Source organism: Pseudonocardia sp. T1-2H (genome assembly GCF_038039215.1).
In the GTDB taxonomy this organism is placed as follows: domain Bacteria; phylum Actinomycetota; class Actinomycetes; order Mycobacteriales; family Pseudonocardiaceae; genus Pseudonocardia.
On sequence record NZ_JBBPCL010000001.1, the window covers coordinates 5,514,543 to 5,628,292 of the forward strand.

105 protein-coding genes and 7 pseudogenes (2 of these 112 cut by a window edge) are annotated in these 113,750 nt (G+C 73.6%); 44 read left to right on the forward strand and 68 right to left on the reverse strand.

Translation table 11 applies throughout. The features are described 5' to 3' along the window. The 4 genes from WBK50_RS27135 to ald all read right to left on the reverse strand — a co-directional run. Positions 1-381, reverse strand: the start of a protein-coding gene (locus WBK50_RS27135; protein WP_341338318.1) for a carbon-nitrogen hydrolase family protein. Its footprint begins 468 nt before the window's first position; the window shows 381 of its 849 coding nt (coding positions 1-381); the start codon lies at positions 379-381; its stop codon lies off the left edge, out of view. An 83-nt stretch (positions 382-464) separates the two neighbouring features. Beyond that, the gene (locus WBK50_RS27140) at positions 465-2,486 is read right to left on the reverse strand and encodes an MSMEG_0569 family flavin-dependent oxidoreductase (RefSeq protein WP_341338319.1); all 2,022 of its coding nucleotides are present in this window, start codon (positions 2,484-2,486) and stop codon (positions 465-467) included. Positions 2,487-2,619: 133 nt separating this feature from the next. Continuing rightward, positions 2,620-4,131 (reverse strand): amino acid permease, encoded by a 1,512-nt coding sequence (locus tag WBK50_RS27145; protein WP_341338320.1) that lies wholly within the window; start codon positions 4,129-4,131, stop codon positions 2,620-2,622. A gap of 63 nt (positions 4,132-4,194) precedes the next feature. Next, a complete protein-coding gene (ald, locus tag WBK50_RS27150) occupies positions 4,195-5,310 on the reverse strand; it encodes an alanine dehydrogenase (protein ID WP_341338321.1) in 1,116 nt (371 codons plus the stop codon). A 101-nt stretch (positions 5,311-5,411) separates the two neighbouring features. Here ald and WBK50_RS27155 point away from each other — a divergent pair, with 101 nt between their 5' ends. Beyond that, positions 5,412-5,921, forward strand: a complete 510-nt coding sequence (locus tag WBK50_RS27155; protein ID WP_341338322.1) for an Lrp/AsnC family transcriptional regulator — start codon at positions 5,412-5,414, stop codon at positions 5,919-5,921. Here WBK50_RS27155 and WBK50_RS27160 read toward each other — a convergent pair. From WBK50_RS27160 to WBK50_RS27185, 6 genes and pseudogenes are all read right to left on the reverse strand, one after another. Next, entirely contained in the window at positions 5,918-6,841 is a 924-nt protein-coding gene (locus WBK50_RS27160) for a cation diffusion facilitator family transporter (protein ID WP_341338323.1), read from the reverse strand. The genes WBK50_RS27155 and WBK50_RS27160 overlap by 4 nt on opposite strands. 65 nt (positions 6,842-6,906) lie before the next feature. Further along, a pseudogene (manA, locus tag WBK50_RS27165) lies at positions 6,907-8,117 on the reverse strand (mannose-6-phosphate isomerase, class I). A gap of 53 nt (positions 8,118-8,170) precedes the next feature. Next, a complete protein-coding gene (locus tag WBK50_RS27170) occupies positions 8,171-9,265 on the reverse strand; it encodes an SIS domain-containing protein (protein ID WP_341338324.1) in 1,095 nt (364 codons plus the stop codon). Then, positions 9,262-9,498: a Trm112 family protein gene (locus WBK50_RS27175; RefSeq protein ID WP_341338325.1), complete on the reverse strand. Its 237-nt coding sequence runs from the start codon at positions 9,496-9,498 to the stop codon at positions 9,262-9,264. The genes WBK50_RS27170 and WBK50_RS27175 overlap by 4 nt, the downstream gene beginning before the upstream one ends. 129 nt (positions 9,499-9,627) lie before the next feature. After that, entirely contained in the window at positions 9,628-11,007 is a 1,380-nt protein-coding gene (locus WBK50_RS27180; protein ID WP_341338326.1) for a phosphomannomutase/phosphoglucomutase, read from the reverse strand. A 61-nt stretch (positions 11,008-11,068) separates the two neighbouring features. Beyond that, positions 11,069-11,419, reverse strand: a complete 351-nt coding sequence (locus WBK50_RS27185; RefSeq protein ID WP_341339512.1) for a DUF3499 domain-containing protein — start codon at positions 11,417-11,419, stop codon at positions 11,069-11,071. Between the two features lie 197 nt (positions 11,420-11,616). On the opposite strand from WBK50_RS27185, the gene WBK50_RS27190 reads away from it, so the two are divergent. Beyond that, positions 11,617-12,096 carry a metallopeptidase family protein gene (locus WBK50_RS27190; protein ID WP_297502732.1) on the forward strand — a complete coding sequence of 160 codons (480 nt, stop codon included), beginning with the start codon at positions 11,617-11,619 and terminating at the stop codon, positions 12,094-12,096. Between the two features lie 140 nt (positions 12,097-12,236). Here the strand turns inward: WBK50_RS27190 and WBK50_RS27195 are convergent, their stop codons facing one another. Then, positions 12,237-12,533 (reverse strand): WhiB family transcriptional regulator, encoded by a 297-nt coding sequence (locus WBK50_RS27195; protein WP_297502773.1) that lies wholly within the window; start codon positions 12,531-12,533, stop codon positions 12,237-12,239. Between the two features lie 254 nt (positions 12,534-12,787). Between WBK50_RS27195 and WBK50_RS27200 the strand changes: the two genes are divergently transcribed. Continuing rightward, the gene (locus WBK50_RS27200) at positions 12,788-13,561 is read left to right on the forward strand and encodes a site-2 protease family protein (RefSeq protein ID WP_341338327.1); all 774 of its coding nucleotides are present in this window, start codon (positions 12,788-12,790) and stop codon (positions 13,559-13,561) included. Positions 13,562-13,580: 19 nt separating this feature from the next. Here the strand turns inward: WBK50_RS27200 and WBK50_RS27205 are convergent, their stop codons facing one another. From WBK50_RS27205 to WBK50_RS27240, 8 genes are all read right to left on the reverse strand, one after another. After that, entirely contained in the window at positions 13,581-14,117 is a 537-nt protein-coding gene (locus tag WBK50_RS27205; RefSeq protein ID WP_341338328.1) for an NUDIX hydrolase, read from the reverse strand. Continuing rightward, a complete protein-coding gene (locus tag WBK50_RS27210; protein ID WP_341339513.1) occupies positions 14,111-15,451 on the reverse strand; it encodes a coenzyme F420-0:L-glutamate ligase in 1,341 nt (446 codons plus the stop codon). The genes WBK50_RS27205 and WBK50_RS27210 overlap by 7 nt, the downstream gene beginning before the upstream one ends. Before the next feature lie 5 nt (positions 15,452-15,456). Next, entirely contained in the window at positions 15,457-16,452 is a 996-nt protein-coding gene (gene cofD, locus WBK50_RS27215) for a 2-phospho-L-lactate transferase (RefSeq protein ID WP_341338329.1), read from the reverse strand. 44 nt (positions 16,453-16,496) lie between these two features. After that, the gene (locus WBK50_RS27220; RefSeq protein ID WP_341338330.1) at positions 16,497-16,979 is read right to left on the reverse strand and encodes a glutathione peroxidase; all 483 of its coding nucleotides are present in this window, start codon (positions 16,977-16,979) and stop codon (positions 16,497-16,499) included. A gap of 20 nt (positions 16,980-16,999) precedes the next feature. Continuing rightward, the gene (locus tag WBK50_RS27225) at positions 17,000-17,917 is read right to left on the reverse strand and encodes a DNA-3-methyladenine glycosylase family protein (RefSeq protein WP_341338331.1); all 918 of its coding nucleotides are present in this window, start codon (positions 17,915-17,917) and stop codon (positions 17,000-17,002) included. Positions 17,918-17,982: 65 nt separating this feature from the next. Beyond that, a complete protein-coding gene (locus WBK50_RS27230; protein WP_341339514.1) occupies positions 17,983-19,053 on the reverse strand; it encodes an NDP-sugar synthase in 1,071 nt (356 codons plus the stop codon). A gap of 32 nt (positions 19,054-19,085) precedes the next feature. Next, on the reverse strand, positions 19,086-19,997 hold the full coding sequence (locus WBK50_RS27235; RefSeq protein WP_341338332.1) for a glycosyltransferase family 2 protein: 912 nt from the start codon (positions 19,995-19,997) through the stop codon (positions 19,086-19,088). A gap of 25 nt (positions 19,998-20,022) precedes the next feature. Continuing rightward, entirely contained in the window at positions 20,023-20,862 is an 840-nt protein-coding gene (locus WBK50_RS27240) for a tetratricopeptide repeat protein (protein ID WP_341338333.1), read from the reverse strand. A gap of 415 nt (positions 20,863-21,277) precedes the next feature. On the opposite strand from WBK50_RS27240, the gene WBK50_RS27245 reads away from it, so the two are divergent. The 3 genes from WBK50_RS27245 (at position 21,278) to ilvA (ending at position 25,363) form a co-directional block, all read left to right on the forward strand. Beyond that, positions 21,278-23,242 (forward strand): LCP family protein, encoded by a 1,965-nt coding sequence (locus tag WBK50_RS27245; RefSeq protein ID WP_341338334.1) that lies wholly within the window; start codon positions 21,278-21,280, stop codon positions 23,240-23,242. Positions 23,243-23,272: 30 nt separating this feature from the next. Further along, the gene (locus WBK50_RS27250) at positions 23,273-23,989 is read left to right on the forward strand and encodes a TIGR03089 family protein (RefSeq protein ID WP_341338335.1); all 717 of its coding nucleotides are present in this window, start codon (positions 23,273-23,275) and stop codon (positions 23,987-23,989) included. Positions 23,990-24,127: 138 nt separating this feature from the next. Beyond that, a complete protein-coding gene (gene ilvA / locus WBK50_RS27255) occupies positions 24,128-25,363 on the forward strand; it encodes a threonine ammonia-lyase IlvA (protein ID WP_341339515.1) in 1,236 nt (411 codons plus the stop codon). Between the two features lie 7 nt (positions 25,364-25,370). On the opposite strand, the gene WBK50_RS27260 is transcribed toward ilvA, so the two are convergent. Then, positions 25,371-26,528: an acyl-CoA dehydrogenase gene (locus tag WBK50_RS27260; RefSeq protein ID WP_341338336.1), complete on the reverse strand. Its 1,158-nt coding sequence runs from the start codon at positions 26,526-26,528 to the stop codon at positions 25,371-25,373. A gap of 95 nt (positions 26,529-26,623) precedes the next feature. Between WBK50_RS27260 and WBK50_RS27265 the strand changes: the two genes are divergently transcribed. Next, the gene (locus WBK50_RS27265; protein ID WP_341338337.1) at positions 26,624-27,322 is read left to right on the forward strand and encodes a TetR family transcriptional regulator; all 699 of its coding nucleotides are present in this window, start codon (positions 26,624-26,626) and stop codon (positions 27,320-27,322) included. A gap of 305 nt (positions 27,323-27,627) precedes the next feature. On the opposite strand, the gene purE is transcribed toward WBK50_RS27265, so the two are convergent. Next, a complete protein-coding gene (gene purE, locus WBK50_RS27270) occupies positions 27,628-28,131 on the reverse strand; it encodes a 5-(carboxyamino)imidazole ribonucleotide mutase (RefSeq protein WP_341338338.1) in 504 nt (167 codons plus the stop codon). Further along, positions 28,124-29,348, reverse strand: a pseudogene (locus WBK50_RS27275) (5-(carboxyamino)imidazole ribonucleotide synthase). Before WBK50_RS27275 ends, purE begins: the two are co-directional and overlap by 8 nt. Before the next feature lie 79 nt (positions 29,349-29,427). Here WBK50_RS27275 and WBK50_RS27280 point away from each other — a divergent pair. Then, a complete protein-coding gene (locus WBK50_RS27280) occupies positions 29,428-29,943 on the forward strand; it encodes a GtrA family protein (protein WP_341338339.1) in 516 nt (171 codons plus the stop codon). A 16-nt stretch (positions 29,944-29,959) separates the two neighbouring features. Here WBK50_RS27280 and WBK50_RS27285 read toward each other — a convergent pair whose 3' ends face one another. Both WBK50_RS27285 and WBK50_RS27290 read right to left on the reverse strand, forming a co-directional pair. Then, positions 29,960-31,228: an ATP-binding protein gene (locus tag WBK50_RS27285; RefSeq protein ID WP_341338340.1), complete on the reverse strand. Its 1,269-nt coding sequence runs from the start codon at positions 31,226-31,228 to the stop codon at positions 29,960-29,962. A 12-nt stretch (positions 31,229-31,240) separates the two neighbouring features. Continuing rightward, positions 31,241-31,898 (reverse strand): annotated as a pseudogene (locus WBK50_RS27290) (response regulator transcription factor). A gap of 55 nt (positions 31,899-31,953) precedes the next feature. On the opposite strand from WBK50_RS27290, the gene hisN reads away from it, so the two are divergent. Continuing rightward, positions 31,954-32,742, forward strand: coding sequence for a histidinol-phosphatase (hisN, locus tag WBK50_RS27295; RefSeq protein WP_341338341.1), 789 nt, complete (start codon positions 31,954-31,956; stop codon positions 32,740-32,742). 14 nt (positions 32,743-32,756) lie between these two features. Further along, complete coding sequence (locus tag WBK50_RS27300; protein ID WP_341338342.1) at positions 32,757-33,236, forward strand: MaoC family dehydratase; 480 nt, start codon at positions 32,757-32,759, stop codon at positions 33,234-33,236. A gap of 67 nt (positions 33,237-33,303) precedes the next feature. On the opposite strand, the gene WBK50_RS27305 is transcribed toward WBK50_RS27300, so the two are convergent. The 4 genes and pseudogenes from WBK50_RS27305 to WBK50_RS27320 form a co-directional block, all read right to left on the reverse strand. After that, positions 33,304-34,242 carry a hydroxymethylglutaryl-CoA lyase gene (locus WBK50_RS27305; protein WP_341338343.1) on the reverse strand — a complete coding sequence of 313 codons (939 nt, stop codon included), beginning with the start codon at positions 34,240-34,242 and terminating at the stop codon, positions 33,304-33,306. Then, positions 34,239-34,742 (reverse strand): PH domain-containing protein, encoded by a 504-nt coding sequence (locus WBK50_RS27310; protein ID WP_341338344.1) that lies wholly within the window; start codon positions 34,740-34,742, stop codon positions 34,239-34,241. Before WBK50_RS27310 ends, WBK50_RS27305 begins: the two co-directional genes overlap by 4 nt. Before the next feature lie 9 nt (positions 34,743-34,751). Beyond that, positions 34,752-34,916, reverse strand: a complete 165-nt coding sequence (locus WBK50_RS27315; protein WP_341339516.1) for a hypothetical protein — start codon at positions 34,914-34,916, stop codon at positions 34,752-34,754. A gap of 263 nt (positions 34,917-35,179) precedes the next feature. Beyond that, a pseudogene (locus tag WBK50_RS27320) lies at positions 35,180-35,482 on the reverse strand (biotin--[acetyl-CoA-carboxylase] ligase); the annotation flags it as partial. A gap of 376 nt (positions 35,483-35,858) precedes the next feature. Here WBK50_RS27320 and WBK50_RS27325 point away from each other — a divergent pair. Together WBK50_RS27325 and WBK50_RS27330 are read left to right on the forward strand one after the other, a co-directional pair. Next, the gene (locus WBK50_RS27325) at positions 35,859-37,496 is read left to right on the forward strand and encodes an acyl-CoA carboxylase subunit beta (RefSeq protein WP_341338345.1); all 1,638 of its coding nucleotides are present in this window, start codon (positions 35,859-35,861) and stop codon (positions 37,494-37,496) included. After that, the gene (locus WBK50_RS27330) at positions 37,493-37,744 is read left to right on the forward strand and encodes an acyl-CoA carboxylase subunit epsilon (protein WP_341338346.1); all 252 of its coding nucleotides are present in this window, start codon (positions 37,493-37,495) and stop codon (positions 37,742-37,744) included. The genes WBK50_RS27325 and WBK50_RS27330 overlap by 4 nt, the downstream gene beginning before the upstream one ends. A 601-nt stretch (positions 37,745-38,345) precedes the next feature. On the opposite strand, the gene WBK50_RS27335 is transcribed toward WBK50_RS27330, so the two are convergent. The 4 genes from WBK50_RS27335 to WBK50_RS27350 are packed head-to-tail and all read right to left on the reverse strand — an operon-like array spanning position 38,346 to position 42,010. Beyond that, positions 38,346-38,915: a GTP-binding protein gene (locus tag WBK50_RS27335; protein ID WP_341338347.1), complete on the reverse strand. Its 570-nt coding sequence runs from the start codon at positions 38,913-38,915 to the stop codon at positions 38,346-38,348. Then, complete coding sequence (locus tag WBK50_RS27340; RefSeq protein WP_341338348.1) at positions 38,899-39,285, reverse strand: DUF742 domain-containing protein; 387 nt, start codon at positions 39,283-39,285, stop codon at positions 38,899-38,901. The genes WBK50_RS27335 and WBK50_RS27340 overlap by 17 nt, the downstream gene beginning before the upstream one ends. Positions 39,286-39,287: 2 nt before the next feature. Next, positions 39,288-39,689, reverse strand: coding sequence for a roadblock/LC7 domain-containing protein (locus WBK50_RS27345; RefSeq protein ID WP_341338349.1), 402 nt, complete (start codon positions 39,687-39,689; stop codon positions 39,288-39,290). After that, positions 39,686-42,010 (reverse strand): ATP-binding protein, encoded by a 2,325-nt coding sequence (locus WBK50_RS27350; protein ID WP_341338350.1) that lies wholly within the window; start codon positions 42,008-42,010, stop codon positions 39,686-39,688. The genes WBK50_RS27345 and WBK50_RS27350 overlap by 4 nt, the downstream gene beginning before the upstream one ends. A 718-nt stretch (positions 42,011-42,728) precedes the next feature. On the opposite strand from WBK50_RS27350, the gene WBK50_RS27355 reads away from it, so the two are divergent. Next, the gene (locus tag WBK50_RS27355) at positions 42,729-44,324 is read left to right on the forward strand and encodes an enoyl-CoA hydratase-related protein (RefSeq protein ID WP_341338351.1); all 1,596 of its coding nucleotides are present in this window, start codon (positions 42,729-42,731) and stop codon (positions 44,322-44,324) included. Positions 44,325-44,367: 43 nt separating this feature from the next. On the opposite strand, the gene WBK50_RS27360 is transcribed toward WBK50_RS27355, so the two are convergent. The 7 genes and pseudogenes from WBK50_RS27360 to WBK50_RS27390 form a co-directional block, all read right to left on the reverse strand. After that, positions 44,368-45,102: a GntR family transcriptional regulator gene (locus tag WBK50_RS27360; RefSeq protein WP_341338352.1), complete on the reverse strand. Its 735-nt coding sequence runs from the start codon at positions 45,100-45,102 to the stop codon at positions 44,368-44,370. Positions 45,103-45,172: 70 nt separating this feature from the next. Then, positions 45,173-46,117, reverse strand: a complete 945-nt coding sequence (locus tag WBK50_RS27365) for an ROK family protein (RefSeq protein ID WP_341338353.1) — start codon at positions 46,115-46,117, stop codon at positions 45,173-45,175. Beyond that, positions 46,118-46,900, reverse strand: coding sequence for a glucosamine-6-phosphate deaminase (gene nagB / locus WBK50_RS27370; protein WP_341338354.1), 783 nt, complete (start codon positions 46,898-46,900; stop codon positions 46,118-46,120). 166 nt (positions 46,901-47,066) lie between these two features. Beyond that, a pseudogene (locus tag WBK50_RS35435) lies at positions 47,067-48,098 on the reverse strand (N-acetylglucosamine-6-phosphate deacetylase); the annotation flags it as partial. Continuing rightward, positions 48,095-49,765, reverse strand: a complete 1,671-nt coding sequence (gene ptsP, locus WBK50_RS27380) for a phosphoenolpyruvate--protein phosphotransferase (RefSeq protein WP_341338356.1) — start codon at positions 49,763-49,765, stop codon at positions 48,095-48,097. The pseudogene WBK50_RS35435 and the gene ptsP, both read right to left, overlap by 4 nt. After that, a complete protein-coding gene (locus WBK50_RS27385; protein ID WP_341338357.1) occupies positions 49,765-50,031 on the reverse strand; it encodes an HPr family phosphocarrier protein in 267 nt (88 codons plus the stop codon). The genes ptsP and WBK50_RS27385 overlap by 1 nt, the downstream gene beginning before the upstream one ends. Positions 50,032-50,055: 24 nt before the next feature. Continuing rightward, positions 50,056-51,357, reverse strand: a complete 1,302-nt coding sequence (locus WBK50_RS27390; RefSeq protein ID WP_341338358.1) for a PTS transporter subunit EIIC — start codon at positions 51,355-51,357, stop codon at positions 50,056-50,058. Between the two features lie 238 nt (positions 51,358-51,595). Here WBK50_RS27390 and WBK50_RS27395 point away from each other — a divergent pair, with 238 nt between their 5' ends. From WBK50_RS27395 to WBK50_RS27450, 12 genes are all read left to right on the forward strand, one after another. Continuing rightward, entirely contained in the window at positions 51,596-51,826 is a 231-nt protein-coding gene (locus WBK50_RS27395) for a glucose PTS transporter subunit EIIB (RefSeq protein WP_341338359.1), read from the forward strand. Next, positions 51,823-52,281, forward strand: coding sequence for a PTS sugar transporter subunit IIA (locus tag WBK50_RS27400; protein WP_341338360.1), 459 nt, complete (start codon positions 51,823-51,825; stop codon positions 52,279-52,281). Before WBK50_RS27395 ends, WBK50_RS27400 begins: the two co-directional genes overlap by 4 nt. Beyond that, a complete protein-coding gene (locus WBK50_RS27405; protein WP_341338361.1) occupies positions 52,278-52,961 on the forward strand; it encodes an HAD family hydrolase in 684 nt (227 codons plus the stop codon). The genes WBK50_RS27400 and WBK50_RS27405 overlap by 4 nt, the downstream gene beginning before the upstream one ends. Positions 52,962-53,052: 91 nt before the next feature. Further along, positions 53,053-53,679: a Maf family protein gene (locus WBK50_RS27410; RefSeq protein ID WP_341338362.1), complete on the forward strand. Its 627-nt coding sequence runs from the start codon at positions 53,053-53,055 to the stop codon at positions 53,677-53,679. Between the two features lie 41 nt (positions 53,680-53,720). Continuing rightward, positions 53,721-54,629 carry a sulfurtransferase gene (locus WBK50_RS27415; protein WP_341338363.1) on the forward strand — a complete coding sequence of 303 codons (909 nt, stop codon included), beginning with the start codon at positions 53,721-53,723 and terminating at the stop codon, positions 54,627-54,629. A gap of 154 nt (positions 54,630-54,783) precedes the next feature. Next, positions 54,784-55,080 (forward strand): SufE family protein, encoded by a 297-nt coding sequence (locus WBK50_RS27420; RefSeq protein WP_341338364.1) that lies wholly within the window; start codon positions 54,784-54,786, stop codon positions 55,078-55,080. A 99-nt stretch (positions 55,081-55,179) separates the two neighbouring features. Then, entirely contained in the window at positions 55,180-56,109 is a 930-nt protein-coding gene (locus tag WBK50_RS27425; RefSeq protein WP_341338365.1) for a TIGR04222 domain-containing membrane protein, read from the forward strand. Positions 56,110-56,143: 34 nt separating this feature from the next. After that, entirely contained in the window at positions 56,144-56,986 is an 843-nt protein-coding gene (locus tag WBK50_RS27430) for a DUF692 domain-containing protein (protein ID WP_445942399.1), read from the forward strand. Beyond that, positions 56,983-57,417, forward strand: coding sequence for a hypothetical protein (locus WBK50_RS27435; RefSeq protein ID WP_341338367.1), 435 nt, complete (start codon positions 56,983-56,985; stop codon positions 57,415-57,417). Before WBK50_RS27430 ends, WBK50_RS27435 begins: the two co-directional genes overlap by 4 nt. Before the next feature lie 161 nt (positions 57,418-57,578). Further along, entirely contained in the window at positions 57,579-59,354 is a 1,776-nt protein-coding gene (locus tag WBK50_RS27440) for an acetyl/propionyl/methylcrotonyl-CoA carboxylase subunit alpha (RefSeq protein ID WP_341338368.1), read from the forward strand. Between the two features lie 65 nt (positions 59,355-59,419). Then, complete coding sequence (locus tag WBK50_RS27445) at positions 59,420-59,965, forward strand: GNAT family N-acetyltransferase (protein ID WP_341338369.1); 546 nt, start codon at positions 59,420-59,422, stop codon at positions 59,963-59,965. Positions 59,966-60,197: 232 nt separating this feature from the next. Next, on the forward strand, positions 60,198-60,671 hold the full coding sequence (locus WBK50_RS27450; protein ID WP_341338370.1) for a hypothetical protein: 474 nt from the start codon (positions 60,198-60,200) through the stop codon (positions 60,669-60,671). Positions 60,672-60,947: 276 nt separating this feature from the next. Here the strand turns inward: WBK50_RS27450 and WBK50_RS27455 are convergent, their stop codons facing one another. Together WBK50_RS27455 and WBK50_RS27460 are read right to left on the reverse strand one after the other, a co-directional pair. Continuing rightward, positions 60,948-61,292, reverse strand: coding sequence for a hypothetical protein (locus tag WBK50_RS27455; RefSeq protein ID WP_341338371.1), 345 nt, complete (start codon positions 61,290-61,292; stop codon positions 60,948-60,950). A 78-nt stretch (positions 61,293-61,370) separates the two neighbouring features. Further along, positions 61,371-62,771, reverse strand: a complete 1,401-nt coding sequence (locus WBK50_RS27460) for an NAD(P)H-quinone dehydrogenase (protein WP_341338372.1) — start codon at positions 62,769-62,771, stop codon at positions 61,371-61,373. A 124-nt stretch (positions 62,772-62,895) separates the two neighbouring features. Here WBK50_RS27460 and WBK50_RS27465 point away from each other — a divergent pair, with 124 nt between their 5' ends. Beyond that, positions 62,896-63,345 (forward strand): gamma-glutamylcyclotransferase, encoded by a 450-nt coding sequence (locus WBK50_RS27465; protein ID WP_341338373.1) that lies wholly within the window; start codon positions 62,896-62,898, stop codon positions 63,343-63,345. A gap of 186 nt (positions 63,346-63,531) precedes the next feature. Here WBK50_RS27465 and WBK50_RS27470 read toward each other — a convergent pair whose 3' ends face one another. Both WBK50_RS27470 and WBK50_RS27475 read right to left on the reverse strand, forming a co-directional pair. Beyond that, entirely contained in the window at positions 63,532-64,482 is a 951-nt protein-coding gene (locus WBK50_RS27470) for a hypothetical protein (RefSeq protein ID WP_341338374.1), read from the reverse strand. A 341-nt stretch (positions 64,483-64,823) separates the two neighbouring features. Continuing rightward, the gene (locus WBK50_RS27475; protein WP_341338375.1) at positions 64,824-66,056 is read right to left on the reverse strand and encodes an amidohydrolase; all 1,233 of its coding nucleotides are present in this window, start codon (positions 66,054-66,056) and stop codon (positions 64,824-64,826) included. A gap of 368 nt (positions 66,057-66,424) precedes the next feature. On the opposite strand from WBK50_RS27475, the gene WBK50_RS27480 reads away from it, so the two are divergent. The 4 genes from WBK50_RS27480 to WBK50_RS27495 are packed head-to-tail and all read left to right on the forward strand — an operon-like array spanning position 66,425 to position 71,106. Next, entirely contained in the window at positions 66,425-68,191 is a 1,767-nt protein-coding gene (locus WBK50_RS27480; RefSeq protein ID WP_445942311.1) for a protein kinase domain-containing protein, read from the forward strand. Between the two features lie 33 nt (positions 68,192-68,224). After that, the gene (locus WBK50_RS27485) at positions 68,225-69,043 is read left to right on the forward strand and encodes a purine-nucleoside phosphorylase (RefSeq protein ID WP_341338377.1); all 819 of its coding nucleotides are present in this window, start codon (positions 68,225-68,227) and stop codon (positions 69,041-69,043) included. A 1-nt stretch (position 69,044) separates the two neighbouring features. Next, the gene (locus WBK50_RS27490; protein ID WP_341338378.1) at positions 69,045-70,652 is read left to right on the forward strand and encodes a phospho-sugar mutase; all 1,608 of its coding nucleotides are present in this window, start codon (positions 69,045-69,047) and stop codon (positions 70,650-70,652) included. 1 nt (position 70,653) lies between these two features. Further along, the gene (locus WBK50_RS27495; RefSeq protein WP_341338379.1) at positions 70,654-71,106 is read left to right on the forward strand and encodes a flavodoxin family protein; all 453 of its coding nucleotides are present in this window, start codon (positions 70,654-70,656) and stop codon (positions 71,104-71,106) included. Here the strand turns inward: WBK50_RS27495 and WBK50_RS27500 are convergent. After that, positions 71,103-71,909: an SGNH/GDSL hydrolase family protein gene (locus tag WBK50_RS27500; protein ID WP_341338380.1), complete on the reverse strand. Its 807-nt coding sequence runs from the start codon at positions 71,907-71,909 to the stop codon at positions 71,103-71,105. The genes WBK50_RS27495 and WBK50_RS27500 overlap by 4 nt on opposite strands. A 115-nt stretch (positions 71,910-72,024) precedes the next feature. Here WBK50_RS27500 and WBK50_RS27505 point away from each other — a divergent pair, with 115 nt between their 5' ends. Next, positions 72,025-72,609, forward strand: coding sequence for a TetR/AcrR family transcriptional regulator (locus WBK50_RS27505; RefSeq protein ID WP_341338381.1), 585 nt, complete (start codon positions 72,025-72,027; stop codon positions 72,607-72,609). Positions 72,610-72,797: 188 nt separating this feature from the next. On the opposite strand, the gene upp is transcribed toward WBK50_RS27505, so the two are convergent. Both upp and WBK50_RS27515 read right to left on the reverse strand, forming a co-directional pair. Further along, positions 72,798-73,421, reverse strand: a complete 624-nt coding sequence (upp, locus tag WBK50_RS27510; RefSeq protein ID WP_341338382.1) for a uracil phosphoribosyltransferase — start codon at positions 73,419-73,421, stop codon at positions 72,798-72,800. A 41-nt stretch (positions 73,422-73,462) separates the two neighbouring features. Continuing rightward, on the reverse strand, positions 73,463-74,374 hold the full coding sequence (locus WBK50_RS27515) for a haloalkane dehalogenase (RefSeq protein WP_341338383.1): 912 nt from the start codon (positions 74,372-74,374) through the stop codon (positions 73,463-73,465). A gap of 430 nt (positions 74,375-74,804) precedes the next feature. Here WBK50_RS27515 and WBK50_RS27520 point away from each other — a divergent pair, with 430 nt between their 5' ends. The 5 genes from WBK50_RS27520 to WBK50_RS27540 all read left to right on the forward strand — a co-directional run bounded on the left by WBK50_RS27520 (position 74,805) and on the right by WBK50_RS27540 (position 79,885). After that, positions 74,805-75,041 carry a hypothetical protein gene (locus WBK50_RS27520; protein WP_037046372.1) on the forward strand — a complete coding sequence of 79 codons (237 nt, stop codon included), beginning with the start codon at positions 74,805-74,807 and terminating at the stop codon, positions 75,039-75,041. A 236-nt stretch (positions 75,042-75,277) separates the two neighbouring features. Further along, positions 75,278-76,195 (forward strand): deoxyribose-phosphate aldolase, encoded by a 918-nt coding sequence (deoC, locus tag WBK50_RS27525; protein ID WP_341339517.1) that lies wholly within the window; start codon positions 75,278-75,280, stop codon positions 76,193-76,195. Beyond that, positions 76,192-77,619: an aldehyde dehydrogenase family protein gene (locus WBK50_RS27530; protein ID WP_341338385.1), complete on the forward strand. Its 1,428-nt coding sequence runs from the start codon at positions 76,192-76,194 to the stop codon at positions 77,617-77,619. Before deoC ends, WBK50_RS27530 begins: the two co-directional genes overlap by 4 nt. 66 nt (positions 77,620-77,685) lie before the next feature. After that, entirely contained in the window at positions 77,686-78,558 is an 873-nt protein-coding gene (locus WBK50_RS27535) for an aldehyde dehydrogenase family protein (protein ID WP_341338386.1), read from the forward strand. A gap of 40 nt (positions 78,559-78,598) precedes the next feature. After that, positions 78,599-79,885: a primosomal protein gene (locus tag WBK50_RS27540; protein WP_341338387.1), complete on the forward strand. Its 1,287-nt coding sequence runs from the start codon at positions 78,599-78,601 to the stop codon at positions 79,883-79,885. Between the two features lie 177 nt (positions 79,886-80,062). On the opposite strand, the gene WBK50_RS27545 is transcribed toward WBK50_RS27540, so the two are convergent. Beyond that, on the reverse strand, positions 80,063-81,187 hold the full coding sequence (locus tag WBK50_RS27545) for an adenosine deaminase (RefSeq protein ID WP_341338388.1): 1,125 nt from the start codon (positions 81,185-81,187) through the stop codon (positions 80,063-80,065). Between the two features lie 150 nt (positions 81,188-81,337). Here WBK50_RS27545 and WBK50_RS27550 point away from each other — a divergent pair, with 150 nt between their 5' ends. Beyond that, positions 81,338-82,408 (forward strand): PA containing protein, encoded by a 1,071-nt coding sequence (locus WBK50_RS27550; RefSeq protein ID WP_341338389.1) that lies wholly within the window; start codon positions 81,338-81,340, stop codon positions 82,406-82,408. Positions 82,409-82,493: 85 nt separating this feature from the next. Here WBK50_RS27550 and murJ read toward each other — a convergent pair whose 3' ends face one another. The 7 genes from murJ to WBK50_RS27585 form a co-directional block, all read right to left on the reverse strand. Continuing rightward, positions 82,494-84,410 carry a murein biosynthesis integral membrane protein MurJ gene (gene murJ / locus WBK50_RS27555; RefSeq protein WP_341338390.1) on the reverse strand — a complete coding sequence of 639 codons (1,917 nt, stop codon included), beginning with the start codon at positions 84,408-84,410 and terminating at the stop codon, positions 82,494-82,496. 58 nt (positions 84,411-84,468) lie between these two features. Continuing rightward, the gene (locus WBK50_RS27560) at positions 84,469-85,743 is read right to left on the reverse strand and encodes a thymidine phosphorylase (RefSeq protein WP_341338391.1); all 1,275 of its coding nucleotides are present in this window, start codon (positions 85,741-85,743) and stop codon (positions 84,469-84,471) included. 64 nt (positions 85,744-85,807) lie between these two features. After that, positions 85,808-86,200: a cytidine deaminase gene (locus WBK50_RS27565; protein ID WP_341338392.1), complete on the reverse strand. Its 393-nt coding sequence runs from the start codon at positions 86,198-86,200 to the stop codon at positions 85,808-85,810. Continuing rightward, positions 86,193-87,464, reverse strand: coding sequence for an ABC transporter permease (locus WBK50_RS27570; RefSeq protein ID WP_445942312.1), 1,272 nt, complete (start codon positions 87,462-87,464; stop codon positions 86,193-86,195). Before WBK50_RS27570 ends, WBK50_RS27565 begins: the two co-directional genes overlap by 8 nt. Continuing rightward, a complete protein-coding gene (locus WBK50_RS27575; protein WP_341338393.1) occupies positions 87,461-88,561 on the reverse strand; it encodes an ABC transporter permease in 1,101 nt (366 codons plus the stop codon). The genes WBK50_RS27570 and WBK50_RS27575 overlap by 4 nt, the downstream gene beginning before the upstream one ends. Further along, the gene (locus WBK50_RS27580) at positions 88,558-90,135 is read right to left on the reverse strand and encodes an ABC transporter ATP-binding protein (RefSeq protein WP_341338394.1); all 1,578 of its coding nucleotides are present in this window, start codon (positions 90,133-90,135) and stop codon (positions 88,558-88,560) included. The genes WBK50_RS27575 and WBK50_RS27580 overlap by 4 nt, the downstream gene beginning before the upstream one ends. Positions 90,136-90,272: 137 nt before the next feature. Then, complete coding sequence (locus WBK50_RS27585; RefSeq protein ID WP_341338395.1) at positions 90,273-91,391, reverse strand: BMP family lipoprotein; 1,119 nt, start codon at positions 91,389-91,391, stop codon at positions 90,273-90,275. A 212-nt stretch (positions 91,392-91,603) separates the two neighbouring features. Between WBK50_RS27585 and WBK50_RS27590 the strand changes: the two genes are divergently transcribed. Together WBK50_RS27590 and WBK50_RS35440 are read left to right on the forward strand one after the other, a co-directional pair. Further along, positions 91,604-92,041 carry an SRPBCC family protein gene (locus WBK50_RS27590; protein ID WP_341339519.1) on the forward strand — a complete coding sequence of 146 codons (438 nt, stop codon included), beginning with the start codon at positions 91,604-91,606 and terminating at the stop codon, positions 92,039-92,041. Positions 92,042-92,560: 519 nt separating this feature from the next. Further along, positions 92,561-93,100, forward strand: a pseudogene (locus WBK50_RS35440) (D-alanyl-D-alanine carboxypeptidase family protein); the annotation flags it as partial. A 122-nt stretch (positions 93,101-93,222) separates the two neighbouring features. Here WBK50_RS35440 and WBK50_RS27595 read toward each other — a convergent pair. From WBK50_RS27595 to WBK50_RS27645, 11 genes and pseudogenes are all read right to left on the reverse strand, one after another. After that, complete coding sequence (locus tag WBK50_RS27595) at positions 93,223-93,357, reverse strand: hypothetical protein (RefSeq protein ID WP_341338396.1); 135 nt, start codon at positions 93,355-93,357, stop codon at positions 93,223-93,225. Between the two features lie 199 nt (positions 93,358-93,556). Continuing rightward, a complete protein-coding gene (gene yhjD / locus WBK50_RS27600) occupies positions 93,557-94,621 on the reverse strand; it encodes an inner membrane protein YhjD (protein ID WP_341338397.1) in 1,065 nt (354 codons plus the stop codon). Positions 94,622-94,648: 27 nt separating this feature from the next. Then, positions 94,649-95,680 (reverse strand): tryptophan--tRNA ligase, encoded by a 1,032-nt coding sequence (gene trpS, locus WBK50_RS27605; RefSeq protein ID WP_341338398.1) that lies wholly within the window; start codon positions 95,678-95,680, stop codon positions 94,649-94,651. Between the two features lie 56 nt (positions 95,681-95,736). Beyond that, a complete protein-coding gene (locus WBK50_RS27610; RefSeq protein WP_341338399.1) occupies positions 95,737-96,030 on the reverse strand; it encodes a winged helix-turn-helix transcriptional regulator in 294 nt (97 codons plus the stop codon). Then, the gene (locus WBK50_RS27615) at positions 96,006-96,647 is read right to left on the reverse strand and encodes a winged helix-turn-helix transcriptional regulator (RefSeq protein ID WP_341338400.1); all 642 of its coding nucleotides are present in this window, start codon (positions 96,645-96,647) and stop codon (positions 96,006-96,008) included. The genes WBK50_RS27610 and WBK50_RS27615 overlap by 25 nt, the downstream gene beginning before the upstream one ends. Before the next feature lie 289 nt (positions 96,648-96,936). Next, positions 96,937-97,110, reverse strand: coding sequence for a hypothetical protein (locus tag WBK50_RS27620; RefSeq protein WP_341338401.1), 174 nt, complete (start codon positions 97,108-97,110; stop codon positions 96,937-96,939). Positions 97,111-97,209: 99 nt separating this feature from the next. Continuing rightward, positions 97,210-99,813 carry a bifunctional FO biosynthesis protein CofGH gene (locus tag WBK50_RS27625; protein ID WP_341338402.1) on the reverse strand — a complete coding sequence of 868 codons (2,604 nt, stop codon included), beginning with the start codon at positions 99,811-99,813 and terminating at the stop codon, positions 97,210-97,212. Between the two features lie 81 nt (positions 99,814-99,894). Further along, the gene (locus tag WBK50_RS27630) at positions 99,895-100,386 is read right to left on the reverse strand and encodes a YbaK/EbsC family protein (RefSeq protein ID WP_341338403.1); all 492 of its coding nucleotides are present in this window, start codon (positions 100,384-100,386) and stop codon (positions 99,895-99,897) included. Between the two features lie 33 nt (positions 100,387-100,419). Beyond that, the gene (locus tag WBK50_RS27635) at positions 100,420-101,268 is read right to left on the reverse strand and encodes a serine/threonine-protein kinase (RefSeq protein WP_341338404.1); all 849 of its coding nucleotides are present in this window, start codon (positions 101,266-101,268) and stop codon (positions 100,420-100,422) included. Next, positions 101,265-102,099, reverse strand: a pseudogene (locus WBK50_RS27640) (exodeoxyribonuclease III). Before WBK50_RS27640 ends, WBK50_RS27635 begins: the two are co-directional and overlap by 4 nt. Before the next feature lie 68 nt (positions 102,100-102,167). Next, a complete protein-coding gene (locus WBK50_RS27645) occupies positions 102,168-102,521 on the reverse strand; it encodes an SH3 domain-containing protein (RefSeq protein WP_341338405.1) in 354 nt (117 codons plus the stop codon). A gap of 252 nt (positions 102,522-102,773) precedes the next feature. On the opposite strand from WBK50_RS27645, the gene WBK50_RS27650 reads away from it, so the two are divergent. Next, positions 102,774-104,987 (forward strand): NADP-dependent isocitrate dehydrogenase, encoded by a 2,214-nt coding sequence (locus WBK50_RS27650; RefSeq protein ID WP_341339520.1) that lies wholly within the window; start codon positions 102,774-102,776, stop codon positions 104,985-104,987. A 366-nt stretch (positions 104,988-105,353) separates the two neighbouring features. Here the strand turns inward: WBK50_RS27650 and WBK50_RS27655 are convergent, their stop codons facing one another. Next, on the reverse strand, positions 105,354-105,668 hold the full coding sequence (locus WBK50_RS27655; protein WP_445942313.1) for a DUF3017 domain-containing protein: 315 nt from the start codon (positions 105,666-105,668) through the stop codon (positions 105,354-105,356). Positions 105,669-105,831: 163 nt separating this feature from the next. Between WBK50_RS27655 and WBK50_RS27660 the strand changes: the two genes are divergently transcribed. Next, entirely contained in the window at positions 105,832-106,533 is a 702-nt protein-coding gene (locus tag WBK50_RS27660; protein ID WP_341338406.1) for an acetate uptake transporter family protein, read from the forward strand. Here the strand turns inward: WBK50_RS27660 and WBK50_RS27665 are convergent. Beyond that, entirely contained in the window at positions 106,526-107,083 is a 558-nt protein-coding gene (locus WBK50_RS27665; protein WP_445942400.1) for a pentapeptide repeat-containing protein, read from the reverse strand. The genes WBK50_RS27660 and WBK50_RS27665 overlap by 8 nt on opposite strands. 273 nt (positions 107,084-107,356) lie before the next feature. Between WBK50_RS27665 and WBK50_RS27670 the strand changes: the two genes are divergently transcribed. Beyond that, the gene (locus WBK50_RS27670) at positions 107,357-107,932 is read left to right on the forward strand and encodes a GPR1/FUN34/YaaH family transporter (RefSeq protein WP_445942401.1); all 576 of its coding nucleotides are present in this window, start codon (positions 107,357-107,359) and stop codon (positions 107,930-107,932) included. A gap of 92 nt (positions 107,933-108,024) precedes the next feature. Here the strand turns inward: WBK50_RS27670 and WBK50_RS27675 are convergent, their stop codons facing one another. Next, complete coding sequence (locus WBK50_RS27675; protein WP_341338408.1) at positions 108,025-111,411, reverse strand: error-prone DNA polymerase; 3,387 nt, start codon at positions 111,409-111,411, stop codon at positions 108,025-108,027. A gap of 66 nt (positions 111,412-111,477) precedes the next feature. Between WBK50_RS27675 and WBK50_RS27680 the strand changes: the two genes are divergently transcribed. Further along, complete coding sequence (locus WBK50_RS27680) at positions 111,478-112,503, forward strand: M28 family peptidase (RefSeq protein ID WP_341338409.1); 1,026 nt, start codon at positions 111,478-111,480, stop codon at positions 112,501-112,503. Between the two features lie 340 nt (positions 112,504-112,843). Next, on the forward strand, positions 112,844-113,750 hold the 5' portion of the coding sequence (locus tag WBK50_RS27685) for a M28 family metallopeptidase (RefSeq protein ID WP_341338410.1). The gene runs 515 nt beyond the window's last position; the window shows 907 of its 1,422 coding nt (coding positions 1-907); the start codon lies at positions 112,844-112,846; its stop codon lies off the right edge, out of view.

Consider the following 113,750-nt stretch of genomic DNA (forward strand, 5'->3'; position numbering starts at 1 on the left):
GTCCCCGGCGGCGTAGGAGGCGTCCTCGCGCAGCGGCTGGTGCACCTTGCGGTGGACGCCGAGCACGCCGTCCCCGGTCACGCAGACGGCGCTGTTGTAGGTCTTCGCGCCGGCGGTCTCGCAGAAGCCCGCACAGACGACCATGTCCCCCGCCAGCCCGGCCAGGCGAGCGATCTCCGGTCCGCCGACGCGGAACGCGGGCGGCAGCTCGGCCGCACCGTCGAGGTCCGTGAGGTACCCGCCGAGGCAGGCCTCGGGCAGCACGAGCAACCCGACGCCGTCGCCCCGGGCCTGCTCGATCAGGGCGCCGATCCGCGCGAAGTCCTCCTCGAGGTCCCGGCCGAAGGGCGCCGACACCGCCGCCATCCGCAGCGTGCTCATGTGTCCCCTTTCGCGCTCGGTGCTCGTGCGCGGTGATCGTCGCCGGAGCGAGGATCACCGCGAACGAGCGGCGGAGCTGCAGCTCAGAGCTGGTAGGTGGAGTTGATGATCGCGCCCTTGCGGGCGTAGTGGATCAGGGCGTCCTGGACGTCGAGGGGGTGCGTCGGGATGACGCCCTCGATCAGGTCCTCCTCCCGGGCACCGTGCAGCGAGAGCCCGAAGCGGCAGCAGTAGACCTTGCCGCCCTCCTGGATGTAGGTCTTCAGGGAGTTGTTGATGTTGTGCTCGCCGGGGAACGCGGAGTTGCCCGTGGTCGGGAACCCCCGGGTGGCGAGGCAGTTCAGCGAGCCCGGCCCGTAGAAGTAGATCGCGGACTCGAAGCCCTTCCGCAGCGCGCGGGTGGCCTGCAGGATCGCGACGAAGCTGACGGACGACTCGTGCGCGATGCCGTGCACCAGCGTGAAGTAGGTCTCGCCGTTCTCGGCCTGGTAGTCCGGGAACACCTTGGTGCCGCCGTAGATCGACGACCCCTCGGGCATCGAAGGGTGCGCGATCTCCTCGAGGCTCTGCTTCTCGAGATCGGTCAGGTCGGCCATGTCCGTCGTTCCTTTCGGTTGAAAACGGCAGGTGGAGCACCGGCCCCAGGGTGGGGAACCGGGTGGTTCGGGGTGGGCTGGGTAGACGGCAGCTACGCGACGGTGCGCGGCGCGATCCAGTCCTCGTCGGCGTGCTGCGCCTCCGGGAACGTGCTGGACGGCGTGCCGGCGAGCCAGTGCAGGCCGTCGGCCACCGTGGTGTCGCCCGCGCGGCGCACCCGCTCGATCTGTCCGACGAGGTGCTCCGCGTCGTCCGCGACGCCGGAGAACCGGCCGGAACCCCAGGTGTGCTGCCAGGGCAGGCCGAGGAAGTAGAGCCCCGGCTGGCTGGTGACGCCGCGGGCGTGCGTGGGGTACCCCCGGCCGTCGAAGATCGGGAAGCTCGATCCAGCGGTGGTCCCGGCCGAAGCCGGTGGCCCAGACGACGCCGGTGATCCCGGCGCCGGCCAGGTCGATCTCGGCGGGGTCCTCGGCCTCCGGGCCGGGCTCCCACACCGGCGGCCGGCGCTCCTCGGCCGGGGCGTCGATGCCGCGGTCGGCGATGTAGGCGTCGATGGCGTCCTTGATGCCCTCGGCGACGGCGTCCGCGCCGTCGAGGTTCGCCCGCAGGTCCGGGCCGAAGCGCGCCATGCCGTGCGCGATCCCGGTGAGCCGCCCGTGCAGGACCATGCCCTCGAGCGCGAACCTCCGCAGGTCGATGTCCCGCCCGCCGTCGCGGCCGGTGACGTAGTGGTTGGTCCTGAAGCGGACGGCGTCGGCGTCGGCGAACTCGTCGACGCCCTTGGTGTAGGTGCCCATCTCGTGCAGCCAGGCCACGCAGTCCCGGCCCCGGTAGAACCGGGCGACGCGCGGCGCCGTCCCGGTCGCGAGGTGGACGGTGCGGCCGGCGAGGTGCAGGTCCTCGGCGATCTGGCAGCCGGACTGCCCGGTGCCGACGACGAGGACGGCGCCCTCGGGCAGCTGGTCCGGGTTGCGGTACTCGGAGCTGTGCAGCTGCGCGATCCGCTCCGGGAGCCGCTCGGCCATCCGCGGTGTGCGCGGGATCTGGTAGGGCCCGGTGGCGACGACGACCTGGTCTGCGCGCAGCGTTGCCCCCGACCCGTCGGCCCCGTTCGTCCGGATCTCGAACGCACCGTCCGCGCTGCGCAGCCGGGTGGCCCGGACGCCCTCGACCAGCGGCGGCCGGAAGGACTCGACGAACGCGGCCAGATAGTCCTCGATCTCGTCGCGGACCATGAAACCGTCCGGGTCGTCACCCGGGTACGGGAAGCCGGGGAGCCGGCACTGCCAGTTCGGCGTCACCAGGCAGAAGCTGTCCCAGCGGCGGTCCCGCCACTCGTGCCCGGCCGTCTTCGACTCGAGCACGACGTGGTCGATCCCGCGCTCAGCGAGCCACCAGCTCATCGACAGGCCGGCCTGCCCGCCCCCGATGACGACCACCCCGTGGTGCGACCCGTCGAGCGTCGCCGCCGACGGCCGGTTCCCGATGCTGCGCACGTTGTTCGCCACGGCTCCCGCTCCCGATCCCGGTGTCCTGTACTGACCGGAACCAGTCAAGCGAGCGGCGATGTCCGAAGCGTTTCATCCGAAGATCGTGCGGGTCACCAGAACGGCGGCGTGTGACGCCGGTGTTGCGGAACCCTCACGCGGAGGCCTTCTCCGCCTCTTCCCGCCGTCCGAGCTTCGAGTGCGACCGACCGTACGTGAAGTAGACGACGAAGCCGACGGCCATCCAGACGAGAAACCGCAGCCACGTCTCGACGGTCAGGTTCAGCATCAGCCACGCGCACGCGAGCACGGACAGGATCGGCACGAGCGGCACCAGCGGCGTGCGGAACGAGCGCGGCAGATCGGGCCGGGTGCGGCGCAGGATCACCACGCCGACGGAGACCAGCACGAACGCGAACAGCGTGCCGATGTTGACCATCTCCTCCAGTGTCCCCGCCGGGAAGAACGTGGCGACGAGCGCGACGACCACGCCGACGAGCTGGGTCGCGCGCACCGGAGTGCCGCGCGTCCCGGTCCTGGCCAGCGCGCCGGGGAGCAGGCCGTCCCGGGACATCGCGAACAGCACCCGGATCTGGCCGAGCAGGAGCACCATGACGACCGTGGTCAGGCCCACCAGCGCGCCGACCGCGATCACCGCGGCTGCCCACGTCACGCCGAGCGAGGCGAACGCCGTCGCCAGCGTGGCGCGCGTTCCGTCCGGCTGCGTGGCCAGCGCGGTGTAGCTGACCATCCCGGTGAGCACGAGCGCGACGGCCACGTAGAGGACCGTGACGATCGCCAGCGAGCCGAAGATGCCCCGGGGCAGGGACCGCTGCGGGTCCTTCGTCTCCTCCGCGGTCGTCGCGACGACGTCGAACCCGATGAACGCGAAGAACACCAGCGACGCCGCGGCGAGCAGCCCGTAGATGCCGAAGACGCTGCTGCTCCCACCGCCGAGGAGCGAGAGCAGGGACTGCTGCAGTCCCGTGTCACCAGGCTGCGCCGGCGCCGCCGGCGGGATGAACGGCGAGTAGTTCTCCGCCTTCACGTATCCGATGCCGACGATGATCACGAGCAGCACGATGGCGACCTTGATCGCCGTGAAGACCATGCTGACCCGGCTGGAGAGCTTGGTGCCCAGCGCCAGCAGCGTCGCCAGCACCGCGACCAGCAGCAGGGCCCCCCAGTCGAAGGAGAAGAAGCCGCCGAGGGAGAACGACGTGGGGATGTCGATCCCGACCAGCGCGAGCACCGTGTGCAGGTACTCCGACCAGCCCTTGGACACCACCGCGGCGCCGACGGCGAACTCCAGCACGAGGTCCCAGCCGATGATCCAGGCGATGAACTCGCCGAACGTGGCGTAGGAGAAGGTGTAGGCGCTGCCGGCCACCGGGACCGTCGACGCGAACTCGGCGTAGCAGAGCGCGGCGAGCCCGCAGGCGATCGCGGCGAGCACGAACGCGAGCGAGATCGAGGGTCCCGCGCGGTCCCCCGCGGTGCTGGCGGCGAGGGTGAAGATCCCCGCGCCCACCACGACCGCGACCCCGAAGACGATCAGATCCCAGGTGCCGAGGTCCCGGCGCAGCTTGGTGTCCGGCTCATCCGTGTCCTGAATGGATTGCTCGACGGACTTGGTCCGCCACATCCCGCCCGTCCTACCGACCATTCCGGAACCGTATTGCCCCGACCGGGAGCGCTGCCACCGCTGGCCCGCTCCCGGCGACCCGGCTCAGTCCAGCAGGTCCGCGGTGCTCACGTGGGACAGGCCGTGGGCCTCCGCGACCTCGCGGGAGGTCAGCGAGCCGGCGTGGGTGGACAGGCCGGCCGCGAGCGCCGGGTCCGCGGTGAGGGCGTCCTGCCAGCCGTGGTCGGCGAGCCTCAGCACGTACGGGAGCGTCGCGTTGGTGAGCGCGTGGGTGGAGGTGTTCGGGACCGCGCCGGGCATGTTCGCCACGCAGTAGAAGACCGTGTCGTGGACCCGGAAGGTCGGGTCGGCGTGGGTGGTCGGCTTCGTGTCGGCGAAGCAGCCGCCCTGGTCCACGGCGATGTCGACGAGCACCGCGCCCGGCTTCATCCGGGACACCAGGTCGTTCGAGACCAGGGTCGGGGCCTTGGCGCCGGGCACCAGCACCGCCCCGATCACCAGGTCCGCCCCGAGGACGGCCTTCTCCAGGGCGTACGCGGTGGAGTAGACGGTCTCGACCCGGCCGGCGTAGCGGTCGTCGAGCTCGCGGAGCTTGTCGATGCTCAGGTCCAGCACGGTGACCCGCGCGCCCATCCCGACGGCGACGGCGACGGCGTTGGCCCCGGAGACCCCCGCCCCGATGACGACGACGTGCGCCCGCGTGGCGCCGGGCACGCCGCCCATCAGGACACCGCGGCCGCCCGCGGCGCTCATCAGGTGGTAGGCGCCGACCTGCGGCGCGAGCCGGCCCGCGACCTCGCTCATCGGCGCGAGCAGCGGGAGCCGGCCGTCGGCGGTGCGGACGGTCTCGTAGGCGATCGAGGTGGTGCCGGCGTTGCGCAGCGCGTCCGTGCAGGACCGCGAGGCCGCGAGGTGCAGGTAGGTGAACAGCGTCAGGTCGGCGCGCAGGTGGCCGTACTCGCTCGGCACCGGCTCCTTGACCTTGAGCAGCAGCTCGCCGCTCGCCCACACCGCGGCCGCCTCGGCCAGGACCTGCGCGCCGGCGTCCTTGTACTCCGCGTCGGTGATCGACGACCCGAGCCCGGCGCCCTGCTGGACGATCACCTCGTGTCCGCGGCGGACCAGCTCGTGCACGCCCGCGGGCGTGACGGCCACCCGGAACTCGTTGTCCTTGACCTCGCGCGGAATGGCGACCCGCATGACTGCTCCTGCCCTTGGTCCGGTGTGCCTGACCCGGACAACGATGAAGAAGGCGCTGCTCGACCGCAACAAGCACGAAGAAGATTCTGTACCGTGGCGCGATGGCCGAACGATCCACGAACGCAAGCGCTCCACCGGCCCCGCAGCCGCAGGATGTGCGGGTCCCGCTGGACGAGGTGGACCGCGCGATCCTCACCCACCTCGAAGGGGACGCCCGGATCCCGAACAACGCGCTCGCCGACAAGGTGGGCGTCGCGCCGTCGACGTGCCTGGGCCGGGTCCGGGCGCTGCGGGAGCGCGGGGTCATCCGCGGCTTCCACGCCGACGTCGATCCCGCCGCGACGGGCCGGCCGCTGCAGGCCATGATCTCCGTGCGGCTGCAGAGCGACGCCCGGCAGCGGATGAAGGAGTTCGAGGAGCAGGTCACCGCGATGGCCGAGGTCCGCGACGTGTACTTCCTCGCCGGCGTCGACGACTACCTGCTGCACGTCGCGACGGCGGACTCACCCGCGCTGCGGGACCTCGTGGTGGCCCTCAACGGGCTGGCGGACGTCGCGAACACCCAGACGAGCCTGATCTTCGACCACGTCCGCCCGCGGGGCCGGTTCTAGGAGGCGATCCGGGAGCGGTCGAGGTCCGGCTCCAGATAGATCACGCGCGCGTCCGGGACGGCCTCCCGGACCCGGGCCTCCGCCTCGTCGATCGTCCTGGCGACGGCCTCCACCGGCAGCCCCGGGGCGAGGGCGATCTTCGCCGCGACCAGCAGCTCCTCCGGGCCGAGGTACTGGGTCTTGACGTGGATGACCCGCTCGACGTGCTCGCCCTCCTCGAGCTTGCGCACGATCGTGGAGAGCACCGGCGGGGTCGCGCCCTCGCCGATCAGCAGGCTCTTCATCTCGACGATCAGGATGATCGCGATGACGCCGAGCAGGGCGCCGATGCAGAGCGTGCCGATCCCGTCCCAGACCGGCTCCCCGGTGAGCACGGACAGCCCGACGCCGGCCAGCGCGAACACCAGACCGATCAGCGCGCCGGTGTCCTCCAGCAGCACGACGGGCAGCTCCGGGACCTTCGCCTGGCGGATGAACTGCCACCAGCTGCCGTTCCCCTTGAGCGGCCGGGACTCGTGCACGGCCGTGCGGAACGAGTAGCTCTCCAGCGCGATCGCGACCACCAGGATGATCACCGCGACCAGCGGCGAGGTCAGCGGCTCGGGGTGCTCGATCTTGTGGATGCCCTCGTAGATCGCGAACACCGAGCCGAGGGTGAACAGCATCAGGGCGACGATGAACGAGTAGAAGTAGCGGTCCCGGCCGTAGCCGAAGGGGTGCTCGGGGGTCGCGGCGCGGGCCGCACGCTTGCCGCCGATCAGCAGCAGGCCCTGGTTGGCGGTGTCCGCGACGGAGTGCACGGCCTCCGCGAGCATCGACGACGACCCGGTCACCAGGAAGCCGACGAACTTCGCCACCGCGATCCCCGCGTTCGCCGCCAGCGCGGCGATGATCGCCCTCGTCCCACCGCTCGCCGACATGCGTGTCCCCCCGTGTTCTTCGACGTCTGAGAATCGGAACCGGGCAAAGCGTAGTCGGCGGCGCCCTACAGACCGTCGCTGGCCAGGAACAGCTGCGTGCCGGCGGCCGCGCTCTCCACCTCGGTCGCCGTGTCCGCCGCCCCCAGGAAGAGCGCCCCGCCCTTCGCCAGCTCGACCACGCGGTCTCCCCCACGCACGAACGCCGACCCGGCGGTGCACAGCAGGATCCGCGGGCCGCCGTCCGGCACCGCGACCTTCGCGTCCTCCTCCGTGGCCTTCCAGCGACGCAGCCGGAACTCCGCGGCGGGCGTGTCGTAGGAGTTCCAGCCGGCCTCCGGGTGCCCGTCGATCACCGGCGGCGGGGCCGCGGTGAAGTCCAGGACCCGCAGCAGCTCCGGCACGTCCACGTGCTTCGGCGTGAGGCCGCCGCGCAGCACGTTGTCCGAGTTCGCCATGATCTCGACACCGGCGCCGGACAGGTACGCGTGCAGGTTCCCGGCGGGCAGGTAGAGGGCCTCACCGGGCTGCAACGTGGTGCGGTTGAGCAGCAGCGCCGCGAGGACGCCGGCGTCACCGGGGTAGCGCTCGGACAGGTCGAGCGCGGTGCGGGCCTCCGTCTGGAAGTCCCCGCCGGCCGCGACGAGCCGGACCGCGGCCTCCTGCAGGGCGGGCACCAGCTCGTCCAACATGCTCTGCGGCAGCGTGATCCAGGTGGTGAACAGGGCCCGCAGGCCGTCGGGGCAGGGCTGGCCCGCGAGCAGCTCGACGTGGGCGGCGAGCTGCGGGACGTCCAGGGCGCGGAGCAACGCGATCGTCTCCACCGGCTCCCGGAACCCGACGAGCGCGTGGAACTCGGTGAGCGCGCAGATCAGCTCGGGCTTGTGGTTCGGGTCCCGGTAGTTGCGGTCCGGGGCGTCGACGGGGATGCCGGCGGCGTTCTCCCGCTCGAACCCGTAGGTGGCCTGCTCCAGGCTCGGATGCGCCTGCAGGGACAGCGGCTCGTCCGCCGCGAGGACCTTGAGCAGGAACGGCAGCGTGTCATGCCAGCGGCTGCGCCGCGCGTCCCCGAGCAGGTGCCCGGGGTCGGCGGTCAGCGCGTCGAGGAGCGAGGTCCGCTCGCCGTCCGGACGCACGATCCGCGACGGGTCCGCGGGGTGCGCGCCGAGCCACATCTCCGCCTGAGGGTGGGGGACGGCACGGGCCGGCCGAGCAGGCCGGCGATCACGGTCCGCGATCCCCAGGCGTACGGCCGCACCGGGTTGTCCAGCAACTCCACGGGTAGTCCTCGTCGTAGCGGATCATGGTCGGGCGCGGGGCCGGGGAGCGGCGTCAGGCGGGTTCGATCGTCCGGGTGGCCAGGCCCAGGTAGATCGCGGCGGTGTCCGCGCGGGCGGCGAGCAGCGCGGCGCGCAGCAGCGCGGCGTGCGGCGTGCCGCGGGCGATCTCCTCCACCGGGTGCGCGAGGTCCGCGGGCCACGTGCGGCCCGTCAGGCGCATGGCGACCTGCTCCGGGTCCTCCTCGCCGGTGGCGAGCAGCACGAGCCGCGGCGGAGGAGCGTCCGCGCCGTCCACCGGGTCCTCGAAGGGGTCCCGGAAGACGTCCGCGCCGCGCGCGGCGAGGGCCAGCGCGCGGGCAAGGCCGATGGCGGTGGCGGCCTGGGCGACGGCCGCGCTGTGCGCGACGACCCCCGCGTGCGTGGCGAGGGCGGTGGCCGCGTGCCCGGCGACGGCGGTGGCCGCGGGGTCCGTGCCCCAGAGCAGCGGGGTGTGCTCCGCGAGGCGCAGGGCGAGGGACTTCGCCGGGTTCATGAACGGCTCGTGGCCGGGCTGGTTGCGCTCGGCCTCGGCGTCCAAGGCGTCCGCCAGCGCGTCCAGCCCCGGCTCGACGGCGAACAGCCCCAGTGCGGCGACGACGGTGAGCCCGACCGCGAGGGCGCGCGGCAGGTCCAGCGCGGGCGGCACCGGGATCCGCGGCTCGAGCAGCCGGGCTCGGCCGGCCCCGGCGGAGGCCACCGGACCGTCCGTCGGTACGGAAAGCACGACCTCGGCTCCCCGGGACACCGCCCGGCCCACCGACTCCGCCAGCTCCATGTCCGTGGCGTCCGCCGAGTGCGCGACGAGCACGTCGAGCGCCCCGACCCAGCTCGGCGCGGTGTCCGCGACGACGATCGGGACCGGGCACTGCGGCCCGAGCAGCGCCGTCAGCAGCTCCGCGGCCGCGCCCGAGGTTCCGGGGCGGCGCAGGAACACCAGCGCCCGCGGACGGGCGCCCTCCAGCGAGGGGACACCCGCCTCCGCGGCGGTGTGCGCCGCGGAGCGGACCTGCGCACCGGCGGTCGCGGCGGAGCGCAGCACGCCGGTGGTGTCCACCGCCGCGAGGGCCGCCGGATCGGCCAGGACGGTGTCGTCGAGCACCCTGCTCACCCGCCCCCCTCGGCCGCCGCGTCCGGCGCCGCGGGGACGCCCGGCTCGGGCGGGAGGGCCTCGTCGAGCAGCAGCACCGGGATGCCGTCGACCACCGGGAACCGGCGACCGCACGACGTACAGGTCAGGACGTCCGCACCGGGGTCGCCGGGGGTGCCGGCGCGCAGCGGCGCATGGTCGTCCGACGGGCACGCCAGGATCTCCAGCAGCTGGGGGTCGAGTTGTACGGCCACGGTCCTCCTCGTCATCCTTCTCACTCGATGCTGCCAGGGTCTTCCCCGGCGCGCCGGGGCCGTCCGGGCTATCCCGGCCCCGCAGGTGCTGATACGCACCGTGGCGGTCGCCCGGTCCGGCGCGGCCGGTCAGGCGCGAACGACCGCCAGCACCTCGTCCCGCAGCGCCGCGACGGCGGCGGGGTCGGCCGCCTCCACGTTGAGCCGCAGCAGCGGCTCGGTGTTGGAGGCCCGCAGGTTGAACCACGAGCCGTCCGGCAGCGCGACGGTGAGGCCGTCGAGCTCGTCGAGCTCGACGCCCTCGCGCCCGCCGTAGATCTCCTTGATCGCGGCGACCCGGCCCGCCTGGTCCACGACCGTCGAGTTCACCTCGCCGCTGGCGCTGTAGCGCTCGAACTCGGCCATCAGCCCGGAGAGCGGGTCCGGCTGCTCGCCGAGCGCGGCCAGCACGTGCAGGGCCGCGAGCATGCCGGAGTCCGCCTTCCAGAAGTCCCGGAAGTAGTAGTGCGCGGAGTGCTCGCCGCCGAAGACCGCACCGGTCTCGGCCATCTTCTGCTTGATGAACGAGTGCCCGACGCGGGTGCGCACGGGCTCGCCGCCGTGCTCGCGCACGATCTCGGGGACGGCCTTGGACGTGATCAGGTTGTGGATGATCGGGCTGCCCGGGGACTTCGCCAGCTCGCGGACCGCGACCAGGCCGGTGATGGCGCTCGGGCTGACCGGCGCGCCCCGCTCGTCGACGACGAAGCAGCGGTCCGCGTCCCCGTCGAAGGCCAGGCCGAGGTCGGCCCGCTCCTCGATCACGGCCTTCTGCAGGTCCACCAGGTTCGCCGGGTCGAGCGGGTTCGCCTCGTGGTTCGGGAAGGTGCCGTCGAGCTCGAAGTAGAGCGGCACGACGTCCAGCGGGAGGCCGCGCAGCACCTCCGGGACGGTGAACCCGCCCATGCCGTTGCCCGCGTCCACGACGACCCTCAGCGGCCGGATCTCCCGCAGGTCCACCAGGGCGCGCAGGTAGGCGGCGTAGTCGCCGAGCATCGGCTGCTCCCGGACGCTGCCCCCGCCCGGGCCCCCGGGAACGCCCCGCTCGACGGCCTCGCGGATCGTGACGAGGCCGGTGTCCTGGCCGATCGGCATGGCGCCGGCCCGGCAGAGCTTGATGCCGTTGTACTTCGCCGGGTTGTGGCTCGCGGTGAACATCGCGCCCGGCACGTCCAGCGTGCCGGCGGCGAAGTAGAGCATGTCCGTGCTGGCCAGGCCGATGTTCACGACGTCGAGGCCCTGGCCGGTGACCCCCTCGGCGAACGCGGTCGCGAGGCCGGGCGAGGAGTCCCGCATGTCGTACCCGACGACGACCACGCCCGTGGCCGGGTCCTCGTCCTTCAGCATGCGGGCGAGCGCGGCGCCGACCGCACTGACGAGCGCGTCGTCGACCTGCTCGCCGACGACGCCACGGACGTCATAGGCCTTGATGACGGCCGAGAGATCGGGCTGCGCGGGGTGATCGGGCACGGGCCAGACCCTAGCGGGAGGAGGCCGAGGACTCGCGGCGACGGGACCGGGCGGGTGCGGTTCAGTCCTCGCCGGGCGCCGGGAGCACCCGCAGGTGCCCGCGCCGCCCGGTGCCGGGCACGGGCCCGGCGGCCTCGACGACGCGGTCCACCCGACCGGCCTCCCGGACGGCCTCGGCGAGCGCGGTGAGGTCGTCCCCCTCGAGCTGCGGCGCGGCGAACTCGCCCTCGAACCGGACGACCTCCCAGCCGCGCGGCGCGGTGAGCCGGTGGGCGTGCGCCGTGCACAGGTCGTAGGAATGGGGTTCGGCCTGTGTGGCCAGCGGCCCCACGACCGCCGTGGAGTCGGCGTAGACGTAGGTGAGCGTGGCCACCGCGAGCTCGGTGCACCCGGTCCGCGAACACCTCCGCACACTCAGCACGTCGGTGACGATAGCGCCTGTCCTCCCCGACGCCTCGCTGCGACGCGCGCCCGCTTCGCGTGGGACGTCCGGTGACCGCCCGGTTCCGCTCCGTGATCACCCCGGTGGCGTGTGGCGATCCGCTTCGGACCGTGCCCGACGGGCGGACGGGACGCCCCGGGCCGCCGCGCGGGTCGTATATTCGACGGGTGACCACCGCGCGCCGCACGCTGCGCCGCTCACCCCGCAGGCGGGACCGGCGGGGCCGGGGGCTGCGCGGGTTGCTCTATCCGGTGCACACGCCGGCCTTCCGCAGCCGCGCCGAGAAGTTCGACGCGCTGGTGCTCGAGGCCCTCGAGCCGATCGAGCTGCGCTGGAGCGCGGAGCTCGTGGATCTGGACCTCGCCGTCGACGACGTGCCCGAGGTGGTCCACACCTCCCCGGACGACGTCACGTGGGAGACGGGCGTCCTCGCGGACGCGGGTGTGCCGCTGGCCCAGCTCGTCCCGGCGGGGGTGGACCCCGACGGCCTGCCGTCGCGGGCCCGGATCGTGCTCTACCGCCGGCCGCTGGAGTCGCGGGCGAAGGGCGGGGCGGACCTCGCGGACCTGCTGCACGAGGTTCTCGTCGAGCAGGTGGCGGAGTACCTCAACATCGAACCGGACGCGATCGAGGACGGCTCGGAGTAGCCGCCGGCGAAATCCGCGTCGTCGAGCCACGACGCGGTCGGCCGGCGGCAAGATCCGCGTCGTGGAGCCACGACGCGATCAGGGTGCGGCGACCGTCCCGACCGGCGGCACCCGGTTCGGGGCGAGATGATCCGGAGCTTCTAGATGGCCAGGTGTTCCGAGCCGGCGACGATCTCGGTGCCGGCGAGCAGCTCCGATCCGCCCCGGCGCAGCCGGCGGCGCTCCCGCTCGGAGAGCCCACCCCAGATGCCGAAACGCTCGTCCTGCGCGAGGGCGTACTCCAGGCACTCGGCCCGGACCTCGCAACCGGAGCAGATGCGCTTGGCCTCGCGCGTGGAGCCGCCCTTCTCGGGGAAGAACGCCTCCGGGTCCGTCTGCGCGCACAGCGCGCGTTCCTGCCAGTCCTGCTCGTCGGCGGCATCCTGCCCGTCGAGCATGTCGACCAGTCGGAGGCTGCTGCCGCCCCCAGCGACGTCCCCGACGGGGACACCTCCGACCATGGTCGTCTCGATGCCGGTGTTCGTCCTTGCAAACAGAGTGTCCGTGAACTCGTTCACCCGCCCCCCTTCCCCGCGCCCGGCGAATGACACCGGCGTAAGTACAGCGCTGAGGTTCAATGGCACGCAACCCGGGGCTGCCATCCGGGTGACGGGATCCACCCCATTGGTCCCCCGTTCGGCACACTGGCACAGTGCGTCGCGTGTCCTCCCGGATAAGTCCCTGGTTCCTCCTCCTGATCGTGATCGCCGTGATCGGAGGGGTGCTGGCCGCCTTCGGAACCACCGCCCTCGCCGAGACGGGATCCACCACGCTCATGACCGCGGGGGTGGTCCTGCTGGTCCTCGGGGGGTGGGCGGTCTCACTCTGCCTCCACGAGTTCGGCCACGCCTACGCCGCTCTGCGTAACGGGGACTGGACCGTCCGGCACAAGGGCTACCTGACCCTCGACATCCGCCGCTACAGCGACGTCGGCTGGTCCTTCGTGCTGCCGATCGTGTTCCTGCTGCTGGGCGGCATCCCGCTGCCGGGCGGCGCGGTCTGGATCAACCACGGGCTCCTGCGGTCCCGGCTCGGCCGCAGCCTGGTGTCGCTGGCGGGCCCGGCCACGAACCTGGTGCTCGGCGCGGTCCTCACGGTGGCCGTCGCGTTCGTGTCGATGCCCTTCGGGCTGCAGGCGGGCCTGTCCTGCCTGGCCCTGATCCAGGTCCTCGCCTTCGTGCTGAACATCCTGCCGGTGCCGGGGCTCGACGGGTACGGGGTGCTCGAGCCCTACCTCCCGCCGCAGGCGCAGGCGTTCGGCGCGAAGGTCCGGCCCTGGGCCCCGATCGTCCTGTTCCTGCTGATCATCGGGCTGCCGGGGGTCAGCCGGGTGTTCTTCTCGATCGGCTCGGTCCTCTACGGCGCCGTCGGCGGCGACGCGCAGCTCGCGAGCGCGGGCTACGGCCTGCTGCTCTTCTGGCGCTGACGGCCGTGGCGCGTGGTCGTCAGCGCGCGAGCGCCGCGGCGACCATCGTCGACACGGTGTCGCTGTCCGCCGGCAGCCCGTCGAGCGGCCACCACGCCAGGTCCACGGACTCCTCGCTGATCACCGGCACCGCACCGGCCGGGGCCCGCACCAGGTAGCGGACGTCCAGGTGCCGGGTCGGCCTGCCGAGCGAGCAGGTGACGGGGTGGACGTCGACGTGCAGCGGGTGCTCGCCGATCTCCAGCCCCGCGATGCCGGACTCCTCCCCCGCCTCGCGCAGTGCGGCCGCGCGCAGCGACGCGTCCCCGGGCTCGCAGTGCCCGCCGAGCTGGATCCACCGCCCGACGCGCGGGTGCAGGGTCAGCAGGGTGTGCTCGCCCGCCGCGTCCAGGACGAGCGCGGACGCGGTGAGGTGCCCGGGCTCGCAGGAGCGCAGGCACGCGTCGTCCGGTCGGGCCGCGCAGTAGGCGAGTAGCGCGTGCTTCAAGGCGCGCTGCTGCTCGTCCCCCGGCGTCCACGCCTCGAGCTCGGCCGCCGCGACCGCCGGGGCTACCACTCGACCAGCCCCCTCCCGGGGTCGACGGCCGGACGGGGGGCCAAGGGCGCCACCGGCATCCCGACGGCGACGGCGCCGAGCGGCTGCCAGTCCGCGGCCAGGCCCAGCTCGGCCCGCACGACGTCCGCCGCGAAGATCGTGGACCCGACCCAGCACGACGCGAGCCCCTCGGCCGCGAGCGCGACCAGCAACGACTGCACCGCCGCGCCTCCGGCCACGGTGAACATGTCCCGCTCCGCGGCGGTGCGGGCCGCGTCCGGGTACTCCTGCGCGCCGTCCCCGGTGCGGAAGGGCAGCAGCAGCTCGGGCGCGCGCCGCAGCAGGTCCCCCCGGGCGAGGCGGCGCTCGATCTCGTCCGCGGGCCGGCCGTCCGCGGCGAGGTCCGCGCGCCAGCACTCGCGCAGCGCGTCGAGCAGGGCGGTGCGCCGGGCCGGGTCCGCCAGCCGCACGAAGCGGAACGGCGTGCTGTGGTGCGGCGCGGGAGCCGTCAGCGCCACGCCGACCGCCCGGCGGAGCGCTTCGGGATCGACGGGTTCGGCCGAGAACTCACGGCTGCTGCGGCGCATCAGGACCGCCTCCCGGCGGCCCTGCGCCAGGGCCTCGTCGGCGCCGAGCCGGAACATGTCCTCGTCGACCGGGCGGACCAGGTCCCGCGCGGTGGACCCGTCGTCCGGGCTGGCGAGCCCGCGCACGACCGCGACCGGCATCGCCCCGAGCTTGCCCTTCACCAGGTCCGCGGCCCCGGCGACCTCGTCCGCGAGCGCCACCTCGGTGACCAGCAGCTCGTTGCCCTGGGCGTCGACCGCGCCGCCGTAGCGGTGGATCACGGTCATTCCCGCGGAACCGATCGCGACGTCCGTCTGGCCGACGCGCCACGCCCGCCCCATGGTGTCCGTGACGACGACCGCGACGTCCACCCCGAGCCGCTCCCGCAGCTCGGCCCGCAGCCGGGCGGCGCTGCCGTCCGGGTCCACGGGGAGCAGCGCGAGCTCGTCCCGGCGCACGTTGGAGCCGTCGACCCCGGCGGCCGCCTGCACGATCCCGAGCTTGCTCGCGACGATCAGCGTCTTGCCGCGGCGGGCGAGGATCCGCTCGGTCTCCTGGTCGACCAGGCGCCGGCGCAGGGCGTCCCGCTCCTCCGGGTCCTCCGGTGCGGCGACGAGCCGCCCCTCGGCCTTGGAGAAGATCTTGCTGGTGACGACCACGACGTCGCCGTCCGCGAGCCAGGGCGCGGCGCCGGCGACCGCGGCCGCGACGTCGTCCCCCGGACGGAACTCGGGCAGGCCGTGGACGGGAAGGATCTGCAGGCCCTCGGGGGCGGCGTGATCGGGAATCGCCGTCAAGGGGTGACCCCGGCCAGGGCGAACGCCGCGCGCGCCATCTCGGCCGTCGCCTCGACGTCGGTCATCAGCAGCGGGACGGCGCGGGTCTCGGCACCGGGGACCTCGGCGGTGTCCCCGGTATGGACGAGCCAGCCGTCGAGCAGGCCGCCCTCGCCCCGGCCGCCGTAGTGGCGTCCGACGGCCTCGGCGCTGGTCTCCACGCCGATCGCGGTGAGGCAGGCGTCCGCCATGCCGCGCAGCGGGCGGCCGCCGACGATCGGCGACAACCCGATGATCTTCGCCTTCGTCCCGACCAGCGCCTGCGGCACGCCGGGGACCTGGATCAGCGTCCCGATGCTGACCACCGGGTTCGACGGCGCGACCAGCACCACGTCGGCGTCGGCGATCGCGGCGGCGGCCTCGGGCAGCACCTTCGCGGTCTCGGCGCCGACGGAGGCGAACCGCTGTGCCTCGGGCTTGGCCTGGTGCCGGACCCACCACTCCTGGAAGTGCACCGCGATCTGCGGTGGCGCCTCCGGACCGGGATCCGGGTTGTCGATCACGACGTGGGTCTCCACCCGGTCGTCGGTCACCGGGAGCAGCCGCACGCCGGGCTGCCAGCGGTGGCAGAGCGCCTCGGTGACCTGGGAGAGCGGGTAGCCGGCGCGCAGCATCCGGGAGCGGACGAGGTGCGTCGCGACGTCCCGGTCCCCGAGCCCGAACCACGTGGGGTCGGCTTCGTAGGCCATCAGCTCGTCCCGCACCGCCCAGGACTCGCCCGCCCGGCCCCAGCCGCGCTCGGAGTCGATCCCGCCGCCGAGGGTGTACATGCAGGTGTCCAGGTCCGGGCAGATCCGCAGCCCGTGCAGCCAGATGTCGTCCCCGACGTTCACCACCGCGGTGATCTCGTGCCCGGACTCCCCAGGACCCACCGCGGGCAGGCCGAGCGCGGCCTTCACCCCGAGCAGGAACCGAGCCCCACCCACCCCGCCGACCAGCACCGTGACCTTCACGCGGCCAGGCTACGTCGGCAGGACGACGGTCCGGCGCGCAGCCGCTATTTCGGGAGCACCGCTGTGATGGCCGACACGATCTCGTCGGATCCGGGCTCGGTGCGCGGGCGGAAGCGGGCCGCCACGGTGCCGTCCGGAGCGACGAGGAACTTCTCGAAGTTCCACTGGACGTCCCCGGCCTCGCCCGCCGCGTCCCGGGTGGTCGCCAGCGCGGCGTACAGCGGGTGCCGGCCGGGGCCGTTGACGTCGACCTTCTCGGTCATCGGGAAGCTGACGCCGTAGGAGGTGGCGCAGAAGGTCGCGATCTCCTCCGCGCTGCCCGGCTCCTGCCCGCCGAACTGGTTGCAGGGCACGCCGAGGACCGTGAAGCCGCGGCCGGCGAACTTCTCCTGCAGCTCCTCCAGGCCCGTGTACTGCGGCGTCAGCCCGCACTTCGAGGCGACGTTGACGACGAGGACGGCCTTGCCGCCGAGGTCCGGGAGCGTTCCGCCGTCGAGGGCGGCGATCTGGGTGTCGAGGAGAGCCACGGGAGGTGACGCTACGCGCGTCACATGGCGCGGTAGTCCCGCGGGGAGAACCGTGGCCCGAATCTCGGCCGCCTGAAGCCCGAGGCCTCCACGTAGCGCACCGCGCGGTGCCGCTGCGGGACGTAGGGGGCGAGCTCGGCCAGCATGCCCGCGTCGTCGAGGGGACGGCCGACGAGCGCCCAGCCGACGACCGTCGGGATGTGGAAGTCCCCGAAACTGACGGCGTCCGGGTCGCCCCAGGCCCGCTGCGCGATCTCCGCGGCGGTCCACACCCCGATCCCGGGGATGCGGCGCAGGAGGATCCGGCCCTCCTCGCCGCGCAGCTCCACCGCCTTCTCCAGCCGGTGGGCGACGGCAGCGCAGGCCAGGATCGCGCGGCGCCGCGCCGAGTCCACCCCGGCCTTGTGCCACTCCCAGTCCGGCACGGCCCGGATCTGCGCGGGCGTGGGCGGGACCCGCATGCCCTTCGGCACCAGCTCGGCCGGGCCGGGCGCGGGATCCGCGAACCGCCGGCAGAGCTCACGCCACGAGCGGTGCGCCTCGGTGCCGGTGACCTTCTGCTCCAGGACGGCCGGGACGAGCTGGTCCCAGACCCGGCGGGTGGCGCCCAGCCGCATCCCGGGCATCCGGCGCGCCGCGTCGGAGATCAGCGGGTGGTGGGCGCGGAAGTCCTCCGGCCGGTCGTCCACGCCGAGCAGCGCGGGGAGCCCGTCGAGCTCCCACTGCGCGCCGGGACCCCAACCCGCCGCGACGACCGTGCCGTCGCCCCGGCGGTGCAGCCGGAGCGTCGCCGGGCCGTCCGGGGTGGTGGAGGTGCGCCAGATGGCGTGCCCGTCCGGCTGGGAACGCCAGGTCGGGTCGCCCCGGCCGCGGCGCAGCGGGAACAGGACACCGGGGAGGTCCAGCGGGTACGCCGGCAGCCACTCCCGCTCGATCATCCCCACCTCCGGTGCTCGTGCGCGGGAGGCCGCGCCCGAACAACGTTATCCGCGCACGGGGGGCGTCAGACGTCCGGGGAGAACCGCACGCCGTGGGGCGGCAGGGAGATGTCCGGCCAGACCCGCATGCCGCCCTTGAGCTCGCAGTGCGCGCCGATCACGGCGCGGTCCCCGATCACGGTGTCGCGGACCTTCGCGGACTCGCCGACCGTCGCGCCCGCGCCGACCACCGAGGTCTCGACGATCGCGCCGGGCTCGACCACCGCGCCGTCGAAGAGCATCGAGCCCTCCACGCGCGCACCCGCGCCGATCCGGACCCCGCGGCCGACGGTCGTCCCGCCGAAGACGAAGGCGTCCGGGGAGATCTCCGCGCCCTCGAGGACGAGCAGCTCCCCGGTCGGCCCGGGCAGGGCCGCCGAGGGCGCCACGCCGCGGACCAGGTCCGACGAGCCGTGCACGAGGTCCCCGGGGGTGCCCATGTCCCGCCAGTAGGCGTTGTCGACGTGCCCGGACACCCGCGAGCCCGCCTCCAGCAGCCCCGGGAACGTGTCCCGCTCCACGGACACCGGGCGGCCCTCCGGGATCAAGTCGATCACGGAGCGGCGGAAGACGTAGCAGCCGGCGTTGATCTGGTCCGTCGGCGGGTCCTCGGTCTTCTCCAGGAACGCCGTGACCCGTCCGTCGTCGTCGGTCGGCACGCAGCCGTAGGCGCGCGGGTCCTGCACGCGGACGAGATGCAGCGTGACGTCCGCGTCCGTGGTGCGGTGCGTATTGACGACGGCACGGAGGTCCGTCCCGCACAGGACATCGCCGTTGAAGATCATCACGTGCTCCGCCGTCAGGTGCTTGGCGACGTTGCGGATCCCGCCGCCGGTGCCCAGCGGGGTGTCCTCGACGACGTAGGTGAGGTCCAGGCCCAGCGACTCGCCGTCGCCGAAGTGGTCCGCGAAGGTCTCGGCCAGGTATGAGGTACCCAGGACGACCCGGCGGATCCCGGCCGCGCGGATGCGCGAGAGCAGGTGCGCCAGGAACGGCACACCGGCGGTGGGCAGCATGGGTTTCGGCGCCGACAGGGTCAATGGGCGCAGTCGGGTGCCCTTGCCCCCGACCAGCACGACGGCTTCGACGTCGTCCAGCACGAGTGGGTCCTCTCGTAGGATGAGTCCGCTCAACGTGACGCGGATCGTGCGCGTGCGGTGAGCCCGGCCTTCAGCAGCGCCCGCAGCGGGGCCCGCAGGACGCCGGCGTTGCGGTCGGCGAGGTAGCGGTAGGCGCTGCGGTGGTGCTCGGTGAGCATCCGGGCGGACACGTCGGCCTTCGACGTGGACGCACCGCCCGTGTGGACGACCTCGGCCGACGGTGCGTAGACGTTTCGCCAGCCCGCCCGGTTCAGCCGATCGCCGAGATCGACGTCCTCGAAGTACATGAAGTAGCGCGGGTCGAAGCCGTCGACGGAGTCGAACGCCGTGCGCCGCAACAGCAGGCAGGACCCCGAGAGCCAGCCCGCGGTCCGCTCGACGGGCTCGGCGTCCTCCTGCCGGTAGGAGCGCGTCCACGGGTTGTCCGGCCACACCCGCCCGAGCGCGGCGTGCCCGGCCCCGCGGCCGAGCGAGGGCAGCAGCCGCGCCGACGGGTAGACGTGCCCGTCGGCGTCGCGGATCAGCGGGCCCAGCGCTCCGGCCCGCGGCCAGCGGGCGGCGACGGCCAGCAGCTCGTCCAGCGAGCCCGGCCCGAAGACCAGGTCCGGGTTGGCGACGACGACCCAGCCGACCTCGTCGCCCAGCTCGGCGACCCCGCGGTTGGCCGCGGTGCCGTAGCCGACGTTCTCGCCGATCCGGAGCAGGTCCACGCCGTCGCGCTCGGCGCCGCGCTCGGGGGCGCCGTCGACCGAGCCGTTGTCCGCCAGGATCACCCGCACCGGCCGGGTCGTGGCCTTCGGGACGGAGTCCAGGAACGCGTCGAGGGTCTCCCCGGGCGAGTAGGTGACGGTGACGACGGCGAGCTCGTCGCCGTAGGTCCGCACGTCGCGCCCCGGCCCCTCGTCCTGCCTCGGCCCCTCGTGCGGCCGTCCCGGTTCCATGGCCGAGCACCCTAACGGGCTCCGCTCAGTCGTCCGACAGGTCCTCTCCGTCCAGTTCGGAGAGGGCTTCGAGGGCGTTGCGGTCCCCGTGGTCGATGCCGACCTGCAGGTGCGCGCGGGCCTCGTCGGGACGGCCGGTGTCGATCAGGAACTGCGCGAGGGCGTAGGAGGAGCCGGACTCGTTGTGCCGCACCGCGGCGCGGAACTCGCGTTCCGCTCCGTCGACGTCGCCCACGGACGTGAGCAGGAACGTCCCGTAGGCGGTGTGGGCGCGCAACGCACCGAGGTGGGCCGCCCGGCGGTAGAGCGCGTCCGCCTCGTCGTCGCGGCGGGCGGCCGCCCGCACGTCCGCGAGCGCGACGACCGCGTCCGGCCGGTCGTCGGACACCCAGCGCTCGGCGGCCTCGATCGCCGCGGACAGGTCCCCGGCCTCCAGGTGCAGCGCCGTCAGGTTGTCCGGGGCCTGCCGGTCCCCCTGCTCGGCCGCGCGGGTCAGCACCTGCACGGCCTCGCCGAAGCGGTTCTGGTCCCGCAACAGGATGGCGAGGTCGTTGGCCGCGGCGAGCTCGCCGTACTCGACGGCGGTCCGGAAGGCGTCCTCCGCCCCGCCCGCGTCCCCCAGCTCCGCGAGCGCGACGCCGAGGCGCCCGGCGAACTCGACCCGTCCGCTCTCGACGAGCGCGCCGAGCCAGTTCGCGGCCGCGACCCAGCTGCCGTTGTCCAGGTAGGCGCGGGCGAGGAGGTCCAGTGCCGGTTCCTCGCCGGACGCCACGGCCTGGCGGAGCACCTCCACCGCGTCCGCGGAACGACCCGCGTCGAGGAGCGCGCGGCCCTGCGCCGACAGCGACTGCACGGTCTCCGACACTGGCGGCTCCCTCGGGTGAACGCGGGGACGATGGTCTCATCCGAATGCCGGGTTCGTCGCCCGGAAGGAGAGTGCGGTGATCGTCGGCCAGGCGTCCGACGGTCGCCGGAAGTAATGAATCGATCGCGTTTCGCGACGGACTGTCATGAAGCTCACCCACCGCGCCGGACCGTCCACTCCGGCCTGGCCGTGCGGGCCGCGGGGAAGGCTTCGCTGGTACGCCCACCACGGACGACGTGCCTCGGCACCCGGCCCGGGCGCCGAGGCGGGTGGCGGTGACCGGGCCTCCCCGACGGGGGCCAGGACGGGTGGCACGCCGCGACACGCCGAACGAAACGCCGTGGGGCGGGGCGCGATACTGCACCCTGGGGCGGCGCCGGACGGATGAAGTGGATCGACGACGACGGGTGGTGGCATGGGCGAGCGAGGGTCCGGCCGCTCCGCGTCCGGTTCCGGACGCGGACGCAGGTCCGCGGCGGCGGCGCTGTTCGGGTGGGACGGGACGCTCTCGGACGGCGACGGAGCGGAACGGCATGTCCCACCGGACCGGGGATCGACGGCCGACCGCCGCTCCGTGCCGGGCCGGCGCCCCGCTGCCGACAAGGGCTCGTCCCCGGACCGGCTTCCCGCCGCCGAGCGCAGGACGCCGTCCGAGCGCCGCACCCCGGCCCGCGACACCCCGCTCGACCGCAAGGCCGGTTCACGCTCCACCACGGCCCGCTCCGGCTCCGGCCCGTCCTCCGGTGCCTCCCCGTCGGTCCGCTCCGGCGGGCGGGCCGACCCGCCCCGCCGGAAGCCGGGAACCGGCGCGCCCCGCGCCGTCCCGCCCCGTCCCCCGGCCCGCAGGCCCGGCACCGGGGCCGGCGGTGGCAGGCCGCCCAACCGCCCGGCCCGTCCCCGGCCGCCCGCGTCGCCGCCCCCCGAGCCCCGCGCCGTGCGCTTCCGCCGTCGCGCCCGGGTCACCGTCTGCGGCCTGTCCGCGCTGGTCCTCGTCCTGACCGGGTCCGCGTGGGGGCTCTACCGGGACATCACCGGCGGCCTGACGACCACGAACGTCATCACCGGCGGCGCGAACTCCGGGGAGCAGAACATCCTGCTCGTGGGCGTGGACAGCCGCACGGACGCCCAGGGCAACCCGCTCCCCCGCGCGGTGCTCGACCAGCTGCACGGCGGTGAGAGCAGCGGCGTGCTGAACTCGGACACGATCATCGTCCTGCACGTGCCCGACGACGGCGGCAGCGCGACGGCCTTCTCCATCCCCCGCGACAGCTATGTGGACATCCCCGGCTACCGCAAGGACAAGATCAACGCGGCCTATCCGGTGACGAAGGCGCTCCGGTCGGAGGAACTGGTCAGGGCCGGGGGGATGAACCCCAAGGAGATCGACAGCGAGTCGTCGGCCGCCGGGCGCAGCACGCTGATCCAGACCGTGCAGGACCTCACCGGCCTCAGGATCGACCACTACGCCGAGGTCAACCTGCTCGGCTTCTACAACCTGACCGAGGCGATCGGCGGCGTCGACGTCTGCCTGCGGAACCCGGTGAACGACGCCTTCTCCGGCGCGAACTTCCCCGCGGGCCCGCAGACGGTCTCCGGCGCGGCGGCGCTCTCGTTCGTCCGCCAGCGGCACGGCCTGCCCGAGGGGGACCTCTCGCGAATCCGCCGCCAGCAGGTGTTCCTCGCCGCCGTCGCGGACAAGACGCTGTCGAGCGGGACGCTGACGAACCCGTCGACGCTGTCGGGGCTCATCGACGTCGCCCACAAGTCCCTGGTCGTCGACTCCGGGTGGGACCTCCTCGCGTTCGCGCGGCAGGCGTCGGGGCTGGCGGCGGGCAACATGAACTTCCTGACGATCCCGACGCAGGGCGGTGCGACGAACGACCGCGGTGACGTCGTGCTCGTCGATCCCGCGCAGGTCAAGGGCTTCGTCGAGCAGCAGACGACCCCCGCGGACGAGAGGCCCGAGGAGACGCCGGCACCGGAGGAGACCTCCGATGTCGACCCGGCGACCGTCACCGCGGACGTCGGCAACGGCTCGGGGACCACCGGGCTGGCCGCGCAGGTCGCGGGCACGCTCACCGCCGCGGGTTTCGTCGAGGGCAACGTCGAGAACGCGCCGAGCCGCACGACCTCCGTGGTCCGCTACGCGCAGTCCGACGGCGACGCCGCGGCCCGGGCGGTCGCGGCGAAGCTCGGCGGGATCGGGGTCGAGCAGGCGGACGGGGTCGCGTCCGGGCACGTGCAGGTGCTGCTCGGCACGGACTTCGAGGCGCCCGCCGCCGCGGCCGCGCCGGCCGCGTCCCCCTCGGCGGCCACGTCGGCACCCGCGCCGGACGCCGGATCGGCGATCAACGCCGGCGGCGTACCGTGCATCGACTGAGTCCGAGTCCGATTCGCTGAGAGGACATCCGTGTCCCTGACCGACGCCCTGCTCGACCCGATCCTCGCGACGAACCCGGCCCGGCCGCTGATCACGTTCTACGACGACGCGACCGGCGAGCGGATCGAGCTCTCCGCCGTCACCACCGCCAACTGGGCCGCGAAGGCCGCGAACCTGCTGCGCGACGAGTGCGACCTCGAGCCCGGCGGCTCGGTCGCGGTGCTGCTGCCGGCGCACTGGCAGACGGCGGCGGTGCTGCTCGCGGTGTGGTCCTGCGGCGCCGAGGTCACCGCGGACCCGGACGGCGCGGACCTGGTGCTGTGCGACGCGAACCGGGTCGACCTGGCGCTCGCCGCGAAGGCGCCGGGCGGGGTGGTGGCGCTGTCGATGGACGCGTTCGGCCGCGGGATCGACGGGCTGCCGGCCGGGGTCGTGGACTTCGCGACCGAGGTCCGGCTCCAGCCCGACGCGTTCGTCCCCTGGGAGCCGGTGACGCAGGCCGCGACCGCGCTCGACGGCAGAACCGTCGCGGAGGTCCTCGCCGAGGTCCGGGACCGGGTCGACTCGCTGGGGCTCGCCGCCACGGACCGGGTCCTCTCGACCCGGGAGTGGACCACCCTGGACGGGCTGCGCGACGGGCTCCTCGCCGTGCTCGCCGCCGGGGCCTCGCTGGTGCAGGTCGCCCATCCCGAGGACGCCGCCCTGGACCGACGCTACGTCGCGGAGAAGTGCAGCACCCGGCTCTGAGGGGTGCCCGCGCCGCCCCGCACGCGGGGAGTGCGGGCGGTGCACGGGCCGAACGCGGCGCGTGGCACCGTGTAGGGCGTGACCGCCGTGCCTCCCACCAGCACCGCAGGTGCTGATCCCAGGGCTGCTGCCCGCTCCGTGTCCGCCGTGGACGTCGACGCCGCCGCCGAGCGGCTGCGCGCCGTGATCGGCCCGAGCCCGCTGCAGATCTCGGCCCGGCTCTCGGACGCCGTCGGCGGCGAGGTGTGGATCAAGCGCGAGGACCTGCAGCCCGTCCGGTCCTACAAGATCCGCGGCGCGTACAACCTGATCGCCCAGCTCGACGACGCCGAGAAGGCCCGGGGTGTCGTGTGCGCGAGTGCCGGCAACCACGCCCAGGGCGTCGCGTTCGCGTGTTCCCGCCTGGGCGTCGAGGCGCGGGTGTACCTGCCCCGGACCACGCCGCGGCAGAAGCGGGACCGGGTCGCGCGGCTCGGCGGCAAGGTCGTGAAGGTCATCGTCATCGGCAACACCTACGACGACGCCGCGGCCGCCGCGGCGAAGGACGCCGCCGAGTCCGGCGCGACACTCGTCCCCGCCTTCGACGACGAGCGCACCGTGGCCGGGCAGGGCACCGTCATCCGCGAGGTCCTCGGCCAGCTGGCGGACCCGCCGGACACCGTGATCGTCCCCGTCGGGGGCGGCGGCCTGCTCGCAGGCACCGTCGCCTACCTGGGGGAACGCCACCCGGAGATCCGGGTCGTCGGCGTCGAGCCCGCCGGGGCTGCGAGCATGGCGGCAGCCCTGCGCGAGGGCGGCCCGACGACGCTCGCGCACGTGGACCCCTTCGTCGACGGGGCCGCGGTGCGCCGCGTCGGGGACGTCACGTTCCCGATCGTGCGGGACTCCGGCGTCGTGCTGGAGCCCGTCGCCGAGGGCCGGGTCTGCGTCGAGATGCTGGCGCTCTACCAGACCGACGGGATCATCGCCGAGCCCGCGGGCGCGCTCGCCCCGGCCGCGCTCGAGCAGCTGGACATCCCGCACGGCTCGACGACGGTCTGCCTGCTCTCCGGGGGCAACAACGACGTCAGCCGGTACGCGGACGTCGTCGAGCGCGCGCTCGTCCACGAGGGGCGCAAGCACTACTTCCTGGTGGAGTTCCCGCAGGAGCCGGGCGCGCTGCGCAGCTTCCTGGACGACGTCCTGGGCCCGGACGACGACATCACGCTCTTCGAGTACATCAAGCGCAGCAACCGGGAGACCGGGCCCGCGCTCGTCGGCCTGGAGCTCGGCGACCCCGCGGACCTGGAAGCCCTGCTGGCCCGGATGGAGGCCGCCCCGCCCCAGATCGAGCGGATCCCCCCGGACTCCCCGCTCTTCCGCTTCATCCTCTGAAAGCGCCTCAGCGCAGCAGGCTGCGCGCCATGACCATCCGCTGGACCTGGTTCGTGCCCTCGTAGATCTGGGTGATCTTCGCGTCCCGCATCATCCGCTCCACCGGGAAGTCCTTGGTGAAGCCGGCGCCGCCGAAGAGCTGCACGGCGTCCGTCGTCACCTGCATCGCGGTGTCGCTGGCCAGGCACTTGGCGGCGGAGGAGATGAACCCGAGGTTCTTCTCTCCCCGCTCGGCGCGCGAGGTCGCGACGTAGACGAGCTGGCGCGCGGCCTCCACCTTCATCGCCATGTCCGCGATCATGAACTGGACGCCCTGGAAGTCCGCGACGGCCTTGCCGAACTGCTTGCGCTCCTTGACGTAGGCGATCGCCTGGTCCAGCGCGCCCTGGGCGATGCCGACGGCCTGCGCGCCGATCGTGGGGCGGGTGTGGTCCAGCGTCGCGAGCGCGGTCTTGAAGCCGGTGCCCTCGGCGCCGATGATCCGGTCCCCGGGGATCCGGCAGTCCTGGAAGTAGATCTCACGCGTCGGCGAGCCGGCGATGCCGAGCTTGCGCTCCTTGGGACCGACCTCGAAGCCCGGGTCGTCGGAGTGCACCACGAACGCGGAGATGCCGTTGGCCTTCTTCTCCGGGTCCGTCACGGCCATGACCGTGTACCAGGTGGAGACGCCGGCGTTGGTGATCCAGCACTTGGTGCCGTTGAGCACCCAGTCGTCCCCGTCCCGGCGCGCGCGGGTCTTCATCGACGCGGCGTCGGAGCCCGCCTCGCGCTCGCTCAGCGCGTAGCTGATCATCGCCTCGCCGGACGCGATCGACGGCAGCACCTGCTGCTTGAGCTCCTCGGACGCCGAGAGCAGGATCGGGACGGAGCCCAGTCCGTTGACCGCCGGGATCAGCGACGACGACGCGCAGACCCGCGCGACCTCCTCGATCACGATGCACGCCGCGAGCTCGTCCGCCCCCTCGCCGCCGTACTCCTCCGGGATGTGGACGGCGTGGAAGCCCGCCTTGGTCAGGGCCTCCTGCGCCTCGATCGGGTAGCGCGCCTGCTCGTCGACGTCGGCGGCGTAGGGCGCGATCTCCTTCTCCGCCAGCGCACGCACCGCGTCGCGCAGGGCCTCGTGCTCGTCGCTGAGCCGGTAGGTGTCGAAGTCGGCGTTCTGCATCGTCTGAACTTCCTCGTCCCGCGTCGGTGTCCGGTTCGATCTCACCGTAACGGCACTGCGTGCCATCTCGCAATCTCGCTGCTACCCTGCGTGCCATGACGGAGGCCACGCCCCAGGTGCGCCGCGGACGCTCGGCCGAGGGCCGCGCGGAGATCCGTCGTGACCTCGTCACCGCCGCGGTGGACCTGTTCACGGACCAGGGCTACGACGAGACGACCGTCGACGACATCGCGGCCACCGCCGGCGTCGGCCGCCGGACCTTCTTCCGCTACTTCCGCAGCAAGGAGGACGCGGTCTCCCCGGACCACGAACTGGGCCTCGCCCGGATCGCCGCGGTGTTCGCCGACGCGCATCCCACCGAGCCGCTGCTGTCCGTGGTGCTGCGCGCCGGGGAGACCGTCTTCGACCTCTACCTGACGGACTCCGGGACCGCCCGCAAGCGGTTCGCCCTGGTCCACGAGGTGCCGGCGCTGCGGGACCGCGAGGCGGCCATGGTGCACCACTACCGCCGGCTCTTCACCCGGGAGCTGGGCCTGCGCCTGGCCGACGTCCCGGACGGGGACCTGCGGGCGGCGGTCACCGCGGCCGCGGTGGTCGCGGCGCACAACCAGGCGCTGCGGCGCTGGCTCGCGGACGGGGCGACGGCGGAGGGCGCGCAGGAGTGCGTGGCCCACTTCCGGAAGGTCGCGCAGATGCTCCCGCTCGACGCCCCGGTGGGCCTCGAGGACGTGACGCGCCGGCTCGAGCGGGCGGCCCGGAACCTGGAGCGGCGGGACGGGTCCGGACATGGATGATCCCCGGGCCGCACCGGAAGCGGTGCGCATGCCGAGCTGGACGGGCTCGGGCCCGGGGATCACGGTGACTGCCTGGAATTCGCCGGCACCTACCGACTTCCACGGCCGTCGAGAAAACGTCCCGCGGTGCTAGCGGACAGTCACCTCACGAGTCCTGCTGCTAATCAACGCTGGACCACCTCCTCTCCCATGTACCGCCACCCTACGACCGCGATCCGGGAGTTCGCCACGACTTTTTCGCGCGGCCTCCTCACACCGTCGCCGGCACGGTCCGGGTGTCCGTGACCTCGGCCCGACGGGTCCCGCTATCCGTTGCGCACGGCCGACCGGAGAGCCGCGTCCTTGTCCAGCACCATCTGTTCGAGATCGGTCTGGAAGGCCTCCATCCGGGCCCGCAGCGCCTCGTCCGACGCCGCCAGGATCCGCACCGCGAGCAGGCCCGCGTTGCGCGCGTTGCCCACCGCGACGGTCGCGACCGGGACGCCGGCCGGCATCTGCACGATCGAGAGCAGGGAGTCCAGCCCGTCGAGCACCTTGAGCGGGACCGGCACGCCGATCACCGGCAGCGGCGTCGCGGACGCGACCATGCCCGGCAGGTGCGCCGCGCCGCCCGCCCCGGCGACGATCACCTTCAGGCCCCGGGCGGCGGCCTCCTTCGCGTAGTCCAGCATCCGCTGCGGGGTGCGGTGCGCGGAGTAGACGCCCACCTCGTAGGGCACGCCGAACTCCGCCAGCGCCTCGCCGGCCGCTTTCATCACGGGCCAGTCCGAGTCGCTGCCCATGATCACGCCCACCTGCGGGTCAGTCATTCCGGTCTCCCGTCGTCGTGGGGACGGACGCCGCCCCGTCGTGCACGGACCAGCCGTCGGACCACTCGCCCGTCGAGAGCCAGTGCGCCCCGAGCTCGGCTCGCCGCCGGACCTCCGTCATGTCCCGGCCGAGCGCGGTCACGTGCCCGACCTTGCGGGCCGGCCGCTCGTCCTTGCCGTACATGTGGACCTTGACGTCCGGGAAGCGGGCGAACAGATGGTGGATCCGCTCGTCGACGGTCATCGACGGCGGCACGTCCGCCCCGAGCACGTTCGCCATGACGACGGCGGGCGCGGTCGGCGCGGTCGAGCCGAGCGGGTAGTCCAGGACCGCGCGCAGGTGCTGTTCGAACTGCGAGGTGCGGGCGCCCTCGATCGTCCAGTGCCCCGAGTTGTGCGGGCGCATCGCGAGCTCGTTGACCACGAGCCCGTCCTCGGTCTCGAAGAGCTCGACGGCGAGCAGCCCGGTGACGTCGAGCTCCCGGGCGATCCGCAGGGCGAGGCCCTGCGCCTCGAGGGCCAGGTCCTCGGAGATCCCGGGCGCGGGCGAGAGCACCACGACGCACTGCCCGTTCTCCTGGATGCTCTCGACGACCGGCCACGCCGCGGCCTGCCCGAACGGCGACCGGGCGACCTGCGCGGCGAGCTTCCCGGCGCATGACGACGGCCTGCTCGGCCATCAGCGGCGTCCCCGCCGCCAGCAGCTCGGCGACCAGATCCGGGTCCGGGCCCTGCAGGAACCAGACGCCGCGGCCGTCGTACCCGCCGCGGACGGCCTTGAGCACCACCGGCCAGCCGTGCTCCGTGCCGAACGCCTCGACGTCCGCGGGGCTCTCCACCGCCGCGAAGGGCGGGACGGCGATCCCGAGCCCGGCGAGCCGGCGGCGCATGACGAGCTTGTCCTGCGCGTGCAGCAACGCGTCCGGGCCCGGCCGGACGGGCACCCCCCGCTCGACGAGCGCGCGCAGGTGCTCCTGCGGCACACCCTCGTGGTCGAACGTGACGGCGTCGCAGGTCTTCGCGAGCGCGAGGAGGTCCTCGAGCGAGTCCGGCGACCCGAGCACGACGCCCGGGCTGACCAGCGCGGCGGGCTCGCCCGGCCCGGCGGCGAGCACGCGCAGCGTCTGGCCGAGGGCGATGGCGGCCTGGTGCGTCATCCGGGCCAGCTGCCCGCCGCCGATCATGCCGACGACGGGGAAGTCACGGGAGGTACTCACGGTCCGAGGAGCCTAGCCGAGCGACGCGCGGGCCCGGCCGAGCGCTCGGGGCGTTCGGCCGTCTGGCACGATCGGCGGAGTGTCCTTGGTGGAAACGGCGCTGGCGCGCATCCCGCAGCCGTACCGTGACCTCGCGATCAAGCACCGTGAGCTGGTGAAGTTCGCCTTCGTCGGCGGCACCACGTGGATCATCGACACCACGGTCTTCCTCTTCCTGAAGAGCACGGTCCTGGAGCCCAAACCGCTCACGGCGAAGATCATGGCGGTGCTGATCGCGACGATCGTGTCCTACGTCATGAACCGGGAGTGGTCCTTCCGGACCCGCGGCGGCCGGGAGAAGCATCACGAGGCGTTGTTGTTCTTCCTGGTCAGCGGTGTCGGCGTCGGCGTCTACTCCGCCCCGCTGGCCGTCTCGCGCTACCTGCTGCACCTGCAGATCCCCGAGGTCTCCCTGCTCACCCAGGAGGTCGCGGACTTCGTGAGCGGTCAGATCGTCGGGACCCTCGTCGGGATGGCCTTCCGCTGGTGGGCGTTCCGCCGGTTCGTCTTCCCGGACGAGAACGTCCGTCGTCAGGTGCCGGGCGCCACACCCTGATCCTCGCGCCCCCGCCTCAGCGAGGGGTCGTCGCCGGGGGGCGCGGAGCGGCCACGACGTCGTCGGCCCGCGCAGCCGGCAGGAAGATCGTGAATGTGGGCGGCCTGGCGCGGGAGAGTTCCAGACGGCCCCCGTCCGCCTCGACGAGCGCCCGGGCCAGGGCCAGCCCCAGGCCCGTCGACGACTGCACCGACACGCCACGGTCGAACACGTGCGGCACCAGCTCCTCGGGGATGCCGGGGCCGGTGTCGCTCACCTCGACCACCAGCAGGGAGTCCCCGGACCGCGCGCTGATCGTGACGGTCCCACCGCCGTGCTGCGTCGCGTTGTCCACGAGCGCGCCGACGGCCTCCCGGATCCGCGCGGGCGTGACCCGGGCGAGCAGCCCCTCCGGCACCCGCAACCGCAACGTCCGGCCCGCCTGCACGAGCGCGGGCCGCCACTCCTCGACGACGGCCGCGAGACCCTCCCGCAGGTCCATCGGCTCCGCGCCGGCCGCCCGCGCCGCGCGGGACGCCTCGAGCAGCTCGTCGAGGACGTCGGAGAGGCGTTCGGTCTGCTCGAGCGCGGCGAGCGCCTCGCGGCGGGCCTCGGGGTCCGGGTGCGCGGCGAGCTCGTCGAGGCGCAGGGTCAGGGCCGTGATCCGGCTGCGGAGCTGATGGGACACGTCCCCGACCAGCGCACGTTCCCGTTGCACCAGCTCGGCAAGCGCCGCCGCGGAGGTGTCCAGGACGTCCGAGACCCGGTCCAGCTCGGGGATGTTGTGCCGGTGCGGGGTGCGGCGGAAGTCCCCTGCGCCGAGCCGGGCGGCCCGGTCCGCGACGTCGCGGAGCGGGTCGGCGAGGCGGCGGGCGGTGAGCGTCGCCACGATCGTCCCGGCACCGATGGAGATCACCACCAGCAGGAGCACGATCACCGTGACCTGCACCTGCTGGGTCCGCATGATCGACCGCGGCTCGGTGAGCGTGATCGTCCCGCCGTGGGCGAAGGGCAGCGTCTCGGTCACCGGGTCGGCGCCGGTGTCCGCGCCGAACGAGCGGCTCGGCTCCCCCGGCCGGTCGAGGGTCAACCGGCCGGTGGCGGGCACCGCGAGCGCGAGGGTCGCCGGGTCGACGGCGCTCGGCTGTTCCTCGAGCCGCTCCGCGATCACCTCGAGCCGCGACGTCAGGTCCGCCCGGGTGATGTCCTCGACGAGCTGCCAGGTCGTGACGGCGAGCGGGCCGCCCAGCACGAGGGCGGTGATCGCGACGACGAGGAGGGTGGACTGGAGGATCCGGCGGCGCATCTGCTGGCCGGTTCAGTCGTGGTTGAAGCGGAAGCCGACACCGCGGACGGTCGCGATCCGGCGCTCCCCACCGATCTTGCGACGCAGCCACGACATGTGCATGTCCAGCGTCTTCGACGTCTTCATGTCCGGGTCGTTCCAGACCTCACGGAGGATCTCCTCCCGCGTCACGACCTGCCCGGAGCGCAGCATCAGCACCCGCAGCAGCTCGAACTCCTTGTTCGCGAGGGCGATCTCCTGGCCGTCGACGAGCACACGGCGGCCGGAGAAGCTCCATCCGCACGCCGCCCACGTCGACCGTCTCGGGGGTGAGCCGGCGCAGCAACGCCCGGACCCGGGCCAGCAGCTCCGCGAGCCGGAACGGCTTGCCGACGTAGTCGTCCGCGCCCGCGTCCAGCCCGACGACGAAGTCCACCTCGTCGGTGCGGGCGGTCAGCATGAGAACCGGCAGGTCCGGGAAGTCCGGCCGCATCCGCCGGCAGACCTCGAGGCCGTCCATCCCGGGCAGACCGAGGTCGAGCACGAGGAGGTCGACGCCTCCCTCCCGGACACGGTCGAGCGCGACGATGCCGTCCGGGGCGACGGCGACCTCGTAGCCCTCGCGCTGCAGGGCCCTGGAGAGCGGCTCCGCGATGGCGGCGTCGTCCTCGGCCAACAAGACCGTGGTCACGTCGGGAGCTTATGCCTTGCGTTGTGTGGCGGGGGTGGTGGCAAGGTTCTCGGACGTGAGCGACCACCCGGATCTCGACCTCGCCCTGCAGCTCGCGGACATCGCGGACGCGATCACGCTCCCCCGGTTCCGCGCCGCGGACCTGAGGGTGACGACGAAGCCGGACCGCACCCCGGTCACGGACGCGGACACCGCGGCCGAGGACGCCCTGCGCGCCGCGCTCGCCGGGGAGAGCCCGGGGGACGCGGTGCTCGGCGAGGAGCGCGGCGGCTCCGAGCTGCCCGCGAGCGGCCGCGGCTGGGTGATCGACCCGATCGACGGCACCAAGGCCTTCTCCCGCGGCCTCCCGGTCTGGGCGACGCTGATCGCGCTGACCGTCCACGGGACGGCGACGGTCGGGGTCGCCAGCGCGCCCGCGCTCGGCCGGCGCTGGTGGGCAGCCGTGGGCGCCGGGGCCTGGACCAGCGATCTTCGCGGCGCCCCCCGGCGGATCGCGGTGTCCGGGGTGGCCGAGCTCGGCGACACCCTCGTCTCGACGACGAACCTGAACAGCTTCCGCTCCCTCGGCATGCTCGACGGCTGGCTCGCGCTCCTGGACCAGTGCTGGGAGACCCGCGCGTACGGCGACTTCTGGCAGCACTGCCTGGTCGCCGAGGGTGCCGTGGACCTCGCCGTCGAGCCGGTCGCGAGCGAGTGGGACCTCGCGGCGCTGCAGCCGATCGTCGAGGAGGCCGGCGGGCGGTTCACCGACCTGCTCGGGAAGCAGGGGTACGCGGGCGGGAACGCGATGGCGTCCAACGGCCTGGTCCACGACGCCGCGGTGGCTGCCCTGGGTGCGCCCTGAGCTACCGTCGGCCCATGCCGGAGATCGCCTTCGAGGACCTCACCGCCGGACGGGTCTTCGACCTCGGGACCGTCACCGTCGACACCGACGAGATGGTCGCCTTCGCCCGCCGGTTCGACCCGCAGCCCTTCCACCTCGACGAGACGGCCGGCAAGGAGTCGATCTTCGGTCGGCTCGCCGCCTCCGGCTGGTACACCGCCGGCCTGTGGATGCGGCTCTACGTCGACGAGATCCTCCTGCGCTCGACTGCCCTGGGCTCGCCGGGCGGGGACGAGGTCGCCTGGCCCGCGCCGGTGTTCGGCGGCGACGTGCTGACCGGGAAACTGGAGATCGTCGAGGCGCGGCGCTCGCGGAGCAAGCCGTGGATCGGGCTGATCACGCTGCGGGCGTGGATGTATCGCGGGGACCCGGCGGACCGGGACATCGTCTACCGGGCCCGGTTCACCGGGATGTTCGGGAGCCGGGACCAGGCACCGCCCGCCCAGCAGCCCTGACCTCGCGTCTTCGGCGCCCGGGCGCGGTCGGCGGTGCCGGTGCACCACTCAGCGCGGGCGAGCGGCGTCAGCCGCCGGAGAGCGCCTTCACCACCCGCGAGGGCGAGGGCCGCCCGAGCCGGCCGGCCATCCACACGCTCGTCTCCACCAGCGCCTCCAGGTTCGCGCCGTGGCTGATCTCCAGCCCGTCGAGCATCCACACGAGGTCCTCGGTCGCCAGGTTGCCGGTGGCGGACCTCGCGTACGGACAGCCCCCGAGCCCGCCCGCGGACGAGTCCACGGTGGTCACCCCCCGGCGAAGCGCGGCGAGGGTGTTGGCCAGGGCCTGGCCGTAGGTGTCGTGGAAGTGCACCGCGATGGCGTCGACGGGCACCCCGCCGGCCACGCACGCGTCGATCACGGCCTCGGCGTGCCCGGGCGTCCCGGTGCCGATCGTGTCCCCCAGGGAGAGCTGGGAGCAGCCCATCTCCATCAGCCGGCGCCCGACGGCGGCGACCTGCGCGGGCTCGACGGCCCCCTCCCACGGGTCCCCGAACGCCATCGAGACGTACGCGCGGACGCGCAGCCCGGCGTCCCGCGCCCGCTTCACCACGGGGGAGAACATGCCGAACTGCTCGTCGAGGCTGCGGTTGAGGTTCTTGTTCGCGAACGTCTCGGTGGCGCTGGCGAACACGGCGATGTGGTCCACTCCGGACTCCAGCGCGCGGTCCAGGCCGCGGTCGTTGGGGACGAGGACGGGATAGTCGACGCCCTCGCGTCGCTCCAGGAGGTCCAACAGCTCGGCGGCGTCGGCCAGCTGGGGCACCCACTTCGGGTGCACGAAGCTCGTCGCCTCGAGGGTGGTGAGCCCGGCGTCCGCGAGCCGGTTCAGGAACTCCGCCTTCACCGCGACGGGGACGACGGCCTTCTCGTTCTGCAGCCCGTCCCGCGCGCCGACCTCGTAGATCGTCACGTGTGCGGGCAGCCCCTGCGTGGAGACGGGCATCGGGAGCGCTCTGGTCGTCATCGTCGGCAACCTCCTGGTAGATCGTCGTCCGTCTCCTGGTAGAGCAGGGCGTGCACCCGCTCGACGCCGGGCACGTCGTGGAACTCCAACGGCTCGTCGGAGCCGGACTCGATGACCAGGGTGCCGCAGCCGAGCACGCGTTCGAGCACGGTGTGCCGGAACTGGACGGAGTTCACCCGCGTCATCGGGATGTCGATGCCCTGCCGGGACAGCACGCCCTCGCGGACCAGCACGCGTCGCGTCGTCACGACGAAGTGCGTGGTGCGCCACCGGACCAGCGGCACGAGGGTGAGCCACACGATCAGGACCACGCCGACGACCGCGAGCGCGATCCACGCGATCCCGGCCCAGCTCTGCGCGCTCACCAGCGCCGCGAGGAACGCGCCGAGACCCACTGTGGCCAGGAAGACCAGTACCGGGACGAGCAGCATCTTCCAGTGCGGGTGCTTGTGGACCACCACCCGCTCGCCCTCGACGAGCAGATCATCCGGGTAGGGCATCGCGCCAATCTAGTCGGCGGCGGGGGCGTCGTCCTGGGGCCGGTCGGCGGGTCGCAGGTGCACGATGTCCCCGGCCGCGATCGCGCGGCGGTGCCCGTCGTGCTCCATGACGAGCAGGTGCCCGGACGGGTCGACGTCCTCGGCCATCCCGACGACGGCCGCGCCACCGGGCATCTCCACCCGCACCTCCGAGCCGAGGCTGAGGCAGCCGGCCCGGTAGTCCGCGCGCAGCCCGCTCGCGTCGGCGTCCCCGCCGGCGTCCCGCCAGACGGCCTCGCGCTCCCCGAGGTGGGTGAGCAGCGCGACGAGCAGGGCGGACCGGTCGACGGGAAACCCCTCCGCGGCGAACGACGTCGCCCCGGGGGCAGATCGGCCTCCGCGTAGTCCACGTTGATCCCCATCCCGAGGACGACGCCCGGACCGCCCCCGGACACCGACGTCATCTCGGCGAGGATGCCCGCACCCTTGCGCCGCTGCGGCCCGAGCAGCAGGTCGTTGGGCCACTTCATCCCGGCGGCCAGCTCCGGTGCGAGCTCGCGCACCGCGTCGAGCAGGGCGACGCCGGCGAGCATCGGGATCCAGCCCAGCCGCTCGGCGGGCACCCCCTCCGGCCTCCACAGCACGCTGACCGCGATCCCGGAGCCGCGGGGGGACTCCCATCTCCGGTCGAGCCGTCCACGGCCCGCCTGCTGGTGCTCCGTCACGAGGACGGAGCGGTCGGGAGCGCCCTCGACGGCCATCCGGGCCAGGTCCGCGTTCGTGGAACCGGTCGCCTCGACGACGTCGAGCCGGGCCCACCGACCCGCGGGTCCGAGCAACGCGAGCCGCAGCGCGTGCGGGTCGTAGGAGACCGCCGGCGCGGCACCGGGCGGGGGTTCGGACGAGGTCACGGGTCGGACCGTATCCCTGTGACGGCGTTTCCTCCGGCCGGAGCACCCGACCGGGACGACGGACGGACGGCCGCGGTCGCCGGGTGAGCGCACCGGCCGGACGAGCGCCGACGACCGCGACCGGTCGTCCGGTCACGGACTCGACCCGATCGTGCGCGGCGAACGTGACGCAGACCGCTCCGGCACCGGCGCGCCCCGTGTTTCCGCCGGGTTAGGCTCCCGAGCCATGAGCGCTGCAACGGAGCCGATGGGGGACCCGTCGAACGCCCCGGACGTCGAGCCGGACGTGCACACGACGGCCGGGAAGCTTGCCGATCTCTACAAGCGGTTCGAGGGGGCGCTGCCCTCGGACGACGCCGCCGAGCGCCAGCACGCCAAGGGCCGGCAGACTGCCCGTGAGCGTGTCGACCAGCTGCTGGACCCGGGCTCGTTCGTCGAGCTGGACGCGCTGGTCCGGCACCGGTCCACGAACTTCGGGATGCAGGAGAAGCGCCCGTTCGGCGACGGCGTCGTCACCGGGACCGGGACCATCGACGGCCGGCCGGTCGCGGTGTTCAGCCAGGACGCCACGGTGTTCGGGGGCTCGCTGGGCGAGGTCTACGGCGAGAAGATCGTCAAGGTCATGGACCTGGCCGCGAAGATCGGCTGCCCGGTCGTCGGGATCAACGACGGCGGTGGCGCGCGCATCCAGGAGGGCGTCGTCGCGCTCGGCCTCTACGGCGAGATCTTCGTCCGCAACGTGCGGGCCTCCGGCGTCATCCCGCAGATCTCGCTGATCATGGGCCCGTCGGCCGGCGGCGCGGTGTACTCCCCCGCGCTCACGGACTTCACGGTCATGGTCGACGAGACCAGCCACATGTTCATCACCGGCCCGGACGTGATCAAGACCGTCACCGGTGAGGACGTGGACATGGAGGAGCTCGGCGGCGGCCGGGCCCACAACTCCAAGTCCGGTGTCGCGCACTACCTCGGCAGCGACGAGGAGGACGCGATCAACTACGTCAAGGAGCTGCTCGGCTTCCTGCCGTCGAACAACCTGTCCGAGCCGCCGGTCTTCCCGGCCTCCGAGCCCGTCGACGGGTCCATCGAGGACGGCATCACGGACACGGACCGCGAGCTCGATTTGATCGTCCCGGACTCGGCGAACACCCCCTACGACATCCGCGAGGTCATCAACCGCGTCGTCGACGAGGAGGACTTCCTCGAGGTCCAGGAGCTCTGGGCACCGAACATCGTGACCGGCTTCGCACGGATCGAGGGGCGCAGCGTCGGCATCGTCGCGAACCAGCCCACCCAGTTCGCCGGCTGCCTGGACATCGACGCGTCGGAGAAGGCGGCGCGCTTCGTCCGCACCTGCGACGCGTTCAACATCCCCATCCTGACCTTCGTCGACGTCCCGGGCTTCCTGCCGGGCACGGAGCAGGAGTGGAACGGCATCATCCGCCGCGGCGCGAAGCTCATCTACGCCTACGCCGAGGCGACGGTCCCGAAGGTCACCGTGATCACCCGCAAGGCCTACGGCGGCGCGTACGACGTCATGGGGTCCAAGCACCTCGGGGCGGACGTCAACATCGCCTGGCCGACCGCGCAGATCGCGGTGACGGGCGCGCAGGGTGCGGTGAACATCCTGTACCGCAAGGAGCTCAAGGGCCTGGAGGGCGACGAGCTCGCCGCCAAGCGGGCGGAGCTGCAGCAGGAGTACGAGGACACCCTCTGCAACCCCTACATCGCCGCGGACCGCGGGTACATCGACGCGGTCGTGCCGCCGTCGCACACCCGGGGGTACGTGGGCCGGGCGCTGCGGATGCTGCAGACCAAGCGCGAGGTGGGTCCGGCGCGCAAGCACGGGAACATCCCGCTGTGAGCTCGGATCAGGTTTCCGAAGAGCCGACCCCGGAGGAGCGCCGCGCGCTCTTCCGGGTCGTGCGCGGCGAGCCGACGGACGAGGAACTGGCGGCGCTGACGGTCGTCATCGCAGCGGCCGCCTCGGCCGGCGGCCCCCCGCCGGCCAAGCCGCGCGACCTCTGGTCGGAGCCGGCGTCGCTCCTGCGCACGCCGCTCCCGCCGACCCCGGGCCCCGGCGCCTGGAAGGCCTCGGCCCTCCCCCGCTGACCCGGCCCCACCCCGGCCCTGCGCCTCTGCAGTGGGCCGGGGTGCCCGCGGTGGGGCCGTACGCGCCCGCGAGTCGGGGACTCGGGCCGCGCGAGTCGCGCTCTGAGACCAGGCGAGTCGCGCTCTGAGACCAGGCGAGTCGGGGTCTGGAGCCTGGCGATTCGAGGTCCCCGACCTGCGAGCGGCGGACCGGAGGCGAGGGAGCGGGTCAGCTGGGTGGCCGGCGGCGGAGCCGCCGGTTCCAGCGGGCAACGCTCTTCTCGAGCGGAACCATCCCGGCGGCCGCGGCCCGAGGGTGGAGCCTGGGTGGAAGATCACGGTCTCGGGAGCAGCAACGACGCTGGAGGTTGGTCCTGCTCCCTGAATCGCGATCATGACGGCGCGGCCGCTGCCATGATCACGATTCGGGCGGCCTCAGGTCGCGACTCGCGGGCTTCCAGACGGCGACTCGCGGAGCCGCAGAGCCCGACTCACGGGCCCCAGGCCCCGACTCGCCTCGTCCTGAACCCCGGCTCGCGGGGCTTCAGAGCGCGACTCGCCTGGTCCTGAGCCCCGACTCGCGGGGCCTCAGAGCGCGGCGCCCCAGGTCCCGACTCGCCGGTCAGGTGGGGACGGGGGCGGTGCGGGAGAGGGCGTGCTCCACGAGCCTCACCAGCAGCGCGAGGCCCGAGGAGGCCTCGCGGGCGTCGATCCACTGCACCGGGGTCTCCGGACTGAGCGCGAGTGCGTCCCGGACGGCCTCCTCGTCGTGGTCGTTCGCACCCGGGAACGTGTTGACCCCGATGACGTACGGGATCCGGCGGTTCTCGAAGTAGTCGATCGCGGGGAAGCATTCGTCGACCCGGCGCAGGTCGACCAGGACGAGCGCGCCGACGGATCCCCGGGACAGCTCGTCCCACATGAACCAGAACCGCGACTGCCCGGGCGTGCCGAACAGGTAGAGGATCAGCGAGTCGTCGACCGTGATCCGGCCGAAGTCCATCGCGACCGTGGTCGTCCGCTTGTCCGGCACCGCGCGGGTGTCGTCCACGCCGACCGACGTCTCGGTCATCTGCTGCTCGGTGAGCAGCGGCTCGATCTCCGACAGCGCGCGGACCAGCGTCGTCTTGCCGACGCCGAATCCGCCCGCCACCAGGATCTTCAACGGGTAGAGCTCAGACCGATCGCGCACGAAGCCCCTCCAACAACCTCTCCAGGATCTCCGGCCCCGGCGTGCCGTCCGCGGTGACCTGCGGCAGGTGCACGGCCACGTAGCCCGCATCCGCCAGGTCGCCGACCAGCACCCGCGCCACTCCTACGGGCACCTGCAGCACCGCCCCGAGCTCGACGATCGACACCGGGGCCGCCGCGAGCTGCAGGATCGTCCGGTACTCGAGGTGCAGGTTCTCCGCCCATCGGCCCGCGTCGGTCACGGTGACCAGCGCCTCCACCGGGAGGGCCGCTCCCGCCGACCGGGTCCGCCCGCCGGTGACCGCGTACACCGGGACGACCCGACCGGCGGGCTGCCTGCCGTGCCGGCCGTCCTCGGCTGCTCCGCGCACCGCTAACGGCCCGCAGGCTGGCGCGGCGCGGGATCGAGCGCGTGCCCGACCCGTGCCGCCAGCAACGTCATCTCGTAGCCGACCATGCCGATGTCGCAGTGCCGGTCCGCGTGCACGGCCAGCGTGGCGCCCCGGCTGACGGCGGTGACGAAGAGGTAGCCGCCCTCCATCTCGAGGATGGTCTGGGTGACCGCCCCCGAGCCGAGCAGGGTCGCGGTGCCCGACGCGAGGCTGATCAGCCCCGACGCCGCGGCGGAGAGCTGGTCCCCCAGCGTCTCGCCGACGCCCGGCGAGAGCGCCAGGCAGAGGCCGTCGCCGGATACGACGACGGCGTTGCGCACCCCGGGCACGTCCCTGGTGAACTCGACGAGCAGCCAGTCCAGCCGGCCTGTCGATGCGCTCATGTCCGTGTCCTCCCGTTGTCGTCGGTCATCTCGGCGGTCCTGGTGGACCGCTGGGCGTGCAGGTCTCGGTCCGCGGCGGCCTGGGCCGCCTGCCTGCTCGCCTGGTAGCGCGACAGGGCCTGCGCCGCGGAGGGGCTGGGGCTCGCCGCCGCGGGCGACGGGGCGGCCGTCGACTGCTCGGGCACCCTCAGCTCCGGGGCGAGGCTCGCCTGCGGGACGCGGCGCCGAAGGCCCGTCCGGCCGGCCTCCGACTCCGCCCCCGCTGCGGTCGAGGGCGCGGTGCGGGGGGCCGGGATACCGGTGTCCTGCCCGGCCTCGGGCCGCGGGGTCGGGATGCCGGGGTCACGCCGCGCCGAAGGCGAGGGCCGGGGGGACGAGGAGGCGGGCGGCGAACCGTTGCCGTTCGACGTGTGCCCGCTCGCGCTGTGCCCGTTCGCGCCGTGTCCGTTCGCGCTGTGTCCGTTCACGCTGTGTCCGTTCACGCTGTGTCCGTTCACGCCGTGTCCGTTCGCACTCCCACTCGGGCCCCGCGAGCCGTTCGGACCGGGCTCGTGCCCGTTCGTCCCGTACGCCGCGAACCCGGCCTTGCCCACGGCATCCGTCCCAGCGGGCGGCTCCCACCAGCCCGTCCAACCGGGGCGACCGGGCTGTGCACCCGGGACGCCGAACGCGGTGCCGAAGGCGGCGTCCACGCCGGAGTCCCTGCGCGTCGGCAGCCCGTCCGAGCGCGGATCCGGGTCGACCGGCCCGCCCGGGCGGGCCTCGACGGCCCGGGGCGACGGTGCGGTCCAGACGGTCTCCGGAGCCGGGACCCGCGCCGGGGCCGGGGCGTCGAGCCCGGCGAGCGACTCGCCGGAGGCGAGCACGCCGCGGGCCGAGTAGGCGCCACCGGCGACGGGCGCGGCTTCCCGCGAGCGGTCGAGCCGCACGGTCCTGTCGAGCTGGGGAGCACGGTCGAGCTCGGGGACGCCGTACTGCGCGGAGTGGTCCTGCGCCGGGACTGCGTCGAAGGGATCGATCCCGAAGTCCTCCGGGCTCTCGTTCCCCTCGTCGACGAACAGCGCCGCCGGCACGATCACGACGGCCGTCAGGCCGGACCCGGGCGTGGCCCCGAGCGAGACCTCGATCTTGTGCCGGGCCGCGAGCCGCGCGACGACGTGGAAGCCCAGGCGCTGCGACACCGACAGGTCGACCTCGCGGGGGCGCAGCAGCAGTTCGTTCGCCGTGGCCAGCTCCTCCTCCGGCATTCCGACGCCCCAGTCCTCGACCGTCAGCACCTGGCCGCCGGACTCGACGCGGTTGGGCCGGGACCGGATGGTGACCACGGTGTCCGGCGGGGAGAACCGCACGGCGTTCTCGGTGAGCTCGGCGACGAGGTGCGTGAGGTCCGCGACGCTGTGCCCGGCCACGGCGAGCCGGTCGTCGACGGCGAACTCGACCCGGTCCAGGTCCTCGGTCTCGGCGATCGCGGCCCGCACGACGTCCCGCAGGGACACCGGGGCCGACCAGACGCGCGGGGGCTGCTCGCCGGAGAGCACCAGCAGGCTCTCCGCGTTGCGCCGCACCCGAGTGGCGAGGTGGTCCAGCTTGAACAGCTCGGCGAGCGCGTCGGGGTCGCGCTCCTTCTCCTCGAGCTGGTTGATGATGTCGAGCTGCCGGTAGAGCATGCTCTGGTTGCGTCGCGCCAGGTTGACCAGCATGTCCGAGGTGAACTGCTGGCGGCCGATCTCGGCGTCCGCGAGGACGAGGTCGCGCCCCATCTCCTCCTTGGCGGACTGCTCGTCCTCGGTGATCCGCCAGAAGATGACCATGCCGACGCAGGCGAACAGCACCGCGACACCGTGGATGGCCGACCAGAGCCACGGGTTCTGCTGCGCGGCCGGGTGGTTGAAGATCAGCTGGCTGTAGAAGATCGTGCCGAAACCGTGGCTGACCACGACGAACAGCACGTTCCAGAGGAACGGCACCCAGTCCTGGTACAGCGCGATGAAGCCGATGATGATGAAGAAGTGGAAGTGGGCCTCGATCATCCCGCCGGTCAGCCCGACGAGGGCGGCCGAGCAGTAGACCAGGCCGCCCGTGACGAGCGACGACGCCAACCGCCGCTGACCGGCGAGGAGGTGGCCGCCCGCGAGCAGCACCAGGACCGGCACCAGCGACAGCAGGGTCACCGACACGGGCCTGCCCAGCCCCGCGCCGATCACGAACAGTCCCGGCACGTGCGCCAGAAGCACCCACTCCAGCAGCCGATGACGTCGCGTCCAGGCGGCGTCGTCGAGCGTGTTGCCCTTGGGCAACCACGCGGTCAGCTTCGTCAACACTCGGTCCGCACCTCTCTCGATCCGGTCTGGGGAGCCGGACTGGCGTCACGACCCAGCCCGGCGCGCTGCCCCGATCGGGGGACCCGCAGGACGTTCCATTCGCCGTGAGTCCGGAAAGCTACACGGACGGTGCAGACGATATGACTCGATCGTGGAGACGTAGCGCGGGAGGTGCGAGCCGCGGCCGATCGCCGCGAACCACCGACCGCTCGGCCCACGAACGGTCCTCGGAGACCCGGCGTGTCGCGCGCCGAGCCGCGGAACCCCCGCGGCGGCTCTCCGCTCGACGTCCCCAGGTAACCATCGGGCGACAGATTGTGACCATTTGGCGACATCGTGCAGATCCCACCGTTCCGATCTCGCCGTTCGAGCGTCGGTAACACCCCGGGCACCTGGGCCGTAGTCGCGACGAGCGCCCGCATACCCCCGGACGGTCACGTCGTGCTCGGCCACTCGGCCGAGCGTGAAACTCAGATTCGGTGGGTAGCGTCGGCGAGCGCCGCGGTTCCCCGTTCGAGACACCGATCGCGGCACCCCGGGCGCGACGCAGTGCCCGGGCCTGCGGCTTCCCCTCGTCCCCCGGAGTACTGCGTGAAGATCCTCCTGCTCTGTTCCGCGTTCAACGGCCTCACCCAACGCGTGTGGACGGAGCTTCCGGGAGGACGGACACACCCTCGACGTCCGGCTCGCCGGCAGCGAGGACGGCGTCCGTCGTGCCGTGGCGGGCGCGGAACCGGACCTCGTGCTGTGCCCGTTCCTGAAGGACCGGGTGCCCGAGGACGTCTGGCGTCGCCACCGCGTCGTCGTGCTGCACCCGGGGCCGATGGGGGACCGTGGGCCGTCGTCCCTCGACTGGGCGATCACCGAGGACCTCCCCGTCTGGGGGGTCACCGCCCTGCAGGCGATCGAGGAGATGGACGCGGGCCCGATCTGGGGCACCCGCACGTTCGCGATGCCCCGCGAGGCGGACGGGCCCGCCCGCAAGAGCGCCGTCTACAACGGCCCGGTCACCGAGGCTGCCGTCGAGCTCGCCCGCGAGGTCGCCGCCAAGGCCGCCGACCCCGCCTTCGTCCCGCAGCCGCTCGTCGAGGGCGCTCCCGGCGTGATCGGGCGGCTCCGCCCCACCATGACCCAGGCGGACCGCACGTTCTCGTGGGCGGACCCGACCGCGCACGTCCTGCGCCGGATCCGGGCCGCGGACGGCGCACCCGGGGTGAGGACCGTCCTCGCGGGTGTCGAGCTGTTGGCGTACGACGCGATCCCGGGCGAGGCGCTGCCGGGCGAGCCGGGCACGATCGCGGCGCGGCGGCACGGGTCGGTGCTGGTCCGGACCGGGGACGGCGCGGTGTGGATCGGGCACGCGAAGGTGCCCCGCGGCATCAAGCTCCCGACGACCGCGGTGCTGGGCGAGCTGCTCGCCGGTGTCCCCGAGTCCCTCGACCACCCGATCACGCAGGGCCCGAGCCACGGCCCGCGCGAGATCGGCTACCGCCGCGTCGGCGAGGTGGGCGTGGTCCGGGCGGACCTCTACAACGGCGCGATGTCCGCGGGCCAGGGCCACCGGCTCGCCGCCGTGCTGCGGCACGCGGTCGCCCAGGACACGAAGGTCCTGGTGTTCGAGGCCGGCGAGACGTTCTCCAACGGCATCCACCTCAACGTCGCCGAGGCGGCGGCCCACCCCGCCGAGAGCTGGCGGAACATCAACGCGATCAACGACGTGTGCCGTGAGCTGATCACCTGCACGCACCAGCTCGTCGTCGCGGCGATCGGCGGGAACGCCGGCGCGGGCGGGGTCATGCTGGCGCTCGGTGCGGACCGGGTCGTCGCCGCCGCGGGCTCGGTGTTCAACCCGCACTACCGCAGCATGGGACTGACCGGCTCCGAGTACTGGACCTACGTGCTGCCCCGCCGGGTCGGGATCCGGGAGGCCGAGCGGCTCACCTCGGACTGCCTGCCCGTCGGCACGGCGGAGGCGCTCCGGATCGGGCTGGTCGACGAGGTGCTGACCGGAACGCGGGCGGAGTTCGACGCCGCGGTGCTCGACCTCGCGGCGCGGCTCGCGGCGGACCCGGACCTGCCCGCGCAGCTGGCCGCCAAGCAGGCCGGCCGGGCCGCGGACGAGCAGCGCCGCCCGCTCGAGGCCTACCGGATCCAGGAGCTCGCCGAGATGAGCCGGGACATGTTCGACGACCGGCACGGCTACGCCGGGGAGCGGCACGCCTTCGTCACCAAGGCGAGGAAGGACGAGCCGGGCTCGGTCCTCGCGCTGCCCCGCCAGCGGGACGAGCGCTCGGTGCGCGTGGTCGCCGTCTGACGGCACCCCTGCCGGCACGGGCCGGGCGGGCCGTGAGCCGCGGTCAGGAGTCCCCGCCGTCGAGGGCCATCTGCAGCTCGTACCGGTCCCCGCGGTAGCGGGACTGGCTGTGTTCCACCGCACGGCCCCCGCTGAACGACACCCGGTCGAACAGCAGGACGGGCCGCGACGGCGTGATCCCGAGCAGCACGGCGTACTCCTCGCCCGCCTCGGCGGCGGCGACGGTCTGCTCCGCGCGGTCGATCGGCAGCCGGTAGCGGTCCCGCAGCGTGTCGTAGATCGAGCGGCGCAGGTCGCAGCTGTCCAGGTCCGGCAGCAGGGCGGCGTTGTACCAGGCGTCGTCGACGGACATCGGCGCGCCGTCGGCGAGCCGTAGCCGGCGCACCCGGATGCACTCCTGGCCGGAGCGCAGGGACAGCGCGTTGATCGTGGCGACGGGTGGGACGGCGCGCTCCACCTCGAGGACGACGGTGGTGGGGGTCAGGCCGAGGCGGCGCATGTCCTCGTGGAAGGACGCGAGGTGCAGGCGGGACCGCGCGGTCCGGGTGGCGACGAACGTGCCCTTGCCGCGGACCCGCTCCAGCAGGCCCTCGCTGACCAGCTGCCCGATCGCCGCGCGCACCGTGATCCGGCTGACGCCGTGGTCGAGGCAGAGCTGGCGCTCGCTGGGGAACAGGTCCCCGGGCTCGAGGGTGTCCGTGGCGAGCTCGGCCAGGATGGTGCGGAGCTGCTCGTGCTTGGGCACCGCACCGTCGTGGATGCGGGCGGGCTGCGCCATGTCGACCTCCCGGGGACGAGCTGTGGCCGCGACCCGTACTGGTCATGACCACCGGTGACCGGTGCCGAGGTTACCCGCACCGGGACACGACCCTCCGCTTCGCCGTCCGCAGCGGGTCGCGGGCCACCAGTCCGGCTCCCACCACCCCGGCGCGGTCGCCGAACCCGGAGAGCACCACCGGCGGCGGCTCCCGCCAGGCCAGCCCGGCCGCGAGCGTGGCGCGCACGGGATCGGCGAGCAGCGGACCGGCCAGGGACAGTCCGCCCGCGAGGACGATCACGGCCGGGTCCAGCAGCGCGGTGGTGGCCACCAGGGCCCGGCCCAACGCCACGCAGGCCTCGGCCCAGAGCGCGCGGGCGAGCGGGTCGTCGTCGAGGCGGGAGACCAGCTCCGCCGCGGTCGGCCCCGGATCGGATCTCGCCGGGCCGGACCGGTCGCGGTACCGGCGGCGCAGGCCACCCGCCGAGGCGTAGGCCTCGGCGCAGCCGCGCTGCCCGCAGGCGCACGGCTCCCCGTCCGGGACGACGGGGATGTGCCCGAACTCGCCCGCCGCGCCCCGGGTACCGGTGACGACCCGGCCCCCGACCAGCAGGCCCGCCGCGAGCCCCGTCCCCGCCACCACCACGACGGCCTCGCCCACGGACCGGGCCGCGCCCAGCTCGGCCTCCGCCCGGCAGGCGGCGCGGACGTCGTGCTCGACGGTGACGGGCAGGCCCAGCCGGGCGGCGAGGACGGGGCCGAGCGGCAGGTCGTCGACGATCCCGAGGTTCGCGGCCCGCCGGACGACACCGGTCCCGGGCTCGACCACGCCGGGCACGGCGCAGCCGACGGCGCCGGTCCCGGGGGTGCGGAGGCCCCCGACGACCCGGGCGACGGCGTCGACGATCGCGGCCGGCCCGCCGCCGACCGGGGTGGGCAGCCGCACCGGAGCGGACGGGAGGCCGCGGGGGCCGACGAGGGAGGCCTTGATGCTGGTCCCCCCGATGTCGACCGCGACGACCTCGGCGAGAACCACCTAGTACCCCTGGCCGGCGGGCTTGTGCTCGTGGATCTCGCGGTAGAACTCCGCGTTCGCCAACCGGCCCGCGGCGGCCTCGTCGACCACCACGGTGGCGTGCGGGTGCAGCTGCAGGACCGACGCCGGGCAGGAGGCCGTGAGCGGCCCCTCGACGGCGGCGGCGACCGCCGCGGCCTTGTGCGCGCCGGACGCGGTCAGCACGAGGTGCTCGGCCCGGCTGATCGTGCCGAGCCCCTGGGTGAGGACGTGGCGCGGCACCTCGTTCGGGCCGTCGAAGAACCGGGCGTTGTCCGCGCGGGTCTGCCGGGTCAGCGTCTTGACGCGCGTCGCGGACGCGAGCGACGAGCCCGGCTCGTTGAACCCGAGGTGGCCGTTGGTGCCGATCCCGAGGATCTGCACCCGGATCGGACCCGCCGCGAGCAGCACGTTCTCGTAGTCCGCCGCGGCCGCCACCGGGTCCGGGCTCGTGCCGTCCGGGGAGTGCACGGCGCCGGGGTCGATGTCCACGTGGTCGGTCAGCTCGCGCCTGATCACCTGGCGGTAGGACTCCGGATGGTCCGCGGGCAGGCCCACGTACTCGTCGAGCAGGAAGGCGGCGGCACGGGCGAAGGACAGGCCCCCGACCCGGCAGCGGCGGATCAGCTCGCGGTAGGCGAGCAACGGGGACGAGCCGGTGGCGAGGCCCAGGTTGACCGGCTCGCCGCGCTGCAGGACCGCGGCCACGATGTCCGCGACGACGCGGCCGCCGTCGGCCGCGGTGGGGAGGATGACGACCTCCATGCTCAGACCGCCTTTCCGTGGAGGACCCGCTCCGCGGTGACCCGCCGGCCCGCCCGGAACACCTCGGCCGGGGCCAGGTCGTGGTCGGTGACGAGGACGTCCCCCGCCGGCCCGGGACGAGGTCCCCGATCTCGTGGTCGAGGCCGAGCAGCCGGGCCGGGGTGGCGGTGGCGGCGAGGACGGCGGCACCCAGCCCGACGCCGCTCCCCAGGACCACCTGGCGCAGGACGTCGACCAAGCGGGCGGTGCCGCCGGCGATCGAGCGGTCGGTACCCGCTCCCGCGAGCCGGGCCACCCGATCGACGACGTCGACGCGCATCGAACCCAGCGAGTACCCCCCGTCCGGCATCCCGGCCGCGGCCATGGCGTCGGTGACCAGCGCGATCCGTTCCGGGCCGACGAGGTCGAACACCATCGCGACCGTCTCGTCCGCGAGGTGGACCCCGTCCGCGACCAGCTCCACGACCATCTCGCCGCGACCCGCCGCCGCCAGGCACGCGGCGGCCGGGCCGGGCGCGCGGTGGTGCAGCTCGGGCATGCCGTTGAACAGGTGGGTCGCGCTCACCGTGGCGCCGCCGGCCTCGGCGATCGCCGCGGTGGTCCGGCCCGCCGCCGCGTCCGTGTGGCCGAGGCTGGGGAGCACGCCGTGCCGGACGAGGATCGCGAGCAGCTCGCGGTAGTGCGGGGTCTCCGGCGCCAGGGTCGTCGACGAGACCGTGCCGCCCGCGGCCTCGAGCAGGCGTTCCAGCAGGGCGGGGTCGCCGGGGATGATCGCCGCGGGGTCCTGGGCCCCGCACCGGGCGGCGGCCAGGAACGGCCCCTCCAGGTGGATCCCGGCGAGGCGGCCCGCGGTGACCAGCGGGGCGAGGGCCGCGACCCGCTCCAGCAGCGTGTCCGCCGGGGCGGAGACGAGGCTGCCGAGCAGGGTGGTCGTGCCGTGCGCCAGGTGATGGTCGACGGCGGCCTGCAGGCCCTCGTCGTCGGCCTCCGGGAAGCCGTGCCCGGCGGCGCCGTGGCAGTGCACGTCGACCAGCCCGGGCAGGACGTACCGGTCCGACGGCGGCGGCAGCGGCTCGGGGCCGGCCCAGGTCCCGGCCGGGCCGACCCAGGCGATGCGGTCCCCGTCGAGCGCGACCACGCCGTCCGGGACCGGACGGCCGCCCGCGACGACCGTCCCGCGCAGGAGGAGGGCGGTCATGCGCGCTCGTCCCGGAAGGCCCGGGCCGCGGCGCGGGCGGCCCCGGCGCCGCGCGCCGACCGGACACGTTCCGCGAGGCGCAGGCAGTCCAGCCGGGTGAACCGGGCGAGCTCGGCGTGCACCGCGGGCCGGGCCCGCGCGGCCGTCGACAGGCTGGTCGCGCCGAGCCCGACGAGGACGGCGGCGAGCAGCGGGTCCGCCGCCGCCTCCCCGCACACCCCGACCGGTCTCCCGGCTGCCCGGCCGGCCTCCCCGACCGCCGCGACGAGGTCCAGCAGCGCGGGCTGCCAGGGATCGAGCAGGTCGCCGAGGGCGCCCGACTGCCGGTCCGCCGCCATGACGTACTGGCCCAGGTCGTTCGTGCCGATGCTGACGAAGTCCACGACGTCCAGCAGCTCACGGGCCCGCAGCGCCGCCGCCGGGACCTCGATCATGACGCCGACCCGGGACAGCCCGAAGCCCCGCGCCCGGTCCGCGAACCGTGCGGCCTCCTCCGCCGTGGACACCATGGGCGCCATGACGTCGAGCTCGCGACCGGCCGCCTCCGCGGCGGCGGCCAGCGCGCGGAGCTGGTCGTCGAGCACCTCCGGGTGGGCCCGGGCCGTGCGCAGCCCGCGCACGCCCAGGGCCGGGTTCTCCTCCGGGCCGAGCGGGAGGAAGGGCAGCGGCTTGTCCGAACCGGCGTCCAGGGTGCGCACGACGACCCGGCGTTCCCCGAACGCCCGCAGCACCGCCGCGTAGGTCGCGGCCTGCTCGGCCTCGGTGGGCCGGTCCGCCCGCTTCGGGAACAGGAACTCGGTGCGGAAGAGCCCGACACCCTCGGTCGGGGTCATCGCGGCGAGCTCGGCGTCCGCCACGGTGCCGATGTTGCTCAGCAGCGCGACGGGGGTTCCGTCGGCGGTGTGTCCCGGCCCGGCGGCGGCCTCGGGCGCGGAGGTGGCCGGGACGGCCGCGGCCCCGGCGGGCGGGGCGAGCTGCACGGTGCCCGTCGTGCCGTCGAGCAGCACGAGGGTGCCTTCGGGGATCTGCGCGGACGCCGGGCAGCCGACGACCGCGGGGATGCCGAGCGCCCGGGCCAGGATCGCGGTGTGGCTGGTCGGCCCGCCCTCCTCGGTGAGCAGGCCGACGACGTCGCCGCCCGGGAGGGACGCAGTGTCCGCCGGGGAGAGGTCTCGGGCCGCCATGACGACCGGGTACCCCGGCGCCGGGATCCCGGGCATGGTGAGCCCGGTGAGCTGCGCGACCGTCCGGGCGCCGATGTCCCGCAGGTCCGCGACCCGTTCGGCGAGGTAGCCGCCGACCGCCTCGAGCCGCCCGCAGAACTCCTCGACGGCCAGCGTCACGGCGTGCCCGGTGGGCGCGCCGGCCGCCAGGTGCCGCTCGGCCGCGTCCGCCAGGGCCGGGTCGAGGGCCATCGCCGCGGTGGTGGTCAGGACGTCCGCGGAGACCCCCTCGGCGTTCCGGGCGCGGCGCTCGAGGTCCGCGGCCACCGCGGTGAGGGCCTCACGGACGCGACGGGCCTCGGCCGCCGGATCGACCCCCGCCGGGTCGTCCGGGGAGGTCACGACGGGCGGGCCGAGCCGGACGAGCGGGGCGCGGACCGCGCCGGGGCTGACCCCGCGACCGGCCACGACGCGGGCGGCGACCGCGGTGATCGGGGCCGCCATCAGGCGTCGAGGTCGGTCGCCAGCAGGGCGGCGAGCGAGTCGAGCGCGCCGTCGGCACCCTCCCCCTCCGCCGCCAGGGTGACCTCCTGGCCGCACTCGACGCCCAGGGTCATCACCCCGAGGACGCTGGCCGCGTTCACCGGGTCCTTGCCCGCGACGGCGAGGGTGACCTGGACGGACGCCGCCGCGGCGGCCCTGGTGAACACGGCGGCCGGGCGGGCGTGCAGCCCGACCCGGGACGCGACGGTGACGGTGCGCGAGGGCACGGTGGTTCTCCTCGGGGGTGGGGGTCAGGCCTGAGCGCCGGGCTCGGCGGGCCTCGGGCCGGTGGTCTCGACGACGGTGGTCTCGGCGACGGCGGTGGCCGCGTTCTCGGCCGTCTCCTCGGTCTCCTCCTCGCGCCCCGGCGTGCGCAGGTTCCAGCGCCGGATGACGAAGCGGAACAGGAGGTAGTAGACGACTGCGTAGGCCAGGCCGATCGGGATGAGCCAGAGCGGCTTCGTCGCCTGGCCGAAGTTGACGAGGTAGTCGAGCGCGCCGGCGGAGAACGTGAAGCCGTCGTGGATGCCGAGCGCGTTGACCAGGGCCAGCGAGGTGCCGGTCAGGATCGCGTGGATCAGGTAGAGCGGCCACGCGACGTAGACGAAGGAGTACTCGAGCGGTTCGGTGATGCCCGTCAGGAAGGACGTCAGGGCCACCGAGATCATGATCCCGCCGACGAGCTTGCGCTGCCCCGGGCGCGCCTCGTGCCAGATCGCCAGGGCGGCGGCGGGCAGCGCGAACATCATGATCGGGAAGAAGCCGGTCATGAACGTCCCGGCGGTCGGGTCACCGGCGAAGAAGCGGTTGAGGTCGCCGTGGGTGCCGTTGAAGTCGCCGAGGATGAACCAGACGACGGAGTTGAGGATGTGGTGCAGGCCGAGCGGGACCAGCAGCCGGTTCGCGACGCCGTAGACGCCACCGCCGACGACCGTGTTCGCGTTGACCGCGTTGCCCAGCGCGGTGAGCCCGGTGTTGAAGAGCGGGTAGATCAGGCTCAGCAGGACCGCGACGACCATCATCGTGACCGCGGTGAGGATCGGCACGAGCCGCCGGCCGTTGAAGAAGCCCAGGAAGGTCGGCAGTTTCGTGCGGTAGAAGCGCTGCCACAGGATCGCCGACAGCAACCCGGTGACGATGCCCCCGAGGACCCCGTAGTTGACGACCGCCTGCTCGCCCTTGGAGTCGAGTACCCCGTCGAGCACCAGCGGGCTCATCGCGGTGAACACCCCGTCGAGCACCACGTAGCCGACGACCGCGGCGAGCGCCGTCGAGCCGTCCGCCTTGCGGGCCCAGCCGATCGCGATGCCGAGCGCGAAGATCAGCGGGAGGTTGTCGAACAACGCGCCGCCCGCCGCGGACAGCACGGCGGCGACCTGCTTCAGCGAGCCCACCCCGCCGAGCAGGTCGTCCTGCCCGAGCCGCAGCAGCAGGCCGGCGGCGGGCAGCGCCGCGATGGGCAGCATCAGGCTGCGGCCGAGGCGCTGCAGCCCGGCGAGGCCGCTCCGCTTCTTCGGCGGCGCTGCGGGCACAGCGGTGGCGGGTGCGCTCATGGCAGGACTCTCCAGAGGGTGTGGGGAAAGGTTCCGGTAGTGCCTCGTCCGGCCCTCCCGAAGGGGAAGGACCGACTCTTGCCGCCGTGTGCGGTCACCGGTAGGGTCCGGTTATGACCACGTAGCTTGGTCTGTGCGAACGAGCCTGTCAACAACGGATTTCGGTGCAGTCGCACCGTCCGATCGGACCCGGACCGGCAATCGCCGCGACACATTCCTCGCGGCCTGGGGAGGACACATGGCCAAGGCGGACGACATCGTGGCGGGGCTCGGCGGCGCCGCGAACATCACCGAGCTGGAGGCCTGCATCACGCGGCTGCGCACCGAGGTCGAGGACCCGACCCTGGTCGACGAGGCCGCGCTGAAGCGGTGCGGCGCGCACGGCGTGCTCGTCGCCGGGCAGGTCGTCCAGGTCGTCGTCGGGCCGGAGGCGGATACCCTCGCGGACGACATCCGGGACATCCTGTGAGCCTCGAGGTGGTCTCCCCCGTCGCCGGCGAGGTCGTCGGCCTCGCCGCCGTCCCGGACCAGGTGTTCAGCGACGAGCTCGTGGGCGCCGGTACCGCCGTCGAACCGCCCGCGGCGGAGGGCCGGATCGAGGTCGTCGCCCCCGTGGCGGGCGCCCTCGTGAAGGTGCACCCGCACGCGTTCGTGGTGCTCGGCGCCGAGGGCGTCGGCGTGCTGGTCCACCTCGGCATCGACACGGTCGAGCTGTTGGGCGAGGGGTTCGAGCTGCTACGCGCCGAGGGGGACACGGTCGAGCGGGGCACCCCGGTGGTCGCGTTCGACCCGGCCGCGGTGCGCCGGCGCGGGTTGTCCGCCGTCTGCCCCGTCGTCGTCCTGGACACCGCGCCCGGTGCGGTGACGGGCACGGTCGGGGCGCAGGTGCGGCCGGGCGACCCGTTGTTCACCTACGGCTCGTGAGCGGGCCTGCCATCCGGTGCGAGCCGGTGATCGCGCCGGGCTCACCCGTCCTGTTCGACATGGACGGCACCCTGGTGCTGAGCGAGCACGTCCATCGCCGGGTGTGGGAGCGGTTCTTCGCGGACTGGCGGATGGACGTGGACGAGGCGACCTACGCCCGGACGTACCTGGGGCGCCGGGCCGGGGACGTCCTGACCCAGGTCGACGGCCCGTGGCGGGGGACGGACGTGCGCGGCGTCCTGGCCGGCCTGGCCGCGCACTCGCACGAGCTGGCGGGCGAGGTCGAGGCCGTCGGCGGCGCCCGGGACCTGGTCCGCGAGCTGCACCGGCGCGGGCACCGGATCGCCGTCGTCACGAGCGCGGGCCGCGAGTGGGCGCGCCGGGTCCTGGGTGACGTGCTCGGCCTGGCCGACGCCCTCGAGCTGGTGGTCACCGCGGAGGACGTGTCGGTCGGCAAACCGTCCCCGGAGGGCTACCTGACCGCCTGCCGGCTGCTCGCCGTGGATCCGGCCTGCTGCGCGGCGGTGGAGGACTCGCCGTCGGGCGTGCAGGCACTGGCGGCGGCGGGGGTCGGGACGATCATCGGGGTCACCACCTCGTCGCCCGCCGCGGCGCTGCGCGGCGCCGGGGCGGGGCTCACCGTCCCTGACCTGCGTCCCGAGGCGCTGCTGTACGGCTGACCCGGCCGTCCGGCGGAAGGAAGACCGGCGGGGGCCCTGCGGGAAAAGGGCGCCACCCGGGCGGGCGGCCCCGCTCCGTAGGCTCGCCGCCGTGCGTCTGGTGCTCGCCTCGGCCTCCCCCGCCCGCCTGTCCGTGCTCCGCGCCGCCGGGCTGGACCCCGCGGTGTCCGTCTCCGACGTCGACGAGGACGCGCTGCTCGCCGCCGTCCCGGACGCCACGGCCGCGGAGAAGGTCACCACCCTGGCCGGCGCGAAGGCCACCACCGTCGCCCGCCGGCTCGACGGTCCGGACGCGCTCGACTCGATCGTCATCGGGTGCGACTCGATGCTGCACATCGACGGCGAGCTCGTCGGCAAGCCGAAGGACGTCGACACGGCCCGCGACCGATGGCGGTCCATGGCCGGGCGGAGCGGCGAGCTCGTGACCGGGCACGCGGTGCTGCGGGTGGTCGACGGCGAGATCGACCGGGCCGCGGAGGGGCACGCCGTCACCGTCGTGCGGTTCGGGACACCCACCGACGCCGAGCTGGAGGCGTACCTCGGGACCGGGGAGCCCCTCGCCGTCGCGGGCGCGTTCACCCTGGACGGGCTGGGCGGCTGGTTCGTCGACGGGATCGACGGGGACCCGTCGAACGTCATCGGGATCAGCCTGCCCCTGGTCCGGCGGCTGCTCGCGGGCGTCGGCGTCAGCCCGGTGGATCTCTGGGACCACCCCTGACCCGACGGCGAACGTCGGGCCCGCGTACTACCCTCGCGGCCATGGCTGCACCGATCGACCAGGACCCGAAGTTCGCCGAGTACGCGCATCCCGAGCGCCTGGTGAGCACCTCCTGGCTCGCCGAGCACCTCGACGCACCCGATCTCGCCGTCGTGGAGTGCGACGAGGACGTCCTCCTCTACGACACGGGGCACATCCCGGGCGCGGTGAAGCTGGACTGGCACACCGAGCTCAACGACACGGTCACCCGGGACTACGTGGACCCCGAGAAGTTCGCGCTGCTCTGCGGGGAGCGGGGCATCGCCCGGGAGACCACCGTCGTCTTCTACGGGGACAAGAACAACTGGTGGGCCACCTACGCGCTGTGGGTGTTCCGGCTGTTCGGCCACCCGGACGTCCGGATCCTGGACGGCGGCCGCGCCAAGTGGATCGCCGAGGGCCGCGAGCTCACCACCGAGCCGCCGAAGCCGACACCCGTCGAGTACCCGATCGTCGAGCGGGACGACATCGCGATCCGGGCGTTCAAGGAGGACGTGATCGACCACCTCGAGCAGCTGAGGTCGGGGGCCGGGGCGCTGGTCGACGTCCGCTCGCCCGGTGAGTACTCGGGCGAACTGCTGCACATGCCGGACTACCCGCAGGAGGGGGCGGTCCGCGGCGGCCACATCCCCGGCGCCGCGAGCGTCCCGTGGGCCCGCGCGGCGAACGAGGACGGAACCTTCAAGTCCCGGGCCGAGCTGTCCGCGATCTACGAGGACGAGCAGGGCCTGTCGAAGGACGAGCCGGTCGTCGCCTACTGCCGGATCGGCGAGCGCTCGAGCCACACCTGGTTCGTGCTGTCCTCTCTGCTCGGCTTCGAGAACGTCCGGAACTACGACGGCAGCTGGACCGAGTGGGGCAACTCCGTGCGGGTCCCGATCGTGCAGGGCTCGGAGCGAGGCGCGGCATGAGCGAGCCGTCGAGCGTGCGCGACCTGCCTTCCGAGCTGGCGGAGCTCGTCGAGGACTTCTCCGGCGTCGGCCCCAAGGACCGGCTCCAGCTCCTCCTCGAGCTTCTCCCGCGAGCTCCCCGCTGCCGGAGCGCTACGCGGACGCGGCGGACTCGATGGAGCAGGTGCACGAGTGCCAGTCGCCGCTGTTCCTCGCGGTCGAGGTGGAGCCGGAGGGAGACCGCACGGTCCGTCTCTTCTTCTCGGCCCCGCCCGAGGCCCCGACGACCCGGGGCTTCGCGTCGATCATGCACACCGGGCTGGACGGTGAGCCCGCCGCGGACGTCCTCGCCGTGCCGGACGACTTCTACACCGCGCTCGGCCTGGCCGAGGCCGTGAGCCCGCTGCGGCTGCGCGGGATGGCGGCGATGCTGTCCCGGATCAAGAAGCAGGTGCGGTCCGCGGTCGCCTGAACGAACCTCAAACCTTGGTCAAGAACGTTCCCTCGTGAGCCGGTCCGGTTCCATGCTGTGAGGCGTCTCATAGGAACGGCTCACCGGGGGGTGGTCGTAGTGGAGGTGTTCACCGCAGGGGACGCGTTGGCGGCTCAGGGAGACACCTGGGGGATCAGCGGGTCGACGTTCCTCGAGTTCTACGTGGTGCTGGCGGCGGCCGTGTGGATCGTGAGCAGCAGGGCCCGGCGCAGGCTCGCAGCCGGCGGCCCGGACCTGGTGACCGGCCTCGAGTCGCGCCCGCACGACGTCGCCTACCTCAACGGCGGGCCCGATCTCGCCGTGTACTCCGCACTCAGCGCGATGAAGCTGAGCGGCACGATCCGCAGCAGCGGCAAGGGCCAGGTGCAGTCGTCCGTGCGGTCGCCCGTCACGGACGACCTGGAGCGCGCGGTGGCGTTCACCGCGTCCGCCCCGACGCCCCGGCACCGGCTGCGGTACCACGGCGTCGTCTCGACGGCGCTCGGCCGGATCGAGGACCGGCTGGTCCGCGAGGGCCTGCTGCTGTCCGAGGAGCAGCGCTCGGCAATCCGCCGGACCGGCCTGTGGATGCTGGCGGTCGCGGTGCTCGGTCTGTTCCGGCTGCTGGCCGGGCTGGCCAACGCCCGGCCCGTCGGGTTCCTCGTGATCGTGCTGCTGGGGGTCGGCGTCGTCACCGTCGTCGAGCTGGTGCGGGCCCCGCAGCGCAGCCGCGCCGGGGACCGCGCGCTCGCGGAGCTGCGCACCCGGCACCACGGCCTGTCGCCCACGATGAAGCCGGACTGGGTCGCCTACGGTGCGGGGGCCGCGGCACTCGGCGTCGGGCTCTACGGCACGGGCGCGCTCTGGGCGTCGGACCCGGCGTTCGCGGACGAGTTGGCCGTGCAGAAGGCCGCGGCCGGCTCGGGCTGGAGCGGGGACGGCGGTTCCTCCTGGAGCAGCGGCGGCGATTCGGGCGGGAGTTCGGGCGGCGGTGGATGTGGTGGGGGTGGCGGTGGCTGCGGCGGCTGAGCAGATCCCCGCGGCAGATTCCCGCGAGTCGGCACTGCCGGTCGCGCGAGTCGGCACCGGTGCCGTCGGCGTGACGGGCGTCGGCGTGGGCTGGCGGCCCGAGATCGCGGGCATCGTCGACGGCCTTCCCGGCCTCGGCTTCTGCGAGGTCATCGCCGAGTCGATCGCCCCCGCGGCTCCGTCCCGGGGGGTGACGGAGCTGCGGGGGCGCGGGGTCCCCGTGATCCCGCACGGGGTCCGCCTGGGCCTCGGCGACGCAGACGGGGTCCGGCCGCACCGGGTCGCGCACCTCGCGGCCTGCGCCGTCGCGGTCGAGGCGCCCCTGGTCAGCGAGCACGTCGCGTTTGTGCGGGGTGGCGGCCGGGAGGCCGGGCACCTACTGCCGGTGCCGCGCAGCCGCGAGGCACTGGACGTGCTCACCCGCAACATCCGGCGGGTGCAGGCGGAGCTGGACGTCCCGCTCGCGCTGGAGCCGATCGCCGCCCTGTTCGACTGGCCGGACGACGAGTTCGGCGAGCCGGACTTCCTCACCGAGCTGCTGGACCGGAGCGGCGCGCTGCTGCTCCTGGACGTCGCGAACCTGTACGCGAACGCGGTCAACCGCGGGCAGGACCCGTCGGCCGTCCTCGACCGGATGCCGCTCGACCGCGTGGCGTACGTGCACGTCGCGGGCGGGGCCGAGCACGACGGCCTCTACCACGACACCCACACCGACCCCGTGCCCGCGCCGGTCCTCCGCCTGCTCGACGAGCTGCGGGACCGCGCCCGGCCGCCCGCGGTGATGCTGGAACGGGACGGCCGGTACCCGCCGATGGCCGAGCTGCACGCCGAGCTGGACGCGATCGCGGACAGCACCGGGTTCGCGCGGGTCACATGAACCCCGGTCACCGCCGCACGGGCGATCTCGCGGCCCGGCAGGCCGCGCTCGTCGAGGCGCTCGTCGCGGGCGGTCCGGACCCCGCGGGCTTCGACGTGGCGCGGCTGGCCGCGACCCGGACGGCGTTGCTGCGCAAGCGGGCGGGCGAGACCGCGAAGCTGTGGCCGCTGCTGGCGGCGAGCCACGGGAACCGCTGGCAGGCGACCTTCGCGGCGCACGCGGCGGGGCGCGGAGGCGTCGGGGCCCTGCGGGACGGCTGGGACCTGGCGCGGGCGCTGCGCGCGGCCGGCACCCTGCCGGGATCCGCCGCGGACGAGCTCGCCGAGCGCGATGCCGGCTGGCGCTACGACGGCGCGAGCCCTCCCCGTCGACGGCGGCGCGCCCGACTGAAGGCGCTCGCCGGCAACGCGCTCGGACGACTGCGCGGTTGAACCACGCGCACCCGGGGAAGTCGGATCCCGAACGATGAGTCAGCAAGGCCACACACCCGTGGTCTGCGGTCCCCGGTGGTCCAACTCCTACACTCGCCGGTAACCGATGCGCCGGCGCAGCGTTCTCCTGCCGGCCTGCCCGTGACCGAGGAGAGAAGATCGTGCCCCCACTGCGCAAAGTTCTCGTCGCCAACCGCGGAGAGATCGCCGTCCGGGTGATCCGCGCCGCGAAGGACGCAGGCCTTGCCAGTGTCGCCGTGTACGCGGACCCGGACCGTGACGCCCTGTTCGTCCGGCTCGCGGACGAGGCGTTCGCCCTGGGCGGCACCACGGCGGCGGAGTCGTACCTGGACTTCGACAAGGTCATCGGCGCTGCGAAGCAGGCCGACGCGGACGCGATCCACCCCGGCTACGGCTTCCTGAGCGAGAACGCGGACTTCGCGCAGGCGGTGATCGACGCCGGGATCACCTGGATCGGCCCGTCGCCGCAGTCGATCCGCGACCTCGGGGACAAGGTCACCGCCCGGCACATCGCCACCCGTGCGGGCGCCCCGCTCGTCCCCGGCACGAACGACCCGGTGTCCGGCGCGGACGAGGTGATCGAGTTCGCCAAGGAGCACGGCCTGCCCGTCGCGATCAAGGCGGCGTTCGGCGGCGGCGGCCGCGGCATGAAGGTCGCGCGCGAGGAGAAGGAGATCGCCGAGCTCTACGACTCGGCGGTCCGCGAGGCCACCTCGGCGTTCGGCCGCGGGGAGTGCTTCGTCGAGCGCTACCTGGACAAGCCCCGCCACGTCGAGACCCAGGTCCTGGCCGACCAGCACGGCAACGTGATCGTCGTCGGGACCCGGGACTGCTCCTTGCAGCGCCGGTTCCAGAAGCTGGTCGAGGAGGCGCCCGCGCCGTTCCTGACCGAGGAGCAGCGCAAGACGCTGTACACGGCGTCGAAGGCCATCGTGAAGGAGGCCGGCTACTACGGCGCCGGCACGGTCGAGTTCCTGATCGGCCAGGACGGCCTGATCACCTTCCTCGAGGTCAACACCCGGCTGCAGGTCGAGCACCCGGTGTCGGAGGAGACCTCCGGGCTGGACCTGGTGCGCGAGCAGTTCCGCATCGCCGAGGGCCTCGAGCTCAACCTGACCGAGGACCCGGAGCCGCGCGGGCACTCCATCGAGTTCCGGATCAACGGCGAGGACGCCGGCCGCAACTTCCTGCCCGCCCCCGGCACCGTCGAGTCGATCGCGTACCCGGCCGGCCCGGGCGTGCGCGTCGACGCCGGTGTGGAGGTCGGGTCCGTCGTCGGCGGCAACTTCGACTCGCTGCTGGCCAAGCTGATCGTCACCGGCTCGGACCGCGCGCAGGCCCTCGAGCGGTCCCGCCGCGCGCTGGCGGAGTTCCAGGTCGGCGGCATGGCGACCGTGCTGGAGTTCCACCGGCTCGTGGTGGAGGACCCGGCGTTCACCGCGGCGGAGGAGAAGGACTTCCTCGTCCACACCCGCTGGATCGAGACCGAGTGGGACAACACCGTCCCTCCGTTCGAGGGCGGCGCCGGGGCGGACGAGGAGACGGCGCCGCGGCAGTCCGTCGTCGTCGAGGTCGGCGGACGGCGCCTGGAGGTCTCCCTGCCCGGCGATCTCGCGCTCGGCGGCGGTAACGCCGGCGGCGGGGCGTCGGGGAAGGCCCCGCGCAAGCGCTCCGGGAAGGGCGGGGGCACGAAGGTCTCCGGCGACGCCGTGACCGCGCCGATGCAGGGCACGATCATCAAGGTCGCGGTCTCCGACGGCGACCAGGTCTCCGCCGGCGACCTGATCGTGGTGCTCGAGGCGATGAAGATGGAGAACCCCGTCACCGCCCACAAGGACGGCACCGTCACCGGCCTCTCCGCCGAGACGGGCTCCTCGATCACCCAGGGCACCGTCGTCTGCGAGATCAAGGAGTAGCGCTACGCGCCCGTGCGCGGTAATCGTTGCCAGGGCGACGATTACCGCGCACGACCGGACCGATCATGGAACCCGTCGAGATCAACGCCGGCACCTGGTACCTGCGCGCCCTGCGCCACGACGACCGGGTCTCCGACGTCCCGGCCGTGCTGGAGTCCGCCCGGGACCCGGAGATCCTGCGCTGGCGACACCGCCCCGCGCCGACGCCGGAGGCCGCCGTTCTCCACATCGCCGAGCGCGACGCCGCCTGGCGGGAGGACCGCGCCTGCTCCTGGGCCGTCTGCGAGCCGACGACCGGGGAGATGCTCGGCGAGGTCGCGTTCGCGCACCTGGACCTCGCCATGGGCGTCGCCGAGGCGACCTGCTGGGCGCTCCCCCGCGCCCGCGGCCGCGGCATGATCACCACGGCGTTGTCCGCGGTGCTCCGCTTCGGCTTCGGCGGGCTGGGCCTGGACCGGGTCTCCTACGCGTGGGCGGTCGACAACGACGCGTCCGCGCGGGTCGCCGAGAGGTGTGGCTTCACGGTCGAGGGCACCCAGCGTTCCGCCTGGGTCGTCGACGGCCGACGGGTCGACTGTGTGATGGCCGGCAGGCTCGCCTCGGACCGTTGACGACGGCCCGGCCCGCCGATTAGCGTCGTTCCCCGCCAGGCCAGTTCCACAGCACGCCACCGTGTGCTGAACAAGTGCACAGTGGACAGCAGTGATGTTTCCCGTGTGAGTACGACCACGGGGCCCGGTTCGTTTCCGCCACGCGGAGCTGACCGCGCCGCGGATCCCGCTCGTCACGCCGGCCCAGCCGCGTCGCGAGCACGTCCCCTCACTTCGGCGACTTGGATCCGTCATGCCCCCCGAGACCCTGTACGTCACGACCCACATCCACACCGACGGCCCGATCCCCGGGCCCCACTCCCTGCTCACCCTGGCCTCGGCCGCGCACGCCGCGTCCGGAGCCCTGACCAGTACCTTCACCGCCAACCTGCGGGAACTCCCCGGCGCCACCCTGCACCCGGCCGCGCTCACGAACTGGCGCACCCGGGCGGAGGACTGGCTCACGACCCGCCGGGCCGCCAAGCCCCCGGCACTCGTCGCCGCCGCGTACGCGCGGTGGGTGTCGCAACTGCCGGGGCCGGCCGTGTTCGTCTCGGACCCCGACGAGCCCGACCACCATTTCTGCTTCTGGTACCTGCACCGCTTCGCCGGGCAATGGCCTTTCGCCCGGAGCACGACGACGGCGGACGCGGCTGCTCCCGGCCGGTTCGCGGCCGAGACGCTCTGCGCGCTGTCCGGCTGCCGCGCCCTCGTGCCGGCCGGCTGAGCAGGCAGGACGACGACGAGAGCCCCGCCGGACCCCGGCGGGGCTCTCGTCGTTCCCGGGACTCCCCCGAGCCCCCAGGACCCGCGAATCGGGCTCCCCGGCACCGATCCGCGTCGCTTTCACCCGCGAGTCGCGCTCCCAGACCGCGCGAGTCGCGCTCCCAGACCACGCGAGTCGCGGTCCCAGACCGGGCGAGTCGCGGTCCCAGACCGGGCGAGTCGCGCTCCCAGACCGGGCGAGTCGCGGTCGCAGGCCGCGCGAGCCGCGGTCGATTCGTCAGCCGTGCGGCCGCAGCTCCGGGCGCTTCGCCACCGCACCCGCCACACCGGCGACGACCGTGATCCCCGCCAGCAGGATCGTGAGCAGTCCGAACCCGCCGATCAGCAGGCTGAGCCCGGCGGACACCGCACCGACCGCGAGACCGGTCCGGGCGACGGCCGAGCCGTGCATCCCGCGGGTCACGAGCCGCGCCGCGCCGGCCGTGAGCGCGATCGCGATCACCGCGGGCAGGAGCGGGACGTCAGGCAGGAACCAGAACAGGACGTCGTCGGTCAGCTGTGCGGCGGCACCCGCCACCAGCACGGGGACGACGGGGACACCGGTGCGGACGGGAGTGGTCATGGGTACGAGCTTGCCGCGCCCGTTCGCCCCCGGTATCAGGGAAACCCCTGAGCCGACCCCGGGGTTCCGCGGGCGACCTCAGTCGAGGTCGGAGTGCTGCATGAGCTGGCGGCCCGCCTCGGTGATCGACCCCGAGAGCGACGGGTAGACCGAGAAGGTGTGCGCCAGGTCGTCGACGCCGAGGCCGTTCTGCACGGCCATCGCGATCGGCAGGATCAGCTCGCTCGCCACCGGCGCCACGACGACACCGCCGATCACCACGCCCGACGCGGGCCGGCAGAACAGCTTGACGAACCCGCGGCGCAGGCCGCGCATCTTGGCCCGGGGGTTGGTGGTCAGCGGGAGCATCACGGTCCGTGCCGGGACCTCCCCCGCGTCGATCGCGCGCTGGCTGATGCCGACGGTCGCGATCTCCGGGCGGGTGAAGACATTGCCCGCGACGGTGCGCAGCCGGATCGGCGCGACGCCCTCGCCGAGTGCGTGCCACATCGCGATCCGGCCCTGCATCGCCGCGACGGACGCGAGCATCAGCAGACCCGTGCAGTCCCCGGCCGCGTAGACGCCCGGGACGGACGTGCGGGACACCCGGTCCACGGGGATGAACCCGCTGCGGTCCGGCTCGATCCCGACCTTCTCCAGGCCGAGGTCACCGGTGTTCGGGACCGACCCGACGGTCATCAGGGCGTGCGAGCCGCGGATCGTCTCACCGTCGGCGAGGGTCACCACGACCTCCTCGCCGTCGCGCAGCACGGACTCCGCCCGCGCCTTCGGCACGATCCGCACGCCGCGCTCGGTGAACACGTCCTCCAGCACGGCGGCCGCGTCCGCGTCCTCGCCGGGCAGCACGCGGTCCCGGCTGGAGATCAGCGTGACCTGGCAGCCCAGCTCGACGTACGCGGAGACGAACTCCGCGCCCGTGACCCCGGATCCGACGACGATCAGGTGCTCGGGCAGCGCGGGCAGGTCGTAGAGCTGGCGCCAGGTGAGGATGCGCTCGCCGTCCGGGCGGGCCGAGTCCAGCACGCGCGGGGTGGCCCCGGTGGCGATCAGCACGACGTCCGCGGGGAGCTCCTCGGTCTCGCCGTTGGTCAGCGTCGCCTCGACGAGGTGCGGCGCCTTCCCGCCGGCCTCGAGGAAGCGGGCGGTGCCGTTGAGGATCCGCACGCCGTCGCTCTCGACGCGGTTGCGGATGTCCGCGGACTGGGCCAGCGCGAGGCCCTTGACCCGGCCGTTCACCTTCGGCAGGTCGACGCCCGCGGTGTTGCGGTCCAGCAGGACGCCGAGGTCCTCGGCGCGGTGCAGGTCCACGCGGACCGCCGCGGAGGAGATGAAGGTCTTCGAGGGGACACAGTCGTGGATGACACAGGCGCCGCCCATGCCGTCCTGCTCCACGATCGTCACGTCGCTGCCGTGCTGGGCCGCGACGAGCGCCGCCTCGTAGCCGGCGGGCCCCCCACCCATGATCACGATGCGGGTCACGTGCCGCCCTCCGAAACAAGTCTGCGGATCGATACAGCCGGGTCGACCGGCCCGACATACCGTACGCGCGTCCCGTGATCCGCCCGGCGGTACCCAGCGGCGTCGGCACCGATACCCTGTGTCCGTGCCCCTGTACGCCGCCTACGGGTCGAACATGGATCCGCAGCAGATGAAGGAGCGTGCCCCGCACTCGCCGATGGCGGGCACGGGGTGGCTCGTCGACTGGCGGCTGACCTTCGGCGGGGAGGACTACGCCTGGGAGGGCGCGCTCTCCACCGTGGTCGAGAGCCCCGGCTCCCAGGTCTTCGTCGTGATCTACGACGTGCCGGAGCACGACGCCGCCCAGCTGGACCGCTGGGAGGGTGGCGAGCTCGGCCTGCACAAGAAGCTGCGGCTGCGCGTGCAGACCATGGAGGGCAGCGTGCTCGCCTGGATCTACGTGCTGGACGCGTACGAGGGCGGCCTGCCGTCGGCCCGCTACCTCGGCGTGATCGCGGACGCCGCCGAGGCCGCCGGCGCCCCCGCGGACTACGTCACCGAGCTGCGCAGCCGGCCGAGCCGCAAGTCCCTGTAAGCGACCCCGAGATTCCGCGAGTCGCGCTCCAAGACCGCGCGAGTCGCGACCTGAGACGGCGCGAGTCGGGCTCTGAGACCCGGCGAGTCGCGACCGGCAGCCCCGCGAGTCGCGATCTGAAGCCGGGCGAGTCGCGCTCTGAAGCCGGGCGAGTCGTGATCTCGCCTCGTTGCGGCTCCCGCCGGCTCATCCGGCCTTCTCCCGGTGACGCTGTCCGCGCAGCACTCCCGGTCGCCGCCGCAGGACCAGACCGCGCCGGCGGAACGCCTCGTCCAGCGCGCACTCCACCCGGTAGAGCGATCCGAGGTCGTCCGTTCCGGCACGGACGACGATCCAGCCGCTGCGTTCGAGCGCGGCCTGGCGCGTCCGATCCGCGCCCTCCCTGCCGAGATGTGCCAGGTAGCCGTCGTACTCGAGGGCGATCCGGTACTCCGGCCAGGCGAGGTCGAGCCGGAAGATCTGCCGGCCGTCACGGTCGTCGAACGACCAGTTGACCTCCGGTGCCGGAAACCCGACGTCCACGAGGTGGAAGAGCATCCAGCTCTCCGGCGGGGACTCCGCTCGTCCCGTCCCGAGTTCGAGCAGACGGGTGGCACGTCTGCGCCCACGCGGATCCGCGCGGCGGGCGAGCTCGTCGCCGATCCGCCGACGTAGGCCTTCCCGCCCTGCGTCGCCGGCCAGGCCGAGAGCCTGGTCGAGCACCGCGAGCGCATCCTGCGGCCGATCCCGGCACAGTAGGTCCGACAGCACCGGTTCCAGCCTCAGCGAGGGAAGACCGGCGACCTCGTCGCGGTCCTCGTCGGCAGGGCGGCCGTTGTGCGCCACGAGCCCTGCCCGGGCTCGGAGCCAGTGGCCGTACGGGACGAGCAGGTGCACGGGCAGCGGGGGCACGGCCGTGCAGCCGTGAAGGTGCGCTGCGGTCCGGCCGGTCACGAGCGCGTCCGGGCCGGCGTAGCGGAGGGCGGCAGCGATCACGGTGAGCGGTTCCGCAGCCCGGGACGCCTCGATGAGGACTCCCGGCCACGCCGCACACCACTGCCCTGACTCGACGGCGCGACGGACGGCACTGCGCCCGAGCGCGTCGATCGCGGCGGCACGGCGACAGGCGCCGTACAGCCTCACGGTCTCGTGGGTCATGCCCTCGACACTGAAGGCAGAACGGCTGGTCGGCGGGAGAAGCCATGATCCTGTGGATGAACCGCGGCCGCTGTGGACAACCTCGCTTCGGCGGTGCGGAGCAGCCCCGGATGCCGCCCTCCCGGGCCTACGATGCGGCTCGCGCCGGCTTGAGATCCCGACTCGCCGGGCCGGAGATCCCGACTCGCCAGGCCGCTGGCACCGACTCGCGCGGCCTCACATCGCGACTCGCGCGGTCTCACATCGCGACTCGCGCGGTCTCACATCGCGACTCGCGCGGCCTCACATCGCGACTCGCGCGGCCTCACATCGCGACTCGCGGGGTCGGCGGGGCCGGGTGCTTACGCCAGGGCGGAGAGGGCTGCGTTGATCAGGACCCGGACCCCCACGGGGAGGGCGCGCTCGTCGAGGTCGAACGTGGACTGGTGGATGTCCTTCATCGGGCCCACCCCCGGCCATACGCCGAGCCGCGCCATCGCGCCCGGGACCTTCTCCAGGTACCAGGCGAAGTCCTCGCCGCCGCTGGACTGCTCGGTGTCCGCCGCCGCGTCGAGCCCGCCGAGGGTGATCGCGGCGTCCCGGAGCATGCCCGAGCTGACCGCGTCGTTGACCACGGGCGGGACACCGCGGGTGTAGTCGATGACGTACCCGACGCCGAGCGGCGCGAGGACGGCGGCGACGAGTGACCGGAACTTCTCCTCGATGCCCGCCCATGTGTCGTGGTCCGCGGTGCGCAGCGTGCCGCGCAGGACCCCGGACTGCGGGATCGCGTTCGCCGCCTCGCCGGACTGGACCGCACCCCAGACCAGGACCGTGCCGGAGCGCGGGTCCACGTGACGGGTGAGCAGGAGCGGCAGCTGGGTGATCAGCAGGCCCAGCGCCTCCACCAGGTCCGCCGTGAGGTGGGGGCGGGCGGTGTGCCCGCCGGGCGAGGTCAGCCGGACCTCGACGACGTCGCACGCCGAGGTGATCGGCCCGACCCGGGTGCCGAGCTTGCCGACCTCCAGGCGCGGGTCGCAGTGCAGCGCGAAGATCCGCTCCACGCCCTCCATGGCGCCGTCCGCGACCACGTCGAGCGCGCCGCCGGGCTGGATCTCCTCGGCGGGCTGGAACACCAGCCGGACGCGGCCGGGCAGCGACGGCGCCGACGCGAGCGCCAGGCCCGCCCCGAGGACCATCGCCGTGTGCGCGTCGTGCCCGCAGGCGTGCATGACGTTCGGGGTGCAGGAGGCGAACGGGAGACCCGTCTCCTCCTGCAGCGGAAGCGCGTCGAGGTCCGCGCGCAGCGCCACGCAGCGCTCGCCGTACCCGACGTCGCAGACCAGGCCCGTACCCCCGGGAAGCGTGCGCGGTTCGAGGCCCGCCGCCAGCAGCGTGCGGGCGATCATCGCCGTGGTCCGGTGCTCGGCGCGGCCGAGCTCAGGATCGGCGTGCAGCAGGCGACGCCAGGTGACGAGGTCGTCCCTGCTGCTCGCGAGCCAGGTGTCGAGCCACGCGGGCCCGGTGCCGGCACCGAGATCGGTGACGGGGCCGTCGGGGCCGGAAAGCTCTGGGCGCGCCTGCAGCACGGTCATCGAGCCCCACCGGCCCGGACCACCCCGCTCGGGCTCTTCGCTCTTTCCTGCATGCACCCATGGTGCTCACCCGGACAGCGGTGTACCAACCCGAAACCGGCACTTCAGGGGGTCGCGCGCCGAGGGGTCGGCGACCTGCTGCGGGCGGGCGGGAAGCCGGTGGCGAACGGTCAGTGCCGAGTGCGACGAACGGACTACGCGGCCGCTCGTCGCCCTGCGAACGGTCCCTCCGGCCGTCACCGACTGTACCCGAGCACTTCCGCTACGCGTCCGTTCGGGGTCGGGCGAGGCGCGGCGGAGCCTCCATCCGGCCGTCTCCCGGGGCCTGGACCGGGGCAGTTGCCGGAGCGTGACGTCCGCCGGGGACAATGGCCGCCGTGTCCATCCCGGGTGATGAGGAACAGCGCCTCATCGGCGGCCGCTACCGGCTGTCGTCGAAACTGGGTAGCGGCGCGATGGGCACGGTCTGGTCCGGTTACGACGAGGTGCTCCAGCGCCGGGTCGCGGTCAAGGAGCTGAAGGTGCCGCCGGGCATCCCGCACGGCGAAGCCCTGGCGATGCGCGAGCGGATGCTGCGCGAGGCGCGCGCCCTCGGCGGGCTGTCCCACCCCAACGTCATCACCGTGTTCGACGTCGTCGACGTCGACGGCCAGCCGATGGTCGTCCTCGAGATGGTCCCGTCGCGGAACCTGGCCATGCTGATCACCGATCAGGGGCGGCTCTCGTCCGTCCAGGCGGGGGTCGTCGGCTTCGCCACCGGGGCGGCCCTGCGCGCGGCGCACCGGGCGGGCATCACGCACAGGGACGTCAAGCCGGGCAACGTCCTCGTCGCCCACGACGGCCGGATCAAGCTCACGGACTTCGGCATCGCGCGCAACGTCGCGGACGCCCCGATGACCACCGCCGGGCTCGTCCTCGGCTCCCCCGCCTACATCGCGCCCGAGGTCGCCGCGGGCCAACCCGTGACGCCGGCCGCGGACCTGTGGGGCCTGGGCGCGACGCTGTTCGCCGCGATCGAGGGCCGCCCGCCCTACGACGTGCACGGGGACCCGGTGTCCACGATCACCGAGGTCGTGGACGGCGAGGTGCCGCGGCCCAGCGGCTCCGGCCCGATCACCGAAGTGATCGCCGCGCTGATGGTCAAGGAGCCGGAGCGCCGGATGCCGCTCGACGAGGTGCGGCGCCGGTTGCGCCCGCTGCTCGCGGACCCGGACGACCCGCTCTACCCCGGCTCCCCGGACGCGCCCACCGTCGCCGCGATGATCACCCGGCCCGGGGACCAGGTGCCGACGCCGCGGTCCGCGTCGTCGGGCGCGGTCACCGAGCACCCCGCCGAACGCTCGCAGCGCGCCGGGGTCGCGGGCTCCTCGCGGCTCCCGGCCCCGGGTGGCTCCCGCCCTGCACCGCTCGCCGCCTCCCCGGGTCCGCTGCCCGCCGGCCTGGGCGGCGGGACGGCCGAGGCGGGCCGGCGAGCGGCACCGGCCGGGACGCCGTCGGGCACGGCCGCGCACCCCGTCGCCCTCCGCCCGGCGCGCCGGAGCACGGCACCCCCCGTGCGGATGTCGGGCGGGCTGTCCGCAGTCCTCGCCGTCGCGGGGGCCGTGCTGGTGATCGCGGGAGCCGTGGGCGGCTACGCCGTCACCCGCACGATCGCCGGGCAGGCCCCGCTCTCCACCGTCTCCGTGACGACCGCGCAGAGCCCGACGGTCAGGCATTCGGACCGGCTGGGCTTCTCGATGGACGTCCCGGCCGCCTGGGCCGAGTACCGCCTGGACGCCGGGGACGGCACCGGCGAGGTCCGGTTCGTCAGTCCAGACGGGACCGAGGAGCTCGGCGTCCGCCACGCGAAGGCCGCCTCCGAGATCACGGACGCGTTCACGGCCGAGGGGCTCGGCGTCGACGCCGTCGCCGGCGGGCAGGCCAGCGGCGTCGCCCCCGCGGCGAACGGGGAGCAGCGCTTCTACCGCACCCGCAACGGGGACCAGCAGCGCGCGAACCTGGTGCGGATCGTGCCGGACGCCACCGGCGTGTGGGCGATCACCCTGAGCGTCCCGGACGGCCGGGAGATCGGTCGCGCGACGGAGTTGATGGACGCCCTGGCCGCGCGGTTCGCCGCCACCGGCGGCGGTACGTGATCCCGCGGGGCGTGTCCGCCCTAGGGTGATCGCATGACGATCGCGACCGGACCGGGGACGGACCTCTCGGGTGACGCGGCCACCGAGGCCGCGGGCGCCCTCGCGCGGGGCACGGGGGTCTCCCGGCACGACGTCGCAGTGGTACTGGGCTCGGGCTGGCGGGCCGCCGCGGACGTGATCGGCATCGCGGACGCCGAGGTGACCATGGCCTCGCTGCCGGGCTTCGTCCGGCCCGCCGTGGAGGGCCACGGCGGCACGATCCGCTCGGTTCGGATCGGCGAGCGTCGCGTGCTCGTCCTGCTCGGGCGCACCCACCTCTACGAGGGTCACGGCGTCGACTCGGTGGTGCACGGCGTGCGGACCGCGGCCGCGGCGGGTTGCCGCGCGGTCGTGCTGACCAACGCCGCCGGCGGGATCCGGGAGGGCATGTCCGTCGGGCAGCCGGTGCTGATCGCGGACCATCTCAACCTGCTGGCCCGCTCGCCGCTCGTCGGGCCGCGGTTCACCGATCTCACGGACCTCTACTCCCCGCGCCTGCGCGCGCTCGCGCGCGAGGTCGACCCGTTGCTCGAGGAGGGCGTCTATGCGGGGCTGCCGGGGCCGCACTTCGAGACCCCCGCGGAGATCCGGATGCTGCGCGCCCTGGGCGCGGACCTGGTCGGCATGTCCACCGTGCTGGAGGCGATCGCGGCGCGCGCCGCGGGCGTCGAGGTGTTCGGGTTGTCCCTGGTCACGAACCTGGCGGCCGGCATGACCGGGCAGCCGCTGGACCACGAGGAGGTCCTCGCGGCGGGCCGCGAGTCCGCGACGCGGATGGGTGAGCTGCTGCGCGATCTCGTCGCCAAGGTCTGACGTGCTCACCCCCGCCCTCCGCGACGCCGCGTACCGCTGGATCGCCGACGACCCGGACCCCGGCACCCGGGCCGAGCTGCAGGCCCTGCTCGCCGCGGCGCTGGCGGGCGGCGCGCCGGGCGACGCCGCCGAGCTCGCGGACCGGATGTCCGGGCCGCTGCGGTTCGGGACCGCCGGCCTGCGCGGCCCGGTGCGCGCCGGGCCGTCGGGGATGAACGTGGCGGTGGTCAGACGGGCGACGGCCGGTCTCGCGGCCTGGCTGACCGGGCGCGGCGACGGCGGCCGGCCGGTCGTCGTCGGGCGGGACGCGCGGCACGGGTCCGAGGCCTTCGCCCGGGCCGCCGCGGAGGTGCTCGCGGGCGCCGGGTTCGCCGTCCACGTCCTCCCCGAACCCCTGCCGACGCCCGTGCTGGCCTTCGCGGTCCGCCGGATCGGCGCCGTCGCGGGAATCCAGATCACGGCGTCGCACAACCCCCCGGCGGACAACGGGTACAAGGTCTATCTCGCCGACGGCGCGCAGCTCGCGCCGCCGGTGGACGCCGAGATCGAGGCCGCGATCACCGCCGCGCCCGGCGCGTTCTCGATCCCGACGGCGCCCGTACGGACGGTCGTCGACCCGGTCGAGGACTACCTCGCTCGGGTCGCCTCGCTGCCCCGCGGGGGCGCCCGGGGTCTCCGGATCGCGCTGACCCCCCTGCACGGCGTCGGCGGGCGGGCGGCGGTGCACGCGCTGTCCCGGGCGGGTTTCACCGACGTCCACGTCGTCGGGTCGCAGGCGGTGCCGGACCCGGACTTCCCGACCGTCGCGTTCCCGAACCCGGAGGAGCCCGGCGCCACGGACGCGCTGCTGGCGCTGGCCGCCGAGGTGGACGCGGACCTCGCGATCGCGCTGGACCCGGACGCGGACCGCTGCGCGCTCGGCGTGCCCGGCCCGGACGGCATGTGGCGGATGCTCAGCGGGGACGAGACGGGTGTGCTGCTCGGGGACCACCTGCTGCGCTGCGGCGGGTACACCGATCCGCTGGTGGCGACGACCGTCGTCTCGTCGTCGATGCTGGGGCGCATTGCGCAGGCGTACGGCGCGCGCTACGCGGAGACCCTCACCGGTTTCAAGTGGATCGTCCGCGGCGGGCCCGGGCTCGTGTACGGGTACGAGGAGGCGCTGGGCTACTGCGTGGACCCGGATGCCGTGCGGGACAAGGACGGCATCGCGGCGGCCGTGCTCGCGGCCGATCTCCTGGCCGGGCTCCGGGCTCGCGGGCGGACCCTCCTCGACCGGCTCGACGAGCTCGCGGCCGCCCACGGGGTCCACCTCACCGCGGGCGTCTCGCTGCGGATGGAGCCCGCCGCCCGGGACGCCGTCGTCGCCCGCCTCGGCGCGCAGCCGCCGCAGGGCTGGGAGATCGACCGTCCGGCACCGGACGTCCTGCGGCTGCGGCGCGCGGGCGAGCGGCTGGTGATCCGCCCGTCGGGCACGGAACCGAAGCTGAAGGCCTACCTGGAGGTCGTCGAGCCGGTCACGGACGGCCTCGACGAAGCCCGGGCCCGCGCCACCGACCGGCTGGCGGCGCTGCGCGCGGAGGTCGGCGACCTGTTGCAGGAGGCGTGAGATGTCCCGGCTGCTGATCGTCCACCACACCCCCTCGCCCGCGACCCAGGAGCTGCTCGACGCCGTGGTCCGCGGGGCCTCCGACCCCGAGATCGTCGGCGTCGAGGTCGTGCGCCGCGCCGCGCTGGCCGCCACCGCGAGCGACCTGCTGGCCGCGGACGGCGTCGTGCTGGGCACCCCGGCGAACATCGGCTACATGTCCGGTGCGCTCAAGCACTTCTTCGACCAGGTCTTCTACGTCTGTGCGGACGACACCCGGGGCCTGCCCTACGGCGTCTACGTGCACGGCAACCAGGGCGTCGAGGGCGCGGTGAAGGCCGTCGCCGCGATCGCGTCCGGCATGGGGTGGAAGGCCGCGGCCGCACCGGTGGAGGTCATGGGGGCGCCGGACAAGGCGGCGTTGGAGGCGTGCTGGGAGCTCGGCGCGACCGTCGCCGCGGGGCTGTCCGACTAGGACGACGCCGAGGGGGACGACGCTGAGGGGGACGACGCCGAGGGGGACGACGCGGCCTTCTCCTGCGCCGGCCGGCCCTCGATCGCCGTCGCCCACATCCGGGCGATCTTCGAGTAGCCGCCCGCGTCGGCGTGCAACGAGTCCGTGAAGTCGTCGGCGCCCAACAGGTTCGAGTTGTCGACGTACTCGACCGACTCGCCGCGCGCCACGTGGGCCGCGACGACCCCGGGGGTGAGCCGAGCCAGCTCGGCCCGCGCCGTGGCCCGGTCGGGGAACTTCGCCCACACCCCCGCGACGATCACGTGCGCGTCCGGGGCCGCGGCGGTCACCTTCGCCAGCAGCGCGTCGAGCCGCCGGGCGACGACCGCCCCGCTCGCCCCGCTGCCGATGTCGTTGGTCCCCATGTGCAGCAGGATCACGTCCGGGTCCGCCGCGCGCACCCAGCCGTCGACGACCGGCAGCATCTTCTCGATCGTCCAGCCGGAGTGTCCCTCGTGGTCCCGGTCCCGCAGGCCGGCCGGGCCGCTCCTGCGGGATCCGACGTAGTCGATCGCGACGCCGTCGCGGTCGAGGTCGGCCAGCAGCGGGCCCCGGTAGCCCGCCGTCGCGGGGCTGCCGACGCCCTCGGTGCTGGACGCGCCGAGCGGCATCACCCGCAGGACCGGCAGCGGCGTGTCCGGACCGGTGCCGACGGTCCGCACGCCGGGGACGGCGATCCCGGCGTCCGCGACCGGCACGCCGAGGAGCAGAAGCGCGGCCAGCACCGTCACGACGAACCGCAGGTGCCTCACCGCAACCCGCATCCGACCCCCCACGATCCCCGAGCGCGTCCCCCGACAGAGGGACCCGAACTGATCTCTGGTCGGAGAGTCGTTCCGTTACACGGCGCGCCGTGCACGTGCGAGATAGCCTCCGAACGTGCCACGGCCCAAGGTCCACGACGACGCGCTGCGCGCGCGGCTGCGGGATCGCGCCGGCCAGCTCCTGTCCTCCGACGGCGTCGACGGGCTGAGCCTGCGCAAGCTCGCCTCGGACGTCGGGACGTCGACCACCGCGGTCTACTCCCTGTTCGGCGGCAAACCCGGTCTGGTGAAGACACTCGTCGACGAGGCGTTCCGCCGGCTCGGTGCCCGCCTCGCCGCCGTCCCGGACAGCGGGGATCCCGCGTCGGGCCTCGTCGCCCTGGGGCTGGCCTATCGCGACGCCGCGCTAGACGAGCCCCACCTCTACGACGCGATGTTCGGCAGCGCCGAGCTCGACGACGAGTCCCGCGGCCTGCGCGACGCCGCGTTCGAACCACTGGTGGCGGCGGTGGAGCGAGCGATGCGCGCGGACGTGCTGCGCGGTGACGCGAACGCGGCGACGGTCGCGCTCGGTCTCTGGGCCGCCCTGCACGGCCTCGTGTCCCTGCAGCTGCGGGACGCGGTGCCGGCCGGGGGCGGGGACCCGGGCGAGGGCTTCGCGGCGATGGTCCGGGCCGCTGTGGACGGCTGGCGGTCCTGATCGGGGCCTCGCGCTCTCGACCCCGCGCCTTGCGCTCCTGGTCGGAGCCGGGCCGGTCCTGATCGGAGCCGGGACTCTCCTGACCGGAGCCGAGCGCTACAGGGCGGCGGCCGGGGCCGTGCACCTCACGGTGGCCTCCTCGTGGGTGGGTTCACCGCGACGTCGAGACCGCCGGGGGATTCTCGTCGTCAGACCGCGCCGAACTGCCGGTCCCCCGCGTCGCCCAGCCCCGGGACGATGAACGCCGAGTCGTTGAGCCGCTCGTCGATGCTCGCGGTGACGAGCCGGACGGGCAGCCCGCTCGACCTCAGCGCCTCGACGCCCTCCGGTGCGGCCAGCACGCAGACCGCGGTCACGTCGTCCGCGCCACGGGCGGTGAGCAGGCCGATCGTGTGCAACATCGAGCCGCCCGTCGCCAGCATCGGGTCCAGCACGAACACCGGCCGCCCGACGAGGGACTCCGGGAGCGACTCCATGTACGGCGTCGGCCGGTGGGTCTCCTCGTCCCGCGCGACCCCGACGAACCCCATCTGGGACTCGGGGATCAGGTTCTGCGCGGCGTCGGCCATGCCGAGTCCGGCCCGCAGCACCGGCACCAGGACGGGCGGGCTGGCGAGCCGGTGGCCGGTGGTCCGCGCGACCGGGGTGTGCAGCGGCGCGGTCGTCACGGGAGCGCCCCGGGTGGCCTCGTAGATGAGCATCAGCGTGAGCTCACGGAGGGCGGCACGGAACGCGGCGTTGTCCGTGCGCGCGTCGCGCATCGTGGTCAGCCGGGCCTTGGCCAGGGGGTGGTCGACGACCTGGACGTCCATGGGCGGGACCCTATCCGGCGATCACGGCGTCCGGGCCGGGATCACGACGCGAACTCCACGACGACCGCGGCCAGCGCCGGCCCCGCGTCCTCCTGCAGGAAGTGGCCCGCGTCCCGGATCGTCGGGTGCTCGCGCCCCGCGGCGCCCGGCATCGTCGTGGCCAGCAGCGGCGCCATCGCCGCGGTGATCGGGTCGCCGTCGCTGAAGGCGCAGAGGAAGGGGATGTCGCGCTTCTCCAGGACCGCCCACGCGGCCCGGTTCGCCGTCGTCGCCGGGTCGTCCGGACGGGTCGGGACGAGCGTCGGCAGCGCCCGCACCGCGGCGGCGAAGTCCGTGGACGGGAACGGGGCGTCGTACGCGGCGCGCACCGCGTCGTCGAGGCGGGTGCGGCAGCCGGACTGCACCAGGCGCCCGACGTCCAGGGCGCCGGCGGCACCGGCCTTCTCCACCGCGCGCCGGAACCGCCACCAGACCTCCGGCATGTCCGTGTCCCCGGTGGGCAGCCCGGTGTTCGCCGCGACGACCCTCGCGAACCGGTCCGGGTGCTCCGCGACGAGACGCAGCCCGATCAACCCGCCCCAGTCCTGCCCGACGAGCGTGACGCCGACGAGCCCCAGGACGTCGAAGGCCAGCGCGCGGACCCACTCGACGTGCCGGGCGTAGGTGTGGTCGGCGAGCTCGGCGGGCTTGTCGGAGCGGCCGAACCCGACCAGGTCCGGCGCGACGGCGCGGAATCCCGCAGCGGCGAGCACCGGCAGCATCGTCCGGTAGAGGTAGGACCAGCTCGGCTCGCCGTGCAGCAGGAGGACGGGCGGGCCGTCGGACGGCCCCTCCTCCACCCACGCCATCCTCAGCATGCCGCCATCCGGGTCCGGCACCTCGGCGTACCGCGGGGTCTGCGGGAAGCCGGGGAGCCCGTCGAACCGTTCGTCCGGGGTGCGGAGGCAGCGCATGCGCCGATCCAAGCACCCACGCACTCCGCTTCGGGCGGGCGTCGAGCCGTCCGGCCGCGGATGTGCTCCAGGACACAGAACGTGATCGCTTCGGGGTGAGGAGACCACATACAGACCATCGCGGCAGCCGTCGATGCACCATCCGGATGACTTCACCGCGGACCCTCACCGCGCCTCGGTTAGTGCCTCGGCACGGCTCCGTCACGGCCGAGGAAGCCGGAACGCGCGGTACACGTAAATGATCACTGCGCGTACCGACCGGACGATCACCATAGGGGAATCCGCCGGTTTCATGCGCCCTGAGTCCCCGATCCCGCACCTTCGGTGATCATCTGAGATATTCACCCTGACCCGAACGGGTGGTAAGACCGAAAGACTGTCACGCCGGAGGCCCCCGCGACGCTGTACTAGATGACTAGGAGGTGATCCGGTGCCGGAGAACACGACTTCAGACGAGCAGACGTTGGTCGCTGCCGCTGAGAAGCTCACGCAGTGCGACGGTTACGTGGTTCTTGCTGTCGACCCCCAGACCGGGGAGGTGGACGCCCACGGGCCGTTCGACGGTCTGACCGCGACGGTGAAGGCGGACCAGCTGCGGCGGGACTTCGATCGCGGCGGGCTCGAGGACGTCACGGTCGGAGTGGTCCGGCTGCACAGCTCGACCTGACCCGCGCGCCGGCGCGTCGACCCCGAGCGCGCCGGTGGACAACTCCATACGACGGACCGCGAGCGCACGTCCCCACATGCGCCCAGCTCCCCTCAGTACCGACGTCCGGACGAACGACGGCCGCCCCCGTCCCGCCGCCTACACTCGCGGCCGTGACCAGCACCGTCCCGGCCCAGGCCCGATCCGCGCGGAGCGCGGGCCCGGCGGCTCCCCCGTCACCGCTCCCCGATCAGGCCCTGCTGCGTTCCGACGAGCACTCGCTCTCCCGGTTCCTGCACGGCCTGCCCGGTGTCGACGCCGTCGGCCTGGAACGTCGTGTTGCGGCGTTGCAGACCCGCAGCATCAAGGGCGACGCCAAGCTCCGCGGGATCGACCTGGCGATCTCCATGATCGACCTGACCACGCTGGAAGGTGCGGACACCCCCGGCAAGGTCGCGTCGCTCTGCGCCCAGGCCCGCCGTCCCGATCCGGACCAGCCGGACGTGCCGCCCGTGGCGGCCGTCTGCGTGTACCCGGACCTGGCCGGACGTGCCGTCGAGAGGTTGCGCGGCTCCTCGGTCGCGGTGGCGGCGGTGGCCACTGCGTTCCCGTCGGGCCGCTCCTCGCGGGAGGTGAAGCTCGCAGACACGCGGCTGGCGGTCGAGGCCGGCGCGTCCGAGATCGACATGGTCATCGACCGGGGCGCGTTCCTCGCAGGTGACCTCACCGCGGTGTTCGACGAGATCGTCGCCGTCAAGCAGGCCTGCGGGCGCGCCCATCTCAAGGTCATCCTCGAGACGGGCGAGCTCGGGACCTACGACGACGTGCGGCGCGCGTCCTGGCTCGCCCTGCTCGCAGGCGCGGACGTGATCAAGACGTCGACGGGCAAGATCTCCCCGGCGTCGACCCTGCCGGTGGTCCACATCCTGCTGCAGGCGGTGCGGGACTGGCACCGGCTGACCGGCGAGTACCGCGGGGTCAAGGCGGCGGGCGGCATCCGCTCGACGAAGGACGCGCTGCGCTACCTCGTCGCGGTGAACGAGGTCGCGGGGCCGGCCTGGCTGACGCCGGCGCTGTTCCGGTTCGGCGCGTCGTCGCTGCTCGGGGACCTGCTGCTGCAGCGCCGGGCGAAGGCGTCCGGGCACTACGAGAACCGGGCCCGGGTGGGCGCGTGACCTGGACGTACGCACCCGCGCCCGAGTCCGCGGCGCTGGCGGGCCTGCGGCCCTCCTACCGGCCCTTCATCGGCGGCGAGTTCGTCGACGGCCACGGCGAGTCCCTGACGACGGTGAACCCGGCCACCGAGGAACCGCTCGCCGAGGTCGGCACCGCCTCCGACGCGGACGTCGACGCGGCCGTGACGGCGGCCCGCACGGCCCAGGAGAAGGTCTGGGGCCCGATGTCCGGCACGGAGCGCGCCAAGTACCTGTTCCGGATCGCCCGGGTCGTCGCCGAGCGCGCCCGCGAGCTGGCCGTGCTGGAGACCCTGGACAACGGCAAGCCGATCCGCGAGACCCGGGACGTCGACGTCCCCACCGCGTCCGCGCACCTCTTCCACCACGCGGGCTGGGCGGACAAGCTCGAGCACGCCGGGCTGGGGCCCGCGCCCGCCCCGCTCGGGGTGGTCGGCGCCGTCGTCCCGTGGAACTTCCCGCTGCTCATGGCCGCGTGGAAGATCGCGCCCGCGCTCGCGACGGGCAACACGATCGTCCTCAAGCCGGCCGAGACCACGCCGTTGAGCGCCCTGGTGCTCGCCGAGATCGCGGCCGACGCCGGGCTTCCGCCGGGTGTGCTCAACGTGCTGCCCGGGGACGGCGCGGTCGGCGCCGCGCTCGTCGGGCACGGGGGCCTGGACAAGGTCGCCTTCACCGGCTCGACCGAGGTCGGCATCCAGATCCAGCGGCGCCTCGCCGGGACGGGTCGCGCGCTCACCCTGGAGCTGGGCGGCAAGGCGGCGAACATCGTCTACTCGGACGCGGCGCTGGACCAGGCGGTCGAGGGCGTCGTCGACGGGATCTTCTTCAACCAGGGCCACGTCTGCTGCGCCGGGTCCCGGCTGCTGGTCCAGGAGCCGATCGCCGAGGAGTTCCTGGAGCGGCTGCGCGAGCGCATCGCCGGCCTGCGCGTCGGGGACCCGCTGGACAAGAACACGGACGTCGGGGCGATCAACTCGCGGGCTCAGCTGGAGCGGATCGTGGACCTGGCCGCGGCCGGGGACGCCGAGGGGGCCCAGCGCTGGACGAGCCCGTGCGCGCTCCCCGAGCGCGGGCTGTTCTTCCCGCCGACCGTCTTCACCGAGGTCGAGCAGACCATGCGGATCGCCCGCGAGGAGATCTTCGGCCCGGTGCTGTCCGTGCTGACCTTCCGCACCCCGGACGAGGCCGTCGCGAAGGCGACGAACACCCCGTACGGGCTCTCGGCGGGGGTCTGGACCGAGAAGGGCAGCAAGGCCCTGTGGACCGCGCAGCGCCTGCGCGCGGGAGTGGTGTGGGCGAACACCTTCAACCGCTTCGACCCCACGGCGCCCTTCGGCGGCACGGGCGAGTCCGGCTTCGGCCGGGAGGGCGGCCGAACCGGCCTGCAGGCCTATGTGCGCTGACGCGCCCGTGCGCGGATCTCGTCGCCAGGGCGATGATTTCCGCGCACGAGTACCGGAGGGGCGGAGATGAGCACGGAGTCGAGGGTCACCGTCGCCAAGACCCACAAGCTGTATCTGAACGGCGCGTTCCCGCGGTCGGAGTCCGGGCGCAGCTACCCGGTCCGCGACACCGGGGGGCGGCTGCTCGCGCACGCCGCGCTCGCTTCCCGCAAGGACGTCCGGGACGCCGTCGCCGCGGCCCGCGGGGCGCTGCCGCGCTGGTCCGGGGCCACCGCCTACAACCGCGGGCAGGTCCTCTACCGGGTCGCGGAGGTCCTCGAAGGACGCCGCGAGCAGGCCGCGGACGAGGTCGTCGCCGCGGAGGGGGTGTCCCGGCGCGAGGCCACGGCCGTCGTCGACGCCACCATCGACCGCTGGGTCTGGTACGCGGGCTGGACGGACAAGGTCGCGACGGTCCTCGGCTCGGTGAACCCGGTCGCGGGCCCGTACGAGTGCACGTCGACGCCCGTGCCCACCGGGGTCGTCGGGGTGCTGGCACCGCAGGGCTCGTCGCTGCTGGGGCTCACCTCGGTGCTCGCGCCGGTGCTCGCCGTCGGGGCCACCGCCGTCGTCGTGGCGTCGCAGGAGCGGCCGCTGCCCGCCGTCGTGCTCGGGGAGGTCCTCGCGACCTCGGACGTGCCGGCGGGAGTCGCGAACCTGCTCACCGGCCGGACCGCGGAGCTCGCGCCGTGGCTGGCGAGCCACGCCGAGGTGGCGGCGCTGGACCTGGTCGGGGCCCCGGGGGACACCGCCGTCGATCTGGAGCGCGCGGCGGCGGACTCGGTCATGCGCGTGCTGCCCCGGCCGACCGCGGAGCCGGACTTCACCGAGCCGCCCGGGATCGGCAGGCTGCGGGCGTACTGCGAGATCACGACCGTGTGGCACCCGGTCGGGACCTGACCACAGGACCGGCACAGCGGACGCGGCTAGGCTCTGCGCCGTGGCAAGCGACATCGTCCCGATCCAGCTCTCCCTGACCGAGGGAGACCTCGTCACCCTCTGGGCCCCGCGCTGGCGCGAGGACGGGGAGGAGTGGGAGGCCTTCCTCGGCGACGACGACGCCCTGTTCGGCTTCGCCGAGGTCGCCCGGCTCGCCGCGTTCGTGCGGTCACCCGCCGAGCACGACCTCACGGACCACCCGGCCTGGCAGCTCGTCCCGACGCTCTCGGTGGCCGAGCTGACGCCGGAGGAGACCCACCGCTACGACGTCATCGGCGTCCCCGAGCTCGTCGCGGAGGACCCGGACCAGTGGACGATCGCCGAGCTCGGCGAGGTCGTCGGGATCGTCCGGTCGCTCGCGGAGGTCTGTGATCTCGACGCGATCACCGACGTCCTGGACTCGGCCCCCGGCTTCTCGATGCTGGACCAGGGCACGCTGCCGTTCTCCGGGCGCGAGGGCGGCCGGCTGTGGGCCCAGGTCGTGCAGACCGTGGCGGACCACTGGGACGACATCGTCGACGCGCTCGACGCGATGGTGACCACCCCCGAGGTGGACGCGGCGGCGCTGGTCCGGGCGGAGAAGGAGGCCGAGGCCCTCGCCGCGCGGGTCGCCGAGGAGGAGGACCTCCTCGGGGAGGACGACGAGGACTCCGACGACGAGACGCTCGAGGCCGAGGCCGCCGAGCGGGCGACGGCGGAGCAGGTCGCCGAGGACGAGGAGGAGGACAGGCCCGTCGGCTTCTGGGAGGAGGTCGGGATCGACCCGATCCGGATCACCACCGGCTCCCGCGAGGTCGTCACCCTGCGCTGCTACCTCGACGACCGACCCCTCTTCCTCGGGACGAACGGCCGCATCGACGCCTTCGACTCCGAGCGCGCGCTGGCCCGGTGGCTGGCCGACGGCGGCAAGGACGACAACGACCTCGTCGCCGCCTCGACCTGGCAGGAGGTGCTGGACGCCGCCGCGGTCGGGGACCTGGAGGTGAAGGTCGACGACCTGAACGCCTACGTGCTCAGCGGCCTCGACGACGACATCGCCGAGGGCACCCTCCAGGTCGACCCGACCCAGCTGGAGCTGGCCGCGGAGCTGCTCCTCGACGTCGCCGAGTGGGCGGGCGACCCGGAGCCGAAGGAGGCGCTCGCGGAATCCGAGAGCCTCGGCTGGCTCGTGTCGTTCATCATCCGGCCGAACCCGACCCGGCTGGCCCCGAGCCCGCCCTTCGACGCCGAGGCCGCCCGCTGGCGCGAGCTGGTCACGGAGATGGAGGCCCGGCTCGTCCGGCCGTGAGCGCGGCGGTCGACTTCACGACCTGCGCACCCCGGCCCGTCGAGGGGCCGTCCGTCGAGCTCTGCACCGGCCGGTGCCGTCCGTGGACGATCGTGCTGGCCCCGACGGTGTAGCGCGCCTCCGGCGCTCGGGCGCGGAGACCGTCGCCCTGGCAACGGTCTCCGCGCACGGGCAGCGTCAGCTGCAGAGCTCCGCGTACGCGGGCTTGATGACGTTCTCGATCAGGGCGAGCCGCTCGTCGAAGTGGATGAAAGCGGACTTCATCGCGTTGACGGTGAACCACTGCAGGTCCGCCCAGCCGTACCCGAACGTGTCGACCAGCGCGGTCATCTCACTCGTCATCGAACAGCCGGACATCAGCCGGTTGTCGGTGTTGACCGTGACCCGGAACCGCAGGTCCCGGAGCAACCCGATCGGGTGGTCCGCGAGGGACTTCGCGGCGCCGGTGTGCACGTTCGACGTCGGGCACATCTCCAGCGGGATCCGCATGTCCCGCACCCAGGCGGCGAGCCGGCCGAGCAGGGCGTTGCCCTGGGTGTCGAGGGTGATGTCGTCGACGATCCGGACGCCGTGGCCGAGCCGGTCCGCCCCGCACCACTGCACGGCCTCCCAGATCGACGGCAGCCCGAACGCCTCGCCGGCGTGGATCGTGACGTGCGCGTTCTGCTGGCGGACGTACTCGAACGCGTCGAGGTGCCGGGTGGGCGGGAAGCCCTTCTCGGCGCCCGCGATGTCGAACCCGACGACGCCGGCGTCCCGGTACCGGACGGCGAGCTCGGCGATCTCCCGGGAGCGCGCGGCGTGCCGCATCGCGGTGAGCAGGCAGCCGATCCGGATGCGGCGCCCCTGCTCGGCGGCGCGTGCGGTGCCGACCCGGAACCCCTCCAGCACGGCCTCGACGACGGCCGGCAGGTCCAGCCCCTGCTCGACGTGCAGTTCCGGTGCGAACCGCACCTCGGCGTAGACGACCCCGTCCGCGGCCAGGTCCTCCGCGGCCTCCGCGGCGACCCGGACGAGGGCCTCCTCCGTCTGCATCACCGCGACCGTGTGGCCGAAGGTCTCCAGGTAGCGGACGAGCGACCCCGAGTGCGCGGCGCCGAGGAACCAGCCTGCCAGCTCGTCCGGATCCCGTGTTGGTAACGCTCCGTAATCAACGGCGTCGGCCAGCTCGACGACCGACGACGCCCGCAGGCCGCCGTCCAAATGGTCGTGGAGCAGCACCTTCGGCGCAGCGCGGATCTCGTCGGCGTTCGGCACGGCCCTCGCGGGGCTCGTCGGGTTCGCGGTCGTCGGAGCGGCCATCTCGACACGCTATACCTGTCTCGACCAGGCCGGATCGGGCGAACGGCGCCCCCCGGACGGCCGAACGGGCGGGCCCTGAAGAGTGATCACGGGGGGTCGCTACCCTGTGTGTGCTCCCCCATCCGGATCTTTGTAAAGGCCGAATCAGCGATGAGCGATAACTCCACCCTGTCGTTCGACCGGATGCGCGGCATGCTGATGCGTGCGGCAGAGATCCGTGACAGCGAGCAGCAACAGGTTTTCGACTCGCTCGACGAGATCCACGCGCGGCTCTCCGCGCTGGACGCGTTGGGCACGGTTCGCAAGCGTCTCTCCGAGATGCCGGACCGCACCGAGATGAGCGTCCTGGCCGAGCGCCTGGACGAGACCGTCGCCAAGCTCGACGCGCAGGAGGTCGCCATCGGCGCGGTCGTGCGCGCGATCGAGTCCCTGCCGGACAAGATGGCCAAGCCGATCGCCCAGCTCGACGGGCGGCTCGACGGCATGGCGGGGCGCCTCGAGGGTGTCTCCGGCCGGATGGACGGCCTGGACGACCGGCTCGGCGGCCTGCACAAGCGCCTCGACGACCTCGACAACCGCCTCGACCGGCACGAGATGCGGCTCGACGCGATGCCGAACGCGGTCGCGACGCCGATCCGCGAGAAGATCGACGGCGTCGAGAAGATGGTGCGCGAGCAGCTCGACGGCGCCACCCGCTCCTTCGAGGAGAGCAACGAGGGCGTGCGGAACCTGCTGGGTGACACCAGCGTGGGCCTGCACCGCCGGCTCGAGGACCTGGCCGCGCGCCCCGCGGTCGACCCGACGGAGCCGCTGGGCTCGCTGGCCGAGCGCCTCGAGGCCGTCAGCGCGCGGCTGGACGAGATGGCCGGCCGGATCGACACGGTGGAGACCAACGTCGGCGGGAAGCTCGGCGAGTTCAGCGGCGCCGTCGACGCGAAGCTGGGCGAGCTGGACAGCACACTGCGGGCGCGGCCGGACGCCGCGTCGGTCGGCAACCTGGTGGCCAAGGCCAACGAGGAGTCCGAGCGGCGCAACGCCGGTCAGCTCGACGAGGCCATGGCCACGTTCGCGGAGCTCATCCTGGGCCGCGGCACGGGCGCCCAGGCCCCGCCGCCGCCGCCCCGCCCGGCCCAGCGCCGCGCGAGCCGCGCCCGGGCGACGGTGAAGAGCCCGAACGGCCACTCCGCCGCGGACACCGTCACCGAGGACCCGGACGACTGAGTCCCCGCCCCTGCTGACCTTCACGAACGGCACTTTCGCTCGCCCCTGGTGAGCGGGAGTGCCGTTCGTGCGTTCGCCGGACGGCTCAGCTGCGGACGCCCGGGAGCCTGCGCCAGAGCGGCCCGAGCTCCTCGAGCTTCAGCAGCCTCATCCCGAGCAGCATCAGCGGCGCCGACACGAGCAGCGCGACGACGAGCAGCACCCACGCCGTCCCGGCGGTCCCCAGGTCCAGCCCGAGCGCCTCGATCCCCCGGACGACGGCGTAGGCGACCGCCCCGCCGGCCAGCGACGCGACGAGCGTGCGCCACGTCGTCGAGAGGACCTCGCGGCTGCGCGCGTGCCCGAGCCGGCGGGCGATCAGGAACTGCCCCAGGACCGCGCCGACCACGAACGACAGGCTGTTCGCCAGCATCAGCCCGAGCACCACGTTCTCCGGGGTGAACACGACCGGGGCGAGGAGCAGCAGCGGGATCTTCACCGCGACGACGACGAGCTGGATCAGCGTGGGCGTCCGGCTGTCGGTGAGCGCGTAGAACACCCGCAGCTGCAGCAGCGTCACGGCGTAGGGCAGCAGCCCGAACGCGGAGACGGCCAGCGCGAGCCCCAGCTTGGCCGCGCCGCCGCCGGAGTTGCCGGCGCCGAGGGAGAACAGCGCCAGACCGACGTGGGTGCCGAAGAAGGTCAGCAGCACCGAGACCGGCACCAGGAAGACCGCGGACAGCCGGCTGCCGATCGACAGGTCGCTGACGACGTCGTCGAAGCGCCCGTCCGCCGCGGCGCGGCTCATCCGGGGCATCAGCGCGGTCAGCAGGGACACCCCGAGGACGCCGTACGGGACCTGCAGGAGCAGCCAGGCGTTGCTGTAGATCGCGACGGCGCCGGGGTCCGCGCTCGAGCCGACCCGCGTGGTCACGATCAGCCCGGCCTGTCCGATCAGGACGTACGCGACGACCCAGAGCGCCAGCCCGCCGGCGGAAGACAGCCGCGGGTCCCACCCCCACAGGGGCTTGAACGAGACGCCCAGCTTCCGCATCGACGGCAGCAGGACGACGGCCTGGACGACGATGCCCAGCGTCGTGCCGAGCCCCAGGACCAGCAGCTTGGTGTCGCCCATCCGCACCGGGTCGAGGCTGATCTCGCCGGGTACGAGCGCGTAGACGGCCAGGACCGCCAGCACCACAACGTTGTTCAGCACCGGCGCCCAGGCGAACGGCCCGAACACCCCCTTGCTGTTCAGGATCGCCCCGAGCAGCGCGCCGATCCCGTAGAAGAAGATCTCCGGCAGCAGCAGCACCGCGAACGCCGTGGCCAGCTCGGGGTTGGCGTTCTCCGTCGTCTGGCCGCCGAGGTACAGCTCGACGAGCGGCTTGGCCGCCAGCATCGCGACGACCGTCGCCACCAGCAGGGCCAGGCCCGCGGTGGTGAGGAGCTTGCGGGTGTAGGCCTCGCCGCCGTCGGCGTCCTCCTTCTGCGCGCGGACCAGCAGCGGGATCATCACGCTGGTCAGGACGCCGCCGAGGAGCAGCTCGTAGACGATGTTCGGCAGGGTGTTCGCAACCGTGTACGAGCTGTTGACGAGGCCGAACGACAGCACCGCGACCAGCGCGATCTGCCGCAGGAACCCGGTGATCCGGCTGGCCAGGTTGGCGATCGCCATCAGGCCGCTGGACCGCATGAGCGACGGCGACGGCCCGCCTCCGACGGGCGAGATCAGCTCGGTCGGCCGGTCCTCCTCGAAGCGCTCGGAGCGGCCGTCGTCCTGCCGGGCGATCTGCTCGGTGGGGGCGTCGTCGTCGAAGGGGCCGCCGCCGAGGGGCCCGTCGTGGACCGCGTTGGGGCCGCGCCGCCAGGGCGGCGGGACGGGGCGCCGGACCGGGCCGGGGCTGACCGCCCCGCCGGGACGCCGGGTGCCGGCGGGGACCTCCCAGCGCCCACCGGCACCCGGAGCAGGGCCCCCGGGGTGGGGGGCTTCGGGTGTCGGGGGGTTCGGCTGGTCGCGCATCACCTGCCATCGTGCCGGACGAGTGACGTGGCGTGCCGACCCACCTGTCGATCGACTCTCAACGCAGGGCGTCGATCACCAGCTGCGGCCGTTCGGCCGGCTCCTCCGACACGACCAACCCGGAGGACAGCGCAGCGCGGGCCCCGGCGACCGCGTCCGGCGTGTCCGTGTGCAGCTCCAGCAGCGGCTGTCCGGCCTCGACCTCCTCCCCGACCTCGACGAGCAGCCGGACGCCCGCACCGGCCTGCACCGCGTCCTCCTTGCGGGCCCGCCCGGCCCCGAGCCGCCACGCCGCGACCCCGACGGCCAGCGCGTCGCAGGTCGAGAGCACCCCGGACCGCTCCGCGACGACCGGCTCGACGTGGGCCGCGACGGGCAGCGGCGCGGACGGGTCCCCACCCTGCGCCGCGATCATCCGTTCCCACACCTCGTGGGCCGCGCCCGAGGCGAGGACCGCGGCGGGGTCGGCGTCGAGGCCGGCGAGCGAGAGCATCTCCCGCGCCAGCGCGACCGTCAGCTCGACGACGTCCGCCGGGCCGCCGCCGCGCAGCACCTCCACGGCCTCGGCGACCTCCAGCGCGTTGCCGACCGTCCGGCCGAGCGGGACCGACATGTCCGTGAGCAGCGCCCGCGTCGGCAGCCCGTGGGCGCCGCCGATCGCGACCATGGTCCGGGCGAGCTCGGTCGAGCGGTCGAGGGACTTCATGAACGCCCCCGACCCGACCTTGACGTCCAGCACCAGCCCGCCGGTGCCCTCGGCGATCTTCTTGCTCATGATCGAGCTGGCGATGAGCGGGATGGACTCGACGGTGCCGGTGACGTCCCGCAGGGCGTACAGCTTGCGGTCCGCGGGGGCGAGCGTGGGCGTGGTCGCGCAGATGACGGCGCCGACGTCCGCGAGCTGCGCCGCGATCTCCTCTGTGCTGAGCGATGCCCGCCAGCCCGGGATGGACTCGAGCTTGTCCAGGGTGCCGCCGGTGTGCCCGAGGCCGCGGCCCGAGAGCTGCGGGACGGCCGCCCCGCAGGCGGCGACGAGCGGTGCGAGCGGCAGCGTGATCTTGTCCCCGACCCCGCCGGTGGAGTGCTTGTCGACCAGCGGGCGGCCGACGTCCGGCAGCGCGAGGACCTCCCCGGAGTCGATCATCGCCTGGGTCCAGCGGGAGATCTCCGGTGCCTCCATGCCGTTGAGCAGGATCGCCATCGCCAGCGAGGCCATCTGCTCCTCCGCGACATCGCCGCGGGTGTAGGCGGCGAGCACCCAGTCGATCGCCTCGTCGGACAGGCGCCCGCCGTCCCGCTTGGTGGTGATGACGTCGACGGCACTGAAGCTCACAGCGTGCCTTCCCTGTTCAGGCGGCCCTGTGCGCGGGGAACCTCGTTCCGGCGAGGTTTCCCGCTCACGTGGGGAGGTGGGCGGGGCCGAACGCGTCGGGCAACGCGTCGGCGAGGGTGAGGACGCCGCGGGGTGTGTCGAGCAGGCAGTCCGGGCCGCCGAGCTCGTAGAGGATCTGCCGGCAGCGCCCGCACGGCATCAGCAGCTCCCCCGTGCCCGAGCGGCAGGCGACGGCGACGAAGCGGCCGCCGCCGGTCAGCCGGAGCTGGCCCGCCATCGTGCACTCCGCGCAGAGCCCCAGCCCGTACGACGCGTTCTCGACGTTGCAGCCGGTCACGACGCGGCCGTCGCCGCACAGGGCGGCGGCGCCCACGCGCAGGCGGGAGTAGGGCGCGTAGGCCGAGCCCGCGGCGCTCACCGCGGCCGCACGCAGGGCCTCCCAGTCGACGTCAGTCACCTTCACCCTTCCGGTACTCGGCACCGACCGCGGCCGGCGGTCTCAACCGTTGCGACGCCGCCGCCAGCACCAGGAGCGTGACGAGCTGCGGCGCGTAGGTCGCGAACTCGCGCGGGACGGTGTCGATCGAGTAGTAGACGAGGTAGACGACGACGCCCGCCACCAGCGCGATCGCTGCGGACAGCCAGTTCCGCCGGACCGCCCACACCACCGCGAGGACGACGGCGAGCAGCGTGCCGCCGTAGAGCAGCGCGTGCACGGCCTCGCCGCCGGCGCGCAGCTGCAGGCCGTCGACGTAACCGAAGAGCGCCGCGCCGCCAAGCAGGCCGCCCGGGCGCCAGTTGCCGAAGATCATCGCGGCGAGGCCGATGTAGCCGCGGCCGCCGGTCTGGTTCTCCAGGTAGCCGAGCTGCCCGGGGTTGAGCACCAGCGCCGCGCCGCCCAGGCCCGCGAGCCCACCGGAGATCAGGACGGCGAGGTACTTGTGCCGCACCACGTCCACGCCGAGCGACTCCGCCGCCACCGGGTTCTCCCCGCACGAGCGCAGCCGCAGGCCGAACCGGGTGTGCCAGAGGATCCAGAAGCTGAGCGGGACGAGCGCGAAGGCGATGATCGCCAACGGCGTGAGGCCGGAGAGGATGCCGCCGAGCAGGCCGGCGACGTCGGAGAGGAACACCCGTTGTTGCTGCTCCACCGCTCTGAGCCCGTCGGCGAGCGGCTGGATCGAGAACTCGGTGAAGCCGGGGACCTTCGGGGACTCGCGCGGGTTGCGGGAGATCGGCTGGAAGACCAGCGTCGCCAGGTACTTCGTCAGGCCCAGCGCGAGCAGCGTGATCGCGACGCCGGAGACGATGTGGTTGACGTTGAACGTCACGGTCGCGACGGCGTGCAGCAGGCCGCCGAGCGCCCCGAACACCAGCCCGCCGGCGAGCGCGGCCCAGGGCCCCCACTGGTAGCCGGCCCAGGCCGAACCCCAGGTGCCGAGGACCATCATCCCCTCGAGGCCGATGTTGATGACGCCCGCGCGTTCGGACCAGAGGCCGCCGAGGCCGGCGAGCAGGATCGGCAGCAGCAGCCGGACGGCCGCCTGCGCGGTGCCGGACGACGTCAGCTGGATCTGCCCGGTCAGCGTCGCGGTCACCGACAGGACCACCAGGCCGATGGCCACGACGACCATCGGCCGGGCCCAGCGTGGGATGCCGAGCCGACGCGGAGGCTTCGACGTGGGCGCGACGCCGGGGGCGTCGATCACGGTGTCGCTCACGGCGACACCGCCTCCGGCGACGGCGCCTTGGCGTTCGCCAGCGCCCTGAGCTGCGCCGCGACCCGTCTCTGCTCGGCGGCCAGCTCGTAGCGGCGGACGATCTCGTAGGCGATGACGACCGACAGCACGATCAACCCCTGCATGATCAACACGATCTCCCGGGGCACCCCGACGACGTCGAGGGCCACCGCGGACTTGTCCAGGAACGCCCACAGCAGCGCGCCGATCGCGATGCCGACGGGGTGGTTGCGGCCCAGCAGCGCGATCGCGATGCCGGTGAAGCCGTAGCCCTGCGGCGACGTCAGCGTGTAGGCGTAGTCCCGGCCGAGCAGCTCGGGCAGGCCCGCCAGGCCGGCGACGGCACCGGACATCAGCAGCGCGATCAGGACCATCCGGCGGGCGTCGACGCCACCGGCCGACGCGGCCGACGGGGACTCGCCGGAGGCCTTGAGCTCGAAGCCGAACCGGGTGCGGCCCAGGAGGAACCAGTAGCCGGTGCCGAGCGCGGCGACCACCAGGATCATCCCGAAGATCGTCCCCGAGCTGCCGAGCTGCAGGCCCGGGAAGTGCCCGGACCCCGGGATCGGCGGGGTGGTGATGTTGTTGCCGCTCAGCGCGCCGAACGTGTCCGGACGGATCAGGAACGCGATCAGGCCGGTCGCGACGGCGTTCAGCATGATCGTCGAGATGACCTCGCTGACCCCGCGGTAGGCCCGCAGCACCGCCGGGATCGCCGCCCACAGGGCCCCGACGAGCGCACCGGTCAGGATGATCACGACGGTCCGGATCACCGGAGGCAGCGGCACGGTCCCGCCGACGATGGCCGCGACGCACGCGGCGAGCCGGTACTGGCCCTCGACACCGATGTTGAACAGCTTCATCTGGAAGCCGATCGCGACGGCGAGCGCGACGATGTAGTAGATCGCCGCGCTGTTGAGGATGTCGACCGCCGTGGTGCCCTGGCCGACCTGCGTGATCATCACCCGCAGGGCCGTGAGCGGGGAGTCCCCACTGATCAGCAGGGCCACCGCGCACAGCAGCGCGGAGAACACGACGGCCAGCGCCGGTGCGACGAGCACCGTCCGGACGCGGGTCACGAGCCCTCCTCCGCGAGGTTCGGGTCGGAGCCGGCACCGGTCATCGCCGCGCCCAGCTCCTCGGGGGTGACGGTGGACGGGTCCGCGGTGGCGACGAGCCTGCCGCGCAGGATCACCGCGATCGAGTCCGAGAGTCCGATGAGCTCGTCCAGGTCCGCGCTGATCAGCAGCACCGCGAGCCCCCTCGCCCGGGCCCGCCGCAGCTCCTCCCAGATGCCCGCCTGCGCGCCGACGTCGACGCCGCGGGTGGGGTGCGACGCGATGAGCAGCACCGGGTCCCCGGACAGCTCCCGCCCGACGACGAGCTTCTGCTGGTTCCCGCCGGACAGGGCGGCCGCGTGCACGTCGACGCCGGGGGTCCGGACGTCGAAGTCGGCGACGATCCGCTCGGTGTCCCGGCGCGCGGCGGCCCGGTCGATCAGCGGCCCGCGGGCGATGGGCGGGCGGCTCTGGTGGCCGAGGATCCGGTTCACCCACAACGGCTGCGACGCCAGCAGGCCGTGCCGGGTGCGGTCCTCCGGCACGTAGCCGATCCCGGCCTCGCGCCGCTGCAGCGTCGAGGCGTGGGAGAGGTCCCTCCCCTCCAGCGTGATCGTGCCGTGCGCGCCCCGGCGCATACCCATGATCGTCTCGACGAGCTCGGTCTGCCCGTTGCCCTCGACCCCGGCGATGCCCAGGACCTCACCGGCGTGCACGACCAGCGAGACGTCCTCGAGCACGTGGCGGCCGCCGTCGTCGGCCGCCAGGGAGAGCTGCGAGACCGTCAGCACCTCGCGGTCGGTGACCGTGGACTCCCGGGTCTGCGGGGTCGGGAGCTCGCTGCCGACCATCATCTCCGCCAGCTGCCGGCTGCTCACGGTCTTCGGGTCGGCGGTGCCGACGGTGGTGCCGCGGCGGATCACGCTGATCGTGTCCGCGATGGCCCGCACCTCGTCGAGCTTGTGGGAGATGAAGAGGAACGTGTAGCCGTCCGCGCGCATCGTGCGCAGGGTCTCGAACAGGTCGTCGACCTCCTGCGGGACCAGCACGGCCGTCGGCTCGTCGAGGATCACCGTGCGGGCGCCGCGGTAGAGGACCTTGAGGATCTCCAGCCGCTGCCGGTCCGCGACCCCGAGCCGCTCGACCAGCATCCCCGGGTCCGCCCGCAGGCCCACCGTCGCGGCCAGCTCCTGGATCCGGGCCCGGGCCTTCGCGCCGATCCCGTGGGAGGCCTCGGCCCCGAGCAGGACGTTCTCGGCCACGGTCAGGTTGTCCGCCAGCATGAAGTGCTGGTGGACCATCCCGATCCCGGCCCGGATCGCGTCCGCCGGGGAGCGGAACCGGACCTGCCGCCCGTCGACGGTGATCCTGCCCTCGTCCGGCGGCTGCATGCCGTAGAGGATCTTCATCAGGGTCGACTTGCCGGCCCCGTTCTCCCCGCACAGCGCGTGCACCTCACCGGTGCGCACCCGCAGGTGGATGTCGCTGTTGGCGACGACGCCGGGAAAGCGTCTGGTGATGCCGGCCAGCTCGACGGCCCACTCCGCCGCAGTCGGTCCCCCGGGCCCGGCACCGCTGTTGCCGCTCGCGGTCATGCCCCCACTCTCTCGTGATCATCGGCCCGGTCGCAGCGCGAGGGCGCAGCCCGGACGACGCCGCAGCCCGAACGACGAGCGGGGCGCGGGAGCCACCGAGAACGTGTCTCCCGCGCCCCGCCCCGGGCGGGGCGTCCCTACGACGTCGGCGTGGACGACACGGTGACGGACCCGTTGATGATCGCGTTCTTGTACGCGTCCAGGTCGCCCTTGATGTCGTCGACCTTGCCGCCCGAGGTGGAGTAGCCCACGCCGTCGACCTTGAGGTCGAAGCGCTTCGGCAGGGTCGAGGTGTCACCCGCGGCGACCGCGTTGATGTAGTCGTAGACCGCGACGTCGACGCGCTTGAGCATCGAGGTCATGATGACGTCCCTGACGTCGGTGAGCTGCGGCGAGTTGTACTGGTCGCCGTCGACGCCGATGGCCAGCTTGTTCGCCGCCTTGACGGCCTGGAACACGCCCTGTCCGGACGCACCCGCCGCGTGGTAGATCACGTCCGCGCCGCCGTCGAGCTGGCCCTTCGTGATCTCCGTGGCCTTGGTCGGGTCGTTGAAGCCGGTGAAGTCGCCCGCCGGGCTGATGTACTTGACGTCGATCTTGACGTTCGGTGCCACCGCCTTCGCGCCCTGCTCGAAGCCCGCCTGGAACTTCTGGATCAGCGGGGTCTCGACACCGCCCACGAAGCCGACGGAGCAGGCCGTCGTCTTGAGCGCGGCCGCCGCGCCGACCAGGAACGAGCCCTGCTCCTCGGCGAAGACGAGCGGGGTGACGTTCGGCAGCGTGACCGTGTCGTCGTCGACGATCCCGAACTTGACGGCCGGGTTCTCCGTCGCGACGGCCTTGACCGCGTTCGCGTACTTGAAGCCGACCGCGATGATCGGGTTGAAGCCGCCGGACACGAGCTGGCGCAGCCGGCCCGCGGCCGCGTCCTCGCTCTCGTTCGGCGCGGCGCTCGTCTCGGAGGTGTTGCCCTGCTGCAGGCCGAGCTCCGAGATCGCGCGCTCGAGGCCGGTGGCCGCGGCGTCGTTGAACGAGGCGTCGCCGCGACCGCCGATGTCGTAGGCCAGGCCGACCTTCAGGCCGCTGGCGTCCGCCTTGGCCGGGGCCGGGGCGGTGCTCGCCGCTCCGGCGCCCGCCGCGGGGGCGGCGTTCCTGGTGCAGTCCGTCCCGGTGCCGGTTCCGCCGCCGCTGCCGGTGTCCCGGGCGCAGCCACTGACCACCAGCGCGCTGGCGAGTGCCACCGTCAGCAGCGCCATGCCTCGTCTCATCCGCACTACCGCGTTCCCCTCGTCCAGTCCGCGTGCACCCCATGATCGGGCGCGATTGGCGGGACGCTAGCCCAGCAGCCCGGCGGTTCACCTGATCGTCCTGCGGGCGTGATCGAATCGTCGGCTCCGCTGCGTAGTCGACTTTGACGCTGCGCAACCGGCAGGATGTGAGCCGACGAAGGGAGATCACTGTGGATGAAATGGACATCGAGGTCGCGGCGGCGCCGGAGGTCGTCTGGGCGCTGGTCACGGACATCACGCGGACGGGCGAGTGGAGCCCGGAGAGCACCGGCGGCGCGTGGCGCGGCGGAGCGGACGGCCCGGCGGTGGGCGCCCGCTTCGTCGGTTCCAACCGGCACGGACCGATGCGGTGGCGGACGCACTGCACGGTCGTCGAGTGCACGGAACCGAAGGCGTTCGCGTTCACCGTGGCGGAGAACGGGATGACCTGGGGCTGGCGGCTCGAACCGACCACGGCCGGGACGCGGCTGACCCAGTGGCGGGACCGGACCGGGCGGCTGACCCTGCTCGCGCGGATCGCGGTGGCGAGCGGGGTGCTCGGGAAGGACCGGGAGACGCTGATGGTGGACGGGATGAGACGGTCGCTGGAGGCGATCAAGGCGACCGCCGAGGCCTGACGCGGGGCTCGCCGCGCGGGTTCCCCGGCCCCGGCGAGGCGACCGCGCGAGCTGGTCGCCCGTCGACCGCGCGCGTCGACCCGCCCCACGCGCGCGGTCGATCGCGCGTGGTGGGGCGGGAGGCGCGCGTCGGATCCGCGAGGCGGCCCGGGCCACCTCGTCGTGCTCGGCGACGCGCCGGCTGCGTCACCCGCTTGGGTCGGGTCGGACGGCGCGGGCGGGTCGTAGGGTCGGCCCGTGCGAAGGCTGCTCTGGGTGCTGGGCGCGGTGGTGCTGGCGCTGGTGGCCGTCGCGCCCGCGGCGTGGGCCGCGCCGGGGGTGTGTGCCGGGCACGAGGCGCCGAGCGGGCCGCCCGCCCCGGAGGAGGCCGGCCCGGTCGTCGCGCCCGTCCCGGTTCCGGCGGAACCCGTCGGCGGCGGGGCCCTCGGTACGTGCGGCGACGCCGTCCCCGCCGATGCTCCGCCGCCCCCGACCGTCGGCGCGACGGGGTGGGTCGTCGCCGATCTGGACACCGGCGCCGTGCTCGCAGCACACGACCCGCACGGCCGCCAGCGCCCGGCGTCGACGCTCAAGATCCTGACGACGCTCGTGGTCCTCGAGCGGCTGGACCTCGACTCCGTCGTCGTCGCCGCGCCGGCGGACGTGCAGGTCGACGGCAGTCGCGCCGGGATCGTGCCCGGCGGCGGCTACACGGTCCGGCAGCTCCTCGCCGGGCTCCTGCTGAACTCCGGCAACGACACCGCCAACGCCCTGGCCCGCACTCTCGGCGGCGTACCGGCAGCGCTCGGGGCGATGCAGGCCAAGGCGTCCGCACTGGGTGCGCTCGACACCCGTCCCGGCTCCGTGTCCGGGCTCGACGGGCCGGGGATGTCGACGTCCGCGTACGACCTGGCCGTCCTGTTCCGGGTGGCGCTGCGGGACCCGACGATCCTCGAGCTGCTCGGGACGAGGAGCGTGCCGTTCCCCGGGTTCGGGACCCGGCCGGGTTTCACGCTGTCCAACGACGATCCGCTGCTGCTGCTCTATCCCGGCGCGATCGGCGGGAAGACGGGGTTCACCGACGCGGCCCGGCACACGTTCGTCGGGGCGGCGCAGCGGAACGGCCGACGGCTGGTGGTGTCGCTGGTCCGGGGCGAGCAGCAGCCGGTGCGAATGGAGAAACAGGCCGAGGCGCTCCTGGACTACGGCTTCGCCCTGCCCGCGTCGACGGCGCCGGTGGGGACGCTCGTGGACGCGGCGCCGGCACCGCCCCCCGCGCGCTCCGCCTCCGCGGCGTTCGGCACCGCGCCCGGGGCGAGGGTGAGTCCCCCGGCCACCCCGGCTGGTGGTGGGCCGGGAGCGTGGTCATCGTGCTCGCGGTGGGCGCCGCCGGCGCCGGCGTTCTGCGCCGCCTGCGGTAGTCCGGCGGACCGCGCGACGCGCAGTGGCCTGAGAGCGCGACTCGCGAGGCCTCAGAGCGCGACTCGCGGAGATGTGGGCAGGGTGCGGGTTCCGGGCGACGAGGGAGGGCGCGGGTCAGCGGCGGCGGCTGAAGGCGCGAAGGCCCAACAGGCCGGTCAGCACGCCCACGCCGACGAGGCCGACCGCGGCGCGGGGGGTCGGGCCGGAGCGGACGACGACCTCGGGCCGGATGACCGCCGGGGCCGGGACGTCGGCGGGCTCCTCCTGCTCGTTCTCCTTCGCCGTCGCGGCCCACGCCGTGACGAAGAGGATGAACCGCGAGGTGAAGAACGCGAAGACCAGCAGACCGATGATCGGGCCGAACGCCGCGCCCGCGGGCGAGCTCGTCACCGACGCCAGGTAGTACTGCATGATCTGCTTGAGGATCTCGAAGCCGATCGCGCCGATGAGCGCGGCGCGCATCGCGCTCCGTACGGCGACGGGGGCCCGGGGCAGCCGGGCGATCACCCAGAGGAACACGACCCAGTTCGCGGCCAGGCCGAGCAGGATCCCGAGCACGCCCAGCAGGAACCGTGCCCAACCCTGGTCGGCCAGCCCGACCAGTCGGAGCAGCGTCTCGGCGAACGCGCTGCCCGCCGCGGAGACCCCGAAGGACGCCACCAGCGCGAGGCCCAGGCCGACGAGGGCCAGCAGGTCGAAGAGGAGCCGCTTGACCACGTTCGGCGTCTCCGGCGGCTGGGCCCACTGCTCGGACAGCGCTTCCCGGAGGTTGCTCATCCAGCCGATGCCGGAGTACAGCGCACCGATCAGGCCGAACACCCCGACGGCACCCGCCTGCGCGATCGCCTGGTTGATGACGTCGTTGACGGTCTGCCCGAGCTGGCCGGGGACCTGTTTGGTGATGCCCGCCTGCAGCTGCTGCAGCAGCGCGGGCTGGCTGCGCAGGATGAACCCGGCGATCGCGAACGCGACCATCAGGATCGGGACCAGCGCCAGCACGCTGAAGTAGGTGATCGCCGCGGCGTAGTGGTCGCCGTGGCGGTCCGTGTAGCGCTCCCCGGCCCGGACCAGGTGGTCCAGCCACGGGTACTTGGCGCGCGCCTTCTCCAGGAAGGTGGGTTCGTCGGGCCGGTCCGCGTCGTCGTTCGGCTTCGTCGCGGTGGTCGAGTCGGCGGCCACGCCCTCACCCCATGTCTGGTCCCCGGGTCACCTTCCTGCCGGCGGCAGGAAGCCGATCTTCTCGTACACGGCCGCCAGCGTCGCGCCGGCGACCTCACCCGCCCGGGTGGCTCCGCGGGCGAGCACCCGGTCGAAGTCCGCCGGGTCCCCGAGATAGGTCCGTACCCGTTCCGCCAGCGGTTCAACGAACTCCGCGACGACCTCGCCCAGGTCCTTCTTCAGGTCCCCGTAGCCCTTGCCCGCGTACTCGGCCTCCAGCTCGGCGACCTTCCGGTCGGTGAGGGCGGAGTAGATCGTGAGCAGGTTGGAGATGCCGGCCTTGTTCTCCGGGTCGAAGCGGATCTCCCGCTCGTTGTCCGTGACGGCGGAACGGATCTTCTTCGCGGACGTCTTCGGCGGGTCCAGCAGGTCCACGATCCCGGACGGCGACGACGCGGACTTGCTCATCTTCGACGTGGGGTCCTGCAGGTCCATGATCTTCGCGATGCCGGCCGGGATGTACGGCTCGGGCACGACGAACGTCGTCCCGTACCGGGTGTTGAACCGCTGCGCGAGGGTGCGGGTGAGCTCGAGGTGCTGGCGCTGGTCCTCGCCCACCGGCACCCGGTCGGGCTGGTAGAGCAGGATGTCCGCGGCCTGCAGGACGGGATAGGTGAACAGCCCCACCGTCGCCCGGTCCGTGCCCTGCTTCGCGGACTTGTCCTTGAACTGCGTCATCCGGCTGGCCTCGCCGAAGCCCGTCAGGCAGTTCAGGACCCACTGCAGCTGCGTGTGCTCGGGCACGTGGGACTGGACGAACAGCGTGCAGCGGTCCGGGTCCAGGCCCAGCGCGAGCAGCTGCGCGGCGGCGTTGCGGGTGCGCGCGGCGAGCGTCTTCGGGTCGTGCTCGACGGTGATCGCGTGCAGGTCCGGCACGAAGTAGTACGCGTCGTGGTCCTCCTGCAGGGCCACCCACTGCCGGACCGCGCCGAGGTAGTTACCGAGATGGAACGAGTCCGCGGTCGGCTGGATGCCGGAGAGCACCCGAGGGCGAGGCGGAGCGGGGGTCGGGCCGGTCATGCGTCCAGTCTCCCAGCCCGGTCGAGCGACTTGTGCCGGGGTGAAGCGGAGCCGTGTCAGGCGACCGGGGACGGCACCAGCGTCCGCCGCTCGTACGGCACCCCGCACGCGGCGCAGGTCAGCACCGGCCGCAGGACGTGCCCGCAGGCGGTGTGCCGGATGACCAGTGCCGGCCGGGCCCCGTCCGCGCCCATCCAGCGGTCCGCCCAGGCCAGCAGGCAGGCGAGGATGGGGAACGTGGCCAGGCCCCGCTCGGTGAGTTTGTAGCCCCCCTTGGGCGAGGGGCCGAGGACGTCCATGGCGACGAAGCGGCGCAGCCGGTCCGTCAGCACGTCCGGCGAGACGTCCATGAACCGCTGGAAGTCCGAGAAGGTGCGGACCCGCAGGGCCGCCGCCGCGAGCAGGGCCGTCCCCACCGATCCCCGATGATCTCCATGGCCCCGGGGAACAGCGACAGCGGATCCGACGGCAGCGCCTTGCGGGTGCGCCGCGGGTGCAGCCGGGCGGGCAGCGCCGGGAGCAGCGGGACGCCCGGCTCACGCGTCGTCACGGTGTCCCGCAGCGCGACCGGGCGGTGGCAGTCCCCGCAGGTCAGCAGGACGTCCCGGCCCTGTCCGCAGACCGTGTGCAGGGGGTCCGGCAGCGGCACCTCGCGGGGGATCCACCGCCGTTCCCACGCCCAGATCGCGGCGAGCAGGGACCACGTGTCGGCGCCGCGTTCGGTGAGCGTGTACTCCATCCGGGAGCGGCCGCCGTCCCGGTAGGGGCGGGTGGCGAGCAGCCCGGCCTCGGTGAGTGACCGGAGCCGGCCCGACAGGGTCGAGTGCGAGATCCCGAGCACAGCGCGCCACTGCGCGTACCTCCGCGCGCCGAGGTGCGCGCGCTGCAGGATCAGCAACGTCCAGGTGTCCCCGAGCAGCGCCAACGCCCTGTCCGTCGTGCCCGGCAGCGCCGGGAGCACGCACACCTCGTCCGACCCCGGGGACCGCGGAAGGGGCGGCGTCGGGGCCGGCGGGCTCGCGTCGGGCGACTCGATGAGGGCATCTCCCTTGACCCGGGGGGCGACGGGATCGTAGCGTCGTGCTGGCTCTGTCGATCGAAGTCCGCGAGACGCCGGGGGGCGTCGCCTCTCCACCGCAGGTGGGTGACAGCGACTCGATCGGCCGGGCGGTTCGGGTTCACCTGAGGACCCGGATCCACCGACCACTGGGGGGTCGGGCGGGGTGGGGGCGGTCGCGGTGGGTCCGCGGCCGTTCTCACTCGCCGTCGTCAGGGATCTCCGGATCGTCGGTCCGGCTCGTCGCGCGGTGCAGCGTCACCACACCCTTGTCCAGGTCGATCGGGCCGATCCGCCACGTGTCGCCGTCGCCGGCCTCGGCGGACTCGTCACTGATCTTGGGAGTCGGGAACAGCTCACCGAATGCAGCCATGTCTCCACCGTACGCGAGGAACACGCAGGTCAGCAGGGGTGCGCGCCGATCGGCGCCACGCGCGACCGATTGCGGGCGTGGCGCCGGGCGGCGCGTGTATCAGGCCGGAGCCAGCGGCAGGGACAGCGGGAGCGTCGGGCGGAGCCGCGCGGGAGTGCCCCGATAGGTCGTGGTGCGCTGGCGCACCGGGCGTCCGGCGGCCGCGGCGATCGCCACCAGCTCCTCGACGGAGCGCTCGGAACCGTTCTCCGAGCCCGCCATCCGGCTGATCGTCTCCTCCATGAGCGTGCCGCCCATGTCGTCCGCGCCGCCGCGCAGGATGTCCGCGGCGAGGTCGTCGCCGAGCTTCACCCAGGAGCACTGGACGTGGTCGATCCGGCCGTGCAGGGCGAGCCGGGCGAACGCGTGGACCGCCCGGTTGTCCCGCTCGGTGGGGCCCGGACGGGCCAGCCCGGCCAGGTAGATCGGCGCGTTGGTGTGCACGAACGGCAACGGGACGAACTCGGTGAAGCCCCCGGTGCGGTCCTGGATCGAGGCCAGCGTGCGCAGGTGCCCGAGCCAGTGCCGCGGCTCGTCGACGTGCCCGTACATCATCGTCGACGACGACGAGATCCCCAGCTCGTGCGCGGTGGAGACCACCTCGACCCACTCCGACGCCGGCAACTTGCCCTTGGTCAGCACCCAGCGGACCTCGTCGTCGAGGATCTCCGCGGCGGTGCCCGGGATCGAGCCCAGCCCGGCCGCCTTGAGCTCCTGGAGCCACTCCCGCACCGACACCCCGGCCTTCGACGCCGCGGACACGATCTCCATCGGGGAGAACGCGTGCACGTGCATCCCCGGGACGGCCTCGTGGACCGCGCGGACCAGGTCCGCGTAGAAGGTCACCGGCAGCTGCGGGTCGATGCCGCCCTGCACGCAGACCTCCGTGGCGCCGTCCCGCGCGGCCTCCGCGGCCCGCGAGGCGACCTCGTCCAGGGAGAGCCGGAAGGCGTCCGCGTCCCGCTCGCGCTGGGCGAACGCGCAGAACCGGCAGCCGACGTAGCAGACGTTGGAGAAGTTGATGTTCCGGTTGATCACATAGGTGACGTCGTCCCCGACGACGTCGCGGCGCAGCGCATCTGCCAGCCGGGCGAGCTCCTCCAGCGCCGGCCCCTCGGCGGTGAGCACTGCCATCGCCGCGGCCTCGTTCGCCGGGTCCAACAGTCCCGCGGGGTTCTCCCCGGCGAGGACGAGGCCCTCGCGGACGTCCCCGGACAGCCGTTCCGGGGCCCGCGAGCGCTGCTCGGCCAGCTCGGCCTTCAGCTCGTCCCAGTCCCCGTAGACCGACGCGAAGTCCCCGCGCCGGTCCTCGGTCCGGCCGGTGGTGTCGATCGAGGAGTTCAGGTCGATCCGGCCGCTGGACTCGAACCCGCCGTCGGGCTCCTGCCACGGCCGGCCCTCGACCACCGCGTCGGGGTTCGCCAGCCCGGTCTCCGGGTCCGCCAGCGCGGCGACGTGCGCGTGCAGCCGGGTGTCGATCCACGGCGACCCCGCGAGCACGTACTTGGGGTAGGCGGTGAGCCGCTCGCGCAGGGTGAAGCCGGACTCCGCGGAGCGGGCCGCGAGCTCGTCGATCACCGGCCAGGGGCGCTCGGGGTTGACGTGGTCCGGGGTCACCGGCGACACGCCGCCCCAGTCGTCGATGCCGGCGCGGAGCATGAGCGCGAACTCCTCGCCGACGAGGTTCGGCGGCGCCTGCACCCGCATCTTCGGCCCGAGGACCAGGCGCGTGACCGCGATCGTGGCGGCCAGATCGTCGAGGTCCGCGTCCGGGTCGTTCGCCATCGCGGTGTCCGGCTTGGCCCGGAAGTTCTGCACGATGACTTCCTGGATGTGCCCGCTCGCCCGCGCCGCGGACCGGATCGCGAAGATCGACTCGGCGCGCTCGGTGCGGTTCTCCCCGATCCCGATCAGGATGCCGGTGGTGAACGGGACGCCCACCCGTCCGGCCTCGGTCAGGGCGCGGAGCCGGACCGCGGGCTCCTTGTCCGGGCTGCCGTAGTGCGGGCCGCCGGGCTCGGACCACAGGCGCGTCGCGGTCGTCTCCAGCATCATCCCCATGCTCGGGGCGACGGGCTTGAGCCGCGTGAGCTCCTCCCAGCTGAGTACGCCGGGGTTGAGGTGCGGCAGCAGGCCGGTCTCCTCGAGCACCGCGATCGCGCAGGCCCGGACGTAGTCCAACGTGGAGTCGTAGCCGCGCTCGTCGAGCCACTCCCGCGCGGCGGGCCAGCGTGCCTCCGGGCGGTCCCCGAGGGTGAACAGGGCCTCCTTGCACCCGGCCGCCGCGCCGGCCCGGGCGATCTCGAGCACCTCGTCGCGCTCCAGGAACGCCGCGGGCAGCCGGTGCGGCACCGTGGCGAAGGTGCAGTAGTGGCAGCGGTCCCGACAGAGCCGGGTCAGCGGGATGAACACCTTGCGCGAGTACGTGACGACGCCCGGCCGCCCCGCGTCGACCAGGCCCGCGTCCCGGACCGTCGACGCGGCGTCCAGCAGCGCGTCGAGCTGCTCACCGCGCGCCGCCAGCAGCACCGCCGCCTCGGTGACGTCTAGGACCACCCCGTCGCGCGCACGGCGCAGTGCCCGGCGAATCGCCGACTCCGACGGCAGCGGTTCGTCCGCGTCGTGCGCGCGAGGGGAGAACTGAGGGTCGGGGAGGTCCGCCATGGCCCTACCCTAGGTCGGCGCCCCGCGGTGGTCTAAGGACGGGAACGTCACATGTCCGGGGTCATGGACCGGGAATAGCGCTCACGCCACGTCCGCGGGCTCCCCTCCGGTGACCCGGAGCAGCTCCGCGAACGTCGTCGGGAAGACGGCGTGCGCGATCCCGCCCGCCGCCCAGATCTCGTCGAACGCCTCGAGCGCGCGGTCCACGAGCGTGCGCAGCGGGGCCGGGTGTCCGACGGGTGCGACGCCGCCGATGACCTGTCCCGTGGCGGCCCGCACGAAGTCCGGGCTCGCGCGCGTCACCTTGCGCACCCCGATCAGGGCGGCGACCTTGCCGGTGTCGACGCGGTGGGCGCCCGAGGTGAGGACGAGCAGCGGCTCCCCGTCCGCGTCGAAGACCAGGGAGTTCGCGATCTGCCCGACCTCCACGCCGAGCGCCGCGGCGGCCGACGCGGCCGTGGTCACGGCGTCCGGGAGGACCCGGAGCCCGTCGACCGCGCGGTCCGCGGCCCCACCCACGCGGAGGGCGTCGACGACGAGCTGGACGTTCCGATGCGCCGGCGAGTCGTTCATGGGGTCAGTGGACCACGGGTACCGGTGATCGGTTCATGCGAGGAAACGCCGCCAGAAGGAGCGCCGTCCCGCCCGTGAGCCCGTGCCCAGCATGGCGAGCGCGTCCGCCGCGGAAGGGCGTTCCCTGGGCTCCCGGCGCAGCAACGCCGCGATCACCCCGGCGAGCGGCGGCCCGCAGCCGGCCTCGGGGACGGGGCCGTCGAGCACCGCCGCCCGGGTCGCCGTGACGTCCGCACGCATGAAGGGGCCCCGGCCCTCGACCGCGAAGAACAGCGTCGCGCCGAGCGACCACAGGTCCGTCGCGGCCGTCGCGGGGCCGCCGGTGATCCGCTCGGGCGCGTGGAAGTCCGGGTTCGCGGTGAGCTGCTCGCGTCCCATCAGCCGCGGGTGGTCGAGCGCCTGCGCCAGGCCGACGTCGCTGAGTACCACCCGTCCGCCGCGTCCCAGCAGCACCGCGCGCGGCCGGATCGCCCCGTGCACGATCTCGCCCTCGTGCGCGACGCGCAGGGTCTGCAGCAGCGCCCGCGTCGTCTCGACCGCCTGCTGGCCCCGCAGGGGGCCGGACCGCGCGACGGCGTCGGAGAGCCGTCGGGCGTCGAGCAGCTCGGTGACGACATGGTCCACCCCGGAGTCCACGACGACGTCGTGCACGGCGAGGAGCCCGGTCGTCCCCAGCCGTGCGGCGCCGCGCGCCTCGCGCAGCAGGCGCTCGCGGAAAAGGGCGTGCTCGGGAGCGCCCAACCCGGCCGGGAGGTGCAGCTCCTTGACGGCCACCTGCCGCCCCGTCAGCCGGTCCTGGGCCCGCCACACCGGGCCCAGGGCGCCGTCGCCGAGGCCGCCGAGGACCACGTAGCGGCCTCCGATGACGCGGCTCGGGATCACGGGCCCGCGAACCGCACGGTGACGGGGGCGTGGTCGGACCAGCGGGTGTCGTACGTGGCGGCGCGCTCGACGGTCGCGAGCTCGGCGCGGGCGGCGAGGTCCGGCGTCGCGAGGACGTGGTCGATCCGCCAGCCGGCGTCGTTGTCGAACGCGCGGCCACGGTAGCTCCACCAGGTGTACGGCCCGTCGACGTCCGGGTGCAGCGCGCGCACGACGTCCGCCCAGCCCGCGGCGCCCAGCTCCGCCATCCAGGCCCGCTCGTGCGGCAGGAAGCCGGAGCTTCGCGAGGTTGCCGCGCCAGTTGCGGATGTCCGCCTCGGCGGGGGCGATGTTCCAGTCCCCGCAGACCAGCACCTCGCGGCCGTCCGCGGCGGACTTCTCGCGGCGCTCGGCGAGGTGCTCGGCGAAGGCGACGAGGAAGCGGTCCTTCTCCTCCTGCTTCGGCGTGCCCGCGGCACCCTTCGGGAGGTAGAGGGAGGCGACGGTGACCTCGGGGAGGTCGATCTCGACGTACCGGCCGCTGTCGTCGAACTCGGCCACCCCGACGCCGACGCGCACCGCCTCGGGTGCCTCGCGGCTCAGCACTGCGACCCCGCTGCGCCCCTTCGCGGACCCGCACGGCGCCTGCGTGAGGTGCCAGCCGCCGCGGTCGATCTCGTCTCGGAAGGCGGCCGGGAGCTCCTCGGGCCGGGCCCGGACCTCCTGCAGGCACACGACGTCCGCCTCGGTGGTGGCGAGCCACTCCACGAAGCCCTTGGTCGCGGCGGCCCGCACACCGTTGACGTTGACGGTGCTGACGGTCGAGGGAGCCACGTCCCCACCTTGCCGCAGCGGCCGGCGTTCCGCGGCGCCCGGGGGGTGCCGCCGGCCACGATCACCCGGAGGAGGTGGTCGGTGACTCAGCAGACACTGCCCTGTGTCGCCGCGAGGCTCTCGTTGAGCGCCCATCGGTCGCCCCCGGTCAGTTTGCGGAACCCGTTGGTGACGACGCCGCGCTCGGCGTCGACCTCGGTGCCCCGGCTCAGTGTCCCGACGGGCGCGAGCTCGGTCCCCGGCGACGACCGGACGTTGAGCTGATCCGGCAGAACGGTCATGGTGCAGCCGGTGACACCCGTGGCGGGAGCGGTCCCGAAGCTGAACCCGCCCCCGGAGACCAACGCGACCGCCGCGAGCAGGGTGCCCGCGAGCAGCACGAACGCCCATCCCCTGAACGAGGATGCCTCGAGCTTGGGGACCTTGATGCGGTTTGCCATGGACGTCCTCCGCGACGGGTGCGGACACCCACCGTAGCCGAGCGACGGCGCTGCGGGACAGGCCCCGCCGGGCGGTACTCCTCGTCACGCCCGCGACACGTTCACGCAGGCCACAGGACGCGCCGATGTCCCGGGAGGACGGGACGGGGGACGCGTAGGACAGCCGTACGGTATAGCGTGGCGGCCGAGTGGAGGGCGTAGCGCCTTCCCGGTCCAGGTCCGGAAACGAAGAGCTAGGTTGCCGACGTGACGATGAAGGTCATCTACACCTACACCGACGAGGCGCCGGCGCTGGCGACGCACTCGTTCCTCCCGGTCATCGAGGCGTACGCCGGCAAGGCCGGTATCGACGCCGAGACCCGCGACATCTCCCTGGCCGCCCGGATCCTGGCGCAGTTCCCGGACCGGCTGACCGACGCCCAACGCGTCCCGGACTCCCTCGGCGAGCTCGGTGAGCTGGCGAAGACCGCCGACGCGAACATCATCAAGCTGCCGAACGTCAGCGCCTCGATCCCGCAGCTGAAGGCCGCGATCAAGGAGCTGCAGGGCGCGGGCTACGACGTTCCGGACTACCCGGAGAACCCGCAGACCGACGAGGAGCGAACGGCCCGCGCGGCCTATGACGCCGTGAAGGGCAGCGCGGTCAACCCGGTGCTCCGCGAGGGGAACTCGGACCGCCGCGCCCCCGCGTCGGTCAAGGGCTTCGCCCGTAAGCACCCGCACTCGATGGGCGCCTGGTCGAAGGACTCGAAGTCGCACGTCTCGACGATGGCGGACGGGGACTTCCGGCACTCCGAGAAGTCCGTGACCCTGCCCGCGGCCACGACGCTGACCATCGAGCACACCGCCGCCGACGGGACGAGGACGGTACTCAAGGAGGGCCTGAAGGTACTCGAGGGCGAGATCGTCGACGCCGCGGTGATGAGCGCGTCGGCCCTGAACGCCTTCCTCGCCGAGCAGGTCGCCGACGCCGCCGACAAGGGCGTGCTGTTCTCGGTGCACCTCAAGGCCACGATGATGAAGGTGTCCGACCCGATCCTGTTCGGGCACGCCGTCAAGGCGTACTTCGCCGACGTCTTCGCGCAGTACGGGGACGACCTGGCGTCGGTCGGGGCGGACCCGAACGACGGCCTCGCCTCGATCCTGACCGCGCTGGAGAAGCTGCCCGCGGACACCCGGAAGGCCATCGAGGACGCGATCACCGCCGGGTACTCGTCGGGCCCGCGCCTGGCGATGGTCGACTCGTCGCGCGGCATCACCAACCTGCACGTGCCGTCGGACGTCATCATCGACGCGTCGATGCCGGCCGCGATCCGCACGTCGGGCCAGATGTGGAACGCCGACGACGCCCTGCAGGACACCAAGTTCGTCATCCCGGACTCGTCCTACGCGCCGCTCTACGCCGAGACCGTCGACTTCTGCCGCGAGAACGGCGCGTTCGACCCGACGACCATGGGCACCACGCCGAACGTCGGCCTCATGGCGCAGAAGGCCGAAGAGTACGGCAGCCACGACAAGACCTTCGAGATCCCGGCGGACGGCACCGTGCGGGTGGTCGACGCGTCCGGCACGACGCTGCTGGAGCACGTGGTCGCCGAGGGCGACATCTGGCGCGCCTGCCAGACCAAGGACGCCCCGATCCGCAACTGGGTCGAGCTGGCCGTCTCCCGCGCCCGCGCCACCGGCGCCCCGGCCGTCTTCTGGCTGGACGAGACCCGCGGGCACGACGCCCAGGTGATCGAGAAGGTCCGCGCGCAGCTGGCCGAGCTCGACACGGACGGCCTGACCATCGAGATCATGCCGGTGGCCGAGGCCACCCGGTACACCCTCGCCCGGGCCAAGGCCGGCGAGGACACGATCTCCGTCACCGGCAACGTGCTGCGGGACTACCTGACGGACCTCTTCCCGATCCTCGAGCTGGGCACCAGCGCGAAGATGCTCTCGATCGTCCCGCTGATGAACGGCGGCGGCCTGTTCGAGACCGGCGCGGGCGGCTCCGCGCCCAAGCACGTGCAGCAGCTCGTCAAGGAGAACCACCTGCGCTGGGACTCCCTCGGTGAGTTCCTCGCGCTCGCCGTCTCGCTGGAGTTCCTCGCCGACAAGACGGACAACCCGCGCGCGGCCATCCTCGGCAAGGCGCTGGACGACGCCACCGGCAAGCTGCTCGACGAGGGCCGGTCGCCGTCGCGGAAGGTCGGCGAGCTGGACAACCGGGGCAGCCACTTCTACATCGCGCTCTACTGGGCGCAGGCCCTCGCTGCGCAGACGGACGACGCGGAGCTGGCGAAGGTGTTCGCCCCGCTCGCGGAGGCCCTCGCCGCGGACGAGGAGAAGATCGTCGCGGAGCTCAACGGCGTGCAGGGCGAGCCGGTCGACCTGGGCGGCCACTACTACGTCGACAAGGCCAAGACGGACGCCGTGATGCGGCCGAGCGCCACGTTCAACGCTCTGATCGACTCGTTCTAGCGCTACGCGCCTGTGCGCGGAAATCGTCGCCCCGGCGACGATTTCCGCGCACGAGCACCAGAGGTGCCTCGATGCCCGCGGGACCGCTCGCCGGGGTGCGCCTCCTGGCCGTCACCGACACGTTCATGGGGCCGTACGCCACCGGCGGTCCGTCTCGGGCGAGGCCCGGTCCGTCGAGGTGCCGATGCCGGAGACGCTCGCGGCGTTCACCGGCTCGAACAGCGGGGCGGGTACGCCTACTCGCCGCCGCGGGGACCGGTGCGGATACGCGCGAACCACGTCCCCGCACCGGATCCCCTACGCGACTACCGGGCTCCGAAAGCCGCGTTGTGGCTCCATGACGCGGAGAGCCGGGGGTGCGGCCGGTCAGCTGACGGCCAGGGAGCCCCTGGTGATCGTCAGGGCCAGGGCCACGATCAGTACGCCGAAGCCGCCGTAGCAGAGCACGTCGATCATGCGGCCGCGGATCGCGAGCAGCCCGGCGCGGCTCGGCGGCAGCGTGGCCCGCAGGACCGCCGCGACGAGCAGCGCCCCGCCGAGCAGCACCGACCCCTGCCGCCAGTGCTCACCGAGCACCCGGGCCAGGCCGGCGACGGCGATCAGCAGGACGAGCAGCAGCGCGCCGTGGACCGTCAGCCAGGCGCGTACGTCGGGACGGCCGGTGGCGTTCACGCCCGCCATCCTCCCAGGCGAAGGCCAGGCGGGCGCACAGACCAGAGAGGACGGTCGAGATTCTCAGAATGAGACGACCATGACCGTTCACACTGCCCTTAATGATCTGTGACGGGGCGCACATCAGCGCTCCGCGCCCGCACGACCCCGCTCACCACAGGAGCGTCCATCCATGAGCACAGACAGCGACGTCAGCGCTTCCACCACCTCGGCCCCGCCCGCGGCACTTCCCGCCGGCAATCCCGCACTGCTGGGGCTGCCGAGCTTCCTCGTCGGCGGCATCGGCCTCACGCTCTACCTCTTCGGCTACCTGCCCGCCACCGCCGTCGGCGCACTCGTCCCGACGATGCTCGTCGTGTCCGGCTTCGGTCTGCTCGTCTCCGCGATCTGGGCCATCAGCATCGGTCAGGGCGCGGTGGGATCGATCTTCGGCGTCTTCGCCACGTTCTGGCTGAGCTACGCCTACCTCGTCCTCTCCCTGGTCAACGACTGGCTGAAGATCCCTGCCGCGGACGCCGGGGCCGCGCAGGCCGCCTTCCTCATCGCCTGGCTGGTGGTGTTCGCGGTGCTCACGCTGGCGACGCTGCGGCTGCCGCTCGCGTTCACGGCTCTCTTCACGCTCGTGACGATCGTCGTCGCGCTCGTCCTGGTGGCCACGCTCGGCGGTCCGGCCGGGCTGCTGACGATCGCCGGCATCGGGGCGACGCTGTTCTGCCTCGTCGCCCTGTACATCTACGTCGACGGGATGAACCAGGAAGCTCGGGGGCGCCGCCCGCCCGATGGGCAACGCGCTCATCCGCTGAGCCGACCCGCGCGGCGCTCGTGGTCCTTCCGTTCCGCGAGGAGGAACGGAAGGGCCACGAGTGTCAGCTGATCCGGAGGCCGTGGGCGGCGGCGAACGCCAGCGCCGTCTCGGCGTCGACCGCGGCGCCGGCCAGCCTCGCCTGCACCAGGGCGTCCGGGTCCAGGCGGGTGCCACGCAGGTCCGCGTCCTCCAGCCGGGCGTTGCGCAGCCGGGCGCCGGCGAGGTCCGCGCCCCGCAGGTCGCACGTGCGCAGGTCCGCCTCGACGAGGTTCGACTCCCGCATCCGCAGGCCCGACAGATCCGTGCCGCGCAGGTCCGCACCGCCCAGCCCGACGAGGGTGAGGTCGCAGTCCACGAGGGTGATCGGGCGCATCCGGCAGTCCAGCAGTGTGCTGCCGAGCAGCGAGCAGCCGTGGAGCTCGATGCGCGTCAACGTGGCCCGGCGGAACGTGCAGGAGCGCATCGCACCGTTGCGGTGCACCGACTCGGACAGGTCCGCGCCGGAGAAGTCGCACTCGTCGAAGGTGCAGTTCTCGGTGCGCAGACCGGTCAGGTCCGCATCGACGAAGCTCACCCCGATGAACCGACGCCCCGTCCAGAACTGCCCGTTCGCGACCATATCGGACAGATCGAGGCCGCTGAACTCGTCGTCGTCGCGCACGGCCCGACTATCCCAGGGCGCGTCGGAGATCCGGTGGGCAGAGGTCCAGGTCCCAGGCCCTCCGTTCGTAGGGTCCGGCGGAGTTGTGACCGCGCGCACAATGCCCCTCGCCGGAGGTAGCGCGCTCAGGCGCTGTCTCGGTCGACTCGACGAGGAGCGACACATGAGCGTGGAAAGCGACGTGCAGGGGGGGCGCATGCCGCGGGGGAGCCGGCGACGGCCGCGGCTCCGATCGGTAACCCGGCCCTGCTGGGTCTCATCACCTTCCTTCCCTCGGGCATCACCCTGGGTCTGTGGTTCGTGGGCTACCTCGACACCGCGACCCTGCCCGGCGGCATGATCCCGATCGTCTCGCTGTCCGCGGGCCTGTTCCTGCTGATCGCGGCGGTCTGGGCCGCACGCGAGGCCGCGAACTCGGTCGCCGCGATCTTCGGGGTGTTCTCGGCCTTCTGGCTCAGCTTCGGCCTGCTGCTCACGGGGCTGACCAGTGGCTGGTGGGGGATCCCGGATGCGGCGGCGGTGGCCAGCGTGCAGTCCACCTACCTGCTGTCCTTCACCATCGTGTTCGTCCTGCTGACCCTGGCCACGCTGCGGCTGCCGCTGGCGTTCACCGCGGGCTTCGTGTTCGTGGACATCACCTTCGTGCTGGCGTTCCTGGGCGTCAGCGGCGGCAACGCGGGGCTGTTCCCGATCGCCGGGATCACCACGTTCATCTTCTGTGCGATCTTCGCCTACATCCTGTTCGACGGCTTCGGCCAGGATCTCGGCGGCCGCGCGATGCCGATGGGCAACCCGCTGGTGAAGTAGGGCCCTGGTGAAGTAGGGCAAGGAGGAGAACGATCTCGTTCCCCAGCCGGTGGCCCCGTCGTCCGCGGCGGGGCCACTGCCGTGTCCGGGGGTCACCGGAAGTCCCGGGACTTCACCGCGACCGCCAGCGGCAGCCGTTGCAGCCGGTCCGCCACCAGGTTCAGCACCCCCTCCGGGCTGCGTTCCAGCCGGCCCCGGACCAGCAGCGCGGCGCTCCCCAGCGCCACCGAGCGGTACCGCGCCCACAGCCCCTCGGAGCAGGTCACGTTGAGCATCCCGCTCTCGTCCTCCAGGTTCAGGAACGTGACCCCGCGGGCCGTCGCCGGGCGTTGCCGGTGGGTGACCAGCCCCCCGACCAGCACCCGGGGCGGCGGCCGGTCCGGGTCGAACGGATCCGCGAGATCGCGACGTTCCCCCGCTCCGGCCGCCCGCCCGACCGCGTCGAGCCGGTCCATCCGGATCGCACCCAGCCCGTCGAGCCGGTCCCGCAGGTGCTGCATCGGGTGGCTGTCCGGGGAGACCCCGGTGGCCCAGACGTCCGCGACCGTCAGTTCGACCTCCGTCATCCCCGGCAGCGCGGGCGCGTCCAGCCCCACGGCGCTCCCGGGCAGGTGCTCCGGGCGCACCGCGGCGACCACCCCGGCCGCCCACAGCGCCGAGCGCCGCTCGATCCCGAAGCAGCCGAACGCCCCTGCCGTGGCCAGCGCCTCGGCCTGCCGCCCGGTGAGCCGGACCCGCCGGGCGAGGTCCGCCAGGTCCCGGTACGGGCCGTCGCGATCCCGTTCGGCCTCGATCTCCTCGGCCAGCTCGGTCCCCACCGCACGGACGTCCCGCAGCCCGAGCCGGATCGCCGTGCCCGCCAGGCTCGCCGGATCCGGTTCGAGGACCGCCGCCGCGGCCCCGCGGTTGACGTCCGGGCGGTGGCACCGCACCCCGTGCCGCCGGGCGTCCGCGACCAGGGACTGGGGTGAGTAGAAGCCCATCGGCTGGGAGTTCAGCAGGGCCGCGCAGAAGGCGGCCGGGTAGTAGAGCTTGAACCAGGAGCTGTAGTAGACCAGCGCCGCGAAGCTGATCGAGTGGCTCTCCGGGAACCCGAAGTTCGCGAAGGCCAGCATCTTGGTGAAGATCGTCTCCGCCAGCTCGCCGGTGATCCCGTTCGCGGCCATCCCTTCGTAGAACCGCCCGCGCAGCGCCTCCATCCTCTCCTCGGAGCGCTTCGACCCCATCGCACGGCGCAGCTCGTCGGCGTCCGACGGGGAGAACCCGGCGACGTCGACGGCGATCTGCATCATCTGCTCCTGGAACAGCGGCACCCCGAGGGTCTTCTGCAGGGCGTTCTCCAGCAGCGGATGGTCGTGCTCCCACTTGTCGATCCCGTTGCGGCGGCGGATGTACGGGTGCACGGAACCGCCCTGGATGGGGCCGGGCCGGATCAACGCGACCTCCACCACCAGGTCGTAGAACTCGCGGGGTTTCAGCCGGGGCAGCGTGGCCATCTGCGCGCGGGACTCCACCTGGAACACCCCGACGGAGTCCGCGCGGCGGAGCATCTCGTAGACCCGCTCGTCGCTCTCGCCCAGCTCGTGCAGCTCGACGTGGACGCCGTGGAAGGACTCCACCAGGTCCATCATCAGGTGCAGCGCGGTGAGCATGCCCAGGCCGAGCAGGTCGAACTTGACCAGGCCGGCGGCGGCGCAGTCGTCCTTGTCCCACTGCACGACGGTGCGGTCCGCCATCCGCGCCCACTCCACCGGCACGACCTCGGACACCGGCCGGTCGCAGATCACCATGCCGCCGGAGTGGATGCCGAGATGGCGGGGGAAGCCGAGGAGCTGGTCCGCCAGCCCGAGGACCGTCGGCGGCAGGTCCTCCGGCGCGTTGCCGCCGTCGAGCCCGTGCCAGCGCTCGATCCGCTTGCTCCACGCGTCCTGCTGGCCCGGCGAGAAGCCCAGCGCCTTCGCCATGTCCCGGACCGCGGATCGCGGCCGGTAGGTGATCACGTTCGCCACCTGGGCGGCATGCGTGCGGGCGTAGCGCTGGTAGACGTACTGGATGGCCTCCTCGCGCCGGCCGGACTCGATGTCCAGGTCGATGTCCGGGTACCCGTCCCGGTCCGGGGAGAGGAACCGCTCGAACAGCAGCTCGTGACGCACCGCGTCCACGTTGGTGATGCCCAGCGCGTAGCAGACCGCGGAGTTCGCGGCCGAGCCCCGGCCCTGGCAGAGGATCCCGGAGCGACGGCAGAACTCGACGATGTCCGCCACGATCAGGAAGTAGCCGGAGAACTTCTTCGCCTTGATGATCCCCAGCTCGTGCTCGACCATCTCGACCGCGCGCCGGTTCTCCGCGTGGCTGCCGTAGCGCCGGGCCACACCCTGCCAGGTGAGCGCAGTCAGCCAGGACGCCTCGTCCTCTCCCGGCGGGACGTCGAAGGGCGGCAGGTCCGGCGCCACCAGCTCCAGCTCGAAGGACAGCGCGCGGCCCAGCTCCGCCGCCCGGGCCACCGCCCCGGGGTGGCGGGCCTCGAAGCGGGCGGCCATGGCCGCACCGCTGCGCAGGTGGGCGGTGCCGGCGGGCGGGAGCCAGGCGTCCGCCTCGTCGAGGCTGCGGCGGGCCCGGACCGCCGCCAGGGCCGTGGCCAGCGGATACTGTTCCGGGGAGGCGTAGTGCGCGCCCGTCGTCGCGATCGTCGGCAGGCCCGCACGGGCCGCCAGGGCGGCCAGCACGTCGTTGCGTTCGGTGTCCTCGGGCAGGCCCTGGTGCGTGAGCTCGACGACGACGGCGTCCCGCCCGAAGCGCTCCACCAGCTCCGCGATCGCCCGCGCCGCCGCCTCCGGCCCGGCCGCCCGCAACGCCTGGCGCACCGTGCCCTTGCGGCCCCCGGTGAGCGCGACGACCTTGCCCGCGGTGTCCGCGACGACCTCGCCCGGGTCGTACACCGGGCGGCCCTTCTCCGCGCCGCGCAGCTGCGCCGTGCTGATCGTGCGGCAGAGCGCGCCGTAGCCCTCCGGGCCGCGGGCGAGCAGGAGCAGATGACTGCCCTCGGGATCCGGGACGCCGTTCTGCGGGGCGGACAGGCCCAGGCTCAGCTCCGCGCCGAAGACCGTGCGCACCCCCAGCTCCCGCGCGGCCTCGGCGAAGCGGACCACGCCGTACATGCCGTCGTGGTCGGTGAGCGCGATCGACTCCAGGCCGAGACGGTGGGCCTGCTCGACCAACTCCTCCGGATGGCTCGCGCCGTCGAGGAAGCTGAAGTTGGAGTGGCAGTGCAGCTCCGCGTACGGGACGACCGGTTCGGTCCGGGGCTCCGCCGGAGGGCCCTCGTAGGGCGCGCGCTTACGCGACCAGGCGGGGCTGTCCCCGCCGTCCGCCTCCGGGCCGCCGGTGAGGCTCGACCCCGTGCGCCCGGACCCGTCCGATCGTCCCGCCAGCGCCGCCTCGAGCTCGCTCCACGGTACGTCCGGGTTGTTCCATCCCATGGGCCGATCGTACTCGAACATTTGTTCGATCGCGGTCGGGACGCCGGTCGGAGGGAGCAACGCGCCATGGACCACGCTCCGTGTCCTCGGTCCGCGCGACGCCGGCCGACCGGGCGGGCCCTGCGCGCCACGGTGGTCGCGCTCGCGGCCGGGATCGCCGTCGCCTGTTCGGCGGCCGCCCCGGTCGCGCCGCCGGCGCCGGACCCGCCCGCCGTCGCCCAGCTCGTCGCGCGGACGACCGGCGACGGGGCCTACACCCATCTCCAGGCGCTCGCCGGGATCACTCAGGCCAACGGCGGGAACCGCGCCACCGGCGGCCCGGGGTACGACGCGAGCGCCGACCACGTCGCGGCCGTGCTCCGGGACGCCGGCTTCGACGTCAGCACGCCCACGTTCGTCCTCGAGCGGGACGGCCGGCGGGGCGAGTACCGCAACGTGGTCGCACAGACCCGCACCGGCGATCCCCGCAGAGCCGTCATGGCCGGCGCGCACCTGGACTCCGTGCGCCGGGGCCTCGGCATGGACGACAACGGCACCGGCGTCGCGAGCCTCCTGGAGATCGCGACGTGGATGGGCGGCTCGCCGCCGGTGACCCGTGCCGTCCGGTTCGCGTTCTGGGGCGCCGAGGAGATCGACTACGAGGGTTCCCGCAGTTATGTGGACTCGCTGTCCGGCAACGAGACGCCCGTCCTCTACCTCAACCTCGACATGGTCGGCGCCCCGAACGCGGGCTACTTCGTGCAGGGGGCGAGCGGCGGACCGGACGGCTCCGCGACTGTCGCGATCGACCTGACCAGGCGGTTCGTCGCTCTCGGCGTGACACCGGATCCGATGGACCTGGAGGGGAAGCTCGGACTACGACCCGTTCGTGAACGCGGCATCCCCTCGGCCGGGCTGCTGGCGGGCGACTCGGAGCACAAGTCCGCGGACCAGGCCAGAAGGTGGGGCGGTGAGCAGGGCGAGGTGTTCGACCGCTGCTACCACTCGGCCTGCGACGACCTGACGAACGTCGATCGCCTCGCGCTGGACCGCTTCACCGACGTCGCGGCGGGGACGCTGGCGCGCTTCGCGTCCACCGGGGACCTGCCCTGAGACGAGGACGGGCCCGAGCACAGAAGTGCCCGTGCGACGCCGGCCGGGCGCTCCCCAGTGCCGATCGGCGTCGCACGGGCTGAACCGGGCGTGGCGGGCCGGGGGGCTCCCCAGCAGCCGGTCCCCGTCACTCTCGGAGGTCTCGCTCCCCTGCGCTGTGAGATCAGTTCACCGCCTCCACCTGTGACGTACCTGTGAGACGCCCGTGCGTGGGCCGTGGCTTCCCGTGCCACCCGTTCGGGTGTGCCCGCTCCCGGGACGTGGCGTCCGCACGTGGCGGACACTGATCCCCGTCATCCGAGCCCGCACGGCGCCGGACGGAACGGACCTAGGGAGCGCGATGCACCACCGGCCGACCCTCTCCGGAGCCGCCACGCTGGTCACGGCCCTGAGCTGCGCGGCCGCGCTGGTCGCCTGCGGGAGTCCGGCCCCACCCGAACCGGACCAGGGGTTGCCCGCCGCCCTGGTCTCCCAGGTGTCCGGCGACGGCGCGTACGCGCACCTGCAGGAGCTGCAGCGGATCGCGGACGCGAACGGCGGGAACCGGGCCGTCGGCACGCCGGGGTACGACGCGAGCGTCGAGTACGTGGCCGGAAAGCTGCGCGACGCCGGGTACGACGTCCGGACGCCCTCCTTCGAGGCCACGACCTTCACCGTGCAGACCCAGACCCTGACGGTCGACGGCGCGCCGGTCGAGGCCGTCGCGCTCGGCTTCTCGCCCTCGACGCCGGGCCCCCTCACCGCGCCGCTCGCGGTGATCGCGCAGGACGACACCTCGGGCTGCGAGGCGAGCGACTTCGCCGGGATCCCGGCCGGGGCGATCGCCGTGGTCCGCCGCGGGACCTGCACGTTCGGGGTGAAGTCCCAGCTCGCGGGCGCGGCCGGGGCGGCCGCCGTGGTCGTCGTGAACACCGAGGACGGGCCGCTCAACGGCACTCTCGGCGAGACGCCGGGGGCCGTCCCGAGCGCGGGCGTCCGCAGCTCGGTGGGCGCCGGGCTGGTCGCGAAGAACGGTGCGCAGGCTGTACTGACCCTGGCGACGACGATCGAGAAGAAGGCGACCCGCAACGTGATCGCCCAGACCCGCACCGGCGACACCGCGAACGTGGTCATGGCCGGCGCGCATCTCGACTCGGTGCCGCAGGGGCCCGGGATCAACGACAACGGCACCGGCACCGCAGGGCTGCTGGAGCTCGCGACCCGGCTCGGCGGCTCCCCGGCCACCCGGAACGCGGTGCGGTTCGCCT

Excerpts from the sequence above, each read along its gene's own strand:
- trpS (WP_341338398.1), bottom strand. The coding sequence starts at position 95,680 with ATGACCGGCCCGACCCCCGCTCCGCCTCGCCCTCGGGTGCTCTCCGGC.
- WBK50_RS27660 (WP_341338406.1), top strand. The coding sequence starts at position 105,832 with ATGAGCACAGACAGCGACGTCAGCGCTTCCACCACCTCGGCCCCGCCC.
- WBK50_RS27195 (WP_297502773.1), bottom strand. The coding sequence starts at position 12,533 with ATGCTCGACGGGCAGGATGCCGCCGACGAGCAGGACTGGCAGGAACGC.
- WBK50_RS27305 (WP_341338343.1), bottom strand. The coding sequence starts at position 34,242 with ATGACGACCAGAGCGCTCCCGATGCCCGTCTCCACGCAGGGGCTGCCC.
- WBK50_RS27325 (WP_341338345.1), top strand. The coding sequence starts at position 35,859 with ATGAGCGCTGCAACGGAGCCGATGGGGGACCCGTCGAACGCCCCGGAC.
- WBK50_RS27415 (WP_341338363.1), top strand. The coding sequence starts at position 53,721 with ATGGCTGCACCGATCGACCAGGACCCGAAGTTCGCCGAGTACGCGCAT.
- WBK50_RS27235 (WP_341338332.1), bottom strand. The coding sequence starts at position 19,997 with ATGGAACCGGGACGGCCGCACGAGGGGCCGAGGCAGGACGAGGGGCCG.
- WBK50_RS27155 (WP_341338322.1), top strand. The coding sequence starts at position 5,412 with ATGGCCGAACGATCCACGAACGCAAGCGCTCCACCGGCCCCGCAGCCG.
- WBK50_RS27420 (WP_341338364.1), top strand. The coding sequence starts at position 54,784 with ATGGAGCAGGTGCACGAGTGCCAGTCGCCGCTGTTCCTCGCGGTCGAG.
- WBK50_RS27590 (WP_341339519.1), top strand. The coding sequence starts at position 91,604 with ATGGACATCGAGGTCGCGGCGGCGCCGGAGGTCGTCTGGGCGCTGGTC.
- WBK50_RS27310 (WP_341338344.1), bottom strand. The coding sequence starts at position 34,742 with ATGCCCTACCCGGATGATCTGCTCGTCGAGGGCGAGCGGGTGGTGGTC.
- WBK50_RS27435 (WP_341338367.1), top strand. The coding sequence starts at position 56,983 with ATGAACCCCGGTCACCGCCGCACGGGCGATCTCGCGGCCCGGCAGGCC.
- WBK50_RS27655 (WP_445942313.1), bottom strand. The coding sequence starts at position 105,668 with ATGGCGGGCGTGAACGCCACCGGCCGTCCCGACGTACGCGCCTGGCTG.
- WBK50_RS27580 (WP_341338394.1), bottom strand. The coding sequence starts at position 90,135 with ATGACCGCGAGCGGCAACAGCGGTGCCGGGCCCGGGGGACCGACTGCG.
- WBK50_RS27675 (WP_341338408.1), bottom strand. The coding sequence starts at position 111,411 with ATGGGATGGAACAACCCGGACGTACCGTGGAGCGAGCTCGAGGCGGCG.
- WBK50_RS27450 (WP_341338370.1), top strand. The coding sequence starts at position 60,198 with ATGCCCCCCGAGACCCTGTACGTCACGACCCACATCCACACCGACGGC.
- WBK50_RS27315 (WP_341339516.1), bottom strand. The coding sequence starts at position 34,916 with ATGCCCGGTGGCGCGGCCGTCGTCGGGATGGCCGAGGACGTCGACCCG.
- WBK50_RS27445 (WP_341338369.1), top strand. The coding sequence starts at position 59,420 with ATGGAACCCGTCGAGATCAACGCCGGCACCTGGTACCTGCGCGCCCTG.
- WBK50_RS27610 (WP_341338399.1), bottom strand. The coding sequence starts at position 96,030 with ATGGACGTCTCGCCGGACGTGCTGACGGACCGGCTGCGCCGCTTCGTC.
- WBK50_RS27245 (WP_341338334.1), top strand. The coding sequence starts at position 21,278 with ATGGGCGAGCGAGGGTCCGGCCGCTCCGCGTCCGGTTCCGGACGCGGA.
- WBK50_RS27300 (WP_341338342.1), top strand. The coding sequence starts at position 32,757 with ATGCCGGAGATCGCCTTCGAGGACCTCACCGCCGGACGGGTCTTCGAC.
- WBK50_RS27485 (WP_341338377.1), top strand. The coding sequence starts at position 68,225 with ATGACGATCGCGACCGGACCGGGGACGGACCTCTCGGGTGACGCGGCC.
- WBK50_RS27285 (WP_341338340.1), bottom strand. The coding sequence starts at position 31,228 with ATGCGCCGCCGGATCCTCCAGTCCACCCTCCTCGTCGTCGCGATCACC.
- WBK50_RS27645 (WP_341338405.1), bottom strand. The coding sequence starts at position 102,521 with ATGGCAAACCGCATCAAGGTCCCCAAGCTCGAGGCATCCTCGTTCAGG.
- WBK50_RS27455 (WP_341338371.1), bottom strand. The coding sequence starts at position 61,292 with ATGACCACTCCCGTCCGCACCGGTGTCCCCGTCGTCCCCGTGCTGGTG.
- upp (WP_341338382.1), bottom strand. The coding sequence starts at position 73,421 with ATGGACGTCCAGGTCGTCGACCACCCCCTGGCCAAGGCCCGGCTGACC.
- WBK50_RS27480 (WP_445942311.1), top strand. The coding sequence starts at position 66,425 with ATGGCCGCCGTGTCCATCCCGGGTGATGAGGAACAGCGCCTCATCGGC.
- WBK50_RS27535 (WP_341338386.1), top strand. The coding sequence starts at position 77,686 with ATGAGCACGGAGTCGAGGGTCACCGTCGCCAAGACCCACAAGCTGTAT.
- WBK50_RS27630 (WP_341338403.1), bottom strand. The coding sequence starts at position 100,386 with ATGAACGACTCGCCGGCGCATCGGAACGTCCAGCTCGTCGTCGACGCC.
- WBK50_RS27545 (WP_341338388.1), bottom strand. The coding sequence starts at position 81,187 with ATGGCCGCTCCGACGACCGCGAACCCGACGAGCCCCGCGAGGGCCGTG.
- WBK50_RS27625 (WP_341338402.1), bottom strand. The coding sequence starts at position 99,813 with ATGGCGGACCTCCCCGACCCTCAGTTCTCCCCTCGCGCGCACGACGCG.
- WBK50_RS27515 (WP_341338383.1), bottom strand. The coding sequence starts at position 74,374 with ATGCGCTGCCTCCGCACCCCGGACGAACGGTTCGACGGGCTCCCCGGC.
- WBK50_RS27345 (WP_341338349.1), bottom strand. The coding sequence starts at position 39,689 with ATGAGCGCATCGACAGGCCGGCTGGACTGGCTGCTCGTCGAGTTCACC.
- WBK50_RS27360 (WP_341338352.1), bottom strand. The coding sequence starts at position 45,102 with ATGGCGCAGCCCGCCCGCATCCACGACGGTGCGGTGCCCAAGCACGAG.
- WBK50_RS27665 (WP_445942400.1), bottom strand. The coding sequence starts at position 107,083 with ATGGTCGCGAACGGGCAGTTCTGGACGGGGCGTCGGTTCATCGGGGTG.
- ptsP (WP_341338356.1), bottom strand. The coding sequence starts at position 49,765 with ATGGCGGCCCCGATCACCGCGGTCGCCGCCCGCGTCGTGGCCGGTCGC.
- WBK50_RS27650 (WP_341339520.1), top strand. The coding sequence starts at position 102,774 with ATGAAGGTCATCTACACCTACACCGACGAGGCGCCGGCGCTGGCGACG.
- WBK50_RS27260 (WP_341338336.1), bottom strand. The coding sequence starts at position 26,528 with ATGCAGAACGCCGACTTCGACACCTACCGGCTCAGCGACGAGCACGAG.
- WBK50_RS27500 (WP_341338380.1), bottom strand. The coding sequence starts at position 71,909 with ATGCGGGTTGCGGTGAGGCACCTGCGGTTCGTCGTGACGGTGCTGGCC.
- murJ (WP_341338390.1), bottom strand. The coding sequence starts at position 84,410 with ATGCGCGACCAGCCGAACCCCCCGACACCCGAAGCCCCCCACCCCGGG.
- WBK50_RS27495 (WP_341338379.1), top strand. The coding sequence starts at position 70,654 with ATGTCCCGGCTGCTGATCGTCCACCACACCCCCTCGCCCGCGACCCAG.
- WBK50_RS27470 (WP_341338374.1), bottom strand. The coding sequence starts at position 64,482 with ATGACCCACGAGACCGTGAGGCTGTACGGCGCCTGTCGCCGTGCCGCC.
- ald (WP_341338321.1), bottom strand. The coding sequence starts at position 5,310 with ATGCGGGTCGCCATTCCGCGCGAGGTCAAGGACAACGAGTTCCGGGTG.
- nagB (WP_341338354.1), bottom strand. The coding sequence starts at position 46,900 with ATGGAGGTCGTCATCCTCCCCACCGCGGCCGACGGCGGCCGCGTCGTC.
- WBK50_RS27390 (WP_341338358.1), bottom strand. The coding sequence starts at position 51,357 with ATGAGCGCACCCGCCACCGCTGTGCCCGCAGCGCCGCCGAAGAAGCGG.
- WBK50_RS27265 (WP_341338337.1), top strand. The coding sequence starts at position 26,624 with ATGACGGAGGCCACGCCCCAGGTGCGCCGCGGACGCTCGGCCGAGGGC.
- WBK50_RS27160 (WP_341338323.1), bottom strand. The coding sequence starts at position 6,841 with ATGTCGGCGAGCGGTGGGACGAGGGCGATCATCGCCGCGCTGGCGGCG.
- WBK50_RS27620 (WP_341338401.1), bottom strand. The coding sequence starts at position 97,110 with ATGGCTGCATTCGGTGAGCTGTTCCCGACTCCCAAGATCAGTGACGAG.
- WBK50_RS27225 (WP_341338331.1), bottom strand. The coding sequence starts at position 17,917 with ATGATCGAGCGGGAGTGGCTGCCGGCGTACCCGCTGGACCTCCCCGGT.
- WBK50_RS27680 (WP_341338409.1), top strand. The coding sequence starts at position 111,478 with ATGGACCACGCTCCGTGTCCTCGGTCCGCGCGACGCCGGCCGACCGGG.
- WBK50_RS27475 (WP_341338375.1), bottom strand. The coding sequence starts at position 66,056 with ATGACCGTGCTGCAGGCGCGCCCAGAGCTTTCCGGCCCCGACGGCCCC.
- WBK50_RS27395 (WP_341338359.1), top strand. The coding sequence starts at position 51,596 with ATGGCCAAGGCGGACGACATCGTGGCGGGGCTCGGCGGCGCCGCGAAC.
- WBK50_RS27585 (WP_341338395.1), bottom strand. The coding sequence starts at position 91,391 with ATGGCGCTGCTGACGGTGGCACTCGCCAGCGCGCTGGTGGTCAGTGGC.
- purE (WP_341338338.1), bottom strand. The coding sequence starts at position 28,131 with ATGACTGACCCGCAGGTGGGCGTGATCATGGGCAGCGACTCGGACTGG.
- WBK50_RS27145 (WP_341338320.1), bottom strand. The coding sequence starts at position 4,131 with ATGGTCGGTAGGACGGGCGGGATGTGGCGGACCAAGTCCGTCGAGCAA.
- WBK50_RS27550 (WP_341338389.1), top strand. The coding sequence starts at position 81,338 with ATGAGCGATAACTCCACCCTGTCGTTCGACCGGATGCGCGGCATGCTG.